This is a genomic window from Bacillus sp. LBG-1-113, assembly GCF_020708615.1.
Lineage (GTDB): Bacteria > Bacillota > Bacilli > Bacillales > Bacillaceae > Bacillus > Bacillus mojavensis.
The window spans coordinates 346029-429891 of the sequence record NZ_JAJFDG010000003.1 but is presented as its reverse complement, the minus strand read 5'-3'; the positions used below and the strand labels follow the sequence as shown (position 1 = coordinate 429891).

Annotated in this window: 86 protein-coding genes, 2 pseudogenes and 2 other annotated features (1 of these 90 running past the window's edge); of the genes and pseudogenes, 24 read left to right on the top strand and 64 right to left on the bottom strand. The window is 45.4% G+C overall.

Going from position 1 to position 83863, the window contains the following annotated elements:
* Positions 1-154: 154 nt before the first annotated feature.
* From upp to spoIIR, 9 genes are all read right to left on the bottom strand, one after another.
* Positions 155-784: a uracil phosphoribosyltransferase gene (gene upp, locus LJF29_RS11815; protein ID WP_010332236.1), complete on the bottom strand. Its 630-nt coding sequence runs from the start codon at positions 782-784 to the stop codon at positions 155-157.
* Between the two features lie 134 nt (positions 785-918).
* On the bottom strand, positions 919-2166 hold the full coding sequence (glyA, locus tag LJF29_RS11810; protein ID WP_010332237.1) for a serine hydroxymethyltransferase: 1248 nt from the start codon (positions 2164-2166) through the stop codon (positions 919-921).
* 208 nt (positions 2167-2374) lie between these two features.
* Positions 2375-2917 carry a TIGR01440 family protein gene (locus LJF29_RS11805; protein WP_229148684.1) on the bottom strand — a complete coding sequence of 181 codons (543 nt, stop codon included), beginning with the start codon at positions 2915-2917 and terminating at the stop codon, positions 2375-2377.
* Between the two features lie 12 nt (positions 2918-2929).
* Positions 2930-3379, bottom strand: coding sequence for a ribose 5-phosphate isomerase B (gene rpiB, locus LJF29_RS11800; RefSeq protein WP_003221910.1), 450 nt, complete (start codon positions 3377-3379; stop codon positions 2930-2932).
* A gap of 157 nt (positions 3380-3536) precedes the next feature.
* Entirely contained in the window at positions 3537-3989 is a 453-nt protein-coding gene (locus tag LJF29_RS11795) for a low molecular weight protein arginine phosphatase (protein ID WP_010332239.1), read from the bottom strand.
* A gap of 74 nt (positions 3990-4063) precedes the next feature.
* Positions 4064-4621 carry a manganese efflux pump MntP family protein gene (locus LJF29_RS11790; RefSeq protein ID WP_010332240.1) on the bottom strand — a complete coding sequence of 186 codons (558 nt, stop codon included), beginning with the start codon at positions 4619-4621 and terminating at the stop codon, positions 4064-4066.
* 77 nt (positions 4622-4698) lie between these two features.
* Positions 4699-5739: an L-threonylcarbamoyladenylate synthase gene (locus tag LJF29_RS11785; protein WP_229148679.1), complete on the bottom strand. Its 1041-nt coding sequence runs from the start codon at positions 5737-5739 to the stop codon at positions 4699-4701.
* 156 nt (positions 5740-5895) lie between these two features.
* Positions 5896-6339 carry a GNAT family N-acetyltransferase gene (locus LJF29_RS11780; RefSeq protein WP_010332242.1) on the bottom strand — a complete coding sequence of 148 codons (444 nt, stop codon included), beginning with the start codon at positions 6337-6339 and terminating at the stop codon, positions 5896-5898.
* A gap of 67 nt (positions 6340-6406) precedes the next feature.
* The gene (spoIIR, locus tag LJF29_RS11775; protein ID WP_229148677.1) at positions 6407-7075 is read right to left on the bottom strand and encodes a stage II sporulation protein R; all 669 of its coding nucleotides are present in this window, start codon (positions 7073-7075) and stop codon (positions 6407-6409) included.
* Between the two features lie 140 nt (positions 7076-7215).
* Between spoIIR and LJF29_RS11770 the strand changes: the two genes are divergently transcribed.
* Complete coding sequence (locus LJF29_RS11770) at positions 7216-7581, top strand: UPF0715 family protein (RefSeq protein WP_010332244.1); 366 nt, start codon at positions 7216-7218, stop codon at positions 7579-7581.
* Between the two features lie 15 nt (positions 7582-7596).
* Here the strand turns inward: LJF29_RS11770 and LJF29_RS11765 are convergent, their stop codons facing one another.
* From LJF29_RS11765 to prfA, 3 genes are all read right to left on the bottom strand, one after another.
* The gene (locus LJF29_RS11765) at positions 7597-7884 is read right to left on the bottom strand and encodes a DUF5316 family protein (RefSeq protein WP_229148675.1); all 288 of its coding nucleotides are present in this window, start codon (positions 7882-7884) and stop codon (positions 7597-7599) included.
* Between the two features lie 73 nt (positions 7885-7957).
* Positions 7958-8824: a peptide chain release factor N(5)-glutamine methyltransferase gene (gene prmC / locus LJF29_RS11760; RefSeq protein WP_229148674.1), complete on the bottom strand. Its 867-nt coding sequence runs from the start codon at positions 8822-8824 to the stop codon at positions 7958-7960.
* Position 8825: 1 nt separating this feature from the next.
* Complete coding sequence (prfA, locus tag LJF29_RS11755) at positions 8826-9896, bottom strand: peptide chain release factor 1 (RefSeq protein WP_229148697.1); 1071 nt, start codon at positions 9894-9896, stop codon at positions 8826-8828.
* Between the two features lie 121 nt (positions 9897-10017).
* Between prfA and LJF29_RS11750 the strand changes: the two genes are divergently transcribed.
* Together LJF29_RS11750 and racA are read left to right on the top strand one after the other, a co-directional pair.
* Positions 10018-10407: a VOC family protein gene (locus tag LJF29_RS11750; RefSeq protein ID WP_229148696.1), complete on the top strand. Its 390-nt coding sequence runs from the start codon at positions 10018-10020 to the stop codon at positions 10405-10407.
* A 121-nt stretch (positions 10408-10528) separates the two neighbouring features.
* Positions 10529-11083 (top strand): chromosome-anchoring protein RacA, encoded by a 555-nt coding sequence (racA, locus tag LJF29_RS11745; protein WP_229148672.1) that lies wholly within the window; start codon positions 10529-10531, stop codon positions 11081-11083.
* A 35-nt stretch (positions 11084-11118) separates the two neighbouring features.
* On the opposite strand, the gene LJF29_RS11740 is transcribed toward racA, so the two are convergent.
* From LJF29_RS11740 to spo0F, 11 genes are all read right to left on the bottom strand, one after another.
* Positions 11119-12078: an AEC family transporter gene (locus tag LJF29_RS11740; RefSeq protein WP_101864887.1), complete on the bottom strand. Its 960-nt coding sequence runs from the start codon at positions 12076-12078 to the stop codon at positions 11119-11121.
* Between the two features lie 80 nt (positions 12079-12158).
* Positions 12159-13856: an oxaloacetate-decarboxylating malate dehydrogenase gene (gene malS / locus LJF29_RS11735; RefSeq protein ID WP_029441290.1), complete on the bottom strand. Its 1698-nt coding sequence runs from the start codon at positions 13854-13856 to the stop codon at positions 12159-12161.
* Positions 13857-14144: 288 nt separating this feature from the next.
* Positions 14145-14732, bottom strand: a complete 588-nt coding sequence (locus tag LJF29_RS11730) for a thymidine kinase (protein WP_010332252.1) — start codon at positions 14730-14732, stop codon at positions 14145-14147.
* 88 nt (positions 14733-14820) lie between these two features.
* Entirely contained in the window at positions 14821-15021 is a 201-nt protein-coding gene (gene rpmE / locus LJF29_RS11725) for a 50S ribosomal protein L31 (RefSeq protein WP_003151132.1), read from the bottom strand.
* A 118-nt stretch (positions 15022-15139) separates the two neighbouring features.
* Complete coding sequence (gene rho, locus LJF29_RS11720; RefSeq protein WP_010332253.1) at positions 15140-16423, bottom strand: transcription termination factor Rho; 1284 nt, start codon at positions 16421-16423, stop codon at positions 15140-15142.
* A 30-nt stretch (positions 16424-16453) separates the two neighbouring features.
* On the bottom strand, positions 16454-16615 hold the full coding sequence (locus tag LJF29_RS11715; protein WP_032731180.1) for a hypothetical protein: 162 nt from the start codon (positions 16613-16615) through the stop codon (positions 16454-16456).
* A gap of 213 nt (positions 16616-16828) precedes the next feature.
* Positions 16829-17794, bottom strand: coding sequence for a class II fructose-bisphosphatase (gene glpX / locus LJF29_RS11710; protein WP_010332254.1), 966 nt, complete (start codon positions 17792-17794; stop codon positions 16829-16831).
* A 31-nt stretch (positions 17795-17825) separates the two neighbouring features.
* Entirely contained in the window at positions 17826-19115 is a 1290-nt protein-coding gene (locus LJF29_RS11705; protein WP_229148670.1) for a UDP-N-acetylglucosamine 1-carboxyvinyltransferase, read from the bottom strand.
* A gap of 376 nt (positions 19116-19491) precedes the next feature.
* On the bottom strand, positions 19492-20130 hold the full coding sequence (fsa, locus tag LJF29_RS11700; protein WP_010332256.1) for a fructose-6-phosphate aldolase: 639 nt from the start codon (positions 20128-20130) through the stop codon (positions 19492-19494).
* Between the two features lie 117 nt (positions 20131-20247).
* On the bottom strand, positions 20248-21105 hold the full coding sequence (locus tag LJF29_RS11695) for a class II fructose-bisphosphate aldolase (RefSeq protein WP_003235826.1): 858 nt from the start codon (positions 21103-21105) through the stop codon (positions 20248-20250).
* Positions 21106-21285: 180 nt separating this feature from the next.
* Entirely contained in the window at positions 21286-21660 is a 375-nt protein-coding gene (gene spo0F / locus LJF29_RS11690) for a sporulation initiation phosphotransferase Spo0F (RefSeq protein ID WP_003227621.1), read from the bottom strand.
* Between the two features lie 165 nt (positions 21661-21825).
* Here spo0F and LJF29_RS11685 point away from each other — a divergent pair, with 165 nt between their 5' ends.
* Positions 21826-22341, top strand: a complete 516-nt coding sequence (locus LJF29_RS11685) for a DUF2529 domain-containing protein (RefSeq protein WP_229148664.1) — start codon at positions 21826-21828, stop codon at positions 22339-22341.
* An 82-nt stretch (positions 22342-22423) separates the two neighbouring features.
* On the opposite strand, the gene pyrG is transcribed toward LJF29_RS11685, so the two are convergent.
* From pyrG to LJF29_RS11665, 4 genes are all read right to left on the bottom strand, one after another.
* Positions 22424-24031: a glutamine hydrolyzing CTP synthase gene (pyrG, locus tag LJF29_RS11680; protein ID WP_010332258.1), complete on the bottom strand. Its 1608-nt coding sequence runs from the start codon at positions 24029-24031 to the stop codon at positions 22424-22426.
* A gap of 240 nt (positions 24032-24271) precedes the next feature.
* Positions 24272-24808: a DNA-directed RNA polymerase subunit delta gene (gene rpoE, locus LJF29_RS11675; protein ID WP_229148660.1), complete on the bottom strand. Its 537-nt coding sequence runs from the start codon at positions 24806-24808 to the stop codon at positions 24272-24274.
* Positions 24809-24990: 182 nt separating this feature from the next.
* Positions 24991-26130: an acyl-CoA dehydrogenase AcdA gene (acdA, locus tag LJF29_RS11670; RefSeq protein ID WP_168748985.1), complete on the bottom strand. Its 1140-nt coding sequence runs from the start codon at positions 26128-26130 to the stop codon at positions 24991-24993.
* On the bottom strand, positions 26127-28244 hold the full coding sequence (locus LJF29_RS11665) for a heterodisulfide reductase-related iron-sulfur binding cluster (protein WP_229148658.1): 2118 nt from the start codon (positions 28242-28244) through the stop codon (positions 26127-26129). The genes acdA and LJF29_RS11665 overlap by 4 nt, the downstream gene beginning before the upstream one ends.
* A gap of 155 nt (positions 28245-28399) precedes the next feature.
* Here LJF29_RS11665 and cls (LJF29_RS11660) point away from each other — a divergent pair, with 155 nt between their 5' ends.
* The 3 genes from cls (LJF29_RS11660) to LJF29_RS11650 all read left to right on the top strand — a co-directional run bounded on the left by cls (LJF29_RS11660) (position 28400) and on the right by LJF29_RS11650 (position 30928).
* Positions 28400-29599, top strand: a complete 1200-nt coding sequence (cls, locus tag LJF29_RS11660) for a cardiolipin synthase (protein WP_229148657.1) — start codon at positions 28400-28402, stop codon at positions 29597-29599.
* A 12-nt stretch (positions 29600-29611) separates the two neighbouring features.
* Positions 29612-30574: a UV DNA damage repair endonuclease UvsE gene (uvsE, locus tag LJF29_RS11655; protein ID WP_229148648.1), complete on the top strand. Its 963-nt coding sequence runs from the start codon at positions 29612-29614 to the stop codon at positions 30572-30574.
* A gap of 81 nt (positions 30575-30655) precedes the next feature.
* Positions 30656-30928: a hypothetical protein gene (locus LJF29_RS11650; RefSeq protein ID WP_010332264.1), complete on the top strand. Its 273-nt coding sequence runs from the start codon at positions 30656-30658 to the stop codon at positions 30926-30928.
* A gap of 243 nt (positions 30929-31171) precedes the next feature.
* On the opposite strand, the gene LJF29_RS11645 is transcribed toward LJF29_RS11650, so the two are convergent.
* The 9 genes from LJF29_RS11645 to LJF29_RS11605 form a co-directional block, all read right to left on the bottom strand.
* Complete coding sequence (locus LJF29_RS11645) at positions 31172-31309, bottom strand: hypothetical protein (protein ID WP_229148647.1); 138 nt, start codon at positions 31307-31309, stop codon at positions 31172-31174.
* Between the two features lie 70 nt (positions 31310-31379).
* Positions 31380-33107, bottom strand: a complete 1728-nt coding sequence (locus LJF29_RS11640) for an ABC transporter ATP-binding protein (protein ID WP_229148645.1) — start codon at positions 33105-33107, stop codon at positions 31380-31382.
* 88 nt (positions 33108-33195) lie between these two features.
* A complete protein-coding gene (gene cls / locus LJF29_RS11635) occupies positions 33196-34698 on the bottom strand; it encodes a cardiolipin synthase (RefSeq protein ID WP_168748991.1) in 1503 nt (500 codons plus the stop codon).
* A 104-nt stretch (positions 34699-34802) separates the two neighbouring features.
* Complete coding sequence (locus LJF29_RS11630; RefSeq protein WP_229148643.1) at positions 34803-35432, bottom strand: YitT family protein; 630 nt, start codon at positions 35430-35432, stop codon at positions 34803-34805.
* A 153-nt stretch (positions 35433-35585) separates the two neighbouring features.
* The gene (gene narI / locus LJF29_RS11625; protein ID WP_229148642.1) at positions 35586-36257 is read right to left on the bottom strand and encodes a respiratory nitrate reductase subunit gamma; all 672 of its coding nucleotides are present in this window, start codon (positions 36255-36257) and stop codon (positions 35586-35588) included.
* Positions 36254-36808 carry a nitrate reductase molybdenum cofactor assembly chaperone gene (narJ, locus tag LJF29_RS11620; protein ID WP_229148640.1) on the bottom strand — a complete coding sequence of 185 codons (555 nt, stop codon included), beginning with the start codon at positions 36806-36808 and terminating at the stop codon, positions 36254-36256. Before narJ ends, narI begins: the two co-directional genes overlap by 4 nt.
* A 25-nt stretch (positions 36809-36833) precedes the next feature.
* Positions 36834-38297: a nitrate reductase subunit beta gene (gene narH / locus LJF29_RS11615; protein WP_168748995.1), complete on the bottom strand. Its 1464-nt coding sequence runs from the start codon at positions 38295-38297 to the stop codon at positions 36834-36836.
* The gene (locus LJF29_RS11610; protein WP_229148638.1) at positions 38287-41973 is read right to left on the bottom strand and encodes a nitrate reductase subunit alpha; all 3687 of its coding nucleotides are present in this window, start codon (positions 41971-41973) and stop codon (positions 38287-38289) included. The genes narH and LJF29_RS11610 overlap by 11 nt, the downstream gene beginning before the upstream one ends.
* A 155-nt stretch (positions 41974-42128) precedes the next feature.
* The gene (locus LJF29_RS11605) at positions 42129-42605 is read right to left on the bottom strand and encodes a Crp/Fnr family transcriptional regulator (protein ID WP_229148637.1); all 477 of its coding nucleotides are present in this window, start codon (positions 42603-42605) and stop codon (positions 42129-42131) included.
* A gap of 143 nt (positions 42606-42748) precedes the next feature.
* On the opposite strand from LJF29_RS11605, the gene LJF29_RS11600 reads away from it, so the two are divergent.
* On the top strand, positions 42749-43456 hold the full coding sequence (locus LJF29_RS11600) for a YwiC-like family protein (protein WP_229148636.1): 708 nt from the start codon (positions 42749-42751) through the stop codon (positions 43454-43456).
* 44 nt (positions 43457-43500) lie between these two features.
* Here the strand turns inward: LJF29_RS11600 and LJF29_RS11595 are convergent, their stop codons facing one another.
* From LJF29_RS11595 to LJF29_RS11580, 4 genes are all read right to left on the bottom strand, one after another.
* Positions 43501-44217, bottom strand: coding sequence for a Crp/Fnr family transcriptional regulator (locus tag LJF29_RS11595; RefSeq protein WP_229148634.1), 717 nt, complete (start codon positions 44215-44217; stop codon positions 43501-43503).
* Between the two features lie 109 nt (positions 44218-44326).
* On the bottom strand, positions 44327-45514 hold the full coding sequence (locus tag LJF29_RS11590) for a nitrate/nitrite transporter (protein ID WP_010332275.1): 1188 nt from the start codon (positions 45512-45514) through the stop codon (positions 44327-44329).
* A gap of 135 nt (positions 45515-45649) precedes the next feature.
* Positions 45650-47320: an arginine--tRNA ligase gene (gene argS, locus LJF29_RS11585; RefSeq protein WP_229148633.1), complete on the bottom strand. Its 1671-nt coding sequence runs from the start codon at positions 47318-47320 to the stop codon at positions 45650-45652.
* On the bottom strand, positions 47317-47745 hold the full coding sequence (locus LJF29_RS11580) for a DUF1934 domain-containing protein (RefSeq protein ID WP_010332277.1): 429 nt from the start codon (positions 47743-47745) through the stop codon (positions 47317-47319). The genes argS and LJF29_RS11580 overlap by 4 nt, the downstream gene beginning before the upstream one ends.
* A gap of 311 nt (positions 47746-48056) precedes the next feature.
* Between LJF29_RS11580 and sboA the strand changes: the two genes are divergently transcribed.
* The 9 genes and pseudogenes from sboA (at position 48057) to LJF29_RS11535 (ending at position 54999) form a co-directional block, all read left to right on the top strand.
* Positions 48057-48188 (top strand): subtilosin A, encoded by a 132-nt coding sequence (gene sboA / locus LJF29_RS11575; protein WP_003222002.1) that lies wholly within the window; start codon positions 48057-48059, stop codon positions 48186-48188.
* Positions 48145-48285, top strand: a pseudogene (locus LJF29_RS21315) (bacteriocin biosynthesis protein). The gene sboA and the pseudogene LJF29_RS21315 overlap by 44 nt, the downstream one beginning before the upstream one ends.
* Positions 48286-48322: 37 nt before the next feature.
* Positions 48323-49669, top strand: coding sequence for a subtilosin maturase AlbA (albA, locus tag LJF29_RS11565; RefSeq protein ID WP_229148632.1), 1347 nt, complete (start codon positions 48323-48325; stop codon positions 49667-49669).
* 12 nt (positions 49670-49681) lie between these two features.
* Positions 49682-49843 carry an antilisterial bacteriocin subtilosin biosynthesis protein AlbB gene (gene albB, locus LJF29_RS11560; RefSeq protein WP_010332279.1) on the top strand — a complete coding sequence of 54 codons (162 nt, stop codon included), beginning with the start codon at positions 49682-49684 and terminating at the stop codon, positions 49841-49843.
* The gene (locus LJF29_RS11555; RefSeq protein ID WP_010332280.1) at positions 49840-50559 is read left to right on the top strand and encodes an ATP-binding cassette domain-containing protein; all 720 of its coding nucleotides are present in this window, start codon (positions 49840-49842) and stop codon (positions 50557-50559) included. The genes albB and LJF29_RS11555 overlap by 4 nt, the downstream gene beginning before the upstream one ends.
* Positions 50552-51865 (top strand): bacteriocin biosynthesis protein AlbD, encoded by a 1314-nt coding sequence (locus LJF29_RS11550; RefSeq protein ID WP_229148630.1) that lies wholly within the window; start codon positions 50552-50554, stop codon positions 51863-51865. The genes LJF29_RS11555 and LJF29_RS11550 overlap by 8 nt, the downstream gene beginning before the upstream one ends.
* Positions 51855-53018: an insulinase family protein gene (locus LJF29_RS11545; protein WP_229148695.1), complete on the top strand. Its 1164-nt coding sequence runs from the start codon at positions 51855-51857 to the stop codon at positions 53016-53018. The genes LJF29_RS11550 and LJF29_RS11545 overlap by 11 nt, the downstream gene beginning before the upstream one ends.
* 5 nt (positions 53019-53023) lie before the next feature.
* Complete coding sequence (locus LJF29_RS11540) at positions 53024-54301, top strand: M16 family metallopeptidase (RefSeq protein WP_229148629.1); 1278 nt, start codon at positions 53024-53026, stop codon at positions 54299-54301.
* A complete protein-coding gene (locus LJF29_RS11535; protein ID WP_229148627.1) occupies positions 54298-54999 on the top strand; it encodes a bacteriocin biosynthesis protein AlbG in 702 nt (233 codons plus the stop codon). Before LJF29_RS11540 ends, LJF29_RS11535 begins: the two co-directional genes overlap by 4 nt.
* A 6-nt stretch (positions 55000-55005) precedes the next feature.
* Here the strand turns inward: LJF29_RS11535 and LJF29_RS11530 are convergent, their stop codons facing one another.
* On the bottom strand, positions 55006-56361 hold the full coding sequence (locus tag LJF29_RS11530) for a YncE family protein (RefSeq protein ID WP_229148626.1): 1356 nt from the start codon (positions 56359-56361) through the stop codon (positions 55006-55008).
* Positions 56362-56401: 40 nt separating this feature from the next.
* Positions 56402-57754: a YncE family protein gene (locus LJF29_RS11525; protein ID WP_229148625.1), complete on the bottom strand. Its 1353-nt coding sequence runs from the start codon at positions 57752-57754 to the stop codon at positions 56402-56404.
* Between the two features lie 226 nt (positions 57755-57980).
* On the opposite strand from LJF29_RS11525, the gene LJF29_RS11520 reads away from it, so the two are divergent.
* Together LJF29_RS11520 and LJF29_RS11515 are read left to right on the top strand one after the other, a co-directional pair.
* Positions 57981-59126, top strand: a complete 1146-nt coding sequence (locus tag LJF29_RS11520; protein ID WP_168749007.1) for a tetratricopeptide repeat protein — start codon at positions 57981-57983, stop codon at positions 59124-59126.
* Positions 59110-59229, top strand: a complete 120-nt coding sequence (locus LJF29_RS11515) for a PhrC/PhrF family phosphatase-inhibitory pheromone (RefSeq protein ID WP_229148623.1) — start codon at positions 59110-59112, stop codon at positions 59227-59229. The genes LJF29_RS11520 and LJF29_RS11515 overlap by 17 nt, the downstream gene beginning before the upstream one ends.
* Positions 59230-59335: 106 nt before the next feature.
* Here LJF29_RS11515 and speB read toward each other — a convergent pair whose 3' ends face one another.
* Positions 59336-60208 (bottom strand): agmatinase, encoded by an 873-nt coding sequence (gene speB, locus LJF29_RS11510; protein ID WP_010332291.1) that lies wholly within the window; start codon positions 60206-60208, stop codon positions 59336-59338.
* Positions 60209-60268: 60 nt separating this feature from the next.
* Complete coding sequence (gene speE, locus LJF29_RS11505) at positions 60269-61099, bottom strand: spermidine synthase (RefSeq protein WP_229148621.1); 831 nt, start codon at positions 61097-61099, stop codon at positions 60269-60271.
* Between the two features lie 200 nt (positions 61100-61299).
* Between speE and LJF29_RS11500 the strand changes: the two genes are divergently transcribed.
* Complete coding sequence (locus tag LJF29_RS11500) at positions 61300-63375, top strand: transglycosylase domain-containing protein (RefSeq protein WP_229148619.1); 2076 nt, start codon at positions 61300-61302, stop codon at positions 63373-63375.
* Between the two features lie 32 nt (positions 63376-63407).
* Here LJF29_RS11500 and LJF29_RS11495 read toward each other — a convergent pair whose 3' ends face one another.
* The 4 genes from LJF29_RS11495 to LJF29_RS11480 all read right to left on the bottom strand — a co-directional run bounded on the left by LJF29_RS11495 (position 63408) and on the right by LJF29_RS11480 (position 65173).
* Positions 63408-63671, bottom strand: coding sequence for a hypothetical protein (locus LJF29_RS11495; protein ID WP_229148618.1), 264 nt, complete (start codon positions 63669-63671; stop codon positions 63408-63410).
* Positions 63607-63831, bottom strand: coding sequence for a hypothetical protein (locus LJF29_RS11490; RefSeq protein WP_229148614.1), 225 nt, complete (start codon positions 63829-63831; stop codon positions 63607-63609). The genes LJF29_RS11495 and LJF29_RS11490 overlap by 65 nt, the downstream gene beginning before the upstream one ends.
* A gap of 151 nt (positions 63832-63982) precedes the next feature.
* Positions 63983-64501, bottom strand: coding sequence for a YwhD family protein (locus tag LJF29_RS11485; RefSeq protein WP_010332295.1), 519 nt, complete (start codon positions 64499-64501; stop codon positions 63983-63985).
* 12 nt (positions 64502-64513) lie between these two features.
* On the bottom strand, positions 64514-65173 hold the full coding sequence (locus tag LJF29_RS11480) for a site-2 protease family protein (protein WP_010332296.1): 660 nt from the start codon (positions 65171-65173) through the stop codon (positions 64514-64516).
* A gap of 108 nt (positions 65174-65281) precedes the next feature.
* On the opposite strand from LJF29_RS11480, the gene LJF29_RS11475 reads away from it, so the two are divergent.
* Positions 65282-65470, top strand: coding sequence for a 2-hydroxymuconate tautomerase (locus tag LJF29_RS11475; RefSeq protein WP_003222038.1), 189 nt, complete (start codon positions 65282-65284; stop codon positions 65468-65470).
* Between the two features lie 42 nt (positions 65471-65512).
* On the opposite strand, the gene LJF29_RS11470 is transcribed toward LJF29_RS11475, so the two are convergent.
* The 8 genes and pseudogenes from LJF29_RS11470 to LJF29_RS11435 all read right to left on the bottom strand — a co-directional run bounded on the left by LJF29_RS11470 (position 65513) and on the right by LJF29_RS11435 (position 73015).
* Complete coding sequence (locus LJF29_RS11470; protein WP_010332297.1) at positions 65513-65932, bottom strand: MarR family transcriptional regulator; 420 nt, start codon at positions 65930-65932, stop codon at positions 65513-65515.
* A gap of 119 nt (positions 65933-66051) precedes the next feature.
* Complete coding sequence (gene thrS, locus LJF29_RS11465; protein WP_229148609.1) at positions 66052-67968, bottom strand: threonine--tRNA ligase; 1917 nt, start codon at positions 67966-67968, stop codon at positions 66052-66054.
* A gap of 52 nt (positions 67969-68020) precedes the next feature.
* Positions 68021-68246, bottom strand: a binding site (T-box leader).
* Between the two features lie 32 nt (positions 68247-68278).
* Positions 68279-68504, bottom strand: a binding site (T-box leader).
* 47 nt (positions 68505-68551) lie between these two features.
* A pseudogene (locus LJF29_RS11460) lies at positions 68552-68735 on the bottom strand (hypothetical protein).
* A 77-nt stretch (positions 68736-68812) separates the two neighbouring features.
* Positions 68813-70210, bottom strand: coding sequence for an MFS transporter (locus LJF29_RS11455; RefSeq protein WP_229148608.1), 1398 nt, complete (start codon positions 70208-70210; stop codon positions 68813-68815).
* Entirely contained in the window at positions 70207-70680 is a 474-nt protein-coding gene (locus tag LJF29_RS11450) for an Rrf2 family transcriptional regulator (RefSeq protein WP_168749013.1), read from the bottom strand. Before LJF29_RS11450 ends, LJF29_RS11455 begins: the two co-directional genes overlap by 4 nt.
* A gap of 111 nt (positions 70681-70791) precedes the next feature.
* Entirely contained in the window at positions 70792-71292 is a 501-nt protein-coding gene (locus tag LJF29_RS11445; RefSeq protein ID WP_229148607.1) for a YwgA family protein, read from the bottom strand.
* 36 nt (positions 71293-71328) lie between these two features.
* Positions 71329-72630, bottom strand: coding sequence for an HD domain-containing protein (locus LJF29_RS11440; protein WP_010332301.1), 1302 nt, complete (start codon positions 72628-72630; stop codon positions 71329-71331).
* Between the two features lie 160 nt (positions 72631-72790).
* Positions 72791-73015, bottom strand: a complete 225-nt coding sequence (locus tag LJF29_RS11435; RefSeq protein WP_010332302.1) for a DUF1450 domain-containing protein — start codon at positions 73013-73015, stop codon at positions 72791-72793.
* Positions 73016-73229: 214 nt separating this feature from the next.
* On the opposite strand from LJF29_RS11435, the gene LJF29_RS11430 reads away from it, so the two are divergent.
* Positions 73230-74006: an RsfA family transcriptional regulator gene (locus LJF29_RS11430; RefSeq protein ID WP_168749016.1), complete on the top strand. Its 777-nt coding sequence runs from the start codon at positions 73230-73232 to the stop codon at positions 74004-74006.
* 98 nt (positions 74007-74104) lie between these two features.
* On the opposite strand, the gene LJF29_RS11425 is transcribed toward LJF29_RS11430, so the two are convergent.
* The 4 genes from LJF29_RS11425 to pta all read right to left on the bottom strand — a co-directional run bounded on the left by LJF29_RS11425 (position 74105) and on the right by pta (position 78040).
* Positions 74105-74995 carry a carboxylate/amino acid/amine transporter gene (locus tag LJF29_RS11425; RefSeq protein ID WP_168749017.1) on the bottom strand — a complete coding sequence of 297 codons (891 nt, stop codon included), beginning with the start codon at positions 74993-74995 and terminating at the stop codon, positions 74105-74107.
* Between the two features lie 150 nt (positions 74996-75145).
* A complete protein-coding gene (locus LJF29_RS11420) occupies positions 75146-75991 on the bottom strand; it encodes a lipoate--protein ligase family protein (RefSeq protein ID WP_229148606.1) in 846 nt (281 codons plus the stop codon).
* A 47-nt stretch (positions 75992-76038) separates the two neighbouring features.
* Entirely contained in the window at positions 76039-76938 is a 900-nt protein-coding gene (gene cysL / locus LJF29_RS11415) for a cysJI operon transcriptional regulator CysL (RefSeq protein WP_229148605.1), read from the bottom strand.
* Between the two features lie 130 nt (positions 76939-77068).
* The gene (pta, locus tag LJF29_RS11410) at positions 77069-78040 is read right to left on the bottom strand and encodes a phosphate acetyltransferase (RefSeq protein WP_229148604.1); all 972 of its coding nucleotides are present in this window, start codon (positions 78038-78040) and stop codon (positions 77069-77071) included.
* 269 nt (positions 78041-78309) lie between these two features.
* Here pta and hemQ point away from each other — a divergent pair, with 269 nt between their 5' ends.
* Positions 78310-79074, top strand: coding sequence for a hydrogen peroxide-dependent heme synthase (hemQ, locus tag LJF29_RS11405; RefSeq protein ID WP_003235942.1), 765 nt, complete (start codon positions 78310-78312; stop codon positions 79072-79074).
* A 132-nt stretch (positions 79075-79206) separates the two neighbouring features.
* A complete protein-coding gene (gene bacG, locus LJF29_RS11400) occupies positions 79207-79986 on the top strand; it encodes an NADPH-dependent reductase BacG (protein WP_229148603.1) in 780 nt (259 codons plus the stop codon).
* A gap of 14 nt (positions 79987-80000) precedes the next feature.
* Here the strand turns inward: bacG and LJF29_RS11395 are convergent, their stop codons facing one another.
* The 4 genes in view from LJF29_RS11395 to bacC are tightly spaced (at most 22 nt apart) and all read right to left on the bottom strand, a layout consistent with a single transcriptional unit that may run on beyond the window.
* Positions 80001-81200 carry a pyridoxal phosphate-dependent aminotransferase gene (locus LJF29_RS11395; protein ID WP_229148602.1) on the bottom strand — a complete coding sequence of 400 codons (1200 nt, stop codon included), beginning with the start codon at positions 81198-81200 and terminating at the stop codon, positions 80001-80003.
* Between the two features lie 12 nt (positions 81201-81212).
* Positions 81213-82394, bottom strand: a complete 1182-nt coding sequence (locus LJF29_RS11390; RefSeq protein ID WP_229148601.1) for an MFS transporter — start codon at positions 82392-82394, stop codon at positions 81213-81215.
* Positions 82391-83809 carry an ATP-grasp domain-containing protein gene (locus LJF29_RS11385; RefSeq protein WP_229148600.1) on the bottom strand — a complete coding sequence of 473 codons (1419 nt, stop codon included), beginning with the start codon at positions 83807-83809 and terminating at the stop codon, positions 82391-82393. Before LJF29_RS11385 ends, LJF29_RS11390 begins: the two co-directional genes overlap by 4 nt.
* A gap of 22 nt (positions 83810-83831) precedes the next feature.
* Positions 83832-83863: the end of a dihydroanticapsin 7-dehydrogenase gene (gene bacC / locus LJF29_RS11380; protein ID WP_229148598.1), read on the bottom strand. It continues 730 nt past the right edge of the window; the window shows 32 of its 762 coding nt (coding positions 731-762); the start codon falls outside the window, past its right edge; its stop codon occupies positions 83832-83834.

Below are 83863 nucleotides of genomic sequence, written 5' to 3'. Positions count from 1 at the left end.
ATACCTAGCCAAGCAGAGTTAGGTATGTGGGAGCTCTTTTTCTGTTTCTGAAATCAGCTGAAAATCCAAAGAAACAGCACAAAACAAAAAAGCTTGTAGAAAAAACATCGTTTTCTCTACAAGCTGAAGAAAACCCGTTGGCGGGTTTTCTTTTTTATTTTGTTCCGAACATACGGTCCCCTGCATCTCCGAGACCCGGAACAATATAACCTTTTTCATTTAATTTTTCATCAAGCGCCGCTATGTAAATATCCACGTCAGAATGATGCTTCTGCAATTCTTCCACACCTTCAGGAGCAGCTACGAGACACATGAAACGGATGTTTTTCGCACCGCGTTTTTTGAGGCTGTTAATCGCTTCAACTGCGGAACCGCCTGTAGCCAGCATCGGGTCAACCACGATGAATTCACGCTCTTCCACATCAGAAGGAAGCTTCACATAGTATTCCACGGGTTTTAAGGTTTCAGGATCACGGTACAGACCGACATGTCCCACTTTTGCCGCAGGGATCAGTTTTAAGATGCCTTCAACCATTCCTAAACCTGCTCTGAGAATAGGAACTACCCCCAGTTTTTTCCCTGAGATGACTTTCGATTTTGCAGCCTGAACCGGTGTGTTGATATCCACTTCCTCTAGAGGGAGATCACGGGTAATTTCAAACGCCATAAGCGTGGCGACTTCGTCTACAAGCTCTCTAAAATCCTTCGTGCCTGTCTCTACATTCCGAATATATGTCAGCTTATGCTGAATTAAAGGATGATCAAATACATAAACCTTTCCCATACTGTGTTTCAGCTCCTTTTTTATTGTCCCATCGACAATTTCACACTTCTATTGATTCTACAAAAAAAGACATTGAGTTTCAAGAACATCGTCAAAAAACCCGCCGGGCATAAGCCCGAGCGGGTTTTTCAATCTTAGTAATCTAATTCTTTATATAGAGGGAACTTGCCAGTCAGAGCAGCTACGCGCTGTCTTGCTTCTTCAAGTTTTCCTTCATCTTCGTGGTTTTTCAATGCAAGCGCAATGATGGCACCGACTTCATCCAATGCCTCTCCGTCAAAACCGCGGCTTGTCACAGCAGCTGTTCCGAGACGGATACCGCTTGTTACGAACGGTTTTTCAGGATCGTATGGAATCGCGTTTTTGTTTGATGTAATCCCGATTTCATCAAGCACATGCTCTGCAACCTTACCTGTCAGTCCAAGAGAACGAAGATCAACTAGGATGAGGTGGTTGTCAGTTCCGCCTGAAACGAGCTGAATGCCCTCTTTTGTTAATGATTCTGCAAGACGCTTCGCATTTGAAATCACGTTTTGTGCGTACGTTTTGAAATCATCACGCAATACTTCGCCGAATGAAACAGCTTTTGCGGCAATTACATGCATCAGCGGGCCGCCTTGAATGCCAGGGAAGATGGACTTATCAATTTTCTTGCCGAACTCTTCACGGCAAAGGATCATACCGCCGCGAGGTCCGCGAAGTGTTTTATGTGTCGTTGTTGTAACGAAATCAGCGTAAGGAACCGGGTTTGGATGGAGGCCTGCCGCAACAAGTCCTGCGATATGCGCCATATCCACCATAAAGTAAGCGCCGACTTCATCAGCAATTTCACGGAATTTCTTAAAGTCGATTGTACGAGGATACGCACTTGCTCCTGCAACAATTAGCTTAGGCTTGTGAGCGAGGGCTTTTTCACGCACGTCATCGTAATCAATATATTGAGTTTCTTTATCTACGCCGTACTCAACAAAGTTATATTGAACACCGCTGAAGTTAACTGGACTTCCGTGTGTTAAATGACCGCCGTGGGAGAGGTTCATCCCAAGTACAGTATCGCCTTGTTCCAAAATCGTGAAATAGACAGCCATGTTTGCTTGTGCGCCTGAATGAGGCTGAACGTTTACGTGCTCCGCTCCAAAGATTTCCTTCGCGCGGTCACGAGCGATATCTTCAACGACATCGACGTGCTCACATCCGCCATAATAGCGTTTGCCAGGATATCCTTCAGCGTATTTGTTTGTTAAAACAGAACCTTGTGCTTCCATAACCGCTTCACTTACAAAGTTTTCAGAAGCAATCAATTCGATTTTCGTCTGTTGGCGTTCACGCTCATTTTTAATGGCGTTAAACACCTGTTCGTCTTGCGCAGGTAAATGTTTCATCAGCGAGATCCTCTCCTATCCGTATCCTGTTCTTTGTTTTTACCACCACTATTGTACATGGTTTTTTAGGCCCATGTAAAAGATTATTTTCAAAAAAACAAAAATTTTATTGGCAAAAACGAATATTTATTACTTAAATTTAATTTAAAGTTCGGAATTTATTTCAGCCGCGCAAATGAAAGAAAAGACTGGCCCATGCAGTCCTTTCTCATTCACACTCATAAACTGCCCGCATTCCGCCGATCAGCTTTGGCCGTGTCCGCGCCAATGTCACATGGGCTGCACCGAGACTGTTCTGAGAGATGCGTACAGGAACAGCTACCGGCTTTAAGTGCATGCCGATAAACGTGTCGCCTATATCTATTCCGGCATCTGCCTGAATGGTTTCTACCAGAACAGGAGACTTCATCTGCTTAAACGCGTAAGAAGCCATCGCCCCGCCGGCCTTTGGAACAGGCACTGCGGAAACGGCCGGAAGCCTAAACAGCTCGGCCGTTTCTTCCTCCACTACAAGCGCTCTGTTTAAATGCTCGCAGCATTGAAACGCCAGATGGATTCCCGTTTGTTCCTTCAGCTCTGCAAGTCCGCTGTAGATGCTTGCCGCGATGTCTGTACTGCCTGATGTGCCGATATGGCTGCCGGCCACTTCGCTTGTGCTGCACCCAAGGACAAATATCTGATTTTCTCTCAATTCCGCTTTGTCCTGAAACTCTGACAGCATCGTCTTCCATGTTTGTGTGATCTCACTCATAGAACAGCACCCCTACAGGTTTTTCTCTTCATAGTCCGAGATTTTTCCGATGCGGGTCTGATGTCTTCCGCCAGTAAATTCAGTGGTCAGCCAGATTTTCGCAATTTCCCGTGCCAAACCGGGTCCAATTACGCGTTCGCCCATCGCGAGGATATTTGTATCATTATGTTCTCTCGTCGCCTTTGCACTGAATGTATCATGTGCCAGCGCACAGCGGATGCCTTTGACTTTATTGGCGGAAATACTCATGCCAATGCCTGTCCCGCAAATTAAAATCCCTCTGTCCACTTCACCGCTTACTACTTTCTCGGCCACCGGAAAAGCGTAGTCCGGATAATCGACAGATCCGCTGCCGCAGTCACAGCCCATATCAATATACTCAATTTGCAATTCGTCCATTAGTTCTTTGATTTCGTTTCGAATATGGACGCCGCCATGATCCGATGCTATGGCTACTTTCATCAGCTTTTCCTCCCAGCGTATGTAATGCGGCCCGCCCGCTTTGTTGACCGCGCAGCCTGTCCGCTCTTTGATTCACACCATATCGATGTGCTTTTCACTATATTCTACTCCTTCACGCAGGATTTGCAAATGACCTGTTTGCAGATTCTCTGACAAGTTATTTACCGTCATTTTTCAATTGTTCTGCAAGCTGCTGAAGAAGCGCTTCAAGCTCATCTCTCGTTTTTTTATAGATCTCAATGGTGCCGCCAAACGGGTCTATAATATCGCCCCGGCTGCCTGTCACGTATTCTTTTAGCGTAAACACTTTATCACGATAACGTTCGAATTGGCTGACGATGACCTGTTTGTGCTGGTGGGTCATTGCCAGAACCAAATCTGCCGATTCCATATGTTCTTCAGTTAATGGCGAAGAAACATGATTAAGGGCAATGCGTTTTTCAAAAAGCGCTTCGACCGCGTGAGGCGACGCTTTTCCGTTAGGTGAGGCAAATACGCCTGCCGAGCGGACGCTGACATCCAGCCCTTCCGTTTCAGCGATTGATTTAAAAAGCGCCTCAGCCATTGGACTGCGGCACGTATTTCCAGTACAGACAAAAATGATGTTCATGTCAGTCACCCCTTGTTTTTTCTATTATATATGAAGAAAAAAGAAACGGCGACATCGTTTCTTTTATTGGTATATTAAATTGGCAAAAGCAGCTTAAGGCCAAATACGATTAATATGGTTCCCCCGAGCGCTTCACTGTATGAGCCGAGCCAGGACTGCACTTGTTTTCCGATCAGCAGGCCCAGCCAAGTCAACATCATGCTGAAAAGCCCAAACAGGGTAATGGTGAGAAGCGGGTGCGAGCCGTATATTCCCAGACTCAGACCGACGGAGAAACTATCGAGGCTGACGCCGACTGCAAATAACAATAAGCCAGGCCCAGCCGGCGACATCAAACGTTCTTCTGACTGTTTAAAAGATGCGATCACCATTTGAACACCGAGAACAAACAGCAGTGAACCCCCGATATATACAGCTACCATACCGAGGAGCCCTGACAGCATAGTTCCCGCCGCCATCCCTCCGAGAGGCATGATGACGTGAAAGAGACCGATAATGAATCCAATATAGAATATCTGCTTTTTTCTGAGTTTGACCATACCCATTCCCAGGCCCACAGAAAAAGCATCCATTCCTAAAGCAAACGCCATGATGCTTAAGGTAATCAGTTCGCCTATAAACATTTCCGACATCACATACATAACCCCCTTGGACACGCCCGCTTTTTTAGCCTATGCATGTCCAAAAAGGGTTAGAACTTCTGACTGTGTCAGCGAATCACTCTTCCTCCGGCTGCTTTCATCAGCCTGTTCATAATAGCAAGTCCGACGCCTGTGTCAGGAAACGATTCTGCAATAATAAAATCAACCTTTTCTTCATCAAAACTGCGCAGTGCATCATAAAGAGCTGCCGCGACTGTTTCAAGCTGATCTCTTCTGCCGCATCTCTTGACATAGTCAGCTGAATAAAAATCCGCGTTTTCTTCTGTCGTCAGGACGCCGACCCGTTTTCCGCCCCGCTGATATTCTTGAATGAGCGTTTGAATGCGCTCAGGGCTGCCTTCAGATACAACAAGCGGCGCTGACGGCGCGTAATGTGTATATTTCATTCCCGGAGAAATCGGCTTCTCATTTTGATCGGCAAGCCCTTTATCCACAAGAATCGGTCCGATTTCAGCTTCTATTTGTTCTTTTGTAATGCCGCCCGGACGAAGGAGCACAGGAATGTCTCCCGCACATGAAAGTACGGTTGATTCAACACCGATTCCAGTAGCTCCCCCATCCATTATTCCCGCTATGCGGCCCTCCAAGTCGTGAGCCACGTGTTCAGCCTTTGTCGGGCTTGGTTTGCCCGATAAATTAGCACTCGGCGCTGCAATCGGGAGACCCGCGGCACGGATGAGTGCCAGAGCCAGAGGATGATCAGGCATTCTGACGGCCACTGTATCCAGTCCTGCGGTTACACGGGGTGACAGCGCACCAGGTGTACAAGGTAAAATAAGTGTAAGCGCCCCTGGCCAAAAGCGCTTCATTAATATTTTCGCTTTTTCTGGCGCCGGACCGGTTAAGCCGTCAAGCTGGCTGATATCCGCAATGTGGACAATCAGGGGATTATCACTCGGCCGCCCTTTCGCTTCATATATTTTTTTGACAGCATCTGTGCTTTTCGCATTTGCGCCGAGACCATATACAGTTTCTGTCGGAAAGGCGACAACCTCATTTTCCCGGAGCAAAGCGGCTGCTTGTGTAATTTGTGGATCATTTGTGGATAACTCCCCAGTTACATCCACAAACCATCTTTTCGTTTTCATTTCTGACCAAACTCCTTATTCACAACAATAAAACGATCGTTTTACGCGTGTAATCCTTTTGAAAGTATAAAAGATGTCCTGTAATAAAACAAGCGTTATCCACAAATTGTGGACAACGCATATAAAGAAGTGGATAAGTTTGTGTATAAATCTCACTTATCCAGATGCTTTTTTCATTAAGACGGCCCCTTCCGCTTGCCTTGATTCACAGAAATGATCCGAGGCAAACAGCTCTTCCGGCACACTCTCCGCCCGTTCAAATCCCATCGCCCCCAGGAAATCAGCCGAAGAATGCTGATTGGCTACCAAGTATACCGTTTTGATCTCATGCTTTTCACAAAGCACCTCCATGCTTTGAAAGAGCGACACAATATGGCCTTGGTGAAGCTTGTCCGATATCACAAGTGAGCGAAGCAGGGCTTGATCGCAGCTGATTTTTTCGATACCTAGACAGCCGGCTATGTTCTTCTCGCTGTCCTCCAGCATCAGAAACTGCGTGAACCCTTCCCTTACGCCCTCATGATTCGTTTTGGCCTGTTTTAAAAATTCCTCAAGTATATCTCCGTCCTTTTCCCTTGCCACCCGCAGTTGATAAAACATTCGTTCACCCCGTTTTCAGCGTTCTTTCTTCCAATCTATGAGGCAAATCTATTTTTAGACCTGGTGATTAAGAAAAAAGATCGGAAAACCATTCTACGACGAAGAATTTCACTTCTGTATCGTCTTCTTTCTCATCTTCTTTTTCAGCTTTTTCCGCTTTGGCTGTTAAGTCCTCAAGAGCTTTTTCCGTTTGTTTTTTTGAGGCTTCTTTATCTTCTTGTTCTTTTACGGCTTCTCCGTTTGAAAAATCAAGAAAGCAGAGCGGCGGGAATAATACACACCACCAATTCGCGCCTTCACCGTTACCAAGCGTGATCAGGATGGCTTCGTATTCTCCAGCAGGATATACCATGCTGCCGTAAAGCTTTGTCGGAAATGAAATTTTGTCAAAATCAACAGATATCGATTGGCTGGCGCCTTCTTTTTCCATGGTTTCTTTTGCAATTTCCTTGATCTCAGGCAGCTTTGAGCGGATTAAACGCCGCGCTTCTTCAATAGAAGTAATATCCTTAACCCATGTTGTGATTTCTTTATTGACGGCGTCTCTGATACGACGCTTTAATTCTTGGTCCTCGTCACGATCGCTGTTTGCCAATATTCTCAAGCGAATCGCCTCGTCCGGAATGACAACCGGCTCATTTTCAGATTGCTGTGCCGTCTCTTCTTTCGCCAATCCTACGAGTGCCCCAGATAATAAAAGAAACATATATATACAAATGATAACTGTTTTTTTCATCGGTCCCCACCGTTCCTCTCCGTGCTTTGTATCTAGCCCTATTATGGACAAGGAACGTATGGAGTAAACCTGCAGCGGCAAAAAAATCTAGCAAGCTTTGAATCTAATTTATGGTACGATAGTGTTTTAGGAGGTTTAAAATGAAATATCATTACACAGTGCTGCTGTCAGCGTTCACGATGTCAGTTCTTTATTCGATTATTTACATTCATTCCTTTATTATAGCTGCTCTCGTAACGATGGCCTTTTATTTCTTATTTCCTTACCTACTATTCGCGCTGCCGCTTCAAATCATGATGAATAAAAAGCCGAAACGGTTCAGCCCTTTGTACTTGCTGTATTATCTTGCCGCGGCGTTTATCGCCAACGCGATCATCTTTGGCGTGCTGCAGCCTTCCGGGCAATCCCTGCTTCAAAATACAGCCTTTTACATCTTCGCTGTATTAACAGCTGTTGTCTACTGGATATGGGATTCTGTTTTGCTGCAAAAAAAGGAAGCCTCTTAAGGGCTTCCTTTTTCATTAGATCAAAACGGTCAATAGATAACATAGAATAGAAGGTATGGCAGCAACAAAGAAAGCAGCTGATATTTTCAAACGGGCTGTCCGGCCTTTTTTGGTTTCTGAATGATAATTTGCCCGCTGGTCGCTTCCGCTTACAGCCAAACCCGATGTCACAATGGCAAGCCCGATCAAAACAAGAGACGCAATGCCGAAAATGAATTCATAAGAAATCGCATGCGCAAAAATCGAACCCACCATACTTTCAATAGCAATAAGTAAAATTCCTGCTGTCAGGGCCTTTTTCATCTTTTACATCCCCTTTGCTGGTGTTAAAACAGCTTGATGGTCCCGTTCTTATCTCAACTCACCAGCAAGCTGCTTATTTATTCTTATGAATTACCGCGCATATGGTTCTGTCTTTTCCGTTAATATCCTTCAGGACTTCAACTTCCGCATCCTTAAACGCATGCAGAATCAGCTCTTTTACAGCTGCGCCCTGCTTCCACCCGATTTCAAAGACGACAAGCGCGGTATTCTTCATCACCAGCGGAATAGCTTCCATAAACCGCTTATAAAATTTCAGCCCGTTTCCGCCGTCGGTGAGAGCATGCAAAGGTTCATGGAAACGGACAATCTCAGATAAATCGGCCATTTCTTCTTCAGAAATATACGGAGGGTTTGAGACGATAATATCAGCTTTTTTTCCTGCCTTAATATAGGGTTCAAGCAGGTCGCCTTGAAGAAAATGCACCTCCGCTCCGAGCTTTTCAGCGTTGGCTGAAGCAACGTCCAGCGCTTCTTTGGAGATATCAATCGCTGAGACAGAAAAGTTTTTGTTTTCCAGAGCAAGCGTGACGGCTATTGCGCCGCTTCCGGTGCCGACATCTACCACATCGAGCTGTTCTCCTTCAGAAAAGACACTTCTATATTTCTCAAGAAGATGGTAGACAACCTCTTCCGTTTCCGGACGCGGGATCAGCACGTCATCATTTACTATAAATTCACGGCCGTAAAAAAACTCTCTTCCGATAATGTACTGAACCGGTACGCCCTCTTTGTGCATATCGACGTGGCGTTCAAAGCGATACAGTTCATCTTCGCCAATCGGTTCCTGTAAGCTGGCGAGCAGCTTGCTTCTATCCATTCCGGTATCATAAAGCAAAAGCAGCTCAGCTGCATTTTCTTCTCTTCCCGCTTCCGTTAAATAAGAAGAAGCCCATTTCAGGGCTTCAAATATCGTCTTCATCTTAACTATCCGCCTGCTGAAGCTTGCTTGCCTGATCTTCTACAATTAGCGCTTCAACCACTTCGTCAAGTTTTCCTTCAAGAATCTGATCAAGCTTTTGAATGGTCAGGCCGATTCTGTGATCCGTCACACGGTTTTGCGGGAAGTTGTATGTGCGGATACGCTCAGAGCGGTCACCTGATCCGACAGCCGATTTCCGTGTTTGATCATATTCAGCCTGTGCTTCCCGCTGAAATTTATCGTAGATTCTGGCACGGAGAACCTTCATCGCTTTTTCTTTGTTTTTGATTTGAGATTTTTCATCCTGACATGATACGACAACGCCTGTCGGCAAATGCGTCAGACGAACGGCAGACATTGTCGTGTTCACGCTTTGTCCGCCCGGTCCGCTTGAAGCAAACGTATCAACACGGATATCCTTCTCATGAATGTCAACCTCTACCTCTTCGGCCTCAGGAAGACATGCTACTGTTGCAGTAGACGTATGGATACGGCCGCCTGATTCTGTTTCCGGAACACGCTGAACACGGTGAGCGCCGTTTTCATATTTGAGTTTAGAATATGCGCCGCTGCCCGTAATCATAAAGATGATCTCTTTGTAGCCGCCCGTTCCGGTTACACTCGCTTCCATGACCTCGGTTTTCCAGCCTTGAAGCTCGGCATAGCGGGAATACATTCTGTACAGGTTGCCTGCAAATAAAGCGGCTTCCTCTCCGCCTGCCGCTCCGCGGATCTCCATGATAACGTTTTTATCATCATTAGGATCTTTCGGGATCAGGAGCACCTTTAGACGTTCTGACAGTGTTTCCGTTTCTTTCTGGAGTTCAGAAATCTCTTCCTTCACCATGTCGCGCATCTCAGCATCAAGCTTATCCTCAAGCATCGCTTTTGCATCAGCCAGCTGTTCTGACGCATCTCTGTATTGTCTATATACGTCAACTGTTTCTTGTATATCAGATTGCTCTTTCGAATATTCTCTAAGCTTTTTCGGATCGTTGACAACTTCTGGATCGCTTAAAAGCTCATTTAATTTTTCATATCGTTCTTCGATTGACTTTAAACGGTCTAACACGGTCTTCACCTCTGTTTTCCTGTGCGTAACATTCTCATTATAGTATAGGGACTATCGCCAGTCAAAAGCATTTCAATCCCAGTTAAAAAAGCCTCCTCTGCTATACTGAAAAAGAGGAGGGATCGTATTGCTTACATCCATACATCATATTGCAATCATATGCTCAGATTATGAAAAGTCGAAAGCCTTCTACGTACATAAGCTCGGTTTTCAGGTGATACAAGAAACATACCGAGAAGAGCGCGACTCCTACAAGCTTGATTTGTCGCTTAACGGCTCGTACGTCATTGAGCTGTTTTCGTTCCCTGATCCGCCCGCACGTCAAACCCGGCCTGAAGGTTCAGGGCTCCGTCATCTTGCCTTTACGGTCAGCAGCTTAGAACAGGCTGTTCAGGAGCTTCACGAAAAAGGAATCGAGACAGAGCCGATCAGGACAGATCCGCTGACAGGCAAGCGGTTCACCTTCTTTTTTGATCCCGATCAGCTTCCATTAGAGCTGTATGAGCAATAACAGTTTTTGAAGAAAAAAGGGAGATGCCCACTTTCTTTGCCGAATCTTTTCTTGTTTTGTCTAATAGGAAGGGAACCGCTCCCCATGGTCGAATACCTAGCTAAAAAGGAGGTATGGGATCATGAATACAAATATGGTAGCAAGTGAACTCGGCGTCTCCGCAAAAACAGTGCAACGGTGGGTGAAGCAACTGAACCTTCCGGCTGAACGGAACGAGCTCGGACACTATTCGTTTACGGCTGAAGATGTGCAAATCCTGAAATCTGTTCAAAAACAAATTTCTGAAGGCACGGCGCTTCAGGATATCAATGTGCCGCAAAGCAATAAGAAGCGCACAGGCTTCCTTGTCCAAAAAACAAACAGTGATACAGAGAAAAGACTCGAACAGCTCGAACAAAAGCTGGACACCTTGTTACAGCAAAAACAGGAAGAAAACGGGTTGCTGGCAAGAATTGAGGAAATGGAACGCCAGCTTAAACAAAAAGCCGATGAAGGCGTATCCTATCAGCTTCTGCAGCACAGAAGAGAAATTGATGACATTCTTGCCGATCTGCAATCACTGACCTCACAAATGAAAGAATTCACCGCTCAGCCGACCCCTGAGACTGCTGCTTCTTCCGAAAAAATAAAAACAAGAAAAAAACCGCTGCTGTCACTGTTTAAATTTCAAACGTAAAGTAAAAAAGCTCCCCTTAAAGGGAGCTTTTTTGATTACGCAGTAAGCGCAATAATAATTGGAAGTGAAATCAATGACAGAATCGCACTGATCACAAACGCAGACGCTGTTTCTTCCTCTTGTTTCTCAAAACGAGTCGCAATCATGGCTGCAACGGCAGAACCAGGGAATGCAACAAGAAGGATCGCTTTTGTTGTTTGGTCAGCTGGAAGTCCGACTGCAAGAGCAATCAGGAACATTAAAGCAGGCTGAACCGCAACTTTGAGTAACGCAATACCGAAAGCAGGAATGCTGAGTTTGATTTTACGAATACCAACGGTAACACCGACAGCAAAGAGAGCAACACCAGATGTTGTGCTTCCAAGCTGATCAAGCATTTTAACACCCAGCTCTGGAAGAGTGAAATTGAAAACCAGCACTAAGATCATACTGATTAACGGAGCAGCTGCAAGCGGCTCACAAAGACCATGCAGGATTGATTTTCCTGTCATCTTCCAGAAGCTGTCGCCGCTCTCTTCGTTTTTCTTAGAAGACTCACCCACTGTAGCTACAATGATCGCAAGCGGATCAAGAATAGCGTTAACAACGATACCTGTTACAGCGATCGGAATCGCAACCTCTTGCGCACCGAACAAGCTTCCCAATACAGGGATACCCATAAATGCGAATGTCGGCTGTGCAGAGTTCAAAGAAAATACAGATGAATTCGTTAAATCATATTTAAACACAAATCTGCAAACCAATAGAATAACAATATAAAATCCAACAATACCAATAATTAAAGAAACCATTAACGGAACTTGTGATAAAAATTCACTTCTGGAAGTTGTCAAAATACCAGCGATAAAGTGAGCTGGAAGTGCGTATTTCGTTACTAACGTACTTACCCCTTTTGCTGACTTGGCATCATAACTTCCGAAATGTCCTGCAAACCAACCCAGCACGATAACAAAGAAGATCGGTGCCAGGAGGATTAAGATATCTAAGATGCTCAAAATATTCTCCTCCAAATCCTATGTCCGTATACTTTAGCTTTATACAAAGCTTTCCCTCGGACAGAAAAATTACACGCTTATTATTTTGCGATGACTTTTTTGTATTCAGGTGTCCACATTGCATCAAGAACAGCTTGTTTTACATCTTCAGGCTGACGATTTGCTACGCCGTCTTTAATCGCTGCTTCAGCTACAGCAATGGCAACTTGAATAGATACTTCTTGAAGCTTGTCGATGCTTGGAAGCAATCCAGCTCCAGGTGTTTCAAAATCAACCATTTCAGCAATCGCATCAGCTGTTGCAGCAAACATAGCAGGTGTAATAACACGCGCTTCAGCTACGATTGAACCAAGGCCAAGACCAGGGAATGCGAATGCGTTGTTAGATTGTCCGATTTCATAAGAAACGCCATTGTACTCTACATTGTCAAATGGGCTTCCTGTTGCTACAAGCACTTTTCCGTCAGTCCATTTGAACAGATCTTCAGGAACAGCTTCTGCAAGGTGAGTCGGGTTAGACATCGGCATGATCACCGGACGGTCTACGTGAGATGCCATCTCTTTCACAATTTCCTCTGTGAACGCTCCTGAAACCCCTGAAGTTCCGATTAAGATCGTTGGTTTCGCTTGGCGAACCACTTCATCGAATGGAATTTGGCCTTTTTCATCGCGTTTCCAGTCTTTCACTTCTGCTGCACTGCGAAGGTAAGGTTTTTGGAAATCAAGGATGCCTTCCATATCGTCTGTTAACAGGCCTCTGTAATCAAGTGTGAAGAACGCTTTGTTCGCTTCTTCTTCAGATAATCCAGCAAGCACCATTGTGTCACGGATCTGGTCAGCAATACCGATACCAGCTGAACCTGCACCGAAGACAACTACACGCTGATCTTTAATAGATGCGCCTGTTTTCTTCATAGCAGCAAGCACACCAGCTAGTGTAATTGCGCCTGTACCTTGAATATCATCGTTGAATGTCAGGATTTCGTTGTTGTATTTTTTCATGATATTGCGCGCGTTTTTGTTACCAAAGTCTTCCCAGTGAAGAAGCGCTTTAGGGAAGAATTTAAGCGCAGCTTTTACATACGCATCAACGAATTCTTCGTAACGTTCATCAGAGATACGTTCATGATGGTTACCAATGTATAAAGGATCATTTAAAAGTTTTTCGTTGTTTGTACCGACATCAAGCACTACAGGAATAACACGGCTAGGGTCAATACCAGCTGCAGCAGTGTAAACAGCCAATTTACCGATAGCGATGTTAATACCGCCTACTCCCCAGTCACCGATACCAAGGATACTTTCAGAGTCAGTTGCAACGATAAGATCAATATCGCCTGCTGTCGCATGAAGGTTTTCAAAAGCCTTTTCAATACCGTCAATGTTGTCGATTGACAAGTAGATACCTTGAGGTCTTCTGTATTCATGGCTGTATTCTTGAATGGCTTCACCAACTGTTGGTGTATATACAACAGGAAGCATTTCACGCAGGTGATTTTGCAGCAATTTATAGAAAAGAACTTCATTGCGGTTAGCAAGATCATTTAAGTAAACATTTTGACGAAGGCGGTCTGGCTGAGCTTTAAATTGCTCGTATGCGCGTTTTGCTTGTTGATCAAGAGAAAGTACAGTTGGCGGAAGAAGTCCTTCTAAGCCAAGTTCTTGTCTTTCTTCTAACGTAAAAGCAACACCTTTGTTTAAAGTAGGAATAGACAAAACTTCTTTTCCTCTTAATGTTGTTTCTAAATGGCCTTCCTTAGTTTTTTTTATGTTATTCAAGCAAATCTCCTTCTTTCTTGAAATAGTTAACCAGGTTAAGTAATAACTCATCTAAAAATAACCGATCATGATCTTTATGCGACTTTGTGACAATTATTCGAACAATGTCTCAAAACTATTTACATTACGTTAGTTATTTTATGCCTGTCAAAATCAAAATTCAAGGGAAGAAAATTACTTAATTTTTTAATACACTTATTTAAATTTTTTAATTGATTGTTGTCAGAATATATAAAAAAACACCAGCTTTTCGGCCGGTGCTTTCTATCTTTTTACCCATGTTTTGCATTAGTTTTTAGATTTTCCCGGAACTTCGTGGTGGTGTCTGCATCTTGCTTCATAGGATTCAGACGCACCCACCAGAATGACCGGATCATCATAAGAAGCCGGCTTTCCGTCAATGAGCCGCTGTGTTCTGCTTGCCGGTGATCCGCAGACGGAACAGACGGCCTGCAGCTTCGTCACACTTTCAGCGATGGCCATAATATCCGGCACAACGCCGAACGGCTCTCCTCTGAAATCCATATCAAGACCTGCTGCGATCACACGATATCCTTTATCGGCAAGTGCTGATAAAACATCAATGATCGCCCGATCGAAGAATTGAACCTCGTCAACTGCGATCACATCCGTGCTCTCACTGATATGATCCCAAATGTCCGCAGCCGAAGTAATGGCATAGCTCGTCATAGATGTTCCATTATGGGAGACAACAGCATCTTCGCTGTATCGATTATCAATCACAGGTTTAAAGACCCTGACCTCCTGCTTGGCGTAAGTTGCTCTCTTCACTCTTCTGATCAGCTCTTCAGATTTCCCCGAGAACATACTGCCGCAAATCAGCTCAAGCCACCCGCTTTGCTTCATTATGTACATTGGCTCTGCTCCCCTCTCTCTGCCAGCTGTGTTTTTGACATACAAAAAACAGGCAAGAACTGCTTCTTGCCTGTTGAAAAATCTATTATTACTTAAGACCGTATTTTTTATTAAAGCGATCAACACGACCATCAGCAGAAGCGAATTTTTGACGGCCAGTGTAGAATGGGTGGCATTCAGAGCAAATCTCAACGCGTACCTCTTCTTTTACTGAGCCTGTTTCAAATTCATTTCCGCAAGCGCATTTAACTGTTGCTTTTTTGAAATTAGGATGAATTCCTGCTTTCATTGTATCCATCTCCTTCCGCCCTGAATCCCGTGTGGAAACAGAGTTATTATTTCGGATCATTGTCCGAAACGCATATGAGAAAATTATATCAGTGATTTACTTCTTTTGCAAATAGATTTTATCGTCTGGCTGATGATAGATTTGCCTGCTTCCATTCTTGATTGAGAATATCGAAAAATTCCTGGTTTGTTTTGGTTTTTTTCATTTTTCTCATGAATTTTTCCGCGAAATCAGGCGAATCTGACATCGTTTTGCGGATAGACCATAAACGATCAAGATGCTCTTTAGGCACAAGCAACTCTTCCTTACGCGTTCCAGAACGGCGAATATCGATTGCAGGGAAGATGCGGCGTTCTGCCAGTGAGCGGTCAAGATGAAGCTCCATGTTGCCCGTTCCCTTGAATTCTTCATAGATTACATCATCCATACGAGATCCTGTATCAACAAGTGCAGTGGCGAGGATCGTTAAGCTTCCGCCTTCTTCGATATTTCTCGCTGCCCCGAAGAAACGTTTCGGACGGTGGAACGCTGCCGGGTCAATTCCTCCGGAAAGTGTTCTTCCGCTCGGCGGAATCACTAGGTTGTAGGCACGGGCAAGGCGTGTGATACTGTCCATCAGGATAATAACGTCTTTCTTGTGCTCAACGAGGCGCATAGCGCGTTCAAGCACAAGCTCGGCTACTTTGATATGGTTTTCCGGCACTTCATCAAACGTTGAGCTGACGACATCCCCAGCAACAGAACGCTCAATGTCCGTAACCTCTTCCGGTCTTTCGTCGATCAATAGGACAATCAGCTCTGCTTCAGGCTGATTCGCTGTAATGCTGTTGGCGATTTCCTTCAGCAGCATCGTTTTCCCGGCTTTCGGAGGCGCTACAATCAAGCCGCGCTGGCCAAAGCCTACCGGCGCCATCATGTCCATAATTCTTGTAGACAAGAAATTCGGTTTTGTTTCGAGCACCATATGGCGGTCGGGATAAAGTGGAGTAAGGGCTGGGAAGTGAACACGCTCTTTTGCGGATTCCGGATCATCACCATTTACTGCTTCAACGTGCAAAAGTCCATAATAACGCTCATTTTCTTTTGGCGGGCGAACCTTGCCTGATACTTTGTCTCCATTCCGCAAATCGAAGCGGCGGATTTGTGAAGCAGAGATGTAAATGTCTTCAGAGCTTGGAGAATAGTTGATCGGTCTCAGGAAGCCAAATCCCTCTGATTGGATGATCTCAAGAACACCTTCCATAAACAAAAGATCTTCCTGTTCTGCATTCGCTTTCAGAATAGCGAAAATCAGTTCTTTTTTTGTCAGTTTGCTGTAGTAGGAGATTTTATAATGTCTTGCAAGTTCATATAGCTCTTTCAATTTCATATTTTCCAAAGAGGAAATAGATACGTCTTTCATAAAAACACCACGCTTTTCATAGTCAATATCTTACTTTACACATGTAATCTGCTGCTTTTGCACAACATCCGCCAAAGCACATTCTTTTTTTAACATAAAGGAACTTCTATCGGTAACACTTCCACCCATGATCGGCGCTTTTGTTAAAAGGATTGTCTTAATGAGTTTTGAAGGAAGCGAGGACAAAAACATGAGAAGATCAATACTTATATCGTCTGATGCGGTAGAAATTGAAACTTTCCTAGTGCTTAAAAGAAGGAATTACGCAGTTAAAAATCGCAGCACTCTTTATTTTTACCTTATTTCAAAAAATTATTCAACTGAAATAAGGTTTTGACACGCAATTGATAGGGTTGTCTCTTATTTGCAAAAGAAAAGCGGGTCAACACCCGCTTTTTCTCTTTGTTATGGACGGATTACGAGATTTGGTTTTTTCTTCAGGCTGTGTCTGCCGTCAACAAAACGGACAGTGCCTGATTTCGCACGGATGACCAAGCTTTCAGTCGTGCCGACAGACCCTTTGAATTGAACGCCTTTTAACAGCTCCCCGTCAGTTACGCCGGTAGCCGCAAAAATAGCGTCATCGCCTCTCACAAGGTCTTCCATACGCAGCACTTTGCTTAAATCAAGTCCCATTTTGTTGCAGCGTATGATTTCTTCCTCGCTTTGCGGAAGAAGTTTACCGATAATTTCTCCGCCTAGCGCTTTTAACGCGACAGCAGATAGGACGCCTTCAGGAGCTCCTCCTGATCCGAACAGGATGTCTACGCCTGTGTGGTCGAAAGCCGTATTGATGGCGCCTGCGACATCCCCATCATTGATCAGTTTGATTCTGGCGCCGGCCTCACGAAGCTCAGAAATGATTTTTTCGTGTCGATCGCGGTTTAAAATGGTGGCAACGACGTCCTCGACGTCTTTGTTTTTCGCTTTTGCTACCGCTCTAAGGTTATCAATGACTGGAGCTTCAATATCAATGCAGCCCACCGCTTCCGGACCGACTGCGATTTTCTGCATATACATATCTGGAGCATTTAAAAGCGTGCCGTGGTCAGCAACTGCAATAACAGTCAGCGCGTTCCAGCCGCCGCTTGCTAAGATGTTTGTGCCTTCGAGAGGATCAACAGCGACATCGACGCGCGGACCGTACCCGTTTCCGAGTTTTTCCCCGATATAAAGCATCGGCGCTTCGTCCATTTCTCCTTCTCCGATCACAACAGTTCCTTTCATCGGGACTGTATCAAAAACGTCTCTCATTGCGCTTGTTGCTGCTTCATCAGCCTCGTCTTTCTTTCCCCTGCCCATCCATCTTGCTGATGCTAATGCCGCAGCTTCAGTCACACGGACCAATTCCATTGATAAACTTCTTTCCATCTCAACACGATCTCCTCTCGCAAATAACCAATTAAGAATTTTGCAGCTGTTCTATCTCTTCATCAGTCATTCTCTCGCGCCAGATTGTGGCTCCCAAACCCTCTAGTTTCTTCTCTAGGCTGCTGTATCCGCGATCAATATGCTCCAGACCTGTAATTTCTGTCACACCGTCGGCCATCAGCCCGGCAACCACTAAACAGGCTCCGGCCCGCAGATCGCTTGCCTTCACCTTAGCGCCTTGAAGCTCGACAGGACCCGTGATGATTGCAGACCTGCCCTCTACTTTCATATTAGCGCCCATTCGTCTTAGTTCATCAATATGTTTGAATCTCGCCGAATAGATGGTGTCAGTCACGACGCTTGTCCCTTTTGCTCTCGTCAAAAGCGCCGTCATCGGCTGCTGCAAATCAGTCGGAAAGCCCGGGTATACTAGGGTTTTTACATCAACCGGCTTAAGATTTTTCTGCCCTCCGACAATGAGCAGCTGGTCGTCGCTTGTCTCAATGTGAAAGCCCATTTCTCTCAGCTTTGCTGTTAAGGACTCAAGGTGAGTCGGGATGACATTATCAATGATGATCTCTTTGCCCATCGCAGCTCCTGCAATCATAAATGTTCCGGCTTCAATTCTGTCCGGAATGATCGTATGTTTGCAGCCGTGCAGTTCCTTTACGCCATCGATTCGGATGACGTTGGTTCCAGCACCTTTGATTTTTGCGCCCATGCTGGTCAGCAATGTCGCGACATCAATAATCTCCGGCTCTTTCGCAGCGTTTTCGATGATGGTTTTTCCTTCTGCCAAAACAGCCGCAAGCATAATGTTAATCGTTGCCCCGACGCTTACGACATCTAAATAAATACGTGCGCCTCTCAGCCTTTCAGCGCGCAAATAAATCGCGCCCTGTTCATTGGTCACTTCAGCTCCGAGCGCTTCGAAACCCTTGATGTGCTGGTCAATCGGACGGGGGCCCAGGTGGCAGCCGCCAGGCAATCCGATGACGGCCTGTTTAAAGCGGCCTAGCATCGCCCCCATTAAATAATAAGACGCGCGCAGTTTTTTCACTTTTCCGTTAGGAAGCGGCATGCTGATCATTGATGTGGGGTCGACAATCATTTCCCCATTCTCAAAATGCACATTGCCGCCGATTTCCTGTAACAGGTCACGCAGCGTTTCAATATCTGAAATCTCAGGAAGCCCTTCTATTGTCACCTCGGAATTTGCCAAAATGGTTGCTGGTATTAATGCAACAGCACTGTTTTTAGCGCCGCTGATGTGTACTGTACCGTTTAACGAGTCACCGCCGGCAATATTCAACTTTTCCATGATAGTCTCCTTCCATAAGAAGATAGCTGCGGAGCTAAATAAAATGGCATTTTATTCTGTCTCTGCAAATAAAGCTCATGTCCAAAATCTAGCCAATTCGAAGAGAAAGAATACAACACATTGTAAAATATCAGGAAGAAAATAGCGAAGCTTTGCGGGGGGCATAGGTTTCAAAAAATCGACAGAGACCCGCCGGCTATAGAGACATCTTCGTCATCCGGCAAAAGCAGCACGCAACCCTCATTCCGATATCAGCTTCTGCAGCCCAATGATTCCTTCTCTGTAAGCGGCATGCATCTGAAGGTCCGCTGTATCAGGATGGTGAAAAACAAAGGCCGCGGCAAACAGGCATACACTCTGTTTGCCACCGCTTAAATTACTTGTTCCAGTCTGCCAGGAATTGTTCGATTCCTTTGTCTGTTAACGGGTGCTTTGTCAGCTGATAAATGACTTTAAGCGGCATTGTGCCGATATGAGCCCCTCTTAATGCAGCTTCAGTTACATGCTGAGGATGGCGTATTGACGCCGCAATGATTTGCGTATCAAGCCCGTGGATATCAAAAATCTGCTTAACTTCTGAAATCAGGTCAAGCCCGTTATGGCCGATGTCATCTAAGCGGCCCAAGAATGGAGATACATAGGTAGCGCCCGCTCTTGCAGCGAGAAGCGCTTGGTTTGCATTGAAGATCAATGTAACATTTGTTTTAATGTTTAAGTCAGTAAGTGCTTTTACGGCTTTTAAACCGTCAGCCGTCATCGGGATTTTCACTGTGATGTTCGGAGCGATTTTCGCCAGTTCTTTTCCTTCCTCAATCATTTCCTCAGCTTTCAGAGAAATAACCTCGGCACTTACAGAGCCCGGAACAACTTCTGTGATTTCACGAAGACGGTCATGGAACGATACGTTAGCTTCTTTTGCTACTAAACTAGGATTCGTTGTTACACCGGCAAGGATTCCTAATTCATACGCTTCTTTAATCTCATCGATATTGGCTGTATCAATAAAAAATAACATTTACAAAAGCCTCCCAGAGTAAGAATTTTCAGAACTGTGAATATGATTGCGCTTTCTAAAGATAGACGGAAAACCGCCTGTCAAGCTGTCAGGCGGCTATAAAAAGTTCCAATTGAATTAAGCTTGGTTTGAAGAACCAAATTCACGCATTTTACCGATAACAGTTTCTTTAATCGCTTCGCGAGCAGGTCCAAGGTATTTACGTGGATCGTACTCGTCAGGCTTAGCTGCCAATGTTTCGCGAACAGCTTTTGCAGAAGAAATTTGGTTTTCAGTATTTACGTTGATTTTAGCTGTACCAAGTGAGATTGATTTTTTGATGTCAGCAGTCGGAATTCCAGTACCGCCGTGAAGAACGAGCGGAAGACCAGTAGACTTTCCGATCTCTTCCATTTCTTTAAAACCAAGGTTTGGCTCACCTTTGTAAGGGCCGTGAACAGAACCTAATGCAGGTGCAAGGCAGTCGATGCCAGTGCGCTCAACAAGCTCTTGGCACTCTTTAGGATCAGCGTAGATTACGCCTTCAGCGATAACGTCGTCTTCTTGTCCGCCGACTGTTCCAAGCTCAGCTTCTACAGATACTCCGTGGAAATGAGCAAGCTCAACAACTTTAGAAGTTGTTGCTACGTTTTCTTCAAATGGATGGTGAGAAGCGTCGATCATTACAGATGTGAAACCTGCATGAATCGCTTTCGCACAAGATTCAAAGCTTGAACCGTGGTCTAAGTGGATCGCAACAGGAACTGTCACTTTGTACTCTTCCATTAGTGCTTTTACCATAGCTACGACTGTTTTGAAGCCGCCCATGTAGCGTCCCGCACCTTCGGAAACACCAAGGATCACTGGAGATTTTTCTTCTTCAGCTGCTTGTAAAATCGCTTGAGTAAACTCAAGGTTGTTTAAGTTAAATTGTCCTACAGCATAACCTTTTTCTTTAGCTGTATTCAACATTTCCGTCATTGAAACTAAAGGCATGTCGAATGTCCTCCTTATGTAGCCTGATTGTCTTCTAGCGAAAAAAGCTTTCCACCCTAGCATGACCCATAATTTGCTGTCATATGTAAATACACAGATCGCTTTTTCTCCATAACTAGAATACCAACTTTTCGACAAATCGGCAACACAATGACCTCATTCAATTGTTTCTTCTTTTTGTCAGTTAGACTTCAGGGGCAGATATTTTTTGACGGCGTCTCTGATTTCGTCGATGTCAAACGGCTTCGCAAAGTGCGTCAATGCGCCCAGTTCCTTTGATTCTTGGATCATATCGAGTTCTCCGTAAGCCGTCATGATGATCACGCGGATGTTTTCATCAATGACCTTCATCCGTTTTAAGATTTCGATTCCGTCCATACCCGGAATTTTCATATCCAGAAGGACAAGGTCCGGTCGTTCTTTTGTCACGATATCAAGCGCTTGAAGGCCGTTCGCAGCCTGAAATGTCTGATAGCCCTCTTTATTGAACACTTCGTTAAGCAAAATACGTATTCCGTATTGATCATCAACGATTAAAATTTTTTCATTCATCATTTTACACCCCAATATTATGATTTTCGTCAAAAGTAAGCAGTAGTTTATGTATTCTGTTTGATTTTCCTATTTCCTTTAATTATAATAGTCTACTTTACGACATTTTCTGAGCATTTTCTCTTTTGTTGTATACTGTTATTGTACGTTATAAAGGAGGATTCACTTATGTTGAAAATATTTACAACACAGTTAACAGGTATTTTTTCCCGCATTCAGGATAAGGAATCTGACGCGATTGAAGATGGGGCGCGATTGCTCGCTCAAGCGGTGATCAGCGGGCATTCCATCTATATATACGGGGCTAATGAGCTTCAGGGCATCTTACATGAGGCAACCGAAAGCAAAGAACCGCTTCCTTCCGTCAAAGCGTTTCCCGCTAACGCTGATGATGTGACAGAAAGCGACAGGGTGCTGATGTTTTGCACAGGGACAGGTACAGATGAAGAACAGGCGCTCGCGAAAGAGCTTTATGAAAAAGGCGCGGGGGTCGTCTGCGTATCACCGGCATCCAAAGCCGGAATCGAACAATATTGCGATGTGCATATTGATTCAAAGCTAAAAATGCCGCTTGTTCCCGATGAAGACGGCACCCGCTTTGGCTTCCCTTCATTAATGACAGCATTGTATGTCTACCATGCTCTATCATTTACATTAAAAGAAATTCTGCAAGAGTATGCATAATCACTTATTGTACATGCTGTATCTTGCCGGAAACAAATAAAAAAGACTTGTCCGCTTTTGACAAACGGCAAGTCTTTTTTTATTATTTCTGATTTGCAGCTTCAACAGACGCTCCGATAAAACCTTTGAATAATGGCTGAGGTCTTGTCGGTCTAGACTTGAACTCTGGGTGGAACTGAGAAGCCACGAACCAAGGATGGTCTTTCAGCTCGATAATTTCAACAAGGCGTCCGTCCGGGCTGGTGCCTGAGAATACAAAGCCTTGGTCTTCCATTTGCTGTCTGAATTCGTTGTTGAATTCATAACGGTGGCGGTGACGCTCGTACACCACTTCATCCTGATACACTTCAAATGCTTTCGTGCCCTCTTCAAGCTTACAAGGGTAAAGGCCGAGGCGAAGTGTTCCTCCAAGATCTTCAACATCCTTCTGTTCAGGAAGAAGGTCGATAATCGGGTATTGAGTTGACGGATCAATTTCAGCAGAGTGAGCGCCTTTTAAGCCTAATACATTTCGGGCATACTCAATAGATGCAACCTGCATACCTAAGCAAATGCCCAGGAACGGAATGTTGTTTTCGCGCGCATATTGTGTCGCAATGATTTTTCCTTCAACACCGCGGTCTCCGAAGCCGCCCGGTACGATAATACCGTCTGTGCCGCTAGTAAGCTCTCCGATGTTGCTTTCTGTTACTTCCTCAGCGTTAATCCATTTCACTTTTACATCTGTGTCAAACGCGTAGCCCGCGTGACGAAGTGATTCAACGACAGAGATATAAGCGTCAGGAAGCTCAACATATTTTCCGACAAGTCCGATTGTGATTGTTTGAGACAGGTTGCTGACCTTGTTCACAAGCTCTTTCCACTCGGACATTTCCGCCTCTTTGCATGCCAATTGCATGTGCTCGCAAACAAGCTTATCAAGTCCTTGTTTTTGAAGCTCAAGCGGAATGGCATAGAGGTTGTCCGCATCTTCACATTCAATAACCGCTTTTGTATCGATGTCGCAGAATAAAGCGATTTTGTCCTTCATATCTTGAGAAATCGGCATTTCTGTACGAACAACGATAATGTTTGGCTGAATGCCCAGGCTTCTTAATTCTTTTACGCTGTGCTGTGTCGGTTTCGTTTTCAGTTCGCCGGCAGCTTTAATGTAAGGCACAAGTGTACAGTGGATGTACATCACGTTTTCACGGCCAATGTCACTCTTCATTTGGCGGATGGCTTCAAGGAATGGCAGGGATTCGATGTCTCCTACAGTACCGCCGATTTCTGTAATCACGACATCCGCGTTTGTTTCTTTACCCGCACGGTATACGCGGTCTTTCAGTTCGTTTGTGATGTGCGGAATAACCTGCACTGTTCCGCCGAGGTAATCTCCGCGACGTTCTTTTTTAAGAACTGTTGAATAGATTTTTCCTGTTGTTACGTTGCTGAATTTATTCAGGTTGATGTCGATAAAACGCTCATAGTGCCCGAGGTCTAAGTCTGTTTCAGCGCCGTCATCTGTTACGAATACTTCACCGTGCTGGTACGGGCTCATCGTTCCCGGATCAACGTTGATGTATGGGTCGAATTTTTGAATTGTGACGTTCAGTCCGCGGTTTTTCAGCAAACGCCCTAATGAAGCTGCTACAATACCCTTTCCAAGTGAGGATACGACTCCCCCAGTTACAAAAATATATTTCGTCATTTCGTTTGCTCCTCTCTTCGCTCTAAGCTACATTTCTTAAAATGTACCGTTTTATAAAAAATCATTTAGCCTTTTAAATGATTTATAAGAAAAATGAGGGGTGAAAATAAGAAAGCTCCCTTTCAATTTCTTGAAAGGGAGCATAACGTTCTATGTTCTCTCTTCGTTTTTGAAGAGCCCAAAATACATACTACCTAGTTCGACTATGAAAGTCAAGATCGATTTGGGGATGAAATTCTTTTACGATTTTTTATCCTCATCGCCTTCATCATAGTCATCATCATCATCTTCTTCTTCATCGTCATCAATGAGATCCTCGTCAATTTCGAGCTCGTCATCGTCGTCTTCATCGATATCGTCAAACTCATCAGCATCGAGATCAAGTTCTTCCTCAACCTCAGCTAAATCGAGGTCGTCTTCGTCAACCACTTCAAATTCATCAAGATCAAGATCTTCTTCGACGCCTTTTTTGGCTTTTTTCTTTTTCGCCTTAACTGTCGGCTGTGTTTCTTCATCTAGCTGATCGTACGGATACCAGCTGCGAAGACCCCAATTCTGGTCAGAGAGCGCCAAGAAACGGCCGTCAATGTTTAAATCTGTATAAAATTGTGCGACGCGGTCTCCTAACTCTTCTTTTTTCACGCCGAGCAATGATGCAATTTCATTTAAAAGCTCCTGAAAAGGAACTGGTTTTTTATGATCTTCAAATAATTCGTGAGCGATTTCAACTAAAGCCATTTCCTTTAGCTGTTCCTGTGAATATTGTTTGATACCCAAGGTCGGACACTCCCTTTCTATTACTTATATGTATCTGTTTTATCAATAATGAAAGCGATATTGTATCGTTCTTATACAAACCATACCTCTCATTATAAACAAAATAAAACAGAATATGCTACCCTTAACAGCGTTAATTTAAATAATTTTACAAGAGTGATCCGACTGATAGATATTTTGCCTTATTCTGCGAGCATTCTGGAGATAACCAGCCTTTGAATTTCTTGGGTGCCTTCGTAGATTTGCGTAATCTTCGCGTCGCGCATATAGCGTTCTACCGGATAATCCTTCGTATAGCCATAGCCGCCGAAAATCTGTACAGCTTCGGTCGTCACCTTCATCGCCGTATCCCCTGCCAGCAGTTTGGACATGGCGGAGGCTTTTCCATACGGAAGGCCTGACGATTCCAGCCATGCCGCTTGGTAGGTCAATAGCCTTGAAGCTTCTATCATTGTCGCCATATCTGCAAGTTTAAAAGCTATGCCCTGCTGCTCGGCGATCGATTTGCCGAACTGTTTTCTTTCTTTTGCGTATTGAAGCGCCGCATCAAGCGCTCCCTGGGCGATGCCAACAGCCTGTGCCGCGATGCCGTTTCTTCCCCCGTCCAGGGTTTTCATCGCGATTTTGAAGCCTTCTCCTTCTTCACCGAGAAGATTTTCTGCGGGAACGACACAGTCTTCGAAGATGATTTCTGTTGTCGGAGAAGAACGGATGCCTAGTTTCTTTTCTTTCTTGCCTGTCAAAAATCCTTCAAAATCCTTTTCAACAATAAAAGCAGAAATGCCTTTTTTCTTTTTTTCAGCGTCAGTGACTGCAAATACAATATAAATATCAGCGGCGCCGCCGTTTGTGATAAACACTTTTGATCCGTTTAATACATAGTCATCACCGATTCGCTCAGCAGTTGTTTTCATCCCGCCGGCATCTGAACCGGAGCCTGCTTCAGTCAAAGCGAAAGCCCCGATTTTCTGCCCAAGCGCCAGCTGTGTTAAGTATTCTGACTTTTGTTCTTCTGTGCCAAATGCAAACAGCGGCCAGCCGCAAAGCGAAATATGGGCGGAAAGCGTCACGCCGGTGGAGGCGCAGACTTTTGACAGTTCTTCCACCGCTATAACATAAGCCAGGTAGTCACTTCCGATTCCGCCGTAAGCTTCAGGCCACGGAATCCCTGTTAATCCTAAATCCGCCATTTCCCGAAACAGGTCACGATCGAAGCGTTCTTGTTCGTCACGTTCTGCCGCTGTCGGTGCAACCTCATGCTTCGCAAAATCTCGAACCAATTTCCGAATCATTTCGTGTTCTTCTGTTAATGAAAAATTCATCGCTTTTCCCCCATTGTCATATCAGCGCCCAAGACAGATTGAGCCAGAAGCTCCGCGACATCATACGTTTTGACACGATCTTCCGCTTCTTTTGCCTTTGTGCCGTCCCCAAGCATCGTGAGGCAGTACGGACAGCCGGAGCTGATTACCGACGGATTGACTGCCAGCGCTTGCTCTGTTCTGGCGACATTAATCCTGTTTCCTGACTCTTCCTCCATCCACATTAAGCCACCGCCAGCTCCGCAGCACATGCCGGTTTCACGGTTTCTCTCCATTTCAATAAGCTGCACGCCCGGAATGGCTTTTAGAATCTCTCTCGGCGGATCATAGACTTCGTTGTACCGTCCCAAATAGCAGGAGTCGTGGAAGGTGATCGTTTCATGAACTGGGTGCTGCGGTTTTAATTTCCCTCTCTTTACCAGATCAGCCAGCACTTCCGTATGATGATATACTTCGCCTTCAAAGCCGAAATCTGGATATTCGTTTTTAAATAAATTGTATGCGTGCGGGTCAATCGTAACGATTTTTTTCACATTATTTTTTTCGAATTCCGAGATATTCTTTTCGGCCAGTTCCTGAAATAAAAATTCATTTCCGAGGCGGCGCGGGGTGTCCCCTGAATTTTTTTCTTTGTTGCCGAGGATCGCAAAGGTCACACCTGCTTGGTTCAGCAGTCTAGCAAAGGAGATGGCGATCTTTTGGCTTCTGTTGTCGTACGAACCCATGGAACCGACCCAGAAAAGGTATTCGAATTCTTTTTCCTCTTTTTTCAATTCTTTTACTGTCGGGATCTCGGCATCTGGAGCTGCGTCGCGCCAATTTTCACGTTCCTTGCGGTTGAGGCCCCACGGATTGCCCTGTCGCTCAATACTCGTCATTGCCCGCTGTGCGTCACTGTCCATTTTTCCTTCAGTCAGCACGAGATAGCGGCGGAGATCAATAATTTTATCAACATGCTCGTTCATGACGGGGCACTGATCCTCACAGTTTCGGCAAGTGGTGCAGGCCCAAATTTCTTCTTCGGTAATGACGTCGCCGATCAAGCTCGGATTGTAATCAAGCGCGGCGGCGGCTTCCCGCGATCCGCTCCCTGAGGCTGCCGCTGCCAGCTGGTTCCCTCTCGTATGGCTGAATGCTGCAGCCGGCACCCATGGCGAGCGCGAAGTGACGGCAGCACCTTTTTCTGTGAGGTGGTCCCTGAGGCGTAAAATTAAATCCATCGGCGACAGCATTTTTCCGGTGCCTGTCGCAGGGCACATATTGGTACAGCGGCCGCACTCGACACACGCATACAGATCAATCAGCTGGGACTGCCTGAAATCCTCAATTTTTCCTGCTCCGTAGCTTTCTTTTGTTTCGTCAGTGAAATCAATTTTTTCGAGCTTTCCGGACGCTTCAAGTCTGCTGAAAAAGACGTTGGCAGGACCGGCAATTAAATGAGCGTGCTTTGACTGCGGCACATACACTAAAAAGCTCAGTAAAAACAGGAGGTGCATCCACCATGCGATATAGAAAATCACCGCAGCACCCGTCTCCCCGATGCCGCCAAGCAGAAACGCGATTCCTGAGGCGATTGGCTCGCTCCAAGAAAGCCCGTGATCATGCCAGATCAGATTCATTCCGTTCCCTAGTAAAACCGTCAGCATTAAACCGCCGATAAAAATGAGAACAAGTCCAGCTTTAAAGCCTCGTTTCAGCCTGACGAGCTTTTCGATATACCGTCTGTAAAATGCCCAGCCAACCGCAACTAAGATCAGAAACGTAACGATTTCCTGAAAAAAAGTGAAGGCGGGATAGATTGGGCCAAGCGGCAGATTTTGATCCGGGACCAGACCTTTGATGATAAAATCAATCGCTCCGAACTGAACCAATATAAAGCCGTAGAAAAACATGACGTGAATGATTCCGCTTTTCTTATCCTTGAGCAGTTTTTCCTGTCCGAATACATTCACCCATATGGCCTGAAGCCGTTCCTTGATCCGCTTATCGAATTGTTCCTTTTGGCCAAGCCTGATGTAAGCAACCCTTGTTTTGACCAAATAAACAAACAAATAAACAGCGTAAGCGGTTACAATCAGAAATAATAACGCATTGACAATAAGAAAGCCGCTCATTCCAATTCCCCCTTTTTACTGATGAAAACCGTGATCCCCTGCCCCAGAATCTGTATAAGGTTATCTTTATGATAAATAATGAATGAGTGTTCAGTCAATAATTAAATTCCCGCTGTTCGGGCACAATATCTACTACTACGGAAAGGAGTGCCGGGATGAAGGTATTTTTCGTGATTCTCATTATTGTCATCATACTATTAGCTATAATCCTGCTGGATATCTTTATAGGCCGCGCCGCTTACAGAAAGAAAGCGTACGAGCCTGTTTTTTCAAAAAAGAAAAGTGATATCGAATTAATTCACTGCGGCGCTGACCTTGTTGAACGGATGATGGAAGATATACGCGATGCCGTCTCTTCTGTTCACGTGATGTTTTTCATTATGAAAAACGATGAGGTCAGCCACAATATGTTTACACTGCTGAAAACAAAAGCCCAGGCCGGTGTATCGGTTTATTTGCTTCTGGATTGGTCGGGCAGCCAAAAAATTAAAAAACCGGCGCTGAAGACGATGAAAAACGCCGGCGTCCACGTTCATTTTCTGAACCGGCCTCGTTTCCCTTATTTCTTTTTTCATATACAAAAAAGAAATCACCGGAAAATTGCTGTGATAGACGGAAAAGTCGGCTATGTCGGCGGGTTTAACATTGGTGAGGAATACCTTGGCAAGAAGGCGAAGTTCGGCAATTGGGAGGATTATCATCTGCGTATGACGGGCGAAGGTGTCCGCGATCTGCAAACGCTTTTTACAGCCGACCTGAAACGAAATACCGGCTCAGCCGAACTCGGTCCGGATGTTTGGCCCGAACTTCCGCAAGGGAATATCCCTCATAAGATTTATGCGACTGACGGCTATGCTCTTGAAAAAACGTATTTGGCAAATATCGGCAGGGCGAAAAAGCGCATTACGATTTGCACGCCTTATTATATTCCGACTAAACCGCTTCAGCAGGCTTTGGTCAAAGCAAGAAAAAACGGTGTGGACGTTACGCTGATTGTGCCCATGAAATCTGATCACCCTCTGGTCAGAGAAGCTGCTTTTACATATTATTCGGAGCTGCTTGATGCCGGCTGTCTCATCTACCGTTTTTACCAAGGGTTTTATCATGTGAAAGCCTTGATCATTGACGATCACTTCAGCATGATCGGCACAGCCAATTTTGATCAGCGAAGCCTGTTTTTAAATGAAGAGGTAAACGTTGAAATCGATGATGCTGCATTTACAAAAGAAGTCTATGCCACGATTGAAGAGGATATTAAAAAGTCGGACCTGCTGACAACAGAAAATTTCAAAAAGCGCACGTTCAGGCAGCGCCCGGCGGAATGGCTCGGTAAAGCATTATCTTATTTTTTATAAAGGAGAGTTCCTATGATTTTCAGATTCGGGTTCGTCTCAAATGCGATGAGCCTTTGGGATGCGTCTCCCGCCAAAACACTGACATTCGCCCGTTACTCAAAGCTGCCCGAGGATGAGAGAAAAGAAGCCCTTTTGGCTGCGACAAAAGCTAACTTGCGCAATACAATGAGAACCCTTCACTACATCATCGGCCACGATATTCCATTGTACCGTTTTTCCAGCTCAATTGTGCCGCTGGCCACTCATCCTGACGTAATGTGGGACTTTGTGACGCCATTTCGCAAGGAGTTCCGTGAGATTGGGGAGCTTGTGAAAAAATACAATCTGCGCACAAGCTTTCATCCTAACCAATTTACCCTGTTTACGAGCCCTAAGGAATCTATTACAAAAAATGCTGTAACCGATATGGCTTATCACTACCGCATGCTTGAAGCAATGGGGATTGCAGACCGCTCGATTATCAACATCCATATCGGCGGCGCTTACGGAAACAAAGAAAACGCTCTGAAACAATTTCATCAAAACATAAAACTGCTGCCGGAAGATATCAAGCAGCGGATGACGCTGGAAAATGACGATAAAACGTATACCACGGAAGAGACGCTTCAGGTCTGTGAACTAGAGAATGTTCCGTTTGTCTTTGATTTTCATCATTTTTACGCCAACTCGGATGATCATGCGGACCTGAACGAAGCACTTCCGCGGATGATCAACACATGGCAGCGGATCGGATTGCAGCCGAAGGTCCATCTATCCTCCCCTAAGTCGGAGCAAGCGGTGCGCAGCCATGCAGATTATGTAGATGCCAACTTTTTGCTGCCGCTTTTGGAGCGCTTCAGGCAATGGGGAACCAATATTGATTTTATGATTGAGGCGAAACAGAAGGACAAGGCGCTTCTCCGGCTGATGGATGAATTGAGCTCAATCCGCGGCGTGAAACGGATTGGCGGCGGTGCTCTGCAATGGAAAACATAAGTATAAAAAAAACAGGTTTACAGTTTGTACACATTGGGAACATACGCTATATAAGACAAGAATCGATGGAGGAGAAAGAACATGAAAAACATCAAGTCTCTAAAGGTAGCCGCACAGGCATTCACTTTAAGAAATTTGATTCATCTTTATAAAATGTGCCATTCCGGAAGCCACGAGGTTTATATTTACTCAAAGAAAACGATGTGCAAAATCAAAAGCTTAATCGAGCTGGAGACATTCCGCATGGCTCATAATGAAAAGGAATATCTGATTGTGGTTGAAGGGACAAAAGCATCTCAGCTGGTTGAAAAGTTTCAGAATATGATTGAGCCCGCTGAGAGAGAAGCGCTCTAACTTACATAAAAAAGGATAGACAGTGATGTCTATCCTCTTCCTTATGCTCGTTTATGATGGAGCTGCGCCGCCTGTCCAAATCGTTTCATATCGGTTTAACCCAGCTTTGTTTCGGTATTTTGTTCATGAAACAGCGGGATGCCGGTCCCTATTACAACGGGAATAACAGTGATGATGGAATCGTCGATGGCGTCCTCTTTCATAAAGGTATTCACCAGCTATGCACCGCCCGCGATCCAGATGTTAAGCGGCCGGTGAATGCCTGACGTCTTCGCTGATAAGCGTCGCGTGTTCATCATGATAGTGTCGGACGTTCCCGTAAAACGCAGCATGTTTTATCCCCGTACGGAATATTGGGTGTAAGGATTTTAATATGTTCATACGTGCTCCGTCCTAATATGACAGTATCAACGGTAATAAAATTCACTGTACCCGTTATCACCCTTGCCTCCTATTGCTGCACCATCTCTCCAAACTGTGCTTGATGCAGTCTGCTGTAAATACCGCCGGCTTCGATCAGTTCCTGGTGCCGCCCCTGTTCCTCGATACCGTTTTTTGTCACGACGACAATTCTGTCCGCGTGTTTGATCGTCGCCAGTCTGTGGGCGATCACCAGCGTCGTGCGCCCCGCCGACAATTCTTGAAGCGCCTTTTGGATCGCCGCTTCTGTTTCTGTATCAAGAGCAGAAGTTGCTTCATCGAGAATCAGGATAGATGGATTTTTCAAGAACATCCTCGCAATTGAAAGGCGCTGCTTTTGCCCGCCAGAAAGCTTTACGCCGCGCTCTCCGATGACGGTGTCCAATCCATCCGGCATGTTATTGACGAGTTCTTCTAAGTGAGCCTGCTTTACAGCTTGCCAGATTTCCTCTTCTGTTGAGCCCAAACGGCCATATGCAATATTCTCTCTCAGTGTGCCCGAGAATAAGAAAACGTCCTGCTGCACAACGCCAATCTGCCCGCGCAAGGAAGACAGCGTCATGTCTTGAATGCTGACGCCATCAATGGTAATGTCACCCTCCGATGCTTCATAAAAGCGCGGAAGCAGACTGCAAAGCGTTGATTTCCCCGCTCCGGACGGTCCGACAAACGCTACCGTTTCCCCCGCCCGAATGGTCAGGTTAATGTCATGAAGGACATGTTGATTCTCATCATAGCCAAACGAAACATGCTGATAGCAGATATCGCCTTTCAGCCCGGAAACGTCTCTCGCCTCAGGAGAATCCTGAATATCCGGCTCTGTCTCCATCAGCTCCATGTAGCTTTTAAAGCCGGCAATTCCCCTCGGATACATTTCAATAATGGCGTTAATTTTGTCAATCGGCCGAAACAGGACATTTGTTAACAGAACAAACGCTACAAATTCTCCGTATGACAAGGAGCCGCGAATCACAAACCATGTTCCGCATAAGAGGACAAACAGCGTGACAAACCGTGTCAGCATATAGCTGATGGAACCGTTTTTCGCCATGATTTTATAGGATGACAGCTTAGTGATCCGGAACCGCTGATTGTTGACAGCGAAGCGCTCTTTTTCAAACGATTCATTGCCGAACGCCTGAACGAGCCGGATGCCGCCGATATTATTTTCTACCCGCGCGCTGAAGTCTCCGATATCCTTGTTCAGCGTCGTAAACGCTTTGGTCATTTTTTTGTTGAAGTAAAGCGCCAGCCAAATGACAATCGGCATGATAATAAACGTCAGCAATGCCAGCTGCCAGTTAATAAACAGCATAACCCCGAACGCCCCGAGAATCGTCATAATGGCGATGAACAAATCTTCTGGACCGTGATGGGCGACTTCGCCGATGTACATTAAATCGTTCGTCAGCCTCGACATTAACGTTCCCGTCTTGTTGTTGTCATAAAATTTGAAGGACAGCTTTTGCAGATGGTCAAATAGCGATTTTCTCATATCGGTTTCGATATTGATTCCGAGCATATGCCCCCAATACGTGACGACATATTGGAGAGCCGAGCTGAGCGCGTAAACGACAAACAATCCGATTGAGGTCGCGATGATCAGGCCCCAGTCTCTCCCCGGAAGCAAGGTATCAATGAAATAGTTGACGATCAAAGGAAAACTCAGCTCCATTAAGCCTCCTGCGATCGCCGAAAAAAAGTCGAGAAAGAACAATGTTTTATATGGTTTATAATACGCAAAAAATTGCCGCAGCACTCTATCTTCCCCCAATGCATCAATAACTGATAAGATTTCTCAATTATACTATACACGGGCTGTATGAAAAGACAGTATTACTTTTTTCTTACAGAACGCTTGAAAAGAGTCGGGCAACTGACTCCTTTGTCCGATCAGCCATTCCTCTTTTATAAAAACCGACAGGACTAAGTTTCTCACTTTCCATCATATCCTCTTCGAAATGGTCTTCCAGGGTGCGGATTGCTTCGGCATCCGTGAAGAAAACATTCACCTCAAAATTGAGCTGAAAGCTGCGCATATCCATGTTTGCGGTTCCGACTGAGGCGATATCGCCGTCAATGATTATCACTTTTTGATGCATGAAGCCTTTTTGATATGAATATACCTCAATCCCCTCCAGAAGCAGCTCAGGGAAATACGATCTCGACGCGTATTGCGTTAAAAAGCTGTCATTCGTCTCCGGCACCATAATCCGCACCTGGACCCCTTTTGTCGCCGCGGCTTTCAAAGCCGTGCGGATGGATTCATTCGGGACAAAATAAGGTGTGGCAATCCACACAGATTTCTGCGCTGTAGAGATCATTTCATAGTAGAGGTCACTCATGCTCTCCTTCATGTCAGGCCCTGTCGCGACGATTTGATAAATGCCTCCTCCCTCCACGGGAACTGGCGTATTGTATTCTTTTTGATCAATTAATACTTCATTAGAGACATATTCCCAATCCAGCATAAAGATGGCGTGAAGCGTTTGCACAATTTCTCCTTCCAGCCGCAGATGAGTGTCTCTCCAAAAACCGATGCCCGGGTCTCTGCTGATATATTCCTTCCCGACATTCAATCCGCCGACAAAGCCGATTTTCCCATCTATGATCACGATTTTACGGTGATTTCGAAAATTTAATTTTTGATTGAAGAACCCGTATTTCAGCGGAGAAAAAGGAATGATGTCCACGCCCGCTTTTCTCATTTTCATAATATCTCTACTTGCCAATTTGATGCTGCCCGCAGCGTCATACAAAAAACGCACCTCGACACCCTGACGCGCCTTCTCCATCATAATCTCCATCATGCCGCGGCCAAGCATGTCCGATTTGAACATATAGTATTCGATATGCAGATAAGATTTTGCTTTCCGCATTGCTTTGAAAATATCAGGAAAGGTTTCTTCCCCGTTTTTCAAAACCTTTACCTTGCTTTTCGTGTTGATATTCATATGTGAAGCCCTGATGGAATAGGTAAAAAACCTTTCTTGATTGTCCTTCAATCCGGTCACTTCAGGCGTTTCCTCCATGTCAAACTGCTTCCGAAGCTTCTCCCTGTTGTACATTCGTTTTGTTTTAAACAGCTTTCCTTTTACATACAGCTGTCCGGAAAACAGATAAAACATGTAGCCCGCGATCGGAAAAAAGACAAGAATATGTATCCATAACAGCGTGTGCTGTGATGTTCGGTTTTCAAGGATTAATGAATAAATGCTGAACAAAATAATGCCGGCATAGCAAAGCAATCCTCCGTAAAACTCAAGTCTGGAAACCGGAAAAACCCAGATGATGTATGCCCCAATGAGCATGATATATAAAAAGAAAAACTCCAGTCTCCTTTTCAGCATTTGTCCCCTCTCCAATCCGATCCGATTACCTTCGTATTTCCTCTTATTTCTAACCTTTAAACCTTTCTATGAAAAAAGCCTCTCCGCACACGGGGCGGAAAGGCTTATGATGATGCTTCCTGTGTTTGGCCGGGTGTGATGTTCTGGAGCAAAGCCGGATTGAGGGAGTAGCTGCTTTTGATTTTATTTTTGAAGAAGCTGACGATCAGGCCCGTGACCGCAATCGACACTAAAGAGAAGAGCCCTTTCAGCAATCCGACGGAGAAAATGCCGACCAGCACTACGCCAAAATCGAAGAGGAAATTAACCGTACCCGGATTCCAGCCATAGCGCTTTTGCAGAAATAAAGCGAGAATATTAGCGCCGCCAAGGGATGCCTGATGATAAAACATGAGCGACAGGCCGAACCCGATTAATGCTCCGCCGCAAATCGCGCCGGCAAACGGCGAAAAAGAGACAGACGGCAGCCAGTGATCAACGCTTGTAAACAGAGTCAGCGCTGCGACTGCAAATACAGTGGATAGGGTGAATTTGACGCCCATTCTGATGAGAGAAAATACATAAAACGGGATATTGATCAGAAAGAAGATTATGGCAAACGAGGAGTGAAACAAGTATGTCAGGCTTAGTGACAGTCCGGCTGTCCCGCCGGTTAATACGTGAGAATGTCTGAGTGTCAGGACCCCGGCGCCTGTCATAAGACAAGCAGTGAAAATGAGTAACATCCGCTTCATTCTTCACTCTCCTTTTTCACATGTTATGTCCAAATATAAACATAACAGGATTCCTGGCTGCCCAGCCATTACCTTGGCAGAAAATATCTTATGTTTTTATTTTTTCATCAAACGATTTATCATAAAAAATCCCCCTCTTTGAGGGGGGGGTTTTTACAAGCGTTTCCGATACACGACATAGCTTCGTGTCAAATACTTGAGCGGCAGACTGAACACGTGAACCAATCTCGTAAACGGCCACAGGATAAAAACGATGTATCCTATCATGATATGAAGCTTAAACCATAGGGGGACACTCTCCATCAAGGAGGCGTCAGGCCTGAACAAAAAGATCTCCCTGAACCACGGCCCGATTGTTGTCCGATAATCAAATCCTCTCGAATCAATGTTGAGAAACGTGGCGGCAACGCCTGTCAACATCATGAACAGCAGCAGGATGAGAATAAGGATATCCGATGGCGAACTGGTTTTGCGGATTCTTTTGTCAAACAGCCTTCTGTACGTCAGAATGAAAAGTCCGGTACATGCCGCAACCCCAGCCGGCAGGCCTGCGCCAATCGCCATTTTGTGATAAGCATGCTCTGAAATGCCAATGGAGGTGTACAAGGCTTCCGGGATCAGAATTCCCATGAGATGCCCGCCGATAACGCAAAGCATGCCCCAGTGAAAAAGTATGCTGCCCGCCGCGAGTTTTTTCTTTTCTAACAGCTCGCTTGATTTCGCCGTCCAGCCAAATTGGTCATGCTGGTAGCGGTAAATATGGCCGCCGATAAAGATCGTTAAAACAATGTATGGCATTACGCCCCACAGGATCTGCCCGCTCATGCCTGAACAGCCCCTTCAACGCTTTCACGCACGCCGATGTTTTCCAGCGCGGCCAGCAGCACGTGCAGCAGTTCAGCATATATGCTCTTATTTTTTTCGAGGCGGGATGCCAGTTCCCTCACATTGGACCTATATTTCTCAAACACGCTTCTCGCTGCTTCCATCTCCGCAACCGCTGCAAATTCCAGCATAAGCGGCAGGTAATCAGGCAGCTCTTTGTCAGTCTGCAGGAAGCCTGATTGCTGGTATATGTTTTTTAAATGCAGCAATTCAACGCCGCGTTCTCTTTGCTCACCTGAATGAAAGTAAGTGACGTACATATTCGTTTTTTTTCCGAAGTCAAACGTATAGACATAGTGGTCAATCAGCGCTTCTGGTGAAAAACAGGCTAACGCCTCTAAAAAGCGCAGCAGCTTCTCACGGATTTGCCGATTGCCAATTTCATGAATCAGAGCCTTCCAATCGGGAAGCTCAGCTCTCCACTCTTCATCCGGATACGAAAGAAGACAGGAAAGAGCAGAGAATGCGATTTGCCGATCTGTGGTGTTCATCTGTTTACACCTCATTTATCAAAAGTTAGAAACAAGAGCCCGGGCCGCCGGAAAATGATAAGCCGCAGCTCCCTTGTTCAGTGTATAAATCAGAAATGTCTTCACGGTGGCTGCTCGGAATCACAAAGCGGTCATCATATTTGGCGATCGCAAGCAGCCGATACATGTCTTCAATTTGCTGTGCTGTTAAGCCGACGCTGGAGATCAGTGCCGGGTCGATGGATTTATTCGTCTGGACCGATCTCATATACTGGCGCATGACAGACATTTTCTTTAATGTCGACCGAATATGATCTGTATCACCTGCCGTTAATAGCTGCGCCAAATAGTCAATCGGAATTCTCATTTGGTCAATAGCCGGAAAAATGTCTTCCGCTGTTTGCCGGCTTCCCTCTCCTTCAAAGACATTCATGATCGGGCTCAAAGGTGGAATGTACCAAACCATCGGCAGCGTACGGTACTCAGGATGAAGCGGCAGCGCAATCTTCCATTCGATGATCATCTTATAAATGGGCGATTGCTGTGCAGCCTCTATCCATTCTGTCGGGATGCCCTGTTCTTTTGCTTGTTTAGCAACCTCGGGATCATTCGGATCAAGAAACACTTCTAATTGAGAATGATAGAGATCCTTTTCATTTTCAGCAGATGCCGCTTCCTCCACCTTATCCGCGTCATACAGCATGACGCCCAAATAACGGATTCTCCCCACGCATGTCTCAGAGCAGATGGTCGGCAGTCCCGCCTCCAAACGCGGAAAGCAGAGGGTGCATTTTTCGGCTTTGTTCGTTTGCCAGTTAAAATACACTTTTTTATAAGGGCAGGATGAAACACAGTATCTCCATGAACGGCATGCGTTTTGATCCACGAGTACAATACCGTCTTCCTCGCGTTTGTACATGGCACCGGACGGACAAGAGGACACGCACGCCGGGTTGATGCAATGCTCGCAGATACGCGGAAGATACATCATAAAAACTTCATCGAATTCCGTTTTAATAGACTCCTCCATCTTTTGAACGTTTGGATCTTCAAGCCCCGTAATGTGGCCGCCCGCCAGATCATCCTCCCAGTTCGGCCCCCATTCAATATTCATAAAATCTCCCGTCAGCGACGATTTTGGCCGCGCTACAGGCTGGTGTTTTTTCTGCGGACTGTTAGTCAGCGTTTCATAATCATAGTTCCAAGGCTCGTAGTAATCATCAATGGTTGGCTGATTCGGATTATAGAAAAGATTTGCAAGGCGGTTGGTTTTCGGGCCTGATTTCAGCTCGAGCTTTCCTTTTTTTAAGGTCCAGCCGCCTTTATATTTGTCCTGATCCTCCCATTGCTTCGGGTAGCCGATACCCGGCTTTGTTTCTACATTATTGAAATACATATATTCGGCACCGGAACGGTTTGTCCATGTGTTTTTGCAGGTTACGCTGCACGTGTGGCAGCCGATGCATTTATCTAAGTTCATGACCATTCCGATTTGCGCTTTAATCTTCAAGCCAATCGACCTCCTTCAGCTTGCGGATGACCACATTCAGATCACGTTGATTCCCCGTAGGTCCGTAGTAGTTAAAGCCGTAGCTGAGCTGGGCATAACCGCCGATCATCTGTGTCGGCTTGACGTGAATTCTTGTCGGACTGTTATGGGTGCCTCCGCGGTTATTGGTCAGTTTTGTGCCGGGCACGTTGATATGGCGGTCTTGGGCATGATGCATAAACGCCATTCCTTTTGGTATCCGGTGAGACAGCACCGCTCTCGCTACGACAACCCCATTTCGGTTAAAGCATTCAATCCAATCGTTGTCTTTGATATCCGCATCCCCCGCATCATCTTTATTCATCCATACCGTAGGCCCGCCGCGAAATAGCGTAAGCATCGGCAAGGAATCAAAATACATGCTATGGACAGACCATTTATTATGCGGCGTCAAATAATTGAGAACGATTTCTTTGCCCTCTTGATCAGGCCGCTTGCTTAGAAACGGACGATGCTGGAGGATCGGTTTAAAGGTCGCCATCGTTTCCCCGAATTCCATCATCAGTTCATGATCGACATAATAAGATTGCCTTCCGGTCAGTGTTCGCCACGGAATTAATTTTTCTACGTTCGTCGTAAACGGCGAGTACCTGCGGCCCCCTTTTTCTGAGCCGGTAAATGCCGGAGAGGTAATGACCGTTTTCGGCTGGGCTGTAATTTGTTCAAACGTAAAGCATTCTTCCTCCCGTTCTTCCGCCAGGTCTTTCAGCTCCAGGTTTGTGATGTTTTCAAGCGATTCCCATGCTTTTACGGCAACTTTCCCATTAGAAGTGGACGATAGGGTTAAAATCGCTTCTGCCGCCTGCTTTGCTTCACTTATATTCGGACACCCCTTTGCAACGCTGTCCGAAATGATTTCTCCCAATCTCTTTTTGAGTGATTCATATTCATCGGCAATCGACCAGCTCATGCCTTTTGTTCCGCTCGGTTTTAAGGCGGCGTTTGGGCCGAGCGCAGTCATTTTATGAAAGATTTGCTTGTAGTCCCTTTCAACGACTTGAATGTTCGGCATCGTTTTCCCCGGGACGGCTTCACATTCGCCTTTGCTCCAGTCATTGATTTTGCCGAACGGCTGGGCCAATTCCTGCATGGTATCGTGAAGGAGCGGCGTCGCGACTACTTCTTTCACCGGGTCCATATCGACTTCTTCTGCCAGCTCAGAAACGGCTTTAGACAGCGCCTTGAAAATATCCCAGTCTGACTTCGATTCCCACGGAGCTGAGATCGCCGGAGCAAAAGGATGAATGAACGGATGCATATCGGTGCTGCTGAGATCGTGTTTTTCATACCATGTCGCCGCTGGAAGCACGATATCGGAATACAGCGCGGTACCGGCCATTCGGAAATCAAGATTGATTAACAAATCGAGCTTTCCTTCCGGAGCCTGCTCCCTCCATTTGATTTCTTCAGGACGGATGCTGTCGCTGTCGTCATTCATCAAGCCGTTCGTCGTTCCCAAGAGATGCTTGAGGAAATATTCATGCCCTTTTCCCGAACTGGAAATCAGATTCGCCCGCCATACAAAGAGATTTCTTGGGAAATTCACTTCATTGTCAGGATCTTCAATGGCGAATTTCAGATTTTTCTCTTGAAGCTGTGAGGCCACGTACGCACCAACGTCTTCAGGTGTTGTTGCCCCCGCTTTTTCAGCTTCTTTGTACAGGTCAATTCCGTTTTTATCAAATGTCGGATAAGACGGAAGCCATCCGAGTCTTGCCGCCAGCACATTGTAGTCAGCGTGATGCTTGTAGCGGGAGGATGCCGCGATCGGTGATGCCAAGTCACTGACCGGCTGATCCTCGTAGCGCCACTGATCTGTCGCAAAGTAGAAAAATGAAGTGCCGTTTTGCAGCTTTGGCGCCCCCTCCCAATCCTTAGCGTTGGCGATCGTCTGCCAGCCTTCAGCAGGGCGAAGTTTTTCCTGACCCACATAATGAGCCCAGCCTCCGCCGTTAACACCTTGGGCGCCTACTAATAACACAAGATTTAACACAGCGCGGTATATCGTATCGGAATTGAACCAGTGATTAATACCCGCTCCTACAATAATCATGGAACGGCCCTCTGTATCGATCGCATTTTGGGCAAACTCTCTGGCAATTTTAACGACCATCTCCCTTTTGATCCCTGTTACCTGTTCTTGCCAGGCGGGTGTAAACGGCTCAGCATCATCAAACGAGGCGGCTGATTTCTGCCCGATTCCCCGATTGACGCCATAGTTTGCCAGAATTAAATCAAAAACGGTTGTGACATATACGTCTTCATTATTCAGGTTTAGTTTCTTAATGGGAAGATCGCGCTCAAGCACTCTGTTTCCCTCATTTGAGAAATAAGGGATTCGAACCGTGCCGATTTCGTCCTCTATGCCGAGCACTGAGAGCCGGGGTTCAATCAGTTCGCCTGTTTCTTCATCTATCATGTGCAGGTTCCATTTCTTTTGGCCGTCCCAGCGGGAGCCCATTGTTCCTTGCGGGATCGCGAATGCGCTTGTACGTTCATTCCACACCGCAGGCTTCCACTGATCATGCCCCGTCTGCCGCCCGATGTCCTTTGCATGAAGAAAACGCCCGGCTGTATACACGCCATCCTCTTTAGTTAGAGTGACAAAGAACGGGAAATCCGTGTATTGCTTTGCGTACTCTATGAAACGCTCTGTCTTCTGATTAACGTAAAACTCCTGCAAGATCACATGCCCCATCGCCATCGCAAGCGCGCCGTCTGTTCCTTGGCGAATGCTCAGCCAGTCATCCGCAAATGTTGAGGATTCCGCGAAATCCGGGCTGATTGAGATGACTTTTGCCCCTTTATAGCGCGCTTCTGCCAAAAAGTGCGCATCAGGCGTCCTTGTGAGCGGGACATTGGAGCCCCATGTGATGATATAGCCTGAGTTGTACCAATCACTGCTTTCCGGGACGTCTGTCTGGTCGCCCCAGATTTGCGGGGATGCCGGCGGAAGATCCGCATACCAATCATAGAAACTGAGCATAGGGCCGCCAATCAAAGACATAAACCGCGAGCCTGACGCGTGGCTGATCATGGACATGGCCGGAATCGGGGAAAAGCCAACATTCCGGTCAGGCCCGTATTTCATGACTGTATAGAGCAGAGAGGCCGAAATCAGCTTCAGCACCTCCGGCCATTCAGCGCGCACAAAACCGCCTTTTCCCCGCGCCTGTTTATAGGACTTCGCTTTATCCGGATTTTCAACAATCGATTTCCATGCTTCCAAAGGGTTTTGATGAGCCTGCAATGCTTCACGCCACAAATTGATCAGCACACCGCGCACGTATGGATATTTCACACGGAGCGGGCTGTAGATATACCATGAAAAACTGGCCCCTCGCGGACAGCCTCTCGGTTCGAAATCAGGCATATCCGGGCCGGTTGACGGATAATTCAGGTTTTGCCCTTCCCACGTGACGATGCCGTTTTTCACGTATATATTCCAGCTGCAGGACCCTGTGCAGTTAACGCCGTGGGTGGAGCGGACGACCTTATCGTACTGCCATCTGTTTCTGTATACATTCTCCCAATCACGATCTTCATAGGTTGTTTGACTATGTTTATTTGATTGATGCTCAATAGGAGAGAAATAGTTTAATCTCCTAACCAGCGGACTCATTTTCTTTTTTTTCATGAGTATTTCACTCCTTCCGAGTCAGGTATTCTAAGTTCACTATATACAGAGGCAGGATATTTCCTTGTGAACTATGTCACACACTCCCCTTTTTTCACAGAAAGTTCACATGAAGAAGAAGGAATGGAAAGACTGATCAAAAAACCCGACTCCTTTTAGGAATCGGGTTCAGCGTTTTCATCCTGAGATCTATGCAGATAACGCAAAAACAGCTCATAAGAGAAAAAGACATTTTGCTGGAGCATCACCAGAAAATTCATCTGCAGCTTCGGGTAATAGGACATGATTTTTTTTAATATGTAAAAAGGGATATTGAGCATAAGAATGTCTTCGGATGTGCGGACTGAAATGAATGGAGATAAGAACAGCCCGCCTTTTTGATCGACGGGAAACACATCGCCTTTTTCCCACAGCGCAACGGTTTGCGACCCTTCAGGCAGCCTGCTGTCAATAAAACGAATACTGCCTTTTAATACAATATAAATGGATTGAGAATGGAGAAAAGATGGATCCTGATCACATGACCCGCGGATAAACGTCCCGTTATTCAGCAATGTTTCGACAATGGGTAGAGGCACTTCATTAAACATAGGAAGTTGTTTCAAAAAAAATAAGTAGTCACACTGATTCATAGGGAAGCCTCCTGTGCTAAGGATAGCTTTAGTGTAGCCCGGCCGATCCATGACAGCAGTGATGTATTTCACAGATGATATGATGAATGTCACTTATTGGCGGTATTGTCGCTTTTATAATGAAGCAAGAAAGGAGTGTTTCGATGAAGGCGCTTATTCCGAAGCAGCACGGCGCTTGGGCCATGCTGCTCATTCCATTTTGCCTCGGTATGGTGAAGGGAGGAGCGGTTCTTTGGCATATTCCCCTATTTTTAGGCTGGCTGTTTCTTTATTTGGCTGTTTATCCTGTTACGCTGGCATTAAAAAAGAAACAAATCAACGCCTATCAAAAGTGGATATTTTATTACAGTGTTCCAGCCTGCAGCTTTTTGCTTGCCGCTGTCATCCATAAGCCGTCTTTTATCTGGCTTGCCTTTTCTTTGCTTCCGCTGTTTCTCATTCATGTGTATTATGCCCGGCGAAAAAATGAACGAGCGCTGCTGAATGATTTTGCGGGCGTCTTTTTCTTTTGTGCAGGAGGATTCGCCAGCTGTTGGCTGGGGACGGAAACCCTTAACGGCTGGGCATGGTTTATTTTTGCACAATCTGCTTTGTTTTTTATCGGAAGTTCATTTTATGTGAAGTCGGTGATCCGGGAGAAGAATAATCGAGGATTTGCCTACTGGTCGTGGGTCTATCACCTGATCCTCCCCTTGCTTTCCGCAGCTTTCGGCGCGGGCTGGGCCGTTCTCGCCTTTATCCCCAGCAGTTTGCGTGCTTGGTTTTTTCACGGAAAGAAGTGGCCTGTTCAAACGATCGGCATTCTTGAAATCGTCAATGCGTGCTTCTTTTTCGCCATCATGTGCATTTAGCTAACAAGATAAAAACAAGGACATATTGCTGTCCTTGTTTCCACTTAATCAATATTGCAAATCTCTAACGGGCAATGTTCGCACTCAATCTCACACCGTAAATAGTCCCGCTGATGCAGTACAATCTTTCCGGATTCCTCTATTGAAATAACCCCTTGTTTGCGGAGATCACCCAGCATGCGGTTGACGCTCTCTCTTGCCGCCGCGCAAAATTTCGCCAAATCCTGGTTTGTCAGGGCAATGTTAATGAGAATGCCGTCACTCCGGTTCACTCCATAGCTGTTTGACAAGCGGATAAGGGTGGAATAGAGTGCCCCTTTTTTGCCATGAAGAAGAAGGTCTCTGATTTTGGATTGAATTTTGCGCAAATGGGTGCTCATCCATTTCATAAATTCAAATGTCAAAGCACCATTGTGGATTAGTTCCTTTTCAAGTCTGCCTTTATTGATGACAAGCACTTCGCCATCCTCCAGCACTTTTGCACTGAGCATATATCTCGGTTCTTCTGTGAAAAGTGTTAATTCACCGACAATATCATTTTTTTGGCAGATTCTAAGCGTCAGGTCTTTGCCGTCAGACGTTAGCTTCCCGATTTCAACGAGTCCTGACTGAATCAGATAAAGCTCTTCTGCATCCATTCCTTCTCGAAACAGGTATGTGTGTTTTTCGATTTTTCTTTTTGTGCTGATGGATTCCAGCAATTGATGAAGATCACTGGAAATATGATCCTTATCAGATGTTCGAACAGAGAGAAAGTTCATGAGCTCACCTCGAAGAAAAGTCACGTTGTGTATTTATTGTAACGTGAAATCATTTGTGCTTTTCAGAAAAAACTTACAATCTCGTGAATTCCCAGTCGCTGGCGGCCCTTCAGTTTACGCTGTGCCCGCTTCTCTCTGTATGTGTTTTCATTCTTTCCTGCCAATACATCCATATGACAATGACAAAGCTTGCTAACGCGACTTCCGAAAGCGCCATAAATCCGATGGCGTATTGTCCCGTCGCCTGAAATACACTCGCTAGGATCAGCGGAGGGAAAAAACCGCCTAATCCGCCCATGGCAGACACAACTCCGTTGGCAATTCCCGCTTGTTTAGAAAAATAGAAAGGAACCAGTTTAAAAACCGTCCCGTTTCCAATCCCTGAGCACACCGCAACCGTTAGCGCCCCAAAGGCATAAATGCCGATCGTCGGCGAAAACGACAGAATCACGCCCGATAATGTTAGGCCGGCAAAGACAAACATCAGGATGCGGAGCGGACTCACTTTATCAGCCAGCCACCCGCCCGCGGGCCTGAGCAGCGTGGATACAGCAATAAAACCTGCCGTCCTCAGCCCGGCATCCGCAGGACTCAGATCAAACTGTTCAACAAGAAAGTTTGGCAGATAGATTGTAAACGCGACAAAGGCGCCAAACGTAATAAAATAAAAGAGACTCAGAAACCACAGCACATGATTTCGGTAAACAGCTTTGATTTGAGTCTTTACGGACACCTTCACTTTCTTCTCATGCCGGTCACCGAAGAAAAAGTGCAGCAAAGCAAATAAAGCCAACAGGACCATATACATTTGCACCGTACTTTTCCACCCCGCCGCTTGTGCAATCACGGGAGCTGCAAATGTAGTGATCGCGGTTCCGATATTCCCGGCGCCGTATATACCGTTTACAACGCCATGTTTTTCTTTAGGATAGTACTTCGGAAGAGATGTAACCCCAATGGAAAAAACGGCTCCCCCAATCCCTAAGAAAAAACCGCCCGCGATTAAATCAAACAGAGAATCTGCAATACTGATCCAAAATACAGGGAATAAAAGCAATATAAAGCTGATCATAAAAATGATCCGCGCGCCAAATCTGTTGGTCAAATATCCCAACGGAATACGGAGAAGCGATCCTAATATAACGGGTATGGCCGTTACCAAGGAGATTTCGCCTTTGCTCAAATGAATATCTAATGTGATCTGGGAGATAAGTGACGAAATCAGCACCCAAACCATAAACCCTGCCACCAAGCTCAATGACTGCAGCGATAATTGAAAGTGTTGACGGTTAATCATTCGGCTTGCCCCTTTCACTGATTCAATAATCAGCCTTATCATACAAAAACTCGGTGAAGAAGTTTGTGAACTATATCACACGATTCTGTAACAAAAAAAAGGACAAAGCCCTCTGGCTTTGTCCTTTCAGCATGATTACATTTTTTCAGGAGCCGATACGCCGATCAATTGAAGCGCGTTGTTCAGCGTGATTTGCGTTGCTTTCATTAAAGCTAGGCGCGCACGGCTTTTCTCTTCGTTTTCAGGGTCGATGACTTTCTCCGCATTATAGAAGCTGTGCAGAGCTGAAGCCAAGTCATAAATATAATTCGTCACACGGTGCGGAATTCGTTTTTCCGCCGCTTCCGCCACTGCCTCTGGGAAGCCGCCGATTGTTTTCAGCAGATCATATTCTTTTTCTGATTGAATAGGGCTGAAATCTAGATCCGCCGCCGGTGTGAGTCCTTGTTCTTCCCCTTGGCGAAGCATGCTGCAAATGCGGGCATGTGCGTATTGCGCATAATACACAGGGTTTTCGTTAGATGTTGATACAGCAAGATCCAAGTCAAAATCCATATGCGTGTCAGCGCTGCGCATCGCGAAGAAATAACGCACGGCATCCAAGCCGACTTCGTCAATCAGGTCGCGCATCGTTACCGCTTTCCCCGTCCGTTTGCTCATTTTCATTTTCTCGCCGTTTTTGTAAAGGTGCACGAGCTGAATGATTTCTACTTCCAACGTTCCTTTTTCATAGCCAAGCGCTTCGATTGCCGCTTTCATACGCGGGATGTAGCCGTGATGGTCGGCGCCCCATACGTTGACCAGCTTATCAAAGCCGCGGTCAAGCTTATCCTTATGGTACGCGATATCAGGAAGCAGGTATGTGTATGTGCCGTCCTTCTTGATCAATACGCGGTCTTTGTCATCGCCGAACGTTGTGGAACGGAACCAAGTCGCGCCGTCTTCCTCATAGACATGGCCTTTTTCACGGAGCGCTTCAAGCGCCTTGTCGATTTTTCCGTTTTGGTACAGTGAAGTTTCTGAATACCACACATCAAACGGTACACGGAAATTTTCCAAGTCCTTGCGAAGCTTTTCCAGCTCGTATTTCAGGCCGTATTCACGGAAAAACGCAAGGCGTTCACTTTCCTCTTCGTTAACGAAACGATCACCGTATTCCTCAGCGAGACGCTTTCCGATCGCAATGATATCCTCGCCGCGGTAGCCATCCTCCGGCATCGGTTTTTCCAATCCGAGTGCTTCAAAGTAACGGACTTCAACAGAGAGCGCCAGATTGTTGATTTGGTTTCCGGCATCGTTAATGTAGTATTCGCGGCTCACATCATAACCCGCTTTTGCAAGAACATTGCACAAGGAATCGCCGACAGCCGCACCGCGCGCGTGGCCGAGGTGAAGGTCTCCCGTCGGATTCGCTGATACGAATTCTACCTGAACTCGTTCACCGTTTCCGATGTTCGTTTCCCCGTATGCTTCCCCTGCTTCCAGTACAGATGGAATCAGCTTCGTTAAATATTGATTGTCCATATAGAAATTAATAAATCCAGGACCGGCGATATCAAGCTTTTCAATAGAAGCCTTTCCTTTATCAAAAGAAGTGACAATCTCCTCAGCGATTTGGCGCGGCGCTTTTTTTGCGATTCTCGCCAGCTGCATCGCCATATTTGTTGAATAATCGCCGTGTGTTTTATCCTTCGGTGTTTCTAAAACGACGTTAGGAATCTGGCTTTCTTCAGCCAGTCCCGCTTTCAGAACGGCTGCTTTAATTTCCTCTTTCAGCACGTCCTTCATTTGTTCCGCAATGTTCATGCGTGAGTTCCTCCCTCATACGTAATCGTCATATTATGTAAATGCTGCTGCTCGTCTCCGACATGCATATCATATGCGATACTGATACGGCCTTTTTCTTCGCCGAGATCAGATTGAATCGATTTTGTGCTCGTTTTCAGCTCAAGCTCACCAAATGACATTTTATATTTGGCGATTGTGGAAGCTCCAGTTACAAAACGCTGGTTCATTTTGACAGCGCCTGATCTCATGACAAGCACTTCGCCTTCGCTTACTTTCACAATCGTTTTCACTTTGCCTAAGTCGTGTTCTTCATAATAAGATAGATACACTTTATTCTGTTTCACATAGTAAAATCCGGTGGTGCGGAATTCGATCACTTCTTCGTTTCCGTCATCCTCGACTACAGATTTCACATGGATTGTTATCGGTGTCTCTTGCTTCATTCTGACACGTCCTTTTCATCTTTCCACTTTGACTTGAATAGTATAATCATTCGGTTTGTAAACTTCAACTGCTTCTATCTTACCATCATTGCTCATCAGATTTGAAGATAAACCTCAGAAAAAGCAATTCCTTTATAGAAGAGAAAATCATACCACTAATTACCTTGAGGAAATATTACATTTTTCCGAATTCTACCGTTTACAATTCACATTTTCTTCAAAATATATGTATTGAATTGGTAATTTGATAGTTTTAATATAAAAGTACATCAAAGATCTGCTAGAAAAACAAAAAAAGGGAGGATTCAATTATGAAAAAAGCTGTCATTGTAGAAAACAAAGGTTGTGCAACATGCTCAATCGGAGCCGCTTGCTTAGTGGACGGCCCTATCCCTGATTTTGAAATTGCCGGTGCAACAGGTCTATTCGGTCTCTGGGGATAAGGTTCTCCGGAAAAGGGCATAGTAAATTACTATGCCCTTTTTAACTAAAATACAAAATTTAACTAAAATCTACATCTTGGTTATACATACACAATGATTTTTACATTTGAATCATATGTATAGGGGATGGTATTTTGTTTATAGAGCAGATGTTTCCATTTATTAATGAAAGTGTAAGAGTCCACCAGTTGCCTGAGGGCGGTGTGCTGGAAATTGACTACTTGCGTGATAACGTCTCGATCTCTGATTTTGAATACTTAGATCTCAACAAAACGGCTTACGAGCTTTGTATGCTGATGGACGGTCAAAAAACGGCTGAACAGATTTTAGAAGAGCAATGCGCAAAATATGATGAGTCGCCGGAAGACCATAAGGACTGGTATTATGACATGCTCAGCATGCTTTTGAATAAGCAGGTCATTCAGCTTGAAAACCGGGCACGCTTTCACAAAATCGTCACCAGCGGAAGCAATGAATTTCCAATGCCGCTGCATGCCACATTTGAGCTGACACACCGCTGCAATTTAAAGTGCGCTCACTGCTATTTAGAAAGCTCGCCGGAAGCGCTCGGCACCGTATCCATTGATCAATTTAAGAAAACAGCTGATATGCTGTATGACAACGGCGTTTTAACGTGTGAAATCACAGGCGGCGAAATTTTCGTTCATCCGAACGCCAATGAGATTCTTGAATATGTGTTAAAGAAATTCAAAAAGGTCGCCGTCTTAACCAACGGAACGCTGATGCGAAAAGAAAGCCTGGAGATGTTAAAAGCCTATAAGCAAAAAATTATCGTTGGCATATCACTGGATAGCGTACAGTCCGACGTGCATGATTCATTTAGAGGGAGAAAAGGCTCTTTTGCCCAAACCTGTAAAACGATAAAATTGTTGAGTGATCATGGTATTTTTGTCAGAGTCGCCATGTCGGTTTTCGAAAAAAACATGTGGGAAATCCACGACATGGCCCAAAAGGTGCGCGATCTCGGTGCGAAAGCGTTCTCTTACAATTGGGTTGATGATTTCGGAAGAGGCAGAGATATTGTCCATCCGACGAAAGATGCCGAACAGCACCGCAAATTTATGGAGTATGAGCAAAATGTCATTGATGAATTTAAAGATTTGATCCCGATCATTCCGTATGAAAGAAAACGCGCGGCGAACTGCGGCGCCGGCTGGAAATCGATTGTGATCAGCCCGTTCGGAGAAGTACGCCCGTGCGCACTCTTCCCGAAGGAATTTTCATTGGGAAATATATTTCATGATTCATATGAAAGCATCTTTGACTCCCCTCTTGTCCATAAACTGTGGAAAGCGCAGGCGCCGCGGTTCAGCGAGCATTGCATGAAAGACAAATGCCCGTTCAGCGGCTATTGCGGAGGCTGTTACTTAAAAGGGCTGAACTCCAACAAATACCACAGAAAAAACATCTGCTCCTGGGCCAAAAATGAACAATTAGAAGATGTGGTCCAGCTTATTTAGGAGGGAAACAATTTGTCACCAGCACAAAGAAAAATTCTACTGTATATCCTTTCAATTATTTTTGTCATCGGCGCGGTCGTCTACTTCGTAAAAAGCGATTATGTGTTTACGCTGATTTCTATCGCTATCGCCATTATTTTCGGTATGCGCGCGCGGAAGGCTGACTCGCGATGAGCATTTTGGATATACACGATGTATCCGTGTGGTACGAGCAAGACAACGTTATCTTAGAAAACGTAGATTTACATTTAGAAAAAGGCGCCGTTTACGGACTGCTCGGGGTAAACGGCGCCGGAAAAACAACGCTGATCAATACGCTGACTGGGGTTAACCGTAATTTCAGCGGACACTTTACGCTGTGCGGCATTGAAGCGAATGCCGGCATGCCGCAGAAAACATCAGATGAGCTGAAGATCCGCCGCTACTTCGCTGCCGATTATCCGCTTCTTTTTACAGAAATTACGGCGAAGGACTATGTTTCTTTCGTTCATTCTCTGTATCAGAAAGATTTCTCAGAGCAGCAGTTTAACAGTTTGGCAGAGGAATTTCACTTTTCCCAATACACAAACCGGAGAATTTCCGAGCTGTCCCTCGGCAACAGGCAAAAGGTTGTGTTGATGACTGGGCTATTGCTCGGGGCTCCCCTGTTTATTTTGGATGAGCCGCTTGTCGGCTTGGATGTGGAGTCAATAGAGGTCTTCTATCAGAAAATGAAAGAGTATTGCAAGGCAGGCGGAACGATTTTGTTTTCTTCCCATCTGCTCGATGTGGTGCAGAGATTTTGTGATTATGCGGCCATCCTTCATCACAAACAGATCCGGAAGGTCATTCCGATTGGAGAGGAGACCGATCTTCGGCGTGAATTTTTTGAGGTGATCGGCCATGAATAACCTGTTTCCGATTCTGTCATTGCTGTTCAAGCAGCTTTACGGCCGCCAAGGAAAAAAAGACGCCATTCGTATCACCGCAGGGCTTGCCGTTCTGGCCTTGTTTGAAATCGGGCTGATCCGCCAGGCAGGCATTGATGAATCAACTTTAGGAAAAACATACATCACACTCGCGCTTCTGTTTATGAATGCGTACATGGTATTTCTCTCTGTTACATCCCAATGGAAGGAATCCTACATGAAGCTGAGCTGTCTGTTGCCGATCTCTTCCCGGAGCTTCTGGCTCGCTCAGAGTGTGGTTTTGTTCGTTGATACTTGCTTGAGAAGGACGCTCTTCTTTTTCATCTTACCGCTGTTCTTATTCGGAAACGGAACGCTGTCAGGAGCACAAACCCTGTATTGGCTCGGCAGATTTTCGTTTTTTACTGTCTATTCAATTATTTTCGGCGTTCTGTTAAGCAATCTTTTTGTCAAAAAAAGGAGAACGGCACTCCTGTTGCATGCGGCGGTATTCACCTGCGTGTGCTTCAGTGCGGCTTGGATGCCTGCCGTGACGATCCCGCTATGTACGATTCACATGCTCTGGGCTATTGTGATTGACTTCCCTTCATTTTTGCAGGCGCCTCAGCAGCAGAGCAAGATGCATTCTTTTATGCGGACATCAGAATTTTCGTTTTATAAAAGAGAATGGAACCGGTTTATTTCCTCTAAAGCGATGCTGTTAAATTATATTGTGATGGGGGCATTCAGCGGCTTCTTTTCGTTTCAGATGATGAACACCGGCATTGCCGATCAGCATGTCGTCTATATCGTGATTAGCGCTCTCCTGCTGATCTGCTCACCGATTGCTTTATTGTATTCTCTTGAAAAAAATGACCGGATGCTGCTGATCACGCTTCCGATTAAACGCAGAACGATGCTTTGGGCGAAATATCGCTTTTATTCCGGTTTATTGGCCGGCGGGTTTATTTTGATTGCCATGATAATGGGCTTGATCAGCGGCCGGCCGATTTCACTTTTGACTTTTTTGCAGTGTATGGAATTGCTGCTGGCGGGGGCTTATATTCGGTTAATTTCAGATGAAAAAAAGCCGTCCTTCAGCTGGCAGACGGAGCAGCAGCTCTGGAGCGGCTTCTCTAAATACCGTTCCTATGTATTTTGTATTCCTCTTTTTTTAGCAACTTTAACAGGCACTGTTATTTCCTTGGCAGTCATTCCGATTGCCGGGCTGATCATTGTCTATTTACTGCAAAAACAGGATGGTGGTTTCTTTGATACAAGCGGAAAAAGAGAACGGCTTGGAAGTTAACCTGCTGACGACTGATCAATTTTCAACCATCTCGATCGCCGCGAGCTTTCTGAAGCCGATCGAAAGCGCGGCGGAACCTGAGGAGGAAGCAATTTATTTTTACGGCGCGGCTGCACACCAGAAGCAAAATATCATCGCCACCTTCGGCTATGCCGCCGGCCGCCGCTTCATGTATTCAGCAAATCTCTTTTTTGACCAGCAGCTGAAAACGTACGGGACCCGCATGATTCACCCGTTATATGATGAGGGGTTTCAAACAGATACTCTTCTGAACACTTTTGTTGACATGTCCTCTTTTCCGGTTTCTCTTTCTGCCAGCGCAGCGGAAAAGGCAAAAGCCGAACTGCTGCTGAAAATGGAAAAGAAATTCGCTGACCCGTTCTCCTATTCAGCAGCCCGTCTGGCGGAGGAAGCCTTTGGAAACCCGATGTACGGCACTGCTATGTTTGGCCGAAAAGAAAAGCTAATGGCTGTGCATCCTAAACGTTTTCTGGATGCGTCGGAATTTATCGCTGATTTATTTTCTCAGCAGAAACAGCTGAACATATTAGGAAATATACAGTCATGTGATGTTCAGGGACATGCCTCAAAGGCGTCCGCCGTGTCTGCTGTAAGAAAACCTGTGAATCAGCATATTTTTGAAACAGAGACACGCAGCATAGCGGGACCGTCCGTTATGACACTTGGCTTTGACTGCGGAGACATGAAAGATGTCCGCGATTATTTAGCCATCCAGCTGATAGACGGATTGCTCGGCAAGTACGGCCATTCCGCTTTATTTCGGCATTTTCGCGAAAAAGATTTGGCTGTTTACCATGTGATCACCCGCTATGACATCATGAGCAATATGCTGCTTGTTTCCGTATGCACCGACCAGATTTATGAAAACGAGATTCCTCCAAGAATATTGGAAGCTGTATCAGGTTTTCACACGGATGAACCCGAATTAAACAAGGCAAAGCAATTTTTAATCAATGAAATCCTGCTGCAATTTGATTCTCCTGAAGGGCTCTTAGCCTATATGGGAATCCTGCGCCGTTTCTCTTGCAAAAAAGAAGACTTGCTGTACAGCATCTCAGCGGTCACTTGCCTTGATTTGCTGCAATTCATAAAGAAACTTACATATATCGGAGCTCATGTAGTAAGGGGATGAGAGATATGGAAAAGGAAGCCTTTTTTCAACAGCTGGATGAACGAACCGATATCAGATACGCAGACAACGGAATGAAAATATTTAGGTTACAATTCCCCCGCGCCCATTTAAGACTGTGCAATGTCAAAACCGGCTTTGGAAGCCGGGATGTCCGCTTACAGTCAGAAACCGGCGGCAGGCTGCTGCCATATGGCACAGCGCATTTTTTAGAACACCTCCTCTTTTGGCATAACGGCCGGAATCTGTATAGTGATTTTTTTGAACAAGGAGCGCTGTTGAATGCATTCACCACTTACACTGATACAAATTTCATGTTTACCTCATTGCCGGATCGGCTTAGACAAACCATTCCAATCCTGCTTGACGCTTTATGGAACCACTCGTTTGATGAGCAGATCATTGCTCAGGAAAAAGCCGTGATTACAAGTGAAATAGAAACGGCGCTTCTTAACCACCAGCTTCATTACCATTATCAGCTAATCCAGATGCTGTCTCCTGCCTCACCAGCCGCAGTCTTCCCCGCGGGCAGAAAAAAAGACATTGAGGCTCTAACGGTCTGTGATCTGCAGGAAGCCTATGCGGCCGCCTACCAGCCCCATCAGATGACGCTATTTCTGATCGGCGGCACAGAAGACGCGGAAACTCTTTTGCCTTCTCAGCTCAGGCTGGAAAATCGCTCTGGCAGCCGCTCTGACAGAAAAATCATTCCTGCATGCCCTCCCCTCTCACAAAAAGTCGTAAAGGGTGATGAGGAGCAGCCGGAAGACACTTGGACCGGAAGACAAATTGGGGCGCTCCCAGGAGAAAACGGACTTTTGACATTGAAGCTGTACTGGGACATTGCCTCTCGCATCCTGTTCAACATAGATTCGCCGTTTTTTCAAGAGATCCGGCAAACGTACCGTTTGAATATCCAAAGCCTATCAGCGGATGTTCACTTATCAGAGGATGGCGGCTTTTTGATCCTTCACAGTAAAGGGGCACATTCTTCCGCATACATTGATGTAGCATCTTACTATATCACGCAGCAGAAAAACCGTACCGAAGCCTGGCTTGAATACGGCAAGGATTCTTTCGTCAACGCGATCATCTATGACAGTGATTACGTGCGTAAATGCTTTGAATGGGCGGCAGAGTGTGAACAGTATGATTGCTCGTTTCTCGGCCTTTACCGCACCATTCAGCAGATGAATTCTCATGATTTCTTGGCTCTCATTGAAGCAATGGTTTCTTCTAACAAAGCAGTCATTCATGTGCCTCAGAAAGAAGTGATGACACAATGAAAAAAAGCACTGTCTTTACTGTGTTATTGCTGTTTGTGGCTATGGCGGCTTATTCCTTCGGCTGGTTTCACTCAGGCGCCGAAGCTGCGGGCCGATATGTACAGCTGATCAAAAATGACGCCGCCCGCCTTGGGCTGTTGGCTTGTGCCGCATCAGTACTGATGCTGCCCGCCTATCTGTATCTTCACTACGTGACGCAATCTGTCAAAAACATGACAGCAGCTTTTCAGAAACTCACACAGTCTCATCAAAGCTGCTGTGACTTTCAGCATCGCAAGCTGTGCAGCCGTTATGCCGGCGATATAAAATTGCTGCGCGACAGCTATAGGGGCATCCGACAATCATATGTGATGGCTGCTGTATTGTATCAAGTCAGCGTTTTCGGCTGCATGTTCGAAATCGTTAAAGCCGTTCCCTTCAGCTTTCACACGCCCGCTGCCGTTACAATGGGGCTAGCGGTGTTACTAATTCTGTATTTATTGTTTTATATGCGAACGTATTTGCTTCAGCTATTCCAGCATGGCAGCCTGTTCAGAAAAGTGCTAGTGGTCGTGCTGACAGGAGCCGGGATATGGTGGATGTTCAGTTTTACTATAAGTGAACTGCTGTTTCTGATCATCTTAGCTGCCATCCAGCAGATCGGATCTTTTATTTATAAACGATTCTCTTATCGCAGTTCCGCTTCTCTCGATCTGTGAAATAAGCTACATCGCAATCGCAGACGGACCGTCGCCAACCGGAATGACCGTTACGGCTGTATAATCACTTGTGCGATACACGGTCACTGTGTTGTCGCCGGGCTGTGCCGCGTAAATGTATTGATTGTCGGGTGTGACTGTTAAATCAAAGGCATTAGGAAATGATACGTTTGCAATGATGTTTTGTGTAGCGGTATCAACGACATGTAAATTGTCAATGAGAAACGGTTCACTATAAGTCTCTAAAAAGTAAGCTCTAGTGCTATCCGCAGAAAATACAATCGTCCTCAGGGTGTCAAATAGGCGGTCAAAGTCGCCTCCCCTGCTTAATGGTGACAAACTGATTTCTGTTACATTTTTCGGCCACAGTTCATTATTCATCACGTAAGCAAAATTACCAGCGTAAGGGGTTTGAATTAAGCTTGGATATTCAAATGTATTAATGATACTTGCTACCAACTGGCCTGTATTCACATCATATTGATCAACCGACCATCCACTCGTATTGGCGATATAGACAAACTGTCCATTTGGATCTAGGGCAAAATCTGAGGCACCAGGTACTGGGAAGACATTAATCACCGTTTGGAAAGCCATGTTAATTATATAAATAGAGCCAGCGGCCATCACATACGCGAACTCGTCTGTTGCATCAAATTCAATCTTTCTAGGCCCTCCTCCAACAGTAATGGTATTTATAATCGTTAGTGTGTTGTTATCAATTACTGAGACAAGGTTTGTATTCCCATGAAGGACGTACGTGTATGCTTTATCAAAAGTAACGCCTAAATTAGTCGGGACAGCAGAAAATGGAATCGTTTTTACAACAGTGTTTAATTCTGCATCAATAACTGAAACCGTGCTGTCTCCAGTATTGGCAGTAAACACGTAAGAACGTTTCTCCTGCTCCGGCACTAGAATGATTGTTCCCGTTACGGTCAGTGGATTTCCGTAAAAAGGTGGAACAATCACTATATTTTCTACTGTGACTTGGCTCAGATCCGGACAGTCCTCTGCCTGTCCGGAATAATAAACAATTTGATCAATTTCCGCTGTATGAACCTCTGAGATTGCTGCCTCTCCCTGTCCATATTCATTTCGTACGGGTTCAACACTAACCAATAATTCAATCGTACCTTGAAGGCGAATGCCATAAACAACCCCTGCCTCGGTTATACAAGGTTCACTGATACATGCAAGATTATCAGTATTCCACGTCACGTTCCCAACTGCCTCAGCCGGATCAACAGTAAAACCTAGCGGCACTTCAATAGGAACTTGAAATGATGCTTCACGGCTATCTTCTTCATCACAAAAACAGAAACAATTTTCCTGTAAAGCAGAAAGGTCATTCTTTTTCATGATTTCACATCCCTTTTAGAAAGGCACAATATACAATTGGTTAAATCGCAATGTCACTCGGTGAAACGCCAAGCGATATGACAGTTTCCACAGAATAGTCATCCGTGTTGTAAACAATGATGCTTTGCTCTATAAAACGAGTTGCATACAGAAATTCGCCATTCGGGGTAAACGCAAAATCTCTTGCCGATTGCGGAAGATTTCCTATTACGCCTGCACCACTTGGACTGACGGAATATAGATTGTGAGTGAAACCATCAAACAAATACAATCCTGAACCGCTCTTAAACATTTGATACTCACCCTCATACTCCAGCTCTTGGGTGCTACTGATCGTAAACGTATCTAAATCAATAATCGTCAAATAATTTAAGAAGTGATCTTGTTCTAATACATAGGCATACCGCTCCGGCGGCTTTGTTTCTATAGAATTGACAATAAGCTCTCGTTCAATCGTTCCTGTAACGTCACCGGTAGATAAATCCACTTTTTGCACTAAACCAAAATCAAGAACATAGGCGAACAACCCATTAGGATCAATTGCAATATCATACCCTTCAACAGGAATAGACCTTTCTACAGTTGAAGTTTCTATTCTGATCACATAAATGGCATTACCGGCGAGAACATAAGCGAAATCGTGCTCAGGCCCAAATTTAATTGTTTCAGGCGGCTGATTTAGCAGTATGGATGCAGTAACAGTCAATGTGTCATAATCGATGACAGAAATCATATTATTGTTAAAATGCAAGACAAACACAGAGCTTTTATCCGGGGTCATCTCAATACCTGTCGGCTCGTACGGAAGAGCAATCGTTGTCACCACGGTATGAGTATTGGTATCAATCACAGAAACCGACTGATCATCTGGATTCGCTGTAAACGCATAAACAGGCTCCGGTCCCGGTACAAGCACAATCGTTCCCGTCACCGATAAAGGACTGCCGTAAAACGGCGGGACGACAACAAGGTTCTCGATCGTGATGTCACTGATATCCGGGCAATCATCCGGTTCATCAGAATAATAGACAACTTGATCGATCTCTGCATTGTGAATGACAGAAATAGCCCCCTCCCCTTGTCCATATTGATTTCGCACAGGTGAGACACTGACAAGAAGCGTGACGGTTCCCTGCAGGCGGACTGCAAATTGAACACCGACCTCATCAGGCTCAGGCCCCGTTTGAATTAAACAGCGTTCACTGACACAAGAAAGGCTGTCTGCATTCCATGTGACGTTTGCAACAGCCTCAGCCGGATCAACAACAAACCCCTCGGGCACTTCTATCGGCGCTTGAAACATGGCTTCACGGCTGACTTCTTCCTCACAAAAACACAAACAATCTTGTGTAGCTTCTGCTTTTTCTTTAAAGGAAAGCTGGTTTTTCCTCATTTCATCACTTCCTTTTCAACATACACTGCTCACGCAGATACAACAGAATATGGAAGGTGAATGTGTTTGCTTGTACAAACAGCCGAGGGTAAAAGCTGTTTTTGAAGAAATTCCGGCTACCATGCGGTGTAACGAAAAAAAAATTGCGGTTTTTTTGCGCTTTTGATCTGAATGAAAATGATAAAATATGACATATATAGAATGGTGAAGGGAGGGATTTTCAAAGGTGACAAGTGTCATATCTTCTTCTTCCGTGGGAGAAAAGATTAATGAATGGTACATGTACATACGCCGATTCAGCATACCGGATGCGGAATACTTACGAAGAGAAATCAAACAAGAGCTGGCCCAAATAGAAGAAGACCAGGATCTTCATTTGTATTATTCACTGATGGAATTCCGGCACAATCTGATGCTTGAGTATCTTGAACCGTTAGAAAAAATGCGGATAGAGGAACAGCCGCGACTGTCCGATTTGCTGCTTGAAATTGATAAAAAACAGGCTCGTTTAACCGGACTGCTTGAATACTACTTTAATTTCTTCAGAGGTATGTACGAACTGGACCGCCGGGAATATATATTAGCCATTCAATTTTTTAAAAAAGCAGAGAGCAAACTGAATTTTGTTAAAGATAAAATTGATAAAGCTGAATTCTTTTTCAAAATGTCAGAAGTGTATTACTATATGAAGCAAACTTATGTGTCCATGGACTATGCACGTCAAGCCTTTGAAATATACAATGAACAAACTACATATGATATCAGAATGATTCAATGCCAGTCCCTGTTTGGAGCTAACTTTTTGGACCTGAAACAGTATGATAAAGCAATTGCTCATTTCCAAAAAGCTTATACACTTGCTGAAGCAGAACAGCAGCCGCAGCTAATGGGAAGAACGCTTTATAATATTGCACTTTGCAAGCAAAACCAACACAGCCTTGAATCAGCGATAGAGTATGTAAAAAAATCTATTCATGTTTTTGAAGAATCGAAAATGCTACCTTCACTGCCACAAGCCTTTTTCCTAATTACACAAATTTATTTTAAATTAGGTAAGATTGATAACGCTTGTGAATATCATAAAAAAGGAAGAGAATATTCAATAGCTGCCGAAGACACTGTGTACTTAATGGAGTTTGAATTTTTGGAATCTTTATACTTGTCTGGACCTGATGAAGAAGCAATAGAAAAATGTTTTGTTTTCCTTGAAAGTAAAATGATGTATGCTGATATTGAAGACTTTGCACTCGATGTTGCTAAGTATTATCATCAGAAGGAAAATTACAAAAAAGCATCTACTTATTTTTTAAAGGTTGAAGAAGCAAGACAGCACATTCAAGGGGGGGTGAATTTATATGAAATGGAAGTATAAATTATTACTCGCTTGTTTAGCTGTGAGTGCTGTATTTGTCACAGTAGAAGTATCAAATTCATCTACAGAACATTTTGAAGTTGCACAACGTGCTATGATCTAAGACCGCCTTCATCGGCGGTTTTTTTCGTTCCCTCTTTCCACCTTGAATAAGATGTTTGCAAAGCATGGGAACAAAAAACATCCAGACAAGAGTCTGGATGTTTCTCTTATTTTACAAACCCAAGCAGCATTTCACGGATGATTTTGCTGGCAGTGTTTGCTGTTTGTTCTGAGTGATCGTACACTGGTGCGACTTCCACTAAGTCAGCGCCCTTCACATGTACCTCTGAGCGCGCGATTTCATGCACGGATGCAAGCAGTTCTTTAGACGTGATGCCGCCGGCGTCAACAGTTCCTGTTCCCGGTGCGTGTGCAGGGTCTAATACATCAATGTCGATTGTGACATATACCGGACGGCCTGCCAGCTTCGGAAGTACCTCTTTCAGCGGTTCAAGCACTTCAAACTTAGAGATGTGCATGCCGTTTTCCTTTGCCCATTCGAACTCTTCTTTCATGCCGGAACGAATTCCGAATGAATACACATTTTGCGGTCCGATCAATTCTGCCGCTTTGCGGATCGGCGTGGAGTGAGAAAGCGGTTCTCCCTCATAATCAACGCGAAGATCTGTATGTGCGTCAAAATGGATAATCGCCAGGTCTGGGTATTTCTTGTACATCGCTTTAATGACAGGCCATGACACGAGGTGCTCCCCACCCATGCCCATTGGGAATTTCCCTTTTTCTAAAATGCTGTCCACATATTCTTCAATCATATCAAGACTTTTTTGCGGGTTGCCGAATGGCAGCGGAATGTCGCCGGCGTCAAAGAAGTTCAGGTCCGCCAGATCACGGTCCAGATACGGGCTGTATTCTTCAAGGCCGATTGACACTTCGCGGATTCTTCCCGGGCCGAAGCGTGATCCCGGACGATAGCTCACTGTCCAGTCCATCGGCATGCCATAAAGGATGGCGTCCGCCTCTTCCCACTCTGGACGGCTCGCGATAAATACTTTTCCTGAATAAGCTTCATCAAATCTCATCTATAAAACCCTCGCTTTCCTGTAAAAAAGCGCAAGATTCGCTCCTGCGCCATACATTCATTATTTAATCAGGTCACTCACAAATTTCGGCAGAACAAACGCCGCTTTATGAAGATCTTTTGTGTAATATTTCGTGTCAATGTCAAAGAAACGGCTGTCTTCCACTTCAAGCGGATCATATTTTTTCGAACCGATTGTAAATGTCCACAAACCGCTTGGGTATGTCGGAATGTTCGCCGTATACAGCTTTGTAATCGGGAAGATTTCCTTCACGTCACGCTGTACATTTGTGATTAATTCCGGTGTGAACCATGGGTTGTCCGTCTGAGCGACGAAAATGCCGTCTTCTTTCAGCGCCTTCGCGATTCCGGCATAGAACCCTTTTGTAAACAGGTTAACAGCAGGTCCGACTGGTTCAGTTGAATCTACCATAATGACGTCATATTGATTTTCAGATTTCGCAATGTGCATAAATCCGTCATCCACTTGCACGTCAACACGCGGATCGTCAAGTTTTCCTGCAATAGAAGGAAGAAACTTTTTAGAGTATTCGATGACCTTGCCGTCAATATCAACAAGTGTCGCTTTTTTCACGCTCGGATGCTTCAGAATCTCTCTGATGACGCCGCCGTCACCGCCGCCGACAACCAGCACATGCTCAGGATTCGGGTGCGTAAACAATGGCACATGCGCCACCATTTCGTGATAAACGAATTCGTCTTTTTCTGACGTCATGACCATACCGTCCAAAAACAGCATGTTGCCGAACTCTTCTGTTTCCACCATTTCTAAATGCTGAAACTCAGTTTGTTCTGTATGTAATGTTTGATTAACCTTCAATGTAATGCCAAAGTTTTTCGTCTGCTTCTCTGTGTACCAAAGTTCGCTCAATTGTCATCTCCCTTTCAAGGCTGTATTTCATTTATTGTAAGCGTCTTTTCAGCTTTTATTCCCGGTTGAAATCGCATTTTCACCTAAGGAAAAAGTATAGAGGATGGCGGGGAAAAAGTAAAGATGCGTCCTGTATGCGATGTTTAAAAACAATCTTTTTTTCTCATAATAGTAGAAACATAAAAAAAGGGGGAACCATTGTGGATGCAATGACAAATAAACGGCTGAGACTGACGCTCAAAACCGTTCGCGCCTTTATCTTTCTTGGGGCTTTCGCGTGCTTAGCGGCAGCTGCTGTGTTTATGACTGTCATTTTGATAGCTAAATACCAGGGCGCTCCCTCGGTTCAAGTGCCGCAATCCACGATTTTATTTGCAAGTGACGGCTCTAAACTCGGGGAGACGAACTATGGCGAAAAACGCTATTGGGTCCCCTTAAAGGACATGAATCCGACGATTGTAAAAGCGACGGTGGCAATTGAAGACCAGAACTTCTATGATCACCATGGCTTTGATTATAAACGCATGGCCGGTGCGGCGCTTGCTGACCTGAAAGCATTTGCCAAGGTTCAGGGCGCAAGCACCATCACCCAGCAATATGCGAGAAACTTATACCTTGAACACGATAAAACGTGGAAACGCAAATGGAATGAAGCGTTCTATACAATCCGCCTGGAACAAAACTATTCTAAGGACGAGATATTAGAAGGCTATTTAAATACGATTTACTACGGACACGGCGCCTATGGCATTGAAGCCGCATCCCGCCTCTATTTCGGCAAGCATGCCAAAAACCTGACAGATGCGGAGGCGGCGCTTTTGGCCGGTATTCCGAAAGGCCCTTCCGGCTATTCGCCTTATGTCAATGAAACAAAGGCTAAGGATCGCCAAAAAACAATTGTGCGGATGATGGAAAAGCAGCGGATGATCAGCCGCAAAAAAGCGGACGAGCTGATCAAAGAGCCTCTTTCCTATCAGCCGTTGAATAAACACGCCATCAGCAGAAAAGCGCCTTATTTCTATGATAATGCGATGAGAGATTTGGAAAAAAAACTCGGCATGACGCGGGAGCAAATTGAAACGAGCGGGTTAAATGTGTATACAACCGTAAATAAACGGCTTCAGCGCATTGCCGAGGAAACCATTACCGAAACGGTTAACGCCGGTTCTGACATTCAAGTCGGATTTTCAGCCATTGATCCACGCACAGGACATGTTCTCGCTCAAGTCGGCGGCAGAGATTATCAAAAAAGCCCATTTGACAGGACGACACAGGCGAAACGCCAGCCCGCTTCGACAATCAAACCGTTACTGTATTATAAAGCGATCCAGAGCGGGTTTACGCCAGTGACACTGATGAAAAGCGAAGAAACCGAGTTTCAAATAGACGCAAAGGGAGAAACCTATTCTCCAAGCAACTATAACGGTTATTACGCAAACAAACCGATTACGCTTCTTCAGGCGCTGGCGCTGTCTGACAACATTTACGCTGTGAAGACCCATCTCTTTCTCGGGATGAACAAGCTCGTTCAGGCGGCAAAGGAATTTGGCATCACCGCGCAGCTCCAAGCGCTGCCATCCTTGGCCCTCGGCACAGAACCGGTGCGCCCGATTGAGATGGTCAATGCTTACGCTATGCTTGCAAATGGCGGGAAGCAAATTGAACCGACCTTTATCACGAGGGTAACTGATGCGGCCGGCCATGTACTGTACGAAAGCCCGAATCAGCATAAACAAGTGCTGGATGAAAAAGCTGCCTTTGTGACCGCTAATATGATGACAGGCATGTTTGATACAGATTTAAACGGCTATACATCCGTGACAGGACGGACAATCACGGACCGCCTGACTAGAACCTATGCGGGAAAATCAGGCACAACAAGCGCGGACAGCTGGATGATCGGCTTCAATCCGAAGCTGGCTGCGGGTGTTTGGACGGGCTATGACAAAAACAGCACCATCGACTCAGTCGAAGAAAAAAACTATGCCAAAACCATTTGGGCGGAGTTTATGGAGGATGCGCTCAAAGGAGAACCCGAAACAGCCTTTAAACCGCCAAAAGGCGTGACCGGCGTCTACATCGATCCGGCAACAGGCTACTCCTCCGGCCCCGGCTGCGCAGCCAAGCATTACACGTATTTTGTGAAAGGCACAGAGCCAGCGAATGTGTGCTACGGTTCAGAGCCTGTCAAACAAACAAAAGACCAGCATCCAGTCAAGGAAAAGCCCGCCTCCCCGAAAAAGTGGTGGGACAAATGGCTGGGACGGAATCAGTAAAAAATAACCCGGCTGCTTAAATGCCGGGTTATTTAATATGGTTCTTCCATTATCCATGGGAGCAGCGTCACGCAGTCAAGCTGGAGAACCGGTTTCGGGAATCCTTCGGGGATAAAGTGGTCATCTCTCGGCACTTCAAATGATATATACCAGTTACGGTCCGGATCCCATTCTTTTTTCCCTTCTATAATACGTCCGACAATAAAATAGCTGGCCACATAAAGATGACTGTCACAGCTCCTGTCCAAATTCATTAATATCGGTACAAACAGACGGCTGAAGACCAAAATCCTCAAACATTTGCGCCTTCTCACGCGGCAGTGTTTTCATTACTTCCCGGTCATTTTCACAAAGAAGACATTCGCACATATCCTCAATATCTTTTGCATACTGCCTTCTCGTTTCCTCCACGTCCGCTTCAATGACCCAATCACCAATCCTCATGGTTTGAAACATGATATCTCTCCTATCTGCCAAAAAAAAAATGAAAAACCCCGAGTCTTGGTTCGGCTCGGGATTTTCCATGTCCTATTTCTGTATCACCAGTTTACTCAATGTTCACAGAAAATAATTCAAATTTTCTAAAAGTTCACAGAAAGTTCACAAACTAATTTTCTTCTGGAAGCAGTCCTTTTTTCAATTCATCAGAAGAGCGTTCCCACAGGCCTTGGTCATGGTTTTTCAGAAATTCGCCAAGCACTCGCTTCGAGCTGTCATCCATTTGATCAATGATAATGTTCCGTTTCATCGATTTATCCATCAGATTCACATGCTCCGGCAGCGATTTGTAGCCTCTTCTGATGCTTCTGTCGACCGTCATTTCACAGGCTGTTACCCCTGCGTAATAAGGGCCCTCTTCTCTTCTGTCAATCGTCACCCATACCAGCCAGTATGGTTTGCCGTTTGGAACTTCTTCTTTATTAGGCAGAAATTTAATTCCTTTTTCAACGACGCTGCGGGCGTGCATCGCGCCGATGTCAACGAACGCTTCTTTTTCCTCTACATCGACGAATACAGGGGAAATGTTATCAAGGCTGAGTGCCCCTACGCCAAATCCGCCGTGTCCGTCTGTCGGATCACTTTTGATAATATTAAACCCGATTGATTTTTTCTTTTTTTCTTCCATGAGTTCTACCTCCTACAAAAGCGGTTGAAATATCGCTGAAAACAGCTGTAAAATCCGATCTCTTCCGGCATTTAGCAGCGGCCAAAGCACGTAGGATCCGAGCGGTGTCACAAACAGTACCAAAAAGACGATAAAGCCGTAGCTTTCCGCTTGCGTCATCTTGGCACGCGCCCCCGGCGGGACGAGATCTTCAATAATACGATAGCCATCGAGCGGCGGCAGCGGCAGCAGATTAAATAAAAACAGAACGAGGTTCAGCTGTATCCAGATTGAAAAGAACTGATCCAGTCCTGTACTGAATGCCGCAAGCAGTTCCATTCCGTAAGCATGCATCAACACTAACAAAGAGAAACCGATAAACGCAAGAATCAGGTTACTGATCGGCCCGGCAATGGATACGAGTACGCCGGCCAAACGAGGTTTCTTAAAGAAACGGCGATTGACGGGAACAGGGCGAGCCCATCCAAAGCCGGCCACCAGGATCAAAATGGTTCCGAACGGATCAAGGTGTTTGATAGGATTCAGCGTCAGTCTTCCTTCTCTTTTCGCCGTATTGTCACCAAATTTATATGCGACATAGGCGTGAGCGAGCTCATGCATTGTAAACGAAACAATTAAAGTAATGACCAGATATGGCATTAGAGACAACGGATAATATAAAAAACGGTCCAAGTGAAATGATCCCTCTTTCTAAAAATGCAAGAATTTACTTTATTCAGTATACTATAAGAAGCCTCTTTTCCTAAAGAGAGGAAAACGATATAAGGAGGATTCACACCTATGCCATACGTAACCGTCAAAATGCTTGAAGGCCGTACAGACGAACAGAAACGCAATCTAGTTGAGAAAGTAACAGAAGCCGTGAAAGAAACGACCGGTGCCTCTGAAGAAAAAATTGTTGTCTTTATAGAAGAAATGAGAAAAGACCATTACGCGGTCGCAGGCAAACGCCTCAGCGATATGGAATAATCTTTTATAAAGCCGGCGCTTCGCAAGCCGGCTTTTTCATCTCTATTTCGTCATTTTTTCAATAATGGCTAAAAACGATGCTTTCTCTTCGGCAGTTAAACGTTCAAACATGCCGTCAATCAGCTGCTGGCGGTTTTGGATCATTTGAAGAGCCGCTGCCTGCCCCGATTCAGAAAGCGTAATCCATACGGTGCGGCGGTCATTGTTATTTCTGGATCTCTCAATAAACCCTTCCTGCTCTAAGTGATTCAGAGCGGTTGTGGTGGCAGAGGGAGACAGTGTGACCTCCTTCAGAATATCCTTTATGGTGCAGCTCCCATGTCTGTATATGATCCGCAGAATAAATCCTCTTACATTATTCACGTGTTTTGGAACGGTGGCTTCATCTAATTGCTTCGTGCTTTTCAAATATTTTGTAAGTGCGTGATCCAGCAAATTAGCTTCCAGTTTGTCATGGTCCATGTAGATTTCCCCATTTCGAGATGCATTCATAACATACGAACGATATGATTTACTTATTATTTTACTGATACCAGATAGGGAAAGTCAAAAAAGCAAACAGCGAATTCGCAACTTTTCTCCTACATGCTTCGATTTTTCACCTGTTTGACAATATTCTCTTTAAATACCTGAAAAGGAACTTGTTCACTCTTCTGATGTCCGAACTGACGGACGTTTACCGCCCTTTCATTCACTTCCTGATCCCCAAGCACCAGCATATACGGGATTTTCTGCATCTTTGATTCTCTGATTTTGTAGCCAAGCTTTTCATTGCGTTCATCAATATTGGCCCTTATCCCGAGCCGCTTTAGCTCACTCTGCACTTTTTCGCAGTAGTCCATATGAACGTGAGAAACCGGTATAATGTGGACCTGCGTCGGCGCAAGCCAGACTGGGAAAGCTCCGCCAAAATGCTCGATCAAAATGCCGAAGAAACGGTCAATTGAGCCGAATACTGCCCTGTGAATGACGACGGGACGAACCTTTTCATTGTGCTCATTTATATATGTTAAATCGAATTTTTCAGGCATTTGAAAATCAAGCTGGATTGTGGCGCATTGGTGGCTCCGTTTCAGAGCGTCTTTAATATGAAAATCGATTTTCGCTCCGTAAAACGCTCCATCCCCTGCGTTTACTTCATAAGGAAGATCCAGGTCCTCAAGGACGTGTTTCAAGGCGTTTTCAGACATTTCCCACACGCTGTCTTCACCTGATGAATCCTCAGGGCGAGTGGAAAGTTCAACTGTATACTCGAAACCGAATGTGCGGTATACCTCGTCAATCAGCCGAATGGCTTCTTTGATTTCACTCTCGATTTGATCTTCCCGAACAAAGATATGTGCGTCATCCTGGCAGAACGTCCGGACGCGGAGCATTCCGTTTAGAGCACCGCTGTATTCATGGCGGTGCACCTGGCCGAACTCCGCCATACGAATCGGCAGATCCCGATAAGAGTACAGGCTGTTTTTAAAGATGAGCATATGGCCAGGGCAATTCATCGGCTTCATTGCAAATGCAGTATCATCTACTTCTGAAAAATACATATTGTCGCGATAGTGGTCCCAGTGCCCCGACTGCTCCCATAACCGCTGATTCATCATAAACGGCGTACGCACCTCGGCGTAGCCGGCATTTGTTTGCAGCTCACGCGAAAAGCGTTCCAGCTCATTGCGGACAATCTGCCCTTTTGGCAAATAAAACGGCATTCCCGGCGCTTCTTCCGAGAACATAAACAGCTCTAATTGTTTTCCCAGCTTGCGGTGATCCCGTTTCGCTGCTTCTTCCAGCATATGCAGATGCGCCTCAAGATCTTTTTTCTTTTGAAACGCAATACCGTACACCCGCTGAAGGACTTCATTTTGGCTGTCTCCTCGCCAATAAGCACCTGACACCCGTGTTAATTTGAACGCCTTGATCATTCCTGTTGAAGGAAGATGCGGCCCGCGGCACAGGTCAACAAATTCTCCCTGCTGATACAGCGTAATGTTCTCCCCGCGCGGAATGTCTTTCAAAATTTCCAGCTTAAACGGCTCGCCTTTTTCTGCAAAAAGCGCTTCAGCCTCCTCGTAAGAAACCTCTACTCGCTTGATATTCATATTTTCGTTTATAATATGCTTCATCTCTTTTTCGATGGCCTCTACATCTCCGGAAGTCAGACTCCGATCAAGCTTCATATCATAATAAAATCCGTCTTCAATGACAGGCCCTATTCCCAAGGACACTTCGCCGTACAGCCGTTTCACTGCCTGAGCCAGCACATGCGCTGATGTATGGCGAAGCACCTGTAAGCCTTCTGGAGAATCCAGTGTGATAATTGAAAGCTCAGCATCTTCCTCCAGCTTAAAGCTGACATCAACGAGCCGTCCATTAACCTGTCCCGCTGCTGCTTTCTTTTCCAGACTGGAGCTGATGGACGCAGCCGCCTCTTTGACTGTAGTGCCTTTCGGATATTCCTTTACCTGTCCGTCCGGAAGCTGAATCCTCACATGTTTACTCATTTCAAACACTCCTTATTAATTGTTGTATATAAAAAAACACACCCGTCCCTCTGTAAGGGACGAGTGTGTGATTAAACCCGTGGTTCCACCCAAGTTCCCAACGAACGTTCATGTTCATCGGCTCGGTGCTGTAACGCAGCATAAACGGCATTGGATACTGATTGTTCCCCAATGCTGCTCCAAGGCGGTAAATGATATCCCTAAGCTGGGAAGCTCGCACCTTTCCTTCCCTCTCTGAAAACCGTAAATATCATTCATGTCCTTTTCATCGCATTTCTATATTTATACAAAAAAACACACCCGTCCCTCTGTAAGGGACGAGTGTGTGATTAAACCCGTGGTTCCACCCAAGTTCCCAACGAACGTTCATGTTCATCGGCTCGGTGCTGTAACGCAGCATAAACGGCATTGGATACTGACTGTTCCCCAACGCTGCTCCAAGGCGGTAAATGATATTCCTAAGCTGGGAAGCTCGCACCTTTTCTTCCCTCTCTGAAAACCGTAAATATCATTCATGTCCTTTTCATCGCATTTATTGACTCATATAAAAAAACACATCCATCCCTCGCAAGGGACGAATGTGTTAATATTCGTGGTTCCACCCAAATTCCCAACAAACATACATGTTCGTCGGCTCGGTGCTGTAACGCAGCATGACGGTATCAGATACTTGATTTCCCCGATACGGCTCAAAGGCGGTAAGCTGCTTTCTCTGCGTTAGGAAGATTTCAGCTGGTCCTTCCCTCTCTGGAAACCGTAAAAAGCATCTCATGTCCTTATCAGTGCCTGTTTCAATAATTTCATATATCTTACTATAAATTCCTTGAAAAGACAATGGATGATTTTAAGATGATGCAGAAGCGGATGTTTCTTTATGAAAAGTCAGAAACCTCCACACAAGGAATGCGGCAAGACTGTATGCCGCGCCCATCATCAAAAACGTAAACCCAGCTCCGGCGTACCAAGTGGCGGACAGATGAATGACCATTCCGGAAACCGCTACGCCAACCAATGCCCCGATTTGCCGGTTGGCATTTAAAGCTGCTCCTGCGATATTTGCATGCTCCTGTCCCGCTGTCTTCATAATCACAGCCGTCATGGCAGGAACCGTAATGCCAACACCAAGATTCATGGCAGATGTCAGAACCGCAAGCTGCCAGTAAGGCAAATCCGGAGAAACCATGACAAATAACAGCAAAGCCATGATGCAGCTGACAGCCATTGAAACAAACATAAGAAGCCCCGCTTCAAAACGGTTCGCCAGCCGGGCAAACAGCAGATTTCCGACCACAAAGACAGCCATCATCGGCAATAGTTCGACTCCCGCTAAAAAGGAACTTGCGCCTCTCGCTTCCTGCAAAAATAGACTGAGCATAAACATGCCGCCGAAAAGAGCAAAATTCAGCAAAAACCCAACGAACTGCGCTGCCGAGAAACGTCCGTTTTTATATAATGACGCAGGCAGAATAGATGTTGCCGAAAAAATTTCTCTCAGAATAAAAAGCACAAACGCCAAAACGGCCGCTGCGAAAGCACCGAGAATGGAGGGCGAACTCCAGCCTATTGAAGCGCCCTGTATCAGCGCATATGAAAGAAATCCGAGAGCCGCCATTCCAAGCAGATGCCCTGTGATATTCACCCGGCTGCCTTTTCCCGGGAAACTGCTGAGCGTTCGATAGGCGCAAATAAGCGCCGCAACCCCTAACGGCACATTGATCAGAAAAATACTCTGCCAGCCTGCCGCATTCACCAGAACACCGCCGATAAAAGGCCCCAGTCCGGAGGCGGCGGAGACGAGAGCGGCCCACAAGCCAAACATTTTGGCCCGTACCCGTTCATCGGGGTAAGAGGCAGCCAAAAGGCTGAGTGAACTCGGCATAAACAAAGCTGCGCCAAGTCCCTGCAATAGACGGCCTGCGATCAGCATTTGGCCATTTGCTGCTACAGCGCATAGACAAGAGGCAAGAACAAAAACGGCCAAACCCAGCATATAAATCGTCTTTGAGCCGTAACGATCAGCCAGCGCGCCGCCGGCAAGCAGAAGCGAAGCAAATGTAAGCATGTACCCGTCTACAACCCACGTCACACCTGAAAGTGTAAGGGAAAGAGCGTTTTTCATATCAGCAATAGCAACATTCACCACGGTCACATCAAGCGTAGCCATGAGAAAACCGAGAGCGAGCACGATTAACACTGAGATGCCTGTTGATCCTGATTGATGTAAAGGCCCGCTGTTTTTCATTGCCATTGCCCTTTCAGCTGATGATGTACCCAATCATCGATTTTTTTGAGGTCATAAAGCTCCCCGATTCTGTTCATGACACCCTGTAAGGTTTCTTCCTTCATGAGCGAAGCCCATTTATGCTCAATCTCCCCCATTACCGTTTCCAGCACACAGGGATCTCCGCTCTCAAATACAGATGGCAAAAGACCTTTCCCTTGATACATGGAACCTCTTCCTTCAACAGCTTGATAGACATCATAGAGGGTAATCTCCGTCAAAGGCTTCGTTATCGTAAAGCCACCCTTCGTTCCTGGTATAGATTCTGCCAAACCAGCCTGCACCAAAGTTCTCATCAGCTTTTTCAGATAAGACGGAGACATGTGCAAGCGCTGGCTGATCGCCTCTGATGTTAAAGAGGCCTGCACGGGCAGCCGTGACAGTAACAGCAGTACAGAAACTCCCTGCTCCATTCCCGATTTCATTTTCATTATGCTCACTCCCACCTTATTATAGATAACTATTATCCACAATAGATCTCTTAGCAGGATTTGTCAATAAAAAAAGCAAAAGAAACGTCTCGTTTCTTTTGCTTGGTATGGTTAACACATCTGTTTCAGCTCTTCTATGTATTGAAGCGCTTCGTCATATTCTTCATTGGTATACTTTTGCTTGCTTTTGATTGTAAATACTTTTTCTTTCTTTTCCTCAGCCTTAAGCCCGTCAAAGTATAGAATCGTGGAGACCAGCTCTAAAAACCGTGATGAACGGCTGTTTACACTGTCAATATAGCGCTTGATATCAGGCATATCAAGATCGGCGTGGTCTAAAAACGCGGAGCCCGTCTCTGTCAGCGAATAACGGTATTGAAAGTAGCCGCCCTTTTTTTCCTTTACCTCATGCAGGAATCCAAGGTTGCACAGCTCTTCAATTTGGAGCGTCAGTTCCTCCGAATACGGCCCGTAAAAATGAAAATCATATTTCTCATAGAAAGGAAACTGCATTTTCTTCGCAATATAAATCATTTTTTGCAGCTTCTTTCGCCCGATGATTTCTCCAGAATCCGAGAACACCTTCATCAGTTTTGCATGTTCTTTCAACAAATTCCCGACATCTCCTTTTTCCTTCTTTACCAATTTCTATGTCAGTCCCAGCAGCTGCCGGATTTTCATTTTCGCTTCCGGGTGTTCAGAGCCGTCACAAATCAGGTCCTTCGGATAGTACAGCTTATGGTCCGTCCGCCGCTTTCCGGAGATAGATTCCACAATAGCCGACTGTCTGGACAGCTCTTTAATTTGACCGTTTTGCGTCAAGAGATGGATCGGCAAACGCTCCTCTTCCTCTCCTGGACGGTAAAAGTCGTATGGCAGATCTGAAGAAGAATCCACGACCAAATAATAGCTCGGATCGATTCCAGCCTCTTTGAATAATGAGGTCAGCTCAAAATAGGCCGACATCTCTTCATTCGGATTAAATTCAACGTATTGGAACAGCTGGCGGTTAATGAATCTGCGGCACAAATCGGATAAAATCGGGTCTTCTTCATCCTCCCAGGCCTGGAAGTAATACAAAATAATAGATTCATCCAGCTTCAAATAATCCTCCAGCGTCAGTTTCCCTTCAAAAATAGAATAAAAATGAACCGGAGCATGAGTGAACACATAACCTTCATCATGGAGCTGCTTCGCTCTGTGGAGAATCTTCGTTAAAATAACCTCCGCGCTTCTCGTCACTGGGTGGAAATAGACCTGCCAGTACATTTGGTAGCGGCTCATGATATAGTCTTCTACAGCGTGCATTCCGCTTTGTTTAATGACGATCTGATCCTCACGCGGGCGCATTACCCGGAGAATCCGCTCCATGTCAAAATGGCCGTAGCTGACGCCTGTATAGTAAGCGTCGCGCTGCAGATAATCCATGCGGTCCGCGTCAATCTGACTCGAAATCAGGCTGACCACTTGTTTGTTTTTATATGTTTTGGCAATGACTTCAGCAACATCCTGCGGGAAACGCGGGCTCACCTTTCTGAGCACCTGGTTAACCTCTGTGTCTCCCAAAATGATATCTCTTGTAAAATCTTCGTGGTCAAGATGAAAGACTTTCTCAAATGAATGCGAGAACGGCCCGTGCCCGAGATCATGAAGCAGCGCCGCGGACAAACAGAGTTCGCGCTCACTGTCATCCCATTCAGGACGGCCTTTAAAGACATCATCAACCATTCTCCTGACAATTTCGTAGACACCGAGAGAATGGTTGAACCGGCTGTGCTCAGCGCCATGGAAGGTCAAATACGTCGTGCCGAGCTGCTTAATTCTGCGGAGACGCTGAAATTCGCGGGTTCCGATCAGATCCCATATCAGCTTGTCCCGTACATGAACATAGCGGTGCACCGGGTCTTTAAACACTTTTTCTTCTGATAATTTTCCATTTGGATACGCCATCGTCATTCCCTCTTTTTTTTAGCCGTGTTTCTATTATATCGACTCTATTCTTTGAAAACATCCTTGAATTTGTCCGGCGATTTGTTCCATCTTTCCGAAAAACACATCATGTGAAGCAAAAAAGCCTGACCAGAGGGCCGAGGCTATGAAAAAATATGTTTTACTTTTTTAATTTCTTTTTTACTTTGTCAATCAGCTCATCCTCTGTCGGAGCTGACAGCGGGCGATTGTTCACAAAAGCAAACGATTTTTTCCGTCCGGGCCCGCAATAAGATTGACACCCTATCTCAACCTTTGCATCCGGGTCTACTTCTTTTAACCGCGGCAGCAATGTTTTGATATTAGTGGCTTGGCAATCATCACACACTCGAAATTCATTAGCCATGACGTACGCTTCCCTTCATTTCTATGTTCATCTATGTTTTAAACCTAAAATCGCTTTATCAAAAAAATCACATCGCTCTTCATTGTACAAGGATTCGACTGTTCCTGCAAGCCGCTCCAGCCTCCGTATCTCCTATTCTTTCAGCCAACTTGTATAAATATTTTCCATTCTGGACATTCTAATATCATGAAAAGAAAAATGGGAGTTGAGATAAATGACAAAACAGCGACAGGACGCTTGGTCAGAAGAAAATGATTTGCTTTTAGCCGAAACTGTGCTTCGGCATGTAAGAGAAGGCAGCACTCAGCTGAATGCCTTTGAAGAGGTCGGCGATAAATTAAATCGGACGTCCGCAGCCTGCGGATTCAGATGGAACGCGGTAGTGCGCCACCAATATGAAAAAGCGCTTCAGCTTGCAAAAAAACAGCGAAAACAGCGCATGAGAGCCCTCGGAAACGGGCAGCCTGCGAAGAAAAGACTGTTATATCAGCCTCCTGCTGTTGATCCTGAAACAATTCAAGAAACTGCAGTGCAGGAGGAGCAGGTGAAGCCTGAAACCCCGACTGCCGAAAATGAGAAGCAGGTTTTGATGTCAGGCGAGCACATGCCTTTTGTGGATGAAAGCTTTAAGGAAGAGTTAGCTAGTCTATCACACTTATTGTCTCCTCAAACGTCTGCGCCTGATATGACGATGGGTGATGTCATCAGATTCCTGCAGAATTACGAAGGCAATCATGAGCAATCCTCAGCTTTAAAAATGGAAAATGAGCGTTTAAAGAAAGAAAATCAAGAATTACAAAGCAAAATAGAACAGCTGGAAGCAGACGTTCAAAAACTTGAAAAAGATCAAAAAACGATCCAGGAAGATTATGAAACCTTGGTAAAAATCATGAATAGAGCAAGAAAACTAGTTTTATTTGAAGAAGACGAACATGCCTCTCCGTCCTTCAAAATGGACCGGAACGGAAATTTAGAAAAAATGGCGGAATAGCTTAAAAAAATCCCCTTTTCCTTTTGGAAAAGAGGATTTTCTGTTTTTGCGGCGGCTCCGTTAGTCTTGTAAAATGAGCACAAGCTTATGCTAATCTATTAAGACACATGAGCCGCATCAGCTGTCTTTTGCTTGCGAGGCGCTCCTGAAATGACCAGAAGCCCTAACATCATCAGCACGATGCCGAGCCATGAGGAAAGAGAAAGCATTTCACCTATGAAAAACACGCCCAGCAATGAGGCGGTCAGCGGCTCAGCCAAGGACAGTGTAACTGCTGCCGAAGCCGGCACTCCGGTGAGCCCTTTTGCAAACAAAAAGTAGGCCGCGCATGTCGCAATTAACCCGATGTAAAGGCTCGTTCCCCATCCTTTTGGGGTCAGCATCCAAGAGAGATCCGACTGCCACAGTAGCGGCGTAAGCAATATGGCGCTGAGCATGAAGACAACAGCTGAGGTCGCTCTCGGCGGCTGTGTTTTCATCATTGATTTACTGATCAAGGTATAACCCGCAAAAGAAGCACCCGCTCCAATCGCCATGAGAACCCCTGACACATCAACCCGAACATTGGAGCCGTCTGAAAACAGGAGCCAGCATCCCGCCAAAGCAAATACAGTTGCAATCCACCAGGAATTTCGCGGCCTTTTTTTTAAAACGGCCCACTCTAAGCTCCCGGCAATAATAGGCGCACTGCCGATGGCAATCACTGTCCCGACCGCAATCCCTGTTTCTTTTACGGCGGTGAAAAAAAGCGGCTGATAACAGGCCATACAAATCGCTGCTAAAAACACGGGCGGCCATGACCAATTTTTTACGTGAAGCTCACGGCTAATCCAGACCACAAGAAGCATGGCGCTGCCTCCTATCAATAATCTGACCGCTCCAAATGCCAGCGGAGTGGCGCTTTCTGGAGCCAGCGCCTGAACGGTGCCGGTTGTTCCCCAGAAAAAAGCCGCGACCAGCACAAACAAGCTGTAAACATTACCTTTCATTTGCCTCTCCCCTTTGTATGCAGATGCTGCTGTTATTTTATCGCTTTTTTTGCTGTAATTGTTTTCTGTTTATAATAAAGATTTATCTAAAGACAAGATGATAGCGAAAAAAAAAGCATGCCAGCCTATCGGCTGACATGCAAGTGACGTTCATCCAAACACCTTTTCATTCCGTTCTGTCATCCGGACAAGGTTTTTCTCAAATTCCAATTCCTCGTCAATGGACATTCCGGCTGAGTAGAGGTGGGTGCTTAACGCTTTTAATTCCGTAAGCAAAGCGAGCATTAAATCCTGTACGGAGATATCGGTATGCAGAAGCTCACTTAACGATGCCATGGTTTCCGGATGTATATCCGGGTAGATGCCTTTTTTGTCGTTCTGTTTATCCTTCAGGGCGGCTTGATAGAATCGTCTGATCAGATCCGCCCTCTCGCTGCCGCTTTTATCTGCACAGAGATAAATTTGAACGGCTGCCCCGCCGCGAAGACGTCGTTGAGAAATGCCGGCGAACTTTTTGCCGTCAATGCTGAGATCATAGCTGCCTGGACAATAGGAGCCCTCAATTTCATAGGCTTCAATCTCTGCACCATACGGCTTGAGCATCCGTTTCATCAGTTCAACCATTGCTTCGTATCCTCTGTCTATATCGATGCCCTTCTTTTGGTCCTCGAATATGAGAGAAATATTTAAAACGCCTTCATCCAAAACAACAGCCAGACCGCCGGAATTGCGTACGATGACGCGGTATCCCTCATTTTCCAGCAGGGCAATGCCGTCCTGCAAAAACGGGAGGCGCGTATCCTGAATACCAAGGACAATCGTGTCGTGGTGCACCCAAGAGCGTGCTGTCGCCGGCGACACGCCCTTTCCTACAGACGCGCACAGCGTATCATCCATAGCGAAGGATTGCTTCGCATCAAATAAAGGGCCGAGACTGGATTGGTCAATGACTCTCCATGTCGGCTGCATCAGTAAATCAATCGGTTGGTTTGCCATCTATGTAAAACCCTTTCATGTTAGGCTTATGAACGAAAACTATTATATCATTTCAGCCGTGATGATTGAAAATTGCTTTTCAGCATCGTAATGAAAATTTCTTTATTTTTTGTATTCTCCATGAGAGGAGAATGAATATAAGACAGCTTGCGCTTTAATGAGAAATCTTTAATGTGGAGAATTGAAATGTCGCGGTGAATCAAATCCTTATGCAGCACGCTTCTTGATAAGACCGATAAACCCATGCCGCTGATTACCGCTTCTTTTACACCTTGATTGCTGCTGATGGTGAACATCGACTTTGGCCGCAGTCCGTTCGAGCTCAGCACATGATCGAGATATTCCCTTGTGCCGGAGCCTTTTTCCCTTGTCACCCACGCTTCATTTTGCAAATCGCTGATTGATATATCTCTTTTTCCGGCAAGCGGATGCTGGTTCGGAGCTGCGATGCACATTTCATCCTCCATGAACGGTTCAATGTCCAGTTCATTCTCGTCGGTATGCCCTTCAATCAGCCCGATATCAGCCTGAAGCATTCGGACACGTTCGCTTACTTCTTTTGTATTGCCAATCATGACGTCCAGATTCAGTTCAGGATACAGCTTTTGCAGCTCGGCAAGGAGCGGCGGAAGAATATACTCTCCGATTGTAAAGCTGGCGGCTATTTTCAATTCACCTTTTACATAATGATGATGCGCGTAAATTTCAGCCTTGGCCTGCTCGTAGAGAAATACCATTTGCTTTGCCCTTTGATACAGAATGTCCCCTGTCGGTGTTGTCGTAAAATGCTTCGGCGACCGATTCAGCAGAGCTGTTTGAAATTCTTTTTCAAGATTTTTGATATGCAGACTGACGCTGGGCTGGGAAATCATCAGCTTTTCTGCTGCTTTTGTGAAGTTTTTTTCTTCCACCACCGCGATAAAGGTTTTCAGCACGTCGTAATACAAAGGCCCCACCCCTGTCATGAATAAGATTTATGATGATGATCAGTTTTCTTTATTTTACTCATATCATCTGCCCTGGTAAAGAAGGCTCAAAAAAAAGCAGCCCTCTGCGAGAGGGCTGCTATCGCTTTTCTTACAGTGCTTGTGCCGCTGTAATTAATGCGAGATTGTAAACATCTTCAGCGTTACAACCTCTTGAAAGATCGTTAACAGGCATATTTAAGCCTTGCAGGATTGGTCCTACAGCTTCAAAGTTGCCTAAACGCTGAGCAATTTTGTAGCCGATGTTTCCTGCTTCCAAGCTTGGGAATACGAATACGTTCGCGTCTCCTTTGATCTCGGAGTCCGGCGCTTTTTTCTCAGCTACAGATGGAACGAATGCAGCATCAAATTGGAATTCGCCGTCAAGCGTTAATTCAGGCGCTTTTTCTTTCGCGATTTTCACAGCATCCGCTACTTTTTCTGTTTCATCAGATTTTGCTGAGCCTTTTGTAGAGAAGCTGAGCATTGCTACGCGAGGATCGATGTCGAACATTTTTGCCGTATTGGCGCTTTCGATCGCGATTTCCGCAAGATCTTGGCTGTCAGGCGCAATGTTGATCGCGCAATCCGCGAATACGTACTGCTCATCGCCGCGTGCCATGATGAAGACGCCGGAAGTCTTTTTCACGCCTTCTTTTGTTTTGATGATTTGAAGAGCCGGACGGACAGTGTCGGCAGTTGAATGAGCCGCTCCGCTCACAAGACCGGCTGCCAGGCCTTTGTACACAAGCATTGTGCCGAAGTAGTTCTCGTCTAAGAGCGCTTTTCGAGCCTGTTCTTCTGTTGCTTTGCCGTTACGGCGTTCCACGAATGCCTGTACAAGGTCTTCCATGCCTTCATATGTATGAGGATCATAAATATCAACGCCGTCAAGCGTCAAATTCAGTTCTTTTGCTTTTGCTTGGATCTCATTTTCATTGCCGATCACAATCGGATTCAGCACTTTATTGTCTGCAAGCTTGCTGACCGCAACTAAAATACGTTCGTCCAAGCCTTCAGGAAATACAATTTTAACGCCTTTTCCAGCTACTTTTTCTTGCACTGTTGAAAATAAATCTGCCACAATAAAACCTCCTCAAAAAGTTACAAAAACGCTTTCTTTTACTAGCATACTCTTCTTCCAGTGAAATTCAAACAGCCAACTTTTATTATAGCGCTTTCATCAAAAAATCTTATTTTTCTAACTAATTTAAGCAACTGATTCTTTCCTTATATGTTCTCTTATTTTTGAGGAGATATACGAATCGGATGTTCAAGGTTTCTCCACAGAAGAATCGGATAAACTATGATATAGTGAAGGCAATAACGAAAAGATAATAGGAGTGAAGATAAATGAGTGAACAGCAAATGACAAATGAAGCGGCAAAAACGCTGGACGGCTGGTATGCGCTTCATGATTTCCGCACAATGGACTGGACTTCCTGGAAGCTCCTGTCCAGTGATGAGCGCCAGTCTATCATTCATGAATTTACAGGATTGCTTGAAAAATGGGGAGTCGCCCAAAAAGAAGGGAAAGGCTCGCAAACCCTTTACAGCATCGTCGGCCAAAAAGCTGATTTTATGCTGATGATTCTTCGCCCTACAATGGAAGAATTAAATGAAATTGAGCTCGAATTCAACAAATCAAGACTTGCTGAGTTCACCATTCCGGCTTACTCCTACGTGTCAGTTGTTGAACTGAGCAACTATTTGGCGAGCGGCGACGGCGACCCGTATGAAAATCCGCATGTACGTGCGCGCCTTTACCCTGAACTGCCGGAATCAAAATATGTATGCTTCTATCCAATGGATAAAAGAAGATCCGGCAATGACAACTGGTACATGCTTTCTATGGAAGAACGAAGAAACTTGATGAGAAGCCACGGCTTAATCGGACGCAGCTATGCTGGCAAAGTGAAACAGATCATCACAGGTTCAGTCGGCTTTGATGATTACGAATGGGGCGTTACGCTGTTCAGTGATGATGTGCTTCAATTCAAAAAGCTTGTATACGAAATGCGTTTTGACGAAGTCAGCGCGCGCTACGGCGAATTTGGCTCGTTCTTTGTGGGCAACCGCCTTTCGCTTGATACACTTCCTCAATTCCTATATGTATAATATCTCCTCCCGCCGCAAACGGCGGGAGTTTTTCAATTCCTCTTTATCAGAATTTAAATAAAATTTGCTATTCTCTCTGTTTTTTCTTACGATGGAGATAATAATCCAATTTTTTCAAAGGGGTGCAGTTATTTGTCAAAACGAACCGCATTTATTATGGGAGCCAGTCAAGGGATCGGAAAAGCAATCGCTCTGAAGCTAGCAGACCACCATTTTTCCATCGTCATTAATTCGCGAAACTTGGACAATATTGAATCAGTCAAAGAAGACATATTGGCCAAGCATCCTGAAGCAAGCATCATTGTCCTTGCGGGTGATATGTCTGACCAACAAACGAGAGCCGACGTTTTTCAAAAAATCGAATCTCAATGCGGACGCCTTGATGTTCTGATTAATAATATTCCGGGCGGCGCGCCTGACACATTTGATAACTGCAATATAGAGGATATGACGGCCACGTTCACACAAAAGACCGTTGCCTACATTGACGCTATCAAACGTGCCGCAACAATTATGAAACAAAACGAGTTTGGCAGAATCATCAACATTGTCGGAAATCTGTGGAAAGAACCCGGCGCCAATATGTTTACAAACAGTATGATGAATGCCGCTTTAATTAACGCCAGTAAAAATATTTCCATTCAGCTTGCTCCTCACAACATTACAGTCAACTGCCTGAATCCTGGTTTTATCGCGACAGACCGCTATCATCAATTTGTGGAGAATGTGATGAAAAAGAACAGCATATCCAAACAAGAAGCAGAAGAACAGATTGCTTCCGGGATTCCGATGAAACGGGTCGGATCAGCCGAAGAAACCGCAGCGCTCGCCGCGTTTCTCGCCTCAGAGGAGGCCTCCTATATCACAGGACAGCAAATTTCCGCTGACGGCGGCAGCATGAAAAGCATATAAAAAAATCCCGCTTTTTAGCGGGATACTTCTTGTAATGAGGAAAACGGCAGGTTCAGCTTTTGAATCCGCATGACAAATTCACGCAGATCCTCCTGATTCGATACCATTGATATTCTGACATGCCGTTTTCCGTTGCTGCCGAAAATCTCTCCCGGTGTTACGACAACATGGGCCTGCTCCAGCAGGTAGTCAGCGAATTGGTGAGAAGACTCAAACATTTTTGGAATTTCAGCCCATACATAAAATGTTCCTCTTGGTTTTTCTATCTTCCAGCCAAGTTCTTTTTCACATAGCTCCGTAAAAAAGTCAATCCGTTCCGCATAGATGCGTTTCAAGCGATCTGTTTGGTCCTGATCTCCTGATAACGCCGCACTGGCCGCCTGCTGCAGACCGCCAAACATGCCGACAAAGACGTGATCCTGAAATTCATTGACCGCTTGAATAATCTTTTCATTCCCGACGGCAAACGCCATTCTCCAGCCGGCCATGTTAAATGTTTTTGAAAATGAATAAAGCTCTGCGCCCACCGTTCTTGAATCCTCCGCCTGCAGGAAGCTGGCCGGTTTTTTATCAAACTCAAATGCGCCGTACGCAAAGTCATGAATCAGATGAATCTGGTGCTCTTTTGCAAATGCGGCCGCTTTTGCATAAAAAGCCGTATCCGCCACAGCTCCCGTCGGGTTATTCGGATAGTTCAAAAACATCAGTTTCGCTTTTTGTAACACAGCGGGATCTATTTTCTCAAACTCAGGCAGATAGCCGTTTTCTGCCTGTAGCGGCATTTCGTGCAGCTCTGCTCTTGCCATTGTAATACCCGAAAGATATTCAGGATAGCCTGGGTTTGGGACCAGAGCGATATCTCCCGGATTGAGCAGGCACTGTGTTAAAACATACAAGCCTGCTTTTCCTCCGCCGAAGAGCGCCACTTCTGTTTCAGGATTGATTGTCACTCCGTATTCTCTTTTATAGAAAGCGGCAATCGCTTCCTTTAGGAAGGGATAACCTCTGAATGGCCCGTACCCGTGAAAAGAAGGGTTCACAGCCGCCTCCTGCAATGCCTGCACGATATGCGGCGGAGTAGGAAGGTCAGGGTTCCCCTGTCCGAGATTAATGACTTGCGCCCCCGTTTTTTCCATTTCTTTTACCTTTTGAAAAACGAGAGAAAATTCTTGCCTTGGAAGTGTCTTGATGACGTCGGACGGTGTTATTTCCATCTGAAAGACTCCTTATAAGTGAATTTGCTCAGTTTTTTTATCCCGTTCCAAAAAAGATTTGTTCACCAGTTTCGTATGCAAAAACAAACCGCTTACCATGATGACAATTAGCCCCATGATGACAGGAGCCTCTAACACGTTGATAAGCATGGAACCAACCGAAATGCACAAGCCAATGGACGCTTCAGCCACCGAAAAAATACGCCCTTGAATCTGGTTCGCCGCGTTTTCCTGAACTTTAACCTTTGCAAGCACTTCCCCATATTCCATGGCGATAAAAAAGAGGATGGCGCTAATGACAGATACAGCGAAAATGGGCGTGAATAAAAACAGTGCCAGTGAGACGATTGATAAAATGGTAAAGTACATCAAGCCTTTATTGTTGTTAAAGCCCCATTTGCTGACAAGCGCCGCTCCGATGAAACCGCCGAAGCCGATGCAGAAGGTAAGGATAAAGTTGCCGATCTCCCCGTCACCCAAAAAGCGGCTGACAATCGGAAAATAGCTGTACACGATTCCCCAGAGCATCGCCATCGTAATCATCGTAAACATGGCGTTTAACACGAATGAATTGGTTTTGATTTCCTTCAGCCCTTCTTTAAAAGACTGAAAGGCCTCTTTTACATTTTCAGACTGAATCGGGACAAATTGCAGCTTAATTCGCCTGATAAAAAATGCCGAAACCAGGTATGTCACACCGTTAAAGGCAACAGCCATCTCTACAGACCCGGCTAACAGGAATAACCCTCCGGCGGCCGCCCCGACAATGATCGAAATGGTCGTGGCTTTAGCGAATAAGGTATTGATCGTTTTAATGTCTGATTCCAATGAAGACATGACCGCGAGACGCGCCGGATTAAAAAACACGCCGCTCCCGTAAGAGACAAACAGCAGAGCAAGAAAAATCAGCGGATACTCGCCTTTTGGGAGAAAGGTGAGCCCCAAAAAGATGACGCCCCTGATGACATCTGTCCACAGCATAATTTTAATTCTGTCCAATCGGTCAACGAGCACCCCCAAAAATGGCTGAAATACCATCGGAATGCTTCTGACCGCGATGACTCCCGACGTCACCCAATAATCGTGATAATATGTAGACAAAATGAGCAGGGCCGGGAGAACACAATAGTCTCCCATAAACGAAAGCGCCTGCCCGTAAAGCAAGTATTTAGAATTTGGCTTTAACTGTTTCATACCGGCAGCACATACTTCGCAGTCAGCTTCGCATGCTGCTGGATTTGTTTAATGGAATCGGCTACATCCTGTGAATTGCTGCCTTTCAGTTCAAATGCGGCAATGGAATTGAAGGCTTCAAACAGGCTCAAATCAACAGATGTACCTGGTGCCGCAGCCGAGAAAGAAACAAGTTCCGTATCTCCCTTCAGCAGCCCGTCCGGAATGCTGATGGATTCAATGATCATATCCTCCGCCGCTTCAGGAAGCTGCCCGTTTTGTTTGAAATGCTCCGGGTACAAATGACAGTCGGCAATATAGCAAGGCTCTTGTTCCAGCAATCCATCCGGAAGATCGGCGTCTTTTCCGAAACAGAGAACATCTAACAATAATTGCGCCATGTCGACGCCGAAGACCTTTTTAATATTCGGAATCATATTCCATCCGGCGAACCTGGCCGCAGACTCTATTAAACCGGCTTCTCTATTTTTCATTAACTTGATTTCTGTATGTGTCGCACAGTTTTCCAGGCCAAGCCCTTCATTTGCCTTTCTTGCCGCTTCAATAATGATCTTTTTCGCTTCATCATCCAAGATGGACGGCGTAATATGCGATGTTTCCGTAAATCCGATTTGCGGTGTTTTGTCATGAATCGCGACTGGAACATATTCTCCGTCCGCCATGATCCCTTCTATGCTGATATAGTCGGAGTATCCCTCGGTTTGATACCAGTCCGAGTATTCTCCCTGTAAAAACTCCTCCGCAATAAATGGGGCTTCAAACGTAACGGCCTTTGGCACATTAATGGATTTCAGATAGTCATTGACTCGGTTAAACTCAGCTTCTGCTGTTTTGGTGTCCGTAATCAGCGTCACGCCGATTGAACTCGCCAAATAAGTCGGTTTTAAGATGAGCGGTGTACCGATCTCTTTCAGCGCGGCGCGGAAATCTTCAAGGGTTGTGACCCGTTTGTTTTTGATTGTTTTGACCCCGGCTTTATTAAACGCTGCCCTCATTTTATTTTTATCTCTGGCATTTTCGGCAGCTTGTACACCGGCTCCTCTTAAGCCGAGTCGTTCACAGGCTTTCGCCATCGGAGCAATGAATAACTCATTGTTTGTTGTGATGGCTTCCGCTCCAAACATTTCGGCAACCTTGACGATTTGCTCGACTACCTCTTCTTCGGGTTTGTCATGGTCCTCATGCGCCCAGTAAATGGAATCGGGATGCTCAAAATCTGCGATGCTCTGAAAATAATCTTTATCCTTTATGACCGCGACCGAGTATTTTTCAATAAGCGCCGCATGGGAAGCTGTAATGGCAAATGGCCTTGGAATAAAGCTGACCAGGTTATATTTTTCAGCAGCGCTTTGATAAAACATGTGCGGCGGGCAGCCTCCTAGATCAGCGATAACCAAAACTGTTTTTCTCTCCATATGTAAAACACTCCTTCTCTCTCTATTGTGCGGTATATCCTCCGTCTGCGGTGA

Coding starts and splice junctions, on each gene's coding strand:
- rpiB (WP_003221910.1), bottom strand. CDS start 3,379: ATGAAAGTAGCCATAGCATCGGATCATGGCGGCGTCCATATTCGAAAC.
- LJF29_RS11780 (WP_010332242.1), bottom strand. CDS start 6,339: ATGTTTTATCAACTGCGGGTGGCAAGGGAAAAGGACGGAGATATACTT.
- LJF29_RS11425 (WP_168749017.1), bottom strand. CDS start 74,995: ATGAAAGGTAATGTTTACAGCTTGTTTGTGCTGGTCGCGGCTTTTTTC.
- rho (WP_010332253.1), bottom strand. CDS start 16,423: ATGAAAGACGTATCTATTTCCTCTTTGGAAAATATGAAATTGAAAGAG.
- LJF29_RS11430 (WP_168749016.1), top strand. CDS start 73,230: ATGACAAAACAGCGACAGGACGCTTGGTCAGAAGAAAATGATTTGCTT.
- LJF29_RS11595 (WP_229148634.1), bottom strand. CDS start 44,217: ATGAACTTTCTCTCTGTTCGAACATCTGATAAGGATCATATTTCCAGT.
- LJF29_RS11455 (WP_229148608.1), bottom strand. CDS start 70,210: ATGAAAAACAGCGGGCCTTTACATCAATCAGGATCAACAGGCATCTCA.
- LJF29_RS11395 (WP_229148602.1), bottom strand. CDS start 81,200: ATGGAAATAACACCGTCCGACGTCATCAAGACACTTCCAAGGCAAGAA.
- LJF29_RS11705 (WP_229148670.1), bottom strand. CDS start 19,115: ATGGAAAAGTTGAATATTGCCGGCGGTGACTCGTTAAACGGTACAGTA.
- LJF29_RS11645 (WP_229148647.1), bottom strand. CDS start 31,309: ATGAACATATTAAAATCCTTACACCCAATATTCCGTACGGGGATAAAA.
- LJF29_RS11435 (WP_010332302.1), bottom strand. CDS start 73,015: ATGGCTAATGAATTTCGAGTGTGTGATGATTGCCAAGCCACTAATATC.
- fsa (WP_010332256.1), bottom strand. CDS start 20,130: ATGTTATTTTTTATTGATACAGCCAATATCGATGAGATTAAAGAAGCG.
- acdA (WP_168748985.1), bottom strand. CDS start 26,130: ATGAATTTTTCATTAACAGAAGAACACGAAATGATTCGGAAATTGGTT.
- prmC (WP_229148674.1), bottom strand. CDS start 8,824: ATGAAGACGATATTTGAAGCCCTGAAATGGGCTTCTTCTTATTTAACG.
- LJF29_RS11695 (WP_003235826.1), bottom strand. CDS start 21,105: ATGCCTTTAGTTTCAATGACGGAAATGTTGAATACAGCTAAAGAAAAA.
- LJF29_RS11390 (WP_229148601.1), bottom strand. CDS start 82,394: ATGAAACAGTTAAAGCCAAATTCTAAATACTTGCTTTACGGGCAGGCG.
- LJF29_RS11535 (WP_229148627.1), top strand. CDS start 54,298: ATGAAAAAAAGCACTGTCTTTACTGTGTTATTGCTGTTTGTGGCTATG.
- cls (WP_229148657.1), top strand. CDS start 28,400: ATGAAGGTATTTTTCGTGATTCTCATTATTGTCATCATACTATTAGCT.
- thrS (WP_229148609.1), bottom strand. CDS start 67,968: ATGAGTAAACATGTGAGGATTCAGCTTCCGGACGGACAGGTAAAGGAA.
- LJF29_RS11475 (WP_003222038.1), top strand. CDS start 65,282: ATGCCATACGTAACCGTCAAAATGCTTGAAGGCCGTACAGACGAACAG.
- LJF29_RS11470 (WP_010332297.1), bottom strand. CDS start 65,932: ATGGACCATGACAAACTGGAAGCTAATTTGCTGGATCACGCACTTACA.
- LJF29_RS11630 (WP_229148643.1), bottom strand. CDS start 35,432: ATGAAGCGGATGTTACTCATTTTCACTGCTTGTCTTATGACAGGCGCC.
- LJF29_RS11785 (WP_229148679.1), bottom strand. CDS start 5,739: ATGAAAACGAAAAGATGGTTTGTGGATGTAACTGGGGAGTTATCCACA.
- LJF29_RS11515 (WP_229148623.1), top strand. CDS start 59,110: ATGAAATGGAAGTATAAATTATTACTCGCTTGTTTAGCTGTGAGTGCT.
- LJF29_RS11650 (WP_010332264.1), top strand. CDS start 30,656: ATGAAAAACATCAAGTCTCTAAAGGTAGCCGCACAGGCATTCACTTTA.
- speB (WP_010332291.1), bottom strand. CDS start 60,208: ATGAGATTTGATGAAGCTTATTCAGGAAAAGTATTTATCGCGAGCCGT.
- LJF29_RS11805 (WP_229148684.1), bottom strand. CDS start 2,917: ATGAGTGAGATCACACAAACATGGAAGACGATGCTGTCAGAGTTTCAG.
- upp (WP_010332236.1), bottom strand. CDS start 784: ATGGGAAAGGTTTATGTATTTGATCATCCTTTAATTCAGCATAAGCTG.
- racA (WP_229148672.1), top strand. CDS start 10,529: ATGAATACAAATATGGTAGCAAGTGAACTCGGCGTCTCCGCAAAAACA.
- LJF29_RS11610 (WP_229148638.1), bottom strand. CDS start 41,973: ATGAAAAAAAAGAAAATGAGTCCGCTGGTTAGGAGATTAAACTATTTC.
- glpX (WP_010332254.1), bottom strand. CDS start 17,794: ATGGAAAGAAGTTTATCAATGGAATTGGTCCGTGTGACTGAAGCTGCG.
- hemQ (WP_003235942.1), top strand. CDS start 78,310: ATGAGTGAACAGCAAATGACAAATGAAGCGGCAAAAACGCTGGACGGC.
- rpmE (WP_003151132.1), bottom strand. CDS start 15,021: ATGAAAGCAGGAATTCATCCTAATTTCAAAAAAGCAACAGTTAAATGC.
- LJF29_RS11580 (WP_010332277.1), bottom strand. CDS start 47,745: ATGAAGCAAGAGACACCGATAACAATCCATGTGAAATCTGTAGTCGAG.
- narI (WP_229148642.1), bottom strand. CDS start 36,257: ATGAGCGGGCAGATCCTGTGGGGCGTAATGCCATACATTGTTTTAACG.
- LJF29_RS11605 (WP_229148637.1), bottom strand. CDS start 42,605: ATGAATCAGTGTGACTACTTATTTTTTTTGAAACAACTTCCTATGTTT.
- LJF29_RS11665 (WP_229148658.1), bottom strand. CDS start 28,244: ATGAGCGGCTTTCTTATTGTCAATGCGTTATTATTTCTGATTGTAACC.
- LJF29_RS11440 (WP_010332301.1), bottom strand. CDS start 72,630: ATGGCGTATCCAAATGGAAAATTATCAGAAGAAAAAGTGTTTAAAGAC.
- LJF29_RS11790 (WP_010332240.1), bottom strand. CDS start 4,621: ATGTCGGAAATGTTTATAGGCGAACTGATTACCTTAAGCATCATGGCG.
- narJ (WP_229148640.1), bottom strand. CDS start 36,808: ATGAACACCACAGATCGGCAAATCGCATTCTCTGCTCTTTCCTGTCTT.
- LJF29_RS11490 (WP_229148614.1), bottom strand. CDS start 63,831: ATGTTTCAAACCATGAGGATTGGTGATTGGGTCATTGAAGCGGACGTG.
- LJF29_RS11550 (WP_229148630.1), top strand. CDS start 50,552: ATGAATAACCTGTTTCCGATTCTGTCATTGCTGTTCAAGCAGCTTTAC.
- LJF29_RS11385 (WP_229148600.1), bottom strand. CDS start 83,809: ATGGAGAGAAAAACAGTTTTGGTTATCGCTGATCTAGGAGGCTGCCCG.
- spoIIR (WP_229148677.1), bottom strand. CDS start 7,075: ATGAAAAAAACAGTTATCATTTGTATATATATGTTTCTTTTATTATCT.
- cls (WP_168748991.1), bottom strand. CDS start 34,698: ATGCTGAAAAGGAGACTGGAGTTTTTCTTTTTATATATCATGCTCATT.
- argS (WP_229148633.1), bottom strand. CDS start 47,320: ATGAACATTGCGGAACAAATGAAGGACGTGCTGAAAGAGGAAATTAAA.
- LJF29_RS11420 (WP_229148606.1), bottom strand. CDS start 75,991: ATGGCAAACCAACCGATTGATTTACTGATGCAGCCGACATGGAGAGTC.
- LJF29_RS11730 (WP_010332252.1), bottom strand. CDS start 14,732: ATGTACATAATGAAGCAAAGCGGGTGGCTTGAGCTGATTTGCGGCAGT.
- LJF29_RS11485 (WP_010332295.1), bottom strand. CDS start 64,501: ATGGAAGAAAAAAAGAAAAAATCAATCGGGTTTAATATTATCAAAAGT.
- uvsE (WP_229148648.1), top strand. CDS start 29,612: ATGATTTTCAGATTCGGGTTCGTCTCAAATGCGATGAGCCTTTGGGAT.
- LJF29_RS11600 (WP_229148636.1), top strand. CDS start 42,749: ATGAAGGCGCTTATTCCGAAGCAGCACGGCGCTTGGGCCATGCTGCTC.
- LJF29_RS11765 (WP_229148675.1), bottom strand. CDS start 7,884: ATGAAAAAGGCCCTGACAGCAGGAATTTTACTTATTGCTATTGAAAGT.
- LJF29_RS11540 (WP_229148629.1), top strand. CDS start 53,024: ATGGAAAAGGAAGCCTTTTTTCAACAGCTGGATGAACGAACCGATATC.
- glyA (WP_010332237.1), bottom strand. CDS start 2,166: ATGAAACATTTACCTGCGCAAGACGAACAGGTGTTTAACGCCATTAAA.
- LJF29_RS11715 (WP_032731180.1), bottom strand. CDS start 16,615: ATGTTTTTGTCCTCGCTTCCTTCAAAACTCATTAAGACAATCCTTTTA.
- LJF29_RS11555 (WP_010332280.1), top strand. CDS start 49,840: ATGAGCATTTTGGATATACACGATGTATCCGTGTGGTACGAGCAAGAC.
- spo0F (WP_003227621.1), bottom strand. CDS start 21,660: ATGATGAATGAAAAAATTTTAATCGTTGATGATCAATACGGAATACGT.
- LJF29_RS11590 (WP_010332275.1), bottom strand. CDS start 45,514: ATGATTAACCGTCAACACTTTCAATTATCGCTGCAGTCATTGAGCTTG.
- LJF29_RS11685 (WP_229148664.1), top strand. CDS start 21,826: ATGTTGAAAATATTTACAACACAGTTAACAGGTATTTTTTCCCGCATT.
- LJF29_RS11530 (WP_229148626.1), bottom strand. CDS start 56,361: ATGAAAAAGAATGACCTTTCTGCTTTACAGGAAAATTGTTTCTGTTTT.
- LJF29_RS11770 (WP_010332244.1), top strand. CDS start 7,216: ATGAAATATCATTACACAGTGCTGCTGTCAGCGTTCACGATGTCAGTT.
- LJF29_RS11795 (WP_010332239.1), bottom strand. CDS start 3,989: ATGAACATCATTTTTGTCTGTACTGGAAATACGTGCCGCAGTCCAATG.
- pyrG (WP_010332258.1), bottom strand. CDS start 24,031: ATGACGAAATATATTTTTGTAACTGGGGGAGTCGTATCCTCACTTGGA.
- LJF29_RS11450 (WP_168749013.1), bottom strand. CDS start 70,680: ATGAAAATGAAATCGGGAATGGAGCAGGGAGTTTCTGTACTGCTGTTA.
- sboA (WP_003222002.1), top strand. CDS start 48,057: ATGAAAAAAGCTGTCATTGTAGAAAACAAAGGTTGTGCAACATGCTCA.
- LJF29_RS11525 (WP_229148625.1), bottom strand. CDS start 57,754: ATGAGGAAAAACCAGCTTTCCTTTAAAGAAAAAGCAGAAGCTACACAA.